Source organism: Sinorhizobium sp. 7-81, from assembly GCF_030124405.1.
Lineage (GTDB): Bacteria > Pseudomonadota > Alphaproteobacteria > Rhizobiales > Rhizobiaceae > Sinorhizobium > Sinorhizobium psoraleae.
The window spans coordinates 1-110,861 of sequence record NZ_JASKLT010000004.1 but is presented as its reverse complement, the minus strand read 5'-3'; the positions used below and the strand labels follow the sequence as shown (position 1 = coordinate 110,861).

General features: G+C 62.9%; 115 protein-coding genes, 1 other RNA gene and 2 pseudogenes. 61 read left to right on the top strand and 57 right to left on the bottom strand.

Translation table 11 applies throughout. The features are described 5' to 3' along the window. The first annotated feature begins 308 nt into the window (after positions 1-308). The 5 genes from panC to QN224_RS16480 all read left to right on the top strand — a co-directional run bounded on the left by panC (position 309) and on the right by QN224_RS16480 (position 3,727). Positions 309-1,184, top strand: a complete 876-nt coding sequence (panC, locus tag QN224_RS16500) for a pantoate--beta-alanine ligase (RefSeq protein WP_283977575.1) — start codon at positions 309-311, stop codon at positions 1,182-1,184. Positions 1,185-1,186: 2 nt separating this feature from the next. Then, positions 1,187-2,008: a 3-methyl-2-oxobutanoate hydroxymethyltransferase gene (gene panB / locus QN224_RS16495; RefSeq protein WP_283977574.1), complete on the top strand. Its 822-nt coding sequence runs from the start codon at positions 1,187-1,189 to the stop codon at positions 2,006-2,008. Between the two features lie 336 nt (positions 2,009-2,344). Beyond that, complete coding sequence (locus QN224_RS16490) at positions 2,345-3,064, top strand: AzlC family ABC transporter permease (RefSeq protein WP_283977573.1); 720 nt, start codon at positions 2,345-2,347, stop codon at positions 3,062-3,064. Positions 3,065-3,067: 3 nt separating this feature from the next. Beyond that, positions 3,068-3,376, top strand: coding sequence for an AzlD family protein (locus QN224_RS16485; RefSeq protein ID WP_173509769.1), 309 nt, complete (start codon positions 3,068-3,070; stop codon positions 3,374-3,376). A 111-nt stretch (positions 3,377-3,487) separates the two neighbouring features. Continuing rightward, positions 3,488-3,727, top strand: coding sequence for a hypothetical protein (locus QN224_RS16480; RefSeq protein ID WP_173509770.1), 240 nt, complete (start codon positions 3,488-3,490; stop codon positions 3,725-3,727). A gap of 512 nt (positions 3,728-4,239) precedes the next feature. On the opposite strand, the gene QN224_RS16475 is transcribed toward QN224_RS16480, so the two are convergent. The 4 genes from QN224_RS16475 to QN224_RS16460 form a co-directional block, all read right to left on the bottom strand. Beyond that, on the bottom strand, positions 4,240-6,075 hold the full coding sequence (locus tag QN224_RS16475) for an aminopeptidase P family protein (protein ID WP_283977572.1): 1,836 nt from the start codon (positions 6,073-6,075) through the stop codon (positions 4,240-4,242). Between the two features lie 599 nt (positions 6,076-6,674). Beyond that, positions 6,675-7,550: a 50S ribosomal protein L11 methyltransferase gene (locus QN224_RS16470; RefSeq protein ID WP_283977571.1), complete on the bottom strand. Its 876-nt coding sequence runs from the start codon at positions 7,548-7,550 to the stop codon at positions 6,675-6,677. Positions 7,551-7,757: 207 nt separating this feature from the next. Further along, a complete protein-coding gene (locus tag QN224_RS16465; protein WP_283977570.1) occupies positions 7,758-8,357 on the bottom strand; it encodes an SCO family protein in 600 nt (199 codons plus the stop codon). A 132-nt stretch (positions 8,358-8,489) separates the two neighbouring features. Continuing rightward, a complete protein-coding gene (locus tag QN224_RS16460; protein WP_173509774.1) occupies positions 8,490-8,648 on the bottom strand; it encodes a hypothetical protein in 159 nt (52 codons plus the stop codon). A gap of 252 nt (positions 8,649-8,900) precedes the next feature. Between QN224_RS16460 and QN224_RS16455 the strand changes: the two genes are divergently transcribed. The 4 genes from QN224_RS16455 to QN224_RS16440 all read left to right on the top strand — a co-directional run bounded on the left by QN224_RS16455 (position 8,901) and on the right by QN224_RS16440 (position 12,679). Next, on the top strand, positions 8,901-10,982 hold the full coding sequence (locus tag QN224_RS16455; protein WP_283977569.1) for a methyl-accepting chemotaxis protein: 2,082 nt from the start codon (positions 8,901-8,903) through the stop codon (positions 10,980-10,982). Between the two features lie 2 nt (positions 10,983-10,984). Next, the gene (locus QN224_RS16450) at positions 10,985-11,449 is read left to right on the top strand and encodes a chemotaxis protein CheW (protein WP_283977568.1); all 465 of its coding nucleotides are present in this window, start codon (positions 10,985-10,987) and stop codon (positions 11,447-11,449) included. 231 nt (positions 11,450-11,680) lie between these two features. Continuing rightward, positions 11,681-12,046 carry a hypothetical protein gene (locus QN224_RS16445; protein WP_283977567.1) on the top strand — a complete coding sequence of 122 codons (366 nt, stop codon included), beginning with the start codon at positions 11,681-11,683 and terminating at the stop codon, positions 12,044-12,046. A gap of 327 nt (positions 12,047-12,373) precedes the next feature. Continuing rightward, the gene (locus QN224_RS16440) at positions 12,374-12,679 is read left to right on the top strand and encodes a hypothetical protein (RefSeq protein ID WP_173509778.1); all 306 of its coding nucleotides are present in this window, start codon (positions 12,374-12,376) and stop codon (positions 12,677-12,679) included. 77 nt (positions 12,680-12,756) lie between these two features. Here the strand turns inward: QN224_RS16440 and QN224_RS16435 are convergent, their stop codons facing one another. Together QN224_RS16435 and QN224_RS16430 are read right to left on the bottom strand one after the other, a co-directional pair. Next, on the bottom strand, positions 12,757-13,254 hold the full coding sequence (locus tag QN224_RS16435) for a CreA family protein (protein WP_283977566.1): 498 nt from the start codon (positions 13,252-13,254) through the stop codon (positions 12,757-12,759). Between the two features lie 207 nt (positions 13,255-13,461). Beyond that, positions 13,462-14,722 (bottom strand): annotated as a pseudogene (locus QN224_RS16430) (diguanylate cyclase). Positions 14,723-14,941: 219 nt separating this feature from the next. Between QN224_RS16430 and QN224_RS16420 the strand changes: the two are divergent. The 3 genes from QN224_RS16420 (at position 14,942) to QN224_RS16410 (ending at position 16,987) form a co-directional block, all read left to right on the top strand. After that, complete coding sequence (locus tag QN224_RS16420) at positions 14,942-15,607, top strand: phosphoribosyltransferase (protein WP_269282280.1); 666 nt, start codon at positions 14,942-14,944, stop codon at positions 15,605-15,607. A 205-nt stretch (positions 15,608-15,812) separates the two neighbouring features. Next, the gene (locus QN224_RS16415) at positions 15,813-16,460 is read left to right on the top strand and encodes a cysteine hydrolase (protein ID WP_283977563.1); all 648 of its coding nucleotides are present in this window, start codon (positions 15,813-15,815) and stop codon (positions 16,458-16,460) included. Positions 16,461-16,525: 65 nt separating this feature from the next. Beyond that, positions 16,526-16,987 carry a GNAT family N-acetyltransferase gene (locus tag QN224_RS16410; RefSeq protein ID WP_283977562.1) on the top strand — a complete coding sequence of 154 codons (462 nt, stop codon included), beginning with the start codon at positions 16,526-16,528 and terminating at the stop codon, positions 16,985-16,987. A 129-nt stretch (positions 16,988-17,116) separates the two neighbouring features. Here QN224_RS16410 and QN224_RS16405 read toward each other — a convergent pair whose 3' ends face one another. From QN224_RS16405 to QN224_RS16395, 3 genes are all read right to left on the bottom strand, one after another. Then, positions 17,117-19,780: a UvrD-helicase domain-containing protein gene (locus QN224_RS16405; RefSeq protein WP_283977561.1), complete on the bottom strand. Its 2,664-nt coding sequence runs from the start codon at positions 19,778-19,780 to the stop codon at positions 17,117-17,119. A gap of 225 nt (positions 19,781-20,005) precedes the next feature. Then, positions 20,006-20,416 carry a carboxymuconolactone decarboxylase family protein gene (locus QN224_RS16400; protein WP_283977560.1) on the bottom strand — a complete coding sequence of 137 codons (411 nt, stop codon included), beginning with the start codon at positions 20,414-20,416 and terminating at the stop codon, positions 20,006-20,008. A 41-nt stretch (positions 20,417-20,457) separates the two neighbouring features. Beyond that, positions 20,458-21,279, bottom strand: a complete 822-nt coding sequence (locus tag QN224_RS16395) for a cyclase family protein (RefSeq protein ID WP_283977559.1) — start codon at positions 21,277-21,279, stop codon at positions 20,458-20,460. A gap of 293 nt (positions 21,280-21,572) precedes the next feature. On the opposite strand from QN224_RS16395, the gene QN224_RS16390 reads away from it, so the two are divergent. Next, positions 21,573-22,769 (top strand): efflux RND transporter periplasmic adaptor subunit, encoded by a 1,197-nt coding sequence (locus QN224_RS16390; RefSeq protein ID WP_283977558.1) that lies wholly within the window; start codon positions 21,573-21,575, stop codon positions 22,767-22,769. Then, complete coding sequence (locus tag QN224_RS16385; RefSeq protein ID WP_283977557.1) at positions 22,766-25,909, top strand: efflux RND transporter permease subunit; 3,144 nt, start codon at positions 22,766-22,768, stop codon at positions 25,907-25,909. Before QN224_RS16390 ends, QN224_RS16385 begins: the two co-directional genes overlap by 4 nt. Before the next feature lie 57 nt (positions 25,910-25,966). Here the strand turns inward: QN224_RS16385 and arsK are convergent, their stop codons facing one another. The 10 genes from arsK to QN224_RS16335 all read right to left on the bottom strand — a co-directional run bounded on the left by arsK (position 25,967) and on the right by QN224_RS16335 (position 33,014). Beyond that, positions 25,967-27,232, bottom strand: a complete 1,266-nt coding sequence (arsK, locus tag QN224_RS16380; RefSeq protein WP_283977556.1) for an arsenite efflux MFS transporter ArsK — start codon at positions 27,230-27,232, stop codon at positions 25,967-25,969. A gap of 99 nt (positions 27,233-27,331) precedes the next feature. After that, positions 27,332-28,759 (bottom strand): FAD-dependent oxidoreductase, encoded by a 1,428-nt coding sequence (locus tag QN224_RS16375; RefSeq protein ID WP_283977555.1) that lies wholly within the window; start codon positions 28,757-28,759, stop codon positions 27,332-27,334. A gap of 53 nt (positions 28,760-28,812) precedes the next feature. Further along, positions 28,813-29,133: a helix-turn-helix transcriptional regulator gene (locus QN224_RS16370; RefSeq protein WP_173509791.1), complete on the bottom strand. Its 321-nt coding sequence runs from the start codon at positions 29,131-29,133 to the stop codon at positions 28,813-28,815. 70 nt (positions 29,134-29,203) lie between these two features. After that, complete coding sequence (gene arsH / locus QN224_RS16365; protein WP_283977554.1) at positions 29,204-29,911, bottom strand: arsenical resistance protein ArsH; 708 nt, start codon at positions 29,909-29,911, stop codon at positions 29,204-29,206. Then, positions 29,904-30,332 carry an arsenate reductase (glutaredoxin) gene (gene arsC / locus QN224_RS16360; protein WP_283977553.1) on the bottom strand — a complete coding sequence of 143 codons (429 nt, stop codon included), beginning with the start codon at positions 30,330-30,332 and terminating at the stop codon, positions 29,904-29,906. The genes arsH and arsC overlap by 8 nt, the downstream gene beginning before the upstream one ends. Beyond that, on the bottom strand, positions 30,329-31,030 hold the full coding sequence (locus QN224_RS16355; protein ID WP_173509793.1) for an MIP/aquaporin family protein: 702 nt from the start codon (positions 31,028-31,030) through the stop codon (positions 30,329-30,331). The genes arsC and QN224_RS16355 overlap by 4 nt, the downstream gene beginning before the upstream one ends. Positions 31,031-31,036: 6 nt before the next feature. After that, the gene (locus tag QN224_RS16350; protein WP_283977552.1) at positions 31,037-31,549 is read right to left on the bottom strand and encodes an arsenate reductase ArsC; all 513 of its coding nucleotides are present in this window, start codon (positions 31,547-31,549) and stop codon (positions 31,037-31,039) included. 12 nt (positions 31,550-31,561) lie between these two features. Further along, the gene (locus QN224_RS16345; protein WP_283977551.1) at positions 31,562-31,894 is read right to left on the bottom strand and encodes a helix-turn-helix transcriptional regulator; all 333 of its coding nucleotides are present in this window, start codon (positions 31,892-31,894) and stop codon (positions 31,562-31,564) included. Between the two features lie 61 nt (positions 31,895-31,955). Beyond that, positions 31,956-32,390 carry a DUF1772 domain-containing protein gene (locus tag QN224_RS16340; RefSeq protein WP_173509796.1) on the bottom strand — a complete coding sequence of 145 codons (435 nt, stop codon included), beginning with the start codon at positions 32,388-32,390 and terminating at the stop codon, positions 31,956-31,958. A 135-nt stretch (positions 32,391-32,525) separates the two neighbouring features. After that, positions 32,526-33,014 carry a GNAT family N-acetyltransferase gene (locus tag QN224_RS16335; RefSeq protein ID WP_283977550.1) on the bottom strand — a complete coding sequence of 163 codons (489 nt, stop codon included), beginning with the start codon at positions 33,012-33,014 and terminating at the stop codon, positions 32,526-32,528. 517 nt (positions 33,015-33,531) lie between these two features. Here QN224_RS16335 and QN224_RS16330 point away from each other — a divergent pair. The 3 genes from QN224_RS16330 to QN224_RS16320 all read left to right on the top strand — a co-directional run bounded on the left by QN224_RS16330 (position 33,532) and on the right by QN224_RS16320 (position 39,981). After that, positions 33,532-34,938 (top strand): FAD-linked oxidase C-terminal domain-containing protein, encoded by a 1,407-nt coding sequence (locus QN224_RS16330; RefSeq protein WP_283977795.1) that lies wholly within the window; start codon positions 33,532-33,534, stop codon positions 34,936-34,938. Positions 34,939-35,003: 65 nt separating this feature from the next. Next, positions 35,004-38,768 (top strand): AsmA-like C-terminal region-containing protein, encoded by a 3,765-nt coding sequence (locus QN224_RS16325; protein ID WP_283977549.1) that lies wholly within the window; start codon positions 35,004-35,006, stop codon positions 38,766-38,768. Between the two features lie 331 nt (positions 38,769-39,099). Next, positions 39,100-39,981 (top strand): GGDEF domain-containing protein, encoded by an 882-nt coding sequence (locus QN224_RS16320; protein ID WP_283977548.1) that lies wholly within the window; start codon positions 39,100-39,102, stop codon positions 39,979-39,981. A 110-nt stretch (positions 39,982-40,091) separates the two neighbouring features. On the opposite strand, the gene QN224_RS16315 is transcribed toward QN224_RS16320, so the two are convergent. The 4 genes from QN224_RS16315 to ssrA all read right to left on the bottom strand — a co-directional run bounded on the left by QN224_RS16315 (position 40,092) and on the right by ssrA (position 41,730). Beyond that, positions 40,092-40,313 carry a ribbon-helix-helix domain-containing protein gene (locus QN224_RS16315; RefSeq protein ID WP_283977547.1) on the bottom strand — a complete coding sequence of 74 codons (222 nt, stop codon included), beginning with the start codon at positions 40,311-40,313 and terminating at the stop codon, positions 40,092-40,094. A 134-nt stretch (positions 40,314-40,447) separates the two neighbouring features. Further along, on the bottom strand, positions 40,448-40,675 hold the full coding sequence (locus tag QN224_RS16310) for a DUF4169 family protein (RefSeq protein WP_283977546.1): 228 nt from the start codon (positions 40,673-40,675) through the stop codon (positions 40,448-40,450). A gap of 18 nt (positions 40,676-40,693) precedes the next feature. Beyond that, positions 40,694-41,206 carry an SspB family protein gene (locus tag QN224_RS16305; RefSeq protein ID WP_283977545.1) on the bottom strand — a complete coding sequence of 171 codons (513 nt, stop codon included), beginning with the start codon at positions 41,204-41,206 and terminating at the stop codon, positions 40,694-40,696. Positions 41,207-41,367: 161 nt separating this feature from the next. Beyond that, positions 41,368-41,730, bottom strand: a transfer-messenger RNA (tmRNA) gene (gene ssrA, locus QN224_RS16300). Positions 41,731-41,879: 149 nt separating this feature from the next. Here ssrA and QN224_RS16295 point away from each other — a divergent pair. Next, complete coding sequence (locus QN224_RS16295; RefSeq protein WP_173509803.1) at positions 41,880-42,188, top strand: DUF2853 family protein; 309 nt, start codon at positions 41,880-41,882, stop codon at positions 42,186-42,188. A gap of 184 nt (positions 42,189-42,372) precedes the next feature. On the opposite strand, the gene QN224_RS16290 is transcribed toward QN224_RS16295, so the two are convergent. After that, positions 42,373-42,825 carry a DUF2267 domain-containing protein gene (locus QN224_RS16290; RefSeq protein WP_283977544.1) on the bottom strand — a complete coding sequence of 151 codons (453 nt, stop codon included), beginning with the start codon at positions 42,823-42,825 and terminating at the stop codon, positions 42,373-42,375. A 252-nt stretch (positions 42,826-43,077) separates the two neighbouring features. On the opposite strand from QN224_RS16290, the gene QN224_RS16285 reads away from it, so the two are divergent. From QN224_RS16285 to QN224_RS16275, 3 genes are read left to right on the top strand one after another with little or no spacing between them, the layout of a single operon-like run. Continuing rightward, on the top strand, positions 43,078-43,284 hold the full coding sequence (locus QN224_RS16285) for a hypothetical protein (protein ID WP_173509805.1): 207 nt from the start codon (positions 43,078-43,080) through the stop codon (positions 43,282-43,284). A gap of 11 nt (positions 43,285-43,295) precedes the next feature. Then, complete coding sequence (locus tag QN224_RS16280) at positions 43,296-43,538, top strand: hypothetical protein (protein WP_269282325.1); 243 nt, start codon at positions 43,296-43,298, stop codon at positions 43,536-43,538. A gap of 49 nt (positions 43,539-43,587) precedes the next feature. Beyond that, entirely contained in the window at positions 43,588-43,806 is a 219-nt protein-coding gene (locus QN224_RS16275) for a hypothetical protein (protein WP_173509807.1), read from the top strand. A gap of 39 nt (positions 43,807-43,845) precedes the next feature. Here the strand turns inward: QN224_RS16275 and QN224_RS16270 are convergent, their stop codons facing one another. Continuing rightward, the gene (locus tag QN224_RS16270) at positions 43,846-44,358 is read right to left on the bottom strand and encodes a gamma-glutamylcyclotransferase family protein (protein WP_283977543.1); all 513 of its coding nucleotides are present in this window, start codon (positions 44,356-44,358) and stop codon (positions 43,846-43,848) included. 116 nt (positions 44,359-44,474) lie between these two features. Between QN224_RS16270 and QN224_RS16265 the strand changes: the two genes are divergently transcribed. The 8 genes from QN224_RS16265 to QN224_RS16230 all read left to right on the top strand — a co-directional run bounded on the left by QN224_RS16265 (position 44,475) and on the right by QN224_RS16230 (position 51,333). Next, the gene (locus QN224_RS16265) at positions 44,475-45,269 is read left to right on the top strand and encodes a thymidylate synthase (RefSeq protein WP_283977542.1); all 795 of its coding nucleotides are present in this window, start codon (positions 44,475-44,477) and stop codon (positions 45,267-45,269) included. 196 nt (positions 45,270-45,465) lie between these two features. Then, positions 45,466-46,071 carry a glutathione S-transferase gene (locus QN224_RS16260; protein ID WP_283977541.1) on the top strand — a complete coding sequence of 202 codons (606 nt, stop codon included), beginning with the start codon at positions 45,466-45,468 and terminating at the stop codon, positions 46,069-46,071. Further along, positions 46,064-46,612: a dihydrofolate reductase gene (locus QN224_RS16255; RefSeq protein ID WP_283977540.1), complete on the top strand. Its 549-nt coding sequence runs from the start codon at positions 46,064-46,066 to the stop codon at positions 46,610-46,612. The genes QN224_RS16260 and QN224_RS16255 overlap by 8 nt, the downstream gene beginning before the upstream one ends. A gap of 384 nt (positions 46,613-46,996) precedes the next feature. Beyond that, positions 46,997-48,085: an FtsH protease activity modulator HflK gene (hflK, locus tag QN224_RS16250; RefSeq protein WP_173509811.1), complete on the top strand. Its 1,089-nt coding sequence runs from the start codon at positions 46,997-46,999 to the stop codon at positions 48,083-48,085. Beyond that, complete coding sequence (locus QN224_RS16245; RefSeq protein ID WP_283977539.1) at positions 48,082-49,005, top strand: protease modulator HflC; 924 nt, start codon at positions 48,082-48,084, stop codon at positions 49,003-49,005. The genes hflK and QN224_RS16245 overlap by 4 nt, the downstream gene beginning before the upstream one ends. 7 nt (positions 49,006-49,012) lie before the next feature. After that, positions 49,013-49,198, top strand: a complete 186-nt coding sequence (locus tag QN224_RS16240; protein WP_173509813.1) for a DUF2065 domain-containing protein — start codon at positions 49,013-49,015, stop codon at positions 49,196-49,198. A gap of 6 nt (positions 49,199-49,204) precedes the next feature. Beyond that, positions 49,205-49,591 (top strand): ACT domain-containing protein, encoded by a 387-nt coding sequence (locus tag QN224_RS16235; protein ID WP_173509814.1) that lies wholly within the window; start codon positions 49,205-49,207, stop codon positions 49,589-49,591. A 239-nt stretch (positions 49,592-49,830) separates the two neighbouring features. Further along, positions 49,831-51,333 carry a Do family serine endopeptidase gene (locus tag QN224_RS16230; RefSeq protein WP_283977538.1) on the top strand — a complete coding sequence of 501 codons (1,503 nt, stop codon included), beginning with the start codon at positions 49,831-49,833 and terminating at the stop codon, positions 51,331-51,333. 125 nt (positions 51,334-51,458) lie between these two features. On the opposite strand, the gene QN224_RS16225 is transcribed toward QN224_RS16230, so the two are convergent. The 3 genes from QN224_RS16225 to serB all read right to left on the bottom strand — a co-directional run bounded on the left by QN224_RS16225 (position 51,459) and on the right by serB (position 53,706). After that, entirely contained in the window at positions 51,459-52,112 is a 654-nt protein-coding gene (locus QN224_RS16225; RefSeq protein WP_283977537.1) for an alpha/beta hydrolase, read from the bottom strand. Positions 52,113-52,246: 134 nt separating this feature from the next. Continuing rightward, the gene (locus QN224_RS16220) at positions 52,247-52,822 is read right to left on the bottom strand and encodes a GNAT family N-acetyltransferase (RefSeq protein ID WP_283977536.1); all 576 of its coding nucleotides are present in this window, start codon (positions 52,820-52,822) and stop codon (positions 52,247-52,249) included. Next, positions 52,819-53,706 carry a phosphoserine phosphatase SerB gene (gene serB, locus QN224_RS16215; protein WP_283977535.1) on the bottom strand — a complete coding sequence of 296 codons (888 nt, stop codon included), beginning with the start codon at positions 53,704-53,706 and terminating at the stop codon, positions 52,819-52,821. The genes QN224_RS16220 and serB overlap by 4 nt, the downstream gene beginning before the upstream one ends. Between serB and miaA the strand changes: the two genes are divergently transcribed. Beyond that, positions 53,705-54,616 (top strand): tRNA (adenosine(37)-N6)-dimethylallyltransferase MiaA, encoded by a 912-nt coding sequence (gene miaA / locus QN224_RS16210; protein ID WP_283977534.1) that lies wholly within the window; start codon positions 53,705-53,707, stop codon positions 54,614-54,616. The genes serB and miaA overlap by 2 nt on opposite strands. Before the next feature lie 12 nt (positions 54,617-54,628). Here the strand turns inward: miaA and QN224_RS16205 are convergent, their stop codons facing one another. From QN224_RS16205 to QN224_RS16185, 5 genes are all read right to left on the bottom strand, one after another. Further along, a complete protein-coding gene (locus QN224_RS16205) occupies positions 54,629-55,060 on the bottom strand; it encodes a nuclear transport factor 2 family protein (protein WP_283977533.1) in 432 nt (143 codons plus the stop codon). 85 nt (positions 55,061-55,145) lie between these two features. Then, positions 55,146-55,541, bottom strand: a complete 396-nt coding sequence (locus QN224_RS16200) for a VOC family protein (protein ID WP_173509821.1) — start codon at positions 55,539-55,541, stop codon at positions 55,146-55,148. A 20-nt stretch (positions 55,542-55,561) separates the two neighbouring features. Further along, complete coding sequence (locus QN224_RS16195; RefSeq protein ID WP_283977532.1) at positions 55,562-57,106, bottom strand: MBL fold metallo-hydrolase; 1,545 nt, start codon at positions 57,104-57,106, stop codon at positions 55,562-55,564. Between the two features lie 54 nt (positions 57,107-57,160). Next, on the bottom strand, positions 57,161-59,296 hold the full coding sequence (locus QN224_RS16190; RefSeq protein WP_283977531.1) for a hypothetical protein: 2,136 nt from the start codon (positions 59,294-59,296) through the stop codon (positions 57,161-57,163). 241 nt (positions 59,297-59,537) lie between these two features. After that, entirely contained in the window at positions 59,538-61,613 is a 2,076-nt protein-coding gene (locus QN224_RS16185; RefSeq protein WP_283977530.1) for an ATP-binding protein, read from the bottom strand. A 319-nt stretch (positions 61,614-61,932) separates the two neighbouring features. Here QN224_RS16185 and QN224_RS16180 point away from each other — a divergent pair, with 319 nt between their 5' ends. Both QN224_RS16180 and ilvN read left to right on the top strand, forming a co-directional pair. After that, positions 61,933-63,711, top strand: a complete 1,779-nt coding sequence (locus QN224_RS16180; protein WP_283977529.1) for an acetolactate synthase 3 large subunit — start codon at positions 61,933-61,935, stop codon at positions 63,709-63,711. A gap of 22 nt (positions 63,712-63,733) precedes the next feature. Continuing rightward, positions 63,734-64,306: an acetolactate synthase small subunit gene (ilvN, locus tag QN224_RS16175; protein WP_173509826.1), complete on the top strand. Its 573-nt coding sequence runs from the start codon at positions 63,734-63,736 to the stop codon at positions 64,304-64,306. A 165-nt stretch (positions 64,307-64,471) separates the two neighbouring features. Here ilvN and QN224_RS16170 read toward each other — a convergent pair whose 3' ends face one another. Continuing rightward, complete coding sequence (locus tag QN224_RS16170; protein WP_283977528.1) at positions 64,472-65,317, bottom strand: aldo/keto reductase; 846 nt, start codon at positions 65,315-65,317, stop codon at positions 64,472-64,474. A gap of 177 nt (positions 65,318-65,494) precedes the next feature. After that, positions 65,495-65,758 carry a BON domain-containing protein gene (locus tag QN224_RS16165; protein WP_269282360.1) on the bottom strand — a complete coding sequence of 88 codons (264 nt, stop codon included), beginning with the start codon at positions 65,756-65,758 and terminating at the stop codon, positions 65,495-65,497. Positions 65,759-66,316: 558 nt separating this feature from the next. Here QN224_RS16165 and QN224_RS16160 point away from each other — a divergent pair. From QN224_RS16160 to QN224_RS16150, 3 genes are all read left to right on the top strand, one after another. Then, on the top strand, positions 66,317-66,589 hold the full coding sequence (locus QN224_RS16160; protein WP_283977527.1) for a hypothetical protein: 273 nt from the start codon (positions 66,317-66,319) through the stop codon (positions 66,587-66,589). 217 nt (positions 66,590-66,806) lie between these two features. Further along, positions 66,807-67,016 carry a cold-shock protein gene (locus QN224_RS16155; protein ID WP_173509830.1) on the top strand — a complete coding sequence of 70 codons (210 nt, stop codon included), beginning with the start codon at positions 66,807-66,809 and terminating at the stop codon, positions 67,014-67,016. A 157-nt stretch (positions 67,017-67,173) separates the two neighbouring features. Further along, positions 67,174-67,404 (top strand): hypothetical protein, encoded by a 231-nt coding sequence (locus tag QN224_RS16150; protein ID WP_269282365.1) that lies wholly within the window; start codon positions 67,174-67,176, stop codon positions 67,402-67,404. Between the two features lie 26 nt (positions 67,405-67,430). Here the strand turns inward: QN224_RS16150 and QN224_RS16145 are convergent, their stop codons facing one another. After that, positions 67,431-68,159 carry a class I SAM-dependent methyltransferase gene (locus tag QN224_RS16145; protein ID WP_283977526.1) on the bottom strand — a complete coding sequence of 243 codons (729 nt, stop codon included), beginning with the start codon at positions 68,157-68,159 and terminating at the stop codon, positions 67,431-67,433. Positions 68,160-68,535: 376 nt separating this feature from the next. On the opposite strand from QN224_RS16145, the gene QN224_RS16140 reads away from it, so the two are divergent. Then, positions 68,536-69,129 (top strand): LysE family translocator, encoded by a 594-nt coding sequence (locus QN224_RS16140; RefSeq protein ID WP_283977525.1) that lies wholly within the window; start codon positions 68,536-68,538, stop codon positions 69,127-69,129. Here QN224_RS16140 and QN224_RS16135 read toward each other — a convergent pair. Next, positions 69,121-69,600: a DUF2269 domain-containing protein gene (locus QN224_RS16135; protein ID WP_283977524.1), complete on the bottom strand. Its 480-nt coding sequence runs from the start codon at positions 69,598-69,600 to the stop codon at positions 69,121-69,123. The two genes, QN224_RS16140 and QN224_RS16135, sit on opposite strands and share 9 nt — an antisense overlap. Further along, entirely contained in the window at positions 69,600-70,883 is a 1,284-nt protein-coding gene (locus tag QN224_RS16130) for an SDR family oxidoreductase (RefSeq protein WP_283977523.1), read from the bottom strand. The genes QN224_RS16135 and QN224_RS16130 overlap by 1 nt, the downstream gene beginning before the upstream one ends. A gap of 206 nt (positions 70,884-71,089) precedes the next feature. Here QN224_RS16130 and QN224_RS16125 point away from each other — a divergent pair, with 206 nt between their 5' ends. The 4 genes from QN224_RS16125 (at position 71,090) to QN224_RS16110 (ending at position 73,451) form a co-directional block, all read left to right on the top strand. Continuing rightward, a complete protein-coding gene (locus QN224_RS16125) occupies positions 71,090-71,641 on the top strand; it encodes a GNAT family protein (protein WP_283977522.1) in 552 nt (183 codons plus the stop codon). Between the two features lie 103 nt (positions 71,642-71,744). Then, positions 71,745-72,389 carry a nitrile hydratase subunit alpha gene (gene nthA, locus QN224_RS16120; protein ID WP_283977521.1) on the top strand — a complete coding sequence of 215 codons (645 nt, stop codon included), beginning with the start codon at positions 71,745-71,747 and terminating at the stop codon, positions 72,387-72,389. After that, positions 72,386-73,045, top strand: a complete 660-nt coding sequence (gene nthB, locus QN224_RS16115) for a nitrile hydratase subunit beta (RefSeq protein ID WP_283977520.1) — start codon at positions 72,386-72,388, stop codon at positions 73,043-73,045. Before nthA ends, nthB begins: the two co-directional genes overlap by 4 nt. Before the next feature lie 61 nt (positions 73,046-73,106). Beyond that, positions 73,107-73,451, top strand: a complete 345-nt coding sequence (locus tag QN224_RS16110) for a nitrile hydratase accessory protein (protein WP_269284548.1) — start codon at positions 73,107-73,109, stop codon at positions 73,449-73,451. A 69-nt stretch (positions 73,452-73,520) separates the two neighbouring features. Here the strand turns inward: QN224_RS16110 and QN224_RS16105 are convergent, their stop codons facing one another. The 4 genes from QN224_RS16105 to QN224_RS16090 all read right to left on the bottom strand — a co-directional run bounded on the left by QN224_RS16105 (position 73,521) and on the right by QN224_RS16090 (position 76,557). Then, on the bottom strand, positions 73,521-74,333 hold the full coding sequence (locus QN224_RS16105; protein WP_283977519.1) for an anti-sigma factor: 813 nt from the start codon (positions 74,331-74,333) through the stop codon (positions 73,521-73,523). Beyond that, a complete protein-coding gene (locus tag QN224_RS16100) occupies positions 74,330-74,884 on the bottom strand; it encodes an RNA polymerase sigma factor (RefSeq protein WP_269282383.1) in 555 nt (184 codons plus the stop codon). Before QN224_RS16100 ends, QN224_RS16105 begins: the two co-directional genes overlap by 4 nt. Then, positions 74,868-75,242: a hypothetical protein gene (locus QN224_RS16095; RefSeq protein WP_173509842.1), complete on the bottom strand. Its 375-nt coding sequence runs from the start codon at positions 75,240-75,242 to the stop codon at positions 74,868-74,870. The genes QN224_RS16100 and QN224_RS16095 overlap by 17 nt, the downstream gene beginning before the upstream one ends. Before the next feature lie 226 nt (positions 75,243-75,468). Then, positions 75,469-76,557 carry an AbrB family transcriptional regulator gene (locus QN224_RS16090; protein WP_283977518.1) on the bottom strand — a complete coding sequence of 363 codons (1,089 nt, stop codon included), beginning with the start codon at positions 76,555-76,557 and terminating at the stop codon, positions 75,469-75,471. A gap of 315 nt (positions 76,558-76,872) precedes the next feature. On the opposite strand from QN224_RS16090, the gene QN224_RS16085 reads away from it, so the two are divergent. The 7 genes and pseudogenes from QN224_RS16085 (at position 76,873) to QN224_RS16055 (ending at position 85,513) form a co-directional block, all read left to right on the top strand. Beyond that, a complete protein-coding gene (locus tag QN224_RS16085; RefSeq protein ID WP_283977794.1) occupies positions 76,873-78,000 on the top strand; it encodes an ATP-dependent RecD-like DNA helicase in 1,128 nt (375 codons plus the stop codon). Positions 78,001-78,106: 106 nt separating this feature from the next. Continuing rightward, positions 78,107-78,250: pseudogene (locus QN224_RS16080) on the top strand (pyridoxamine 5'-phosphate oxidase); the annotation flags it as partial. Positions 78,251-78,466: 216 nt separating this feature from the next. Further along, positions 78,467-81,562 (top strand): AAA family ATPase, encoded by a 3,096-nt coding sequence (locus QN224_RS16075; protein ID WP_283977517.1) that lies wholly within the window; start codon positions 78,467-78,469, stop codon positions 81,560-81,562. Next, positions 81,447-82,784 (top strand): YcaO-like family protein, encoded by a 1,338-nt coding sequence (locus tag QN224_RS16070; RefSeq protein WP_283977516.1) that lies wholly within the window; start codon positions 81,447-81,449, stop codon positions 82,782-82,784. Before QN224_RS16075 ends, QN224_RS16070 begins: the two co-directional genes overlap by 116 nt. An 8-nt stretch (positions 82,785-82,792) precedes the next feature. Then, entirely contained in the window at positions 82,793-83,554 is a 762-nt protein-coding gene (locus QN224_RS16065) for a TfuA-like protein (RefSeq protein ID WP_283977515.1), read from the top strand. A 35-nt stretch (positions 83,555-83,589) separates the two neighbouring features. After that, positions 83,590-84,774: a hypothetical protein gene (locus QN224_RS16060; RefSeq protein WP_283977514.1), complete on the top strand. Its 1,185-nt coding sequence runs from the start codon at positions 83,590-83,592 to the stop codon at positions 84,772-84,774. Positions 84,775-84,793: 19 nt separating this feature from the next. Continuing rightward, positions 84,794-85,513, top strand: a complete 720-nt coding sequence (locus QN224_RS16055; RefSeq protein WP_283977513.1) for a hypothetical protein — start codon at positions 84,794-84,796, stop codon at positions 85,511-85,513. Positions 85,514-85,585: 72 nt separating this feature from the next. Here the strand turns inward: QN224_RS16055 and QN224_RS16050 are convergent, their stop codons facing one another. The 3 genes from QN224_RS16050 to QN224_RS16040 all read right to left on the bottom strand — a co-directional run bounded on the left by QN224_RS16050 (position 85,586) and on the right by QN224_RS16040 (position 88,302). Next, positions 85,586-87,205: a methyl-accepting chemotaxis protein gene (locus QN224_RS16050; protein WP_283977512.1), complete on the bottom strand. Its 1,620-nt coding sequence runs from the start codon at positions 87,203-87,205 to the stop codon at positions 85,586-85,588. Continuing rightward, positions 87,202-87,375, bottom strand: a complete 174-nt coding sequence (locus QN224_RS16045; RefSeq protein ID WP_283977511.1) for a hypothetical protein — start codon at positions 87,373-87,375, stop codon at positions 87,202-87,204. Before QN224_RS16045 ends, QN224_RS16050 begins: the two co-directional genes overlap by 4 nt. A 588-nt stretch (positions 87,376-87,963) precedes the next feature. Further along, positions 87,964-88,302, bottom strand: a complete 339-nt coding sequence (locus QN224_RS16040; protein WP_283977793.1) for a hypothetical protein — start codon at positions 88,300-88,302, stop codon at positions 87,964-87,966. Positions 88,303-88,517: 215 nt separating this feature from the next. Between QN224_RS16040 and QN224_RS16035 the strand changes: the two genes are divergently transcribed. Continuing rightward, the gene (locus tag QN224_RS16035; protein ID WP_283977510.1) at positions 88,518-90,209 is read left to right on the top strand and encodes a winged helix-turn-helix domain-containing protein; all 1,692 of its coding nucleotides are present in this window, start codon (positions 88,518-88,520) and stop codon (positions 90,207-90,209) included. A gap of 175 nt (positions 90,210-90,384) precedes the next feature. Here QN224_RS16035 and QN224_RS16030 read toward each other — a convergent pair whose 3' ends face one another. From QN224_RS16030 to QN224_RS16010, 5 genes are all read right to left on the bottom strand, one after another. After that, a complete protein-coding gene (locus QN224_RS16030; RefSeq protein WP_283977792.1) occupies positions 90,385-90,738 on the bottom strand; it encodes an EF-hand domain-containing protein in 354 nt (117 codons plus the stop codon). Positions 90,739-90,755: 17 nt separating this feature from the next. After that, positions 90,756-90,998, bottom strand: coding sequence for a glycine zipper 2TM domain-containing protein (locus tag QN224_RS16025; RefSeq protein ID WP_283977509.1), 243 nt, complete (start codon positions 90,996-90,998; stop codon positions 90,756-90,758). Positions 90,999-91,293: 295 nt separating this feature from the next. Next, positions 91,294-91,968 (bottom strand): MerR family transcriptional regulator, encoded by a 675-nt coding sequence (locus tag QN224_RS16020; protein ID WP_269282407.1) that lies wholly within the window; start codon positions 91,966-91,968, stop codon positions 91,294-91,296. A 454-nt stretch (positions 91,969-92,422) separates the two neighbouring features. Next, positions 92,423-93,538, bottom strand: a complete 1,116-nt coding sequence (locus QN224_RS16015; protein WP_283977508.1) for a hypothetical protein — start codon at positions 93,536-93,538, stop codon at positions 92,423-92,425. Positions 93,539-93,788: 250 nt separating this feature from the next. Then, positions 93,789-94,493, bottom strand: a complete 705-nt coding sequence (locus QN224_RS16010; RefSeq protein ID WP_283977507.1) for a DUF899 family protein — start codon at positions 94,491-94,493, stop codon at positions 93,789-93,791. Positions 94,494-94,704: 211 nt separating this feature from the next. On the opposite strand from QN224_RS16010, the gene QN224_RS16005 reads away from it, so the two are divergent. The 4 genes from QN224_RS16005 to QN224_RS15990 all read left to right on the top strand — a co-directional run bounded on the left by QN224_RS16005 (position 94,705) and on the right by QN224_RS15990 (position 97,829). Beyond that, entirely contained in the window at positions 94,705-95,457 is a 753-nt protein-coding gene (locus QN224_RS16005) for a pyridoxine 5'-phosphate synthase (protein WP_283977506.1), read from the top strand. Positions 95,458-95,544: 87 nt separating this feature from the next. After that, the gene (locus QN224_RS16000) at positions 95,545-96,942 is read left to right on the top strand and encodes a PLP-dependent aminotransferase family protein (RefSeq protein WP_283977505.1); all 1,398 of its coding nucleotides are present in this window, start codon (positions 95,545-95,547) and stop codon (positions 96,940-96,942) included. A 201-nt stretch (positions 96,943-97,143) separates the two neighbouring features. Beyond that, positions 97,144-97,560 carry a DUF983 domain-containing protein gene (locus tag QN224_RS15995; protein ID WP_173509908.1) on the top strand — a complete coding sequence of 139 codons (417 nt, stop codon included), beginning with the start codon at positions 97,144-97,146 and terminating at the stop codon, positions 97,558-97,560. Between the two features lie 65 nt (positions 97,561-97,625). After that, the gene (locus QN224_RS15990; protein ID WP_283977504.1) at positions 97,626-97,829 is read left to right on the top strand and encodes a GDCCVxC domain-containing (seleno)protein; all 204 of its coding nucleotides are present in this window, start codon (positions 97,626-97,628) and stop codon (positions 97,827-97,829) included. Between the two features lie 30 nt (positions 97,830-97,859). Here the strand turns inward: QN224_RS15990 and QN224_RS15985 are convergent, their stop codons facing one another. Then, positions 97,860-98,498: an NrsF family protein gene (locus tag QN224_RS15985; protein WP_283977503.1), complete on the bottom strand. Its 639-nt coding sequence runs from the start codon at positions 98,496-98,498 to the stop codon at positions 97,860-97,862. A gap of 1 nt (position 98,499) precedes the next feature. Further along, positions 98,500-99,033: a sigma-70 family RNA polymerase sigma factor gene (locus QN224_RS15980; protein WP_173509910.1), complete on the bottom strand. Its 534-nt coding sequence runs from the start codon at positions 99,031-99,033 to the stop codon at positions 98,500-98,502. A 253-nt stretch (positions 99,034-99,286) separates the two neighbouring features. Here QN224_RS15980 and QN224_RS15975 point away from each other — a divergent pair, with 253 nt between their 5' ends. From QN224_RS15975 to QN224_RS15960, 4 genes are all read left to right on the top strand, one after another. Next, positions 99,287-99,610 carry a DUF2282 domain-containing protein gene (locus QN224_RS15975; RefSeq protein ID WP_173509911.1) on the top strand — a complete coding sequence of 108 codons (324 nt, stop codon included), beginning with the start codon at positions 99,287-99,289 and terminating at the stop codon, positions 99,608-99,610. Between the two features lie 51 nt (positions 99,611-99,661). After that, a complete protein-coding gene (locus QN224_RS15970) occupies positions 99,662-100,591 on the top strand; it encodes a DUF692 domain-containing protein (protein WP_283977502.1) in 930 nt (309 codons plus the stop codon). Beyond that, the gene (locus QN224_RS15965; RefSeq protein ID WP_283977501.1) at positions 100,578-101,369 is read left to right on the top strand and encodes a DNA-binding domain-containing protein; all 792 of its coding nucleotides are present in this window, start codon (positions 100,578-100,580) and stop codon (positions 101,367-101,369) included. Before QN224_RS15970 ends, QN224_RS15965 begins: the two co-directional genes overlap by 14 nt. A 135-nt stretch (positions 101,370-101,504) precedes the next feature. Then, positions 101,505-102,002, top strand: a complete 498-nt coding sequence (locus QN224_RS15960) for a DoxX family protein (protein WP_283977791.1) — start codon at positions 101,505-101,507, stop codon at positions 102,000-102,002. A gap of 110 nt (positions 102,003-102,112) precedes the next feature. Here the strand turns inward: QN224_RS15960 and QN224_RS15955 are convergent, their stop codons facing one another. Next, positions 102,113-102,724: a 2-hydroxychromene-2-carboxylate isomerase gene (locus tag QN224_RS15955; protein WP_283977500.1), complete on the bottom strand. Its 612-nt coding sequence runs from the start codon at positions 102,722-102,724 to the stop codon at positions 102,113-102,115. Positions 102,725-102,894: 170 nt separating this feature from the next. Beyond that, positions 102,895-103,782: an NmrA family NAD(P)-binding protein gene (locus tag QN224_RS15950; RefSeq protein WP_283977499.1), complete on the bottom strand. Its 888-nt coding sequence runs from the start codon at positions 103,780-103,782 to the stop codon at positions 102,895-102,897. A gap of 152 nt (positions 103,783-103,934) precedes the next feature. Between QN224_RS15950 and QN224_RS15945 the strand changes: the two genes are divergently transcribed. Beyond that, entirely contained in the window at positions 103,935-104,339 is a 405-nt protein-coding gene (locus QN224_RS15945) for a helix-turn-helix domain-containing protein (RefSeq protein ID WP_173509916.1), read from the top strand. Positions 104,340-104,715: 376 nt separating this feature from the next. Here QN224_RS15945 and QN224_RS15940 read toward each other — a convergent pair whose 3' ends face one another. Next, on the bottom strand, positions 104,716-105,435 hold the full coding sequence (locus tag QN224_RS15940; protein ID WP_283977498.1) for an aspartate/glutamate racemase family protein: 720 nt from the start codon (positions 105,433-105,435) through the stop codon (positions 104,716-104,718). A gap of 225 nt (positions 105,436-105,660) precedes the next feature. Between QN224_RS15940 and QN224_RS15935 the strand changes: the two genes are divergently transcribed. From QN224_RS15935 to QN224_RS15920, 4 genes are all read left to right on the top strand, one after another. Then, complete coding sequence (locus QN224_RS15935; RefSeq protein ID WP_173509918.1) at positions 105,661-106,125, top strand: Lrp/AsnC family transcriptional regulator; 465 nt, start codon at positions 105,661-105,663, stop codon at positions 106,123-106,125. A 118-nt stretch (positions 106,126-106,243) separates the two neighbouring features. After that, positions 106,244-106,909: an SOS response-associated peptidase gene (locus tag QN224_RS15930; RefSeq protein WP_283977497.1), complete on the top strand. Its 666-nt coding sequence runs from the start codon at positions 106,244-106,246 to the stop codon at positions 106,907-106,909. 105 nt (positions 106,910-107,014) lie between these two features. After that, positions 107,015-108,283 carry an NAD(P)/FAD-dependent oxidoreductase gene (locus QN224_RS15925; protein ID WP_283977496.1) on the top strand — a complete coding sequence of 423 codons (1,269 nt, stop codon included), beginning with the start codon at positions 107,015-107,017 and terminating at the stop codon, positions 108,281-108,283. A 122-nt stretch (positions 108,284-108,405) separates the two neighbouring features. Continuing rightward, complete coding sequence (locus QN224_RS15920) at positions 108,406-109,290, top strand: aminoglycoside phosphotransferase family protein (protein WP_283977790.1); 885 nt, start codon at positions 108,406-108,408, stop codon at positions 109,288-109,290. A 7-nt stretch (positions 109,291-109,297) separates the two neighbouring features. On the opposite strand, the gene QN224_RS15915 is transcribed toward QN224_RS15920, so the two are convergent. Further along, positions 109,298-110,053, bottom strand: a complete 756-nt coding sequence (locus QN224_RS15915; RefSeq protein WP_283977495.1) for a thermonuclease family protein — start codon at positions 110,051-110,053, stop codon at positions 109,298-109,300. 299 nt (positions 110,054-110,352) lie between these two features. Next, on the bottom strand, positions 110,353-110,861 hold a 509-nt coding region (locus QN224_RS15910; RefSeq protein ID WP_283977494.1), incomplete at its 5' end, for a hypothetical protein.

Below are 110,861 nucleotides of genomic sequence, written 5' to 3'. Positions count from 1 at the left end.
AAGATCAGGTAGGCCGGACGATCCGGCCTGCTTTTTGGCTTACGCTGATCCTTCCTCACACCATTTCCATTTGTCTTTTTGCGCTGCACAAGATAGAGCTTTTTGCAGCCAAAATTTGTGCAATTGCCTTTTCGCGGGGCTGGCTACGACGGCGCCGTGCGTCCCACCGGACGCGCAAGGTTCGCTGTAGCACTTTGAATTGCCGGGTGATTCCTTAAGTCGGTTCCGATTTAAGGAGTCGTGCAGTAGCCATATCGGCGAAACGGGGCGCGCCACTCAGTGCCCCCGGCGGATTGGAGGATCCGGAGATGAGAACCATAACCACCATCACCGAGCTGCGCGCAGCCCTTGCCGAGCACAGGCGGACGGGGAAGACCATCGGTCTTGTCCCCACGATGGGGTATCTTCACGTCGGTCACATGGAACTCGTGCGCCGCGCGCGCAGCGAGAACGACGTGGTCGTCGCCAGCATCTTCGTCAATCCGCTGCAGTTCGGGCCGAACGAGGATCTCGCCAAATATCCGCGCGACCTTGCTCGCGACGAGGCGATGCTCGCCGATGGCGGCGTTGATTTTCTGTTCGCGCCTGGCGTTTCCGACATGTATCCGCGTCCGATGGAAACGGTTGTCGACTTGCCGAAGCTCGGCTCGGAACTCGAGGGCTCGGTCCGGCCCGGCCATTTCGCCGGTGTCGCGACCGTCGTCACCAAGCTCTTCAACATCGTGCAGCCGGATCGCGCCTATTTCGGCGAGAAGGATTTCCAGCAGCTCCAGATCATCCGGCGCATGGTCGAGGATCTGGCGCAGCCCGTCTCGGTGATCGGAGTGCCGACGGTGCGCGAAGCCGACGGCCTCGCCTGTTCGTCGCGCAACGTCTATCTGACCGCGGACGAGCGCCGCGCTGCCGCAGTCGTTCCGAAGGCGCTGGACGTGGCCGAGCGGCTGATTTCCGGCGGAATGATCGACGCTGCCGCGGTCGAGAAGGGCGTCATCGACTTCCTTTCCACCGAACCGCTGGCCCGGCCCGAGGTCGTCGCGCTGCGCGACCCGGAAACGCTGGAGCCGATCCAGGAAATCGGCGAGAAGCCGGTTCTTCTCCTGCTTTTTGTCCGCTTCGGTACCACGAAGCTGCTCGATAACCGTGTTATCGCTCCGAAATCCGCCCGTTTTGCAAAGGTTGCCTGAGAATGAGCGTACAAACCACGAAGCGGCGGCTGAGCCCCGCCAGTATCGAAGCGCTGAAGGGCGAACGCCCGATCGTCAGCCTCACCGCCTATACGACGCCGATCGCGCGCCTGTTGGACCCGCACGTCGATTTCCTGCTCGTCGGCGATTCGCTCGGCATGGTGCTTTACGGCCTCGACACGACCGTCGGCGTCACGCTCGACATGATGATCGCGCATGGCCAGGCGGTGATGCGCGGCTCCGAACGCTCCTGCGTCGTCATCGATCTTCCCTTCGGCTCCTATCAGGAATCGAAGGAGCAGGCCTTCCGTAGCGCCGCCCGTATCCTGAAGGAAACCGGTTGCAGCGCCGTCAAGCTGGAGGGCGGGGCGGAAATGGCCGAGACGGTCGATTTCCTCGTCAGCCGCGGCATTCCGGTGCTCGGCCATGTCGGCCTCATGCCGCAGCTCGTCAATACCACGGGCGGCTACCGTTCGGTCGGCCGCAACGAGAAGGAAGTGGCCAAGATCCGCCGCGACGCCAAGGCGATCGACGACGCCGGCGCCTTTGCGATCGTCGTCGAGGGTACGGTGGAACCCGTCGCCCGAGAGATCACCGCGACCCTGCGGGCGCCTACGATCGGCATCGGCGCATCGCCCGCCTGCGACGGCCAGATCCTCGTGTCGGACGACATGCTCGGCCTCTTCAACGACTTCAAGCCGCGTTTCGTCAAGCATTTCGCCGAACTCGCGCCGGCGATCTCGAAGGCCGTCGAGGATTATGCCAACGAGGTGAAGGCGCGGACGTTCCCGGGTATCGAACATACGTTCCAGGTCAAGCGCTGATCGCCACAGGCGATCGCAATCTTTGTCCCTCACCCTAACCCTCTCCCCAGGCAGAGGGGACTGAGGCGCCGCGGCTTGTCCCTTCTCCCCGTCAAGACGGGAGAAGGTCGCGGCAGCGGGATGAGGGGCAGAAATGCGGGCAAAACGGTATGTCCGCCGGACGATCCCCCAAGGGTCGCAGCTCCCGCTGCCGGACCGCGCCGGGCAGCCGCCCGGCCAAACATCAGAAAATTCAATCACTGCATCAGCGCAATTGAATTGTCGCGCCGTGCGCCAGCGCCTATCTGTCCCCCATGCCGGGTCGCGGACGTGCCTCCGGTTCGGCGGAGGATGATCATGAACAGAGACGATTTCCGGGCGGGCCTGCGCGGCGGCTTTCCCGTCATGCTTTCCGCGTCACCCTTCGGCGCGCTCTTCGGGGCGCTTGCGGTCGACAACGGCTTTTCGGTCGCCGATGCGGTGTTCATGAGCGCGACCGTCTATGCGGGCGCCAGCCAGATGGTCGGCATCGAACTCTTTGGCAACAATGTCCAGCCGTGGCTGGTCGTGCTTTCGGTTTTTGCGGTCAACTTCCGCCACGTGCTCTATTCGGCCTCGATCGCAAAGCATATCCGCCACTTCACGCTCGTGCAGAAACTGTTGGCCTTCTTCCTGCTGGTCGATCCGCAATATGCCGAGACGGAACAGCGTGGCGAGCGGGGCCTGCCGGTGACCTTCTCCTGGTATCTCGGCTTCGGCCTCGTCATCTATTTTCCCTGGATTCTCAACACGCTTGTCGGCGCGCTTTTCGGGCAGTTGATCGGCGACCCGAAGGCGATCGGCCTCGATGTGTTGTTGCCGATCTATTTCCTGGGCCTTGTGCTCGGCTTTCGCACGCGCGATCGCTTCCTGCCCGTGGTTGCTACCAGCGCCGTCGCCTCCGTTGCCGCCATGCATTTCGTCGGCTCGCCCTGGCATGTCAGCATCGGCGCGCTTGCCGGCATCCTGCTCGCGGCTTTCCTGCCGCAGGAGCCTCGCCTGCGGCAGGGGCCGGCGGCCGTTGAAAAGGAGGCCTGAGCCATGGATGCCCAGCACCTCAACCTGATCTACCTGATCATCGCCGCGGCGCTCGCCACTTTCGCAACCCGGTTCGGCGGCTATGTGCTGATCACCCAATTGAAGCGCATTCCGCCGCGGCTCGAGGCGGCGCTGAATGCCGTCCCGGCGGCGGTTCTGACGACGTTGGTTGCGCCGGCCTTCGTCTATGGCGGCTTCGACGTCGCGGCGTCCATGCTCGTTGCCTTTGCAATCGGGCTGCGCTTCTCGACACTTCGCATGCTGCTTGTCGGCTGGGTTGCGGTAATGGCTATCCGGCACCTGGTTCTGTAGACCTGCAGGAAACGAGAGCTTCCGGCCGGCATTGGCGTTCGAGCGCTACTGGACTATCATCCTTTCATTGCCGGAGAGGGCATCGGCCCTCCGGCCGTGGAGGAGCGACCCATGATGATCAGGATATCGATTGCCCTTTTGCTGGCGCTCGCGCCCGTGACCGCCTTCGCCAATTCGTGCCCCTCGCAGATGGCCGCAATCGACGCGGCCCTGCCGTCAGCCTCCCTTTCCGAGGCTGACATGGCCAAGGTCAAGGAACTGCGCAAGCAGGGCGAAGACCTGCACCAGGCTGGCGATCACGCCGGTTCGGAGGCAGCGCTCGGCGAGGCAAAGAAAATGTTGGGAATCTGAATTTAGGAGCCGGGCTAACACGCCCGGTTTTCAATTTCCGCGAAATCCGCGACCGATCGGTCAAGCCGCAGGTTCGGCGCCGTGGCCGGAGTCTTGACGTCCGCGCCCTGTGTGGACTGCGGGTGGCGAAGCCGTCGGCTCGGCCCAGGGGCGCGCCATGCGGACGGACGGCATCACGTTTCAGGCCCAAGCGATTGATGATTGTCAAATCCAGTAAAATTTTCGGGTTACGCGCGAGCGTCGCGGGAAATATAAAGTTGTTGTTGGTAGAGACCATAAACCTCCCAACGGAGGCCCGGCTGCCCCAGCCCCCAACCTATGCCGGGCCTCCTGCAACCAGCCATAATCGAACGATTCCGGCTTCCGCGGCCCAACCGGCGCGGAAAGGCCTTTCCCCTGTTCGGCATACTGGAGTGCCAGATCACTTCATTGTCTCATTGAAACAATGAAATGAGCCAACTCATTGAACGTACCCGGACGGAGAACCGCTACACACTTCTCCTGAAATTGCTCTAACGCGCGATCGCTTCCGTGGCGGCCTTTAGCCAGTTGCGCGTCTCGTCGCTGGCGAGCAGCGGCATGAGCTTCTCGCGCGTTTCCGCGTGGTAGGCGTTCAGCCAGGCAAGTTCGTCGTCCGTCAGCAGCGCGGGGAGAACGAGGCGCCGATCGATCGGGCAGTAGGTCAGCGTGTCGAATCCGAGCATCGGCAGGTCGCCGCCCTCGATCTCGGAGGCGTCGCGGACGACGACGAGATTTTCGATGCGGATGCCGAAGGCGCCCGGGCGATAATAACCGGGCTCGTTGGAAAGGATCATGCCCGACAGCAGTTCCTGGGTCGAAAGCCGCGCAATGCGCTGCGGGCCCTCATGCACCGAAAGATAGGAGCCGACGCCATGGCCGGTGCCGTGGGCGTAGTCGGCACCCGCCTTCCAGAGCGCGATGCGGGCGAGCGGATCGAGGTCGACGCCGCGCGAGCCTTTGGGAAAACGGGCCGTGCTGATTGCGATCATGCCTTTCAGCACCAGCGTGAAGAAGCGCTTCTGCTCCTCCGGAACGGCGCCGATCGCAACAGTCCGGGTAATGTCGGTCGTGCCATTGACGTATTGCGCGCCGGAATCGATCAGGAACATGGTTCCTGCCTCGATCGCCCGATCCGTATCGGTCGTCACGCGGTAGTGCATGATCGCGGCGTGCGAGCCGGCGCCGGCGATCGTATCGAACGAAATGTCCTTCAATGGGTTCTGCATGCGTTCGCCGACGGTCGCGCGTGTGGCCTCCAGCCGTTCCGTCGCGGCGATCTCGGTTACGCTGCCCGGTTCCGTCCGGTCGAGCCAGGCGAGGAATTCGACCATCGCGGCGCCGTCCTGCAGATGGGCCCGGACTGAGCCTTGGATCTCGGCGCCATTCTTGCGGGCGCGGGGGAGGCGGGCCGGATCGACCGCGCCTATGACCGACCCGCCCTTCTGGCGGATCAGTTCGCCGATAGCGAAAGGAGCAAGGTCCGGGTCGATCATGATGGCCGCGCCGGTCGCCGCCAGTGCCGCCAGCCGGTCTTCGAAACCCGCGGGTGCGATGATATCGGCAAGCTGGGTGAGATAGGCTTCCTGCTCGATGCCGGTCTTGCGCTTGTCGAGAAAGATTTCGGCGTGGCCGCCCGCATGGATAATGGCGCGGGCAAGCGGATGCGGCGTGTGCGGCACGTCGCTGCCTCGAATGTTGAAGGTCCAGGCGACGGAGGAGGGGTCAGTGAGCACGACGGCGGCGGCCTTCGTCTTTCCGAGGCCGGCGGCGATCGCGGCGATCTTGTCCTTTGCCAGTTGGCCGGCGTGCTCGATCGGCTGGATCGTCACCCGGCCAAGCGGAGCGGCGGGCCTTGCAGTCCAGATCCGGTCAAGCGGGTTATGATCGAGGAAAACGAGCGTGCCGCCGATCTCGGCGAGCGCCTTCTGCAGCTTGAGGACCTCGGCGCCGGTGTGGAGCCAGGGGTCGATGCCGAGGCGGAAGCCTTTCGGGGCATGACCCTCCAGCCAGACATGCGGCGGTTCGCCGATAAGGTCGCCACCCGTGAAGACACTGCCGTCCACCTGTTCCTTGAGCTGGGTCACGTAGCGTCCATCGACGAAGACGATCGCTTCACGCTGCGTGATGAGCGCGACGCCGGCAGAACCGGTGAAGCCCGTGAGCCACGAGAGGCGCTCGGACGAGGCCGGCACGTATTCGCCCTGGAATTCGTCGGCGCGCGGCACGAGGAAGCCGTCAATGTCGAGGGCCGGGAAAGCGGCGCGCAGGGCGGCGGTGCGCTCCTTGCCGAACTGAGGCGTGGAGGTGACTTCGAAGGACTGAAACATGGATATTTCCGGTAAATGTGGCGGAGATCCGCGGCTAGGATGATCGCCATGTTAGCGGAAAGGCCGCTACGGAGGAAAGAGGCGATATCCGGCCGTGAACAGACGGAAGCGGCCGAACCGCCGCCGGAGCCTGAGGCATGAAGGCAGGGCATTTGCCCATCCTGCGGACATATGCACCGCATGCATGGCACCCATGCTGCAAAGCATCTATCTCTATCGGAATAATGGTTTATAAGCCCGCTCAACGAACACGGACGAACATCCGGTGGTTCAAACAGCTGCGGTTCTGAGAATAGTTGGTCGTTCTGTTCTCCTCCTCCCTCAAGGGTGGCCAATTTCAGAACGGTAGACGCCCGCTTGAGCGCTCCTCCTCCTCAGGCTCGCGGGCATGGTCGGTGTCAAAGCCGGCCAACAGGCGATGCCTCTGGCATCGCCTTTGTTTCGAAAAGGGCCGCCCGTCATGATGGACCGGGCGGCCTTTTTCGTTTCTGGACGTCTCAAATCAATGCTACCCGCTTTCGCCGATTACGGTATTGCAAGCGGCGAAGGACGCGCTGCTTCGCCACGTGGAGGGGTTGTCTTGCGCGGCCGGCGAGCCGCTATTTCGTCAGGTGGATCGTGACCCAGCCGTTGCGCCAGATGGTGCGCACGTGCTTGAGATGCTGGCCGTTGTAGGCGGCGAGCACTCTCCAGCGCTGTTCGGCGAGGATGCCCGAAAGAATGACCGAGCCGCCGGCGGCGAGATTGGCGACGAGCTGCGGCGCCATCTTCATCAGCGGCCGGGCCAGGATGTTGGCGATGATCAGGTCGAAGGGGCCGTTGGCGCTGAAGGCCGTAGAGTGGAAACCGGGGGCGGTCGCAAAGGTCATGCCGTTGACGACACCGTTGCGCCGGGCGTTTTCGCGCGCGACGCGGGTCGCGATCGGATCGATGTCGGTAGCAAGCACCGGTACGTGCAGGAGCTTCCACGCGGCGATGGCGAGCACGCCGCTTCCCGTGCCGAGGTCGAGGACGTTGCGCACGGCCCGCGTATGCGCGACGGAGGCAAGCACTTCGAGGCACCCGGCCGTCGTGCCGTGGTGACCCGTGCCGAAAGCCTGGCCGGCGTCGATCTCGATGGCGATTTCGCCGGTGTTGACCTTGTCGCGGTCGTGCGAGCCGTGGACGACGAAGCGGCCGGCGCGCACGGGGGCAAGCCCCTCCAGCGACTTGGCGATCCAGTCGATATCGGGCAGCACCTCGCGTTCGATCGAAAGGTGGGAGAAATCGGCGGCAAGCGCTTCGGCAAGCCGCGCCCTCACTCCATCCTCCTCATCAGCCATCATGTAGATTGAGGCTTCCCAGACGTCGCGCTTCTCGTCGATCTCCATCGTCGCGATGGCGTAGTCCTCGTCCTCGAAAACCACGCTCATGACGTCAAGCACGGCCTCGGCCTGCTTCTCGGTGCTGGTGACGAAAAGTCGTATCTCGCTCAACGGTCTGTCCTTCGGCTGTGGTCGGCCCCGCCGCTATCATGAATGGGGCGCAAACGCAAAGCGCCGGCTATTGCATGTTTCCTTAAGTCGTCGCCGACTTAAGGGTAAAAACGTGCAGCAATTCAAAGTGCTACAGCGCTGCGTGTCTCAAAAGACGCGCTGCGCTGTGGGCACGGTGCTTCCGAGAATGTCGGATGAACTGACAGCTCAGCCCTTGGTCAGGTTCTCGAGCTTCTGGACGGCGGTCGCCGGGTTCTCGCCATAGGCGATCGTGCCGCTGAAGTGCCCGTTCGCGTCGAGCAGGAACACCGAGGCGGTATGGTCCATGGTGTAGTCGCCGTCCGGGTTCTTTTCGTCGACCGGCACCTTCTTGTAGTAGACGCGATAGCCCTTGACCATTTCGAGGACCTTTTCCGGCGGGCCGGAAATGCCGGTGACACGCTTGGAGACGTTGGAGACGTACTGGCCGAGAATCTCGGGGGTGTCACGCTCCGGATCAACGGTGATGAAATAGGCCTGCAGCTTGCTGCCGTCGGGATCGACCTTTTCGAGCCAGCCGTTCATCTCGAATAGCGTGGTCGGGCAGACTTCCGGGCAATGGGTGAAACCGAAGAAAAGTGCGGTCGGCTTGCCGGTGAACGCCTTTTCGGTAATCGGCTTGCCGTCCTGGGCGACGAGCGTGAAGGGCACCCCGAAGGGGCCGGAGGATGCCTGCTGCTTCGATTGCGTCATGTCGTAGGTGAGCCAGCCGAGGATCGCCACCATGACAAGGATGGCCGCCCAAAGGGCAATGCGTATGGATTTCATCGTTGGTACCGGTCTGTTGTGGGCCGCGGCGGGCCGTCAATGAACGTGGCGTTGTGATACCGCGTCGCCACCACCGGCGCAAAGGGAGAATTGCCGCAGGTGACCATCACGCGGCACGCGTGCGAACACGTATCAGAAGCACCAGGAAAGGCCGGCTTGGGCAAGCGACAGGAAGATGTCGGCGCCATGTGCAATCCAGCCCTGGAAGGCGAGGACGGCCACGAGCGCGAACGCGCCCGCGACAAAGGCGAGAACGAGGGGCGAGAGCGATTTCTTCGTGTCCGTGCGCATGAAACAGATCATAGCACTGCAGGGCGCCAAGGAAAGGGCCTGGGGACAGATCGTCGGCGGTTCATCCGCAAACTTGGCAGCCGTGTTTTAGCGAATGTTTAAGGTCTGTTTGCGAGTGTCGGCGAACGCGGAGAAGTGCACCACTTCGACATGACATGAGGTCATCCGGTTGATCGAGCCCGGCCTTCCGCATCGATCGTAACGGACGACCTCGCCTGCCGCGGCGGGTCCAATGCAATGGACTGCCAGTTGATGAATACCCTTCCATCCGTCGGACGCACCTTTTCTGTCAGCCAGCGACTTGCGACGCTTGCAGGCGCTGCCTTTCTCGGCTTCGGTTCGGTGCTCGCGGTCGGCTTGTACGAGGAACGGCGGTCGGAGGAGACGCTTGAAAAGGCGATCACCGCGCAGCAAGGCATGCGAACGGTCGAGGAAATGCGGCTCGCCGGTCTTGAACTGACGCTTGCGGCGATGGACACGATTGTCGATCGCGACGAGCGCAAGATTCTGCCTGAGCGCGCGGCCCAGATCCAGGCTTCTCTCGCAGCGCTGGGTACCAAGAAAGCCGATGTCGAGGCGCTGGCGCGTCTCCTCGGCAAACCCGAATTGCTTTCGAGCTTCGATGCCGATCTCGCGGAACTGCGCAAGGCAATCGAAGTGGACTTGAAGGCGTTGGTGGAGGCGGGGGCGCAAGCGGAGGAATTCGCCCGCATCGACGATGCGATCGACGGTGGCGGAGAGCGCGTGGCCGCTGCGCTCGCGCAGTTGAGCGAAGCCGCCGCCGATCTCGCGTCCGCACGCATCGCCGAGACACAAGCCGCATCGACGAACGCACTCATCCTGCAGGCAACTGCCGGCCTGCTGGCGATGGCGACCTTGCTGGGGCTGATCTGGTTTCACGGCAGCACGTTGCGCCGGGGGATCCTGAGCTTACGCGACAGCATGCAGCGGATCCATTCGGGTGATCTGAACTCCAATGTGACAGGGCTCGGGCGCGGTGACGAGATCGGCGAGATGGCGCGCTCGGTCGACCTGTTCCGGGCATCGGCGATCGAGAAACGCACGCTCGAACAGAACGCGACGGTGAGCCGCAAGGAAATCGAAGAGGAGCGCCAGCGCCAGGAAGCCGAGCGCGATCAGGCCGTCGCTCGCATCAAAGCCGCGGTCGATGCGCTCGGGCGGGCACTCAACCAGCTTGCCGAGGGCAATCTGGCGGTCGCGATCCGCGAGCCTTTCGCCGACGGTCTCGATGCGCTGCGCCGCGATTTCAACAACACGGTAGAACAGCTGAGCCACGTTCTTTCGAACGTGAAGGAGAATGCCGTCTCGATCGAATCGAACGGCAGGCAGATGCGCAGCGCCGCCGATGATCTGGCTCGGCGGACGGAACGGCAGGCGGCGTCGCTCGAGCAGACCTCGGCAGCCCTGGAGGAAATCACGGTGACCGTGAAGACCGCGACCGAGCGCGCCGAGGAGGCGAGCCGCATGGTCGACGAGACGCGCACCAATGCGGAAGAATCCGGCCGCATCGTCGGCCAGGCGATCTCCGCGATGGCTCGCATCGAGGGGGCCTCCAACGAAATCGGCAAGATCATCAACGTCATCGATGAGATCGCCTTCCAGACGAACCTTTTGGCGCTCAACGCCGGCGTCGAGGCGGCGCGGGCGGGTGAGGCCGGCAAGGGCTTTGCCGTCGTTGCCCAGGAGGTTCGCGAACTGGCCCAGCGGGCGGCTGGCGCGGCGAAGGACATCAAGGCGCTCGTCACACGATCCGGCAATGAGGTCGGCACGGGCGTGAAGCTGGTGCGAGCGACCGGCGAGGCGCTCGGCCGCATCGGCGCCGACGTCGCGCGCATCAACGAACATATGAGCTCGATCGTAATGGCGGCGCGCGAGCAGTCGACCGGACTTAACGAAATCAGCACCGCGGTCGGCCAGCTCGATCAGATGACGCAGCAGAACGCGGCGATGGTCGAGCAGACCAATGCTTCGAGCCACACGCTTGCGCAGGACGCCGAGAAGCTCAGCGGGCTCGTCAGCCAATTCCGCCACGGGCAGGTGAGTGAGGCAGCATTCCGCGCGGCAGCGCCTGCGCCGGCGCAGCCCTCGATCAAGACAGGCACCCCGCCCAGGGCGAACACCTCCGTCCGCGCCGGCGCCGTCGCTCCCTCAAGGCCGGTGCCGCTGCGTAAACCTGCGGCGGCGCAGGCGTCCACCCGTCCAGCTCCATCCCCCGCCAAGGCCCTGATGGGCAAGCTGGCGGGCGCTTTCGGCAACAAGCCGGGCTCTGCACCGTCCGTGACGGCATCCGGCGACAATTGGGAAGAATTCTGATCATGAGCAACGCTATCAAGCAGTCCGGCGCCTATCTCGAAATCGTCTCCTTCCACCTTGGAGATCAGGAGTTCTGCATCGACATCATGGCGATCCGCGAAATTCGCGGCTGGGCGCCGGTGACGCCGATGCCGCATACGCCGCCCTATGTGCTCGGCCTTATCAACCTGCGCGGGGCGGTGATCCCGGTGATCGATATGGCCTGCCGCCTCGGGATGAAGATGACCGAACCGTCCGAACGCTCGGCAATCATCGTCACCGACATCAACGGCAAGCTCGTCGGCCTGCTGGTCGAGCAGGTTTCCGACATGATGACGATCCGCAGCGAAGACCTGCAGCCGGCGCCGGAGATCATTCCGGAAGCGCAGCGCGCCTTCTGCCGCGGCATCGTGGCGCTCGAAAAGACGATGATCTGCTTCCTCAACCTCGATACCGTCATCGCCGACGAGCTGGCGCAGGCGGCATAGCCCGAACGCAAGCTCCGGTTATCGCAAGGCCCGCTTCGGCGGGCCTTTTCGCGTAAAGGGATGCAGATTGCTCTCGGGCGAACCACATGTTTTCGCCGCGCGCATCAAGGCAGGAGGGGCAAATCGCCAGTTGTTTTCCAGGAACACGTGCCCGCCAAAGGCGTTATACCAATTGTGACAAACGCAGTATCCGTTAGGAGGGGGATGCTGCTAGCGACACAGGAGAATGCCATGAGAGTTTCCATGAAAACATCTTTCGCTGCAATCGTCCTCTCAAGTGCCCTTGCAGGTGTTTCGGGTTCGGCCTTTGCCGACAGCTACTATCAGGGCATCGACCCGCATAATCCTCCAGGGACCCAGAACAGAGGCACAATGCTAGTACCGACGCAGCGGGCCCCCTATTACGTCGATGAAATGCCCACGGGCAGCATCTACGTCGATCCGATGTCGACAGGCAGCATTTACGTCGATCCGAGGTCGACAGGCAGCGTCAGGGGAGCCCCTGGCGAGGTGCGTGAGCACTACAGGAATGAATACCACGGTCCCGGTGAAGGCGACTACTATCAGGGTATCATGCCCCCGGCACCGGTTCCCTGAGCGGATAACCAATCCAGCTTACCGATAAAGATCTCCGGCGCTGGCTAGCAGGCCAGCGCCCCAAGGGCGGCGTTTCGTCTGTGCTGACGGCTGTTTTGTCGGGAAGGGTGCCGCGCTCCCCATATGCGCATGGGAGACCAGGCACACGGGCCAGAGACGGCCCGTCGCGTGCCGCGTCAAGTTACACTTGCGTAATGTTCCATCACGGTTGGATGAGTCATTCGTGACAAAACGTCACCGCTTGCAAGGAACAACCGCTTCAAAATGGTGTTATTCTTCCCGCATCCGTTGGAGGCCGGATGCGTAATGAACATAGGAGCCAATGTCATGAAAGTTTCGCTGAAAACATCACTTGTTGCATTTGCCCTGTCCTCCGTAGTCGGCGCCGCGGCGCCAGCCTTTGCGGACTCCTATTACCAGGGCATCGACCCGCACAACCCTCCGGGCACCCAGAACCAGGTACGGTCCACCGTGATACCGCAGAACCGGGGTGTGCCGGGTACGGTTGATGAGATGCCGACAGGCAGCATCGACAATGGTCGGGTCATATATCCGAATACCGGAACCTATCAGGAACGCTATGACCCGGGTGAAGGCGATTATTACCGCGGTATCGTCCCGCCGAAACCCTGACATGGAATAACGTAAACGATTCTCAAGGCGGGACGGACGTCCCGCCTTTCCTTTTGAGCGCTATTGCCTTTGAGCGGCTATTGCGGGCGCCCATTCTCCCAGGTGACCGTCTGGCCAAAGAGCGGAACGGTGGTGATCGACATCTTGGCCGATCCATCCGTCAATTGTCGCGAATGCGCGAGGTAGATCAGCGTGTCATTGGCCTTGTCGTAGATACGGGTCACCAGAAGATCCTTCCAGATCAGCGACAGGCCGGAGCGGAAGACCTCTTCTCCATCCCTGGACAGGTTGATGTCGCCGATGGTGATCGGCCCTGTCTGCCGGCAGGCGATCGAATTGTTCGAGGGATCTTCGAACCAGTTGCCTTTCTTCAGGCGGTCGATCACGCTGCGGTCGAAATACGTGACGTGGCAGGTGATACCGTTGATTTTGGGGTCGCGGACGGCGTCGATCTTGATATCGTTGCCGAGCCAGTCGACGCCCACTTCGCCGACCGTTTCGGCGCGCGCGGGGAGGGACGCTGTGGCACAGGCGGCCAGGGCGGCAAGGAGCAGGGTGCGGATGGGGCGGAACATGAATATACTCCGACAGATTGCAGCGTTGAGATGCTGCATGTTTCCATAAATCAGAGCCGATTTAAGGACAAAACATGCAGCCATTCAAAGTGCCACAGCGACCTTTGTGCGTCTGAAAAGACGCACGGCGCTGTAGGTGCGGACGCGGCAGTGCAAGGCGAGGCGCAGCCCCTGCTGCCTGCCGAAGCACGCAGCAGGGCTTGAATGTCAGGATCGATGCCGGCGCGTCATGCGGCGCGGAGCAACACTTTCGCGCTCCGGGATATCGGACTGGCGCAACTGCGCCGCCGCTGCCGCGAGTGCGCGAGCGCTGGCGTCGATCTGGCGCTGCTTGGCGATCGTACAGCGGTCGCGGCCATCCGCCTTTGAATCGTAAAGCGCCAGATCGGCGCGGATCATCACGTCGGTAATCGTATCGCCCGGCGCTGCGGCCGCGATGCCGATGCTGACGGTCAGCCGGATGCGCTGGTGGACGCGGCCGACCGGCGTTTCACGCACGGTCCGGCAGATTGCCTCGGCGAGCGCCGTCGCCTGCTCTTCCGTGTGGTCGGGCAGGATCAGGCCGAACTCCTCGCCGCCGATCCGGCCAAAGGCACCGCGGCCATCGAGGAAGGCAGATACTGTCTCGGCGAAATGGGTGAGCGCGATGTCGCCGCAGGCGTGGCCGTAGTGATCATTGATCTGCTTGAAATAATCGAGGTCGAGCAGCAGGAAGGCAAGCGGCCGGCGTCGGATTAGGCAATCCGCGAAAATCCGCTCTCCCGCCTCGATCAGCGCCCCGCGCGAGAGGGCACCGGTCAGTCCGTCGCGGGCGATGGTAATCCTGAGATTGGCGATCACGCGGCTCTGGACCGTGAGGATCACGGCGAGAAACAGGAGCGGCAGAAAAGCCACCCGCATCGCGGCAAGCCCGAATTCGAAGGCGATCGCTGCATGTGAAGCGGGAGCACCTGCGGCCGTTTGATGCCAGGGGCCAAGCGCATAGACGAGAGCCGCGCAGCCGATCGCGGTGGAGGCGACGATGAGCGCGTGGCTCGCAGGGCGCGCCTTCGGCCAGCGATCGAGCATGGCGAGACCGGCAACGAGGAGAAGGGCAGAACTAGCACCGGCGGCAAATCAGCACGCGGGCGCCGAGGCTGCCGTAGCCATTCAACGAGACAACCAGGCCGACCCCGCCAGCTGCGAGTGCCAGCGCCGGGAGAAGGGAGGCGGGGGCCGACAGCGCGAGGAGGCAGCGAAATCCCAGAAGGATGAAGAGGCTCGCGGATATCAGCGCGGCGTAGCCGAGCATGGCGGGAAGGAAGGCCCTGGCTATTTCGGCCGCCGTCATGGAGGCTATTGCGAGCGCCGAGAGTGCACAGGCCAGGCAAAAGAACTGCACCCCGGCGACTGTCGACCGCCGTAGCGACAAAAGAACCGGCAGCACCATCAAAAGCGCAAAGAACGATATGGCAGGGAGAAAGCTCATTTCGAAACGGCCTGTCGTGCTAAAATAGAGAGGCGGCTTGCGTTCCAGCCAATATGGGCGTCATTGGTACCTGTGGCGCATTAACGAAAGCCGGCAAATTTTGATGCAATTTTAGCGATTGGTTGACCGCGAGGCGGTTGTGCCTTGCCGACATGTAGGGCCGAGGTGGAACGGCCGAAGCGGAAGGCCAGTGCGGGAGGGCGGAAAGGAGCTGGTGCCATGTCCGGTGAAAGCATACCTTTTGCGGACAGGGTCGATGCGGGCCGAAAGCTCGCTCGCGCAATCGAGCGCGAAGGCTTTGCCGATCCCGTGGTGATGGCGCTGCCGCGCGGCGGGGTTCCGGTGGCCTTCGAGGTCGCTGCCTATCTCGGCGCGCCGCTCGAACTCCTGATCGTGCGCAAGGTCGGTGCACCCGGGCATTCCGAGTTCGGCCTCGGCGCACTCGTCGACGGCGAAGAGCCGCAACTCGTGTTGAACGAGGAGGCGATGCGCCTCGTGCGTCCACCTGAAGCCTACGTGAAGGCGGAAACCGAGCGCCAGCGGCTTGAACTTACACGCCGCCGGGCGCTCTACGTCGGCGACCGGCCGCGCGTTTCGCCGAAGGGACGCAACGTCATCCTTGTCGATGACGGCATCGCCACCGGCGGGACCGCCAAGGCGGCGATCCAGGCCCTGCGGCAGGAGGGCGCTGCGGCCCTGATGCTCGCCGTTCCGGTTGCCCCGCCAAGCGCCGTTGCCAGCCTGCGCCGGCAGGTCGACCGGATCGTCTGTCTTGCGAGCCCCAGCCCGTTCCATGCGGTCAGCATCTATTACGACGATTTCGAGCAGACGACGGACGCGGAAGTGGTTGCGCTCCTGAAGGAGGCGAGGGGCGATGGCCCGTGAGCTTCCAGCAGGGCAAGATCGTCCGGCCGCGACGACATTCCCTCCCGCTGCATGTTTCCTTAAATCGTAGCCGTAAGGACAAAAACATGCACAGTCCAAAGTGTTACAGCGGTCTTTGCGCGTCCGACAAGACGCGCGGCGCTGTAGTCCAGCTTGAATTTTCGAACGCCCGCCTCATGTCTTTGACAAAAGTGAGGAGAGGGTGATGATTGCTGGACTTGGAATTGGAAGAACATTGCGGGATTTTTGTCGTCCGCACCGCATGGCGCTCGTCGTCTATGACATGCAGGCTGGCATAGTCCAGCAGGTCAAGGACGGCGCGGAGATCACGGCCAAGGTCCTGAAGGTCATCGAGGCCGCTCGCGACGGCGGCTATCCGGTCATTTTCATGCGGCACATGTCGATGCCGCGCGAACTGATGGGCGCGTTCCAGCTTCGTCAGGCGATGGCCTGGCAGCGCACGGACGATCCGGACGCGGTCACGCCCTGGTTCCTGCGTGGCACGCCCGGCTTCGAAATCGTTCCCGAACTCGCGCCCCGTGAAAACGAGGCCATCCTCGACAAGATCACCTTTTCGGCCTTCGAGGGCACGCCGCTCTCGATCATCCTGCGCGATCTCGGCATAACATCCTTCGCGATCTGCGGCATCGCTACCGAGATCGGCATCGATCCGACCGTGCGCCACGGCGCGGACCTCGGCTTCGTTCCGATCGTCATCCGCGACGCCTGTGGAGCGGGGCATCAGGAGGCGGCCGAGCGATCCTTCGACAACATCGCTTATATGGGCGACGCCATCCTCAGCGATGTGGAGGAGATTGTCGGGGCGATGAGAGGGCATCCCACCGCCGCATAGACCGGATCGATGCCAGGGTTTATCCTCTCGCCCTCCGCAGGGGCTTTTCCGTAGGTTCGCAAAAAATGACCGAAGACCTCTCCATCCGGCCCGTCGTGCGCAGTGACTACGACCGATGGCTGCCGCTCTGGGAAGGCTATAACGCCTTCTATGGCCGCTTGGGCGAAACCGCGCTCACGTCGGACATCACGCTGATGACCTGGTCGCGCTTCTTCGATGCCTATGAACCGATGCATGCGCTGGTTGCCGAAAGCAAAGGCCGGCTGATCGGGCTGACGCATTATATCTTTCACCGCAGCACCACCTCGATCCAGCCGAATTGCTATCTCCAGGATCTCTTCATCAACGATGCCGCGCGCGGCAACGGCGTCGGCCAGGCGCTTATCAACGGTGTCTTCGAGGCGGCCCGACGGGCAGGGTCACCGCGGGTCTACTGGTTGACCCACGAGAGCAACATCAAGGCGATGCGGCTCTACGACAAGGTGGCGCAGAAGTCGGGCTTCGTGATGTACAAGATGATGATTTGAGTGCCCTCTGTGCAGATCGTAACAGTGGAATCGGCGGCACCCAGCCACGGCGCATCGGCGCCGTGAATGGCTTAGCGTTGCGTTTGATGCCGCCGTGATCCGTCCAATGGGAAGGACTGATCGGCTTGATCACACCCGCTCGACAAACCCATCCAGCACGCGCTTCTGCCCGGCCCGATCGAAATCGATCGTCAGCTTGTTGCCTTCGATGGCGGCGATGTTGCCGTTTCCGAATTTGAGGTGGAAGACGCGGTCGCCGATGTTGAAGCGGGACGGTTCCGAGGTGGTCGACTTGGCGACCAGTTCGCCTTCGATCATGCGGGTGCGGGGGCCGGATTCGCCGTAGCCGAGGCGCTCGACGGCGTGGCCGGAGCGGGTGCCCCAATTGTCGCGGGTGGCCTCCGAGCGGTGCTGCTGGGCCCGCTTCCAGCCCGGGGTCTGATAGGAGTTTTCGAAGGGATCGGCCTTGTCGAAACGCGATTGGCCATAGCCGCCGCGTCCGTAGCCGCCGTAGGAAACGTCCTGCTCGGCCACTTCCACATGGTCGATCGGCAGTTCGTCCAAAAAACGCGAAGGCATGGTGGACTGCCAGAGCCCGTGGATGCGGCGGTTGGAGACGAACCAGATGTGGCAGCGGCGCTTGGCGCGGGTGATGCCGACATAGGCGAGGCGGCGTTCTTCCTCGAGACCGGCGCGGCCGCCCTCGTCGAGCGCGCGCTGGTGGGGGAAGAGGCCTTCCTCCCAGCCCGGCAGGAACACGGTATCGAACTCGAGGCCCTTGGCCGAATGCAGCGTCATGATCGAGACGGCATCCATGTCCTCGTTCTGCTCGGCGTCCATGACGAGCGCGACATGTTCCAGGAAGCCGCGCATCGACTCGAAGGCCTCCATCGAGCGAATGAGTTCCTTCAGGTTTTCGAGCCGCCCTGGCGCTTCCGCCGACTTGTCGGCCTGCCACATGGCGGTGTAGCCGCTCTCGTCGAGGATTTTTTCGGCAAGTTCGGTATGCGGCGTCGTTTCGAGCAGCGTCTGCCAGCGGCGGAAATCGGTAACGACGTCGAAGAGCGCCTTGCGCGCCTTCGGCTTCAACTCGTCCGTCTCGATGATCTCGGTCGCGGCGGCGAGCATCGGAATGTCGCGGGCGCGGGCGTAGTCGTGCAGCGTGCGCACCGTGGTGTCGCCCAGACCGCGCTTCGGCGTGTTGACGATGCGCTCGAAGGCGAGGTCGTCCGCCGGCTGGCAGACGAGGCGGAAATAGGCCATGGCGTCACGGATTTCGAGCCGCTCGTAGAAGCGCGGGCCGCCGATGACGCGATAGTTGAGGCCGAGGGTGACGAAGCGGTCTTCGAATTCGCGCATCTGGAACGAGGCGCGCACCAGGATCGCGATGTCGTTCAGGTTATGCTTCTGTCGCTGGAGCTGTTCGATCTCTTCGCCGACGGCGCGGGCTTCCTCTTCGGAATCCCAGGCGGCATGCACATGCACCTTCTCGTCGTCCGGATTGGTGCGCTCGGTGAAGAGCGTCTTGCCAAGGCGGCCTTCGTTGTGGGCGATCAGATGCGCGGCGGCGCCGAGGATATGTTCGGTCGAGCGGTAGTTGCGCTCAAGCTTGATGACCTTGGCGCCGGGAAAGTCTTTCTCGAAGCGAAGGATGTTGTCGACTTCCGCCCCGCGCCAGCCATAAATCGACTGGTCGTCGTCGCCGACGCAGCAGATGTTTATCTGCTGCTGTTTGTTTGCGCTCACGCTGTCGCCGCTGCGCGGCTCGCTCCGCGGGGGCGCGCCATCAGGCGCGACGGCCGCTTGGCCTTGCCGGGCTTCGCCCCGGTGATTAGCCCTCACGCTGTCGCCGCTTACGCGGCTGCGCTCCGCAGGGGCGGACGAAACGTCGTCCGGCCAGCTTTGGCTGGCTGCTTCGCCCGGACCTCCTGTCACAGATCGCTCAGACGCCCGCGGCCGCTGCGCCAACAGCCGCAGCCACATGTATTGCGCGGTGTTGGTGTCCTGGTATTCGTCGACGAGGATGTAGCGGAATTTGCCGTGGTATTCCCTAAGCACGTCCGGATTGGCGCGGAACATCCGGATCGGATGCAGCAGCAGGTCGCCGAAATCGCAGGCGTTGAGCGTCAGGAGCCGGTTCTGGTAGGCGGCGTAGAGTTCACGGCCCTTGCCATTGGCGAAGGCGCGGGCATCACCCTCCGGAATTTGCGAAGGGTCGAGGCCCTTGTTCTTCCAGGTATCGATCATGCCGGCGAATTGTTTTGCCGGCCAGCGCTTGTCGTCGAGCCCTTCGGCCTGGATGAGCTGCTTGATCAGCCGCACGACGTCGTCGGTGTCGAGAATGGTGAAATCCGACCTTAAGCCGACCAACTCCGCATGGCGGCGAAGGAGCTTGACGCCGATCGAGTGGAAGGTGCCGAGCCAGGGCATGCCTTCGACGGCATGGCCGACGAGCACGCCGATGCGCTCTTTCATCTCGCGCGCGGCCTTGTTGGTGAAGGTGACGGCGAGGATCTGCGACGGGAAGGCGCGGCCGGTCGAAAGGATATGGGCGATGCGGGTCGTCAGAACGCGGGTCTTGCCGGTGCCGGCGCCGGCGAGCACGAGCACCGGTCCTTCGAGCGTCTCGACAGCCTCGGTCTGCTCGGGATTGAGGCCGGAGAGATAATCCGGACGCTTGGCCTTGTCGCGGGCGGCCATGGCGCGCGCGGCGATACCGCCGGCGGCGGGCGCGGGTTTGCGCGGCGCCGGCTCCTCATCGAAGAAGGGAATGTCGTCAAAACCTTTGGTCATGCGGCCCAATGTAGTGATTCGGGACCGAAAGGCCAGAAAGGATGTTCCTCTTTTATTCCGGATTCTTCAAGCGCGAGAGCAAGCCTGTGGAAAGATCACAGCGTCGTGCGTCTTTTCAGGCGCACAAAAAGGTCGGTGTAGCTCTTTGAATTGCTGCCTGTTTCTGTCCCTAATCGATTCCGGTTAGGAACACATGCAGTGGCCTTTCGCTGCATTCCGCAGTCATCAATTTTCGCCTGCCGCATCGAACGCTGGATCAACCGGGACCTGCAGTGCTGTTGCCAGTTGGTTGGTCTTGGCGGCAAGCGAGATGACGCGCAGGAGGTCGGCGTGCTGCGCCTCTGTCATGCCCTTGGCCTTGGCCGCTGCTGTGTGAGAGTGGATGCAGTAGCCGCAGCCGTTGGTGACGGAAACGGCGATGTAGAGCATTTCCTTCACCAGCGGATCGAGGGCGGAGGGCGTCGCCATGACCGCCTTCACCTCGGCCCAGGTTCGTTCCAGGAGGTCCACGTCGAAGGCGAGCCAGAGCCACATATTGTTGATGAAATCCGATTTCCGCGTGGCGCGGATGTCGTCGAAGACCGCCTTTACGCGCGGGTCGGCTTCTGGATCGGGCGGCGGGACGACGGTGCTCATGCTTTCTCCCCGAGCTTACATTGCGTTTGCGTGACCGGTTGTCAGATGAGGGCGAAGACGCGGGCCGGGCCGCCGGTGCCGCCGCGGTGCTTCGGTGCACCGAGCACCAGGGTCGCGCCTTTGGCCGGCACCTTGTCGAGATTGGCCGCGGCTTCGAGCCCCCAGCGGCCTTGCGGCAGCCAGGCATAATGGGTGGCGAAATCCGGTGAGGCGCCGAAATCGAGCGAAAGCGTATCGACGGCGATGCCAGCGGCCTGCGTCTCTTCGAGCAGGAACTTGGCGGCCTCTACGTGGAAGCCCGGAAAATGGAGCTTGCCCTCGGCGTCGGCGTTGCGGAACTTGTCGGTTTCGAGATGGCCGGCCCAGCCGGAAAGCATGGCGACGCAGGCGTTTTCCGGGATATCGCCATTGGCGCCGATCCATGCCTTGATGTCGTCGGGCGTCACTTGCGCATCGGCATTGCCTGCCGCTTTCTCTCGGATATCGACGACGCAGAGCGGCACCACGAGCTTCTCGACCGGCAGTTCGGCGACTGACATGCCGTCGGCGGAGAAATGCAGCGGCGCATCGACGTGGGTACCAGTATGTTCGTTCACTCGGAGTTCGAACAGGTTGAACTTTTCCTTGGCGTAGCTGAACTTCTGTTCGCGGAAGAACTGCTGCTGTCCGAAGTAGGTCGGGAACTCCTCGTGGAGTTCATGGGTGAGATCGGTCACGCTCGTGTGGCCGGCCGCAAGTGCGGGCGGTGCTATTCCCATGCCGGCGGCGGCGATACCCGCCGTGCCGGTCGCGGCGGCGCGGAAAAAGCCGCGCCGCGACAGCATTCGCTGTTTTACCGATTCCATGACGCATGCATCGCACATTGTTCTTCTCCCCAGAATGAGTTGAATGCGGAAGCCGATCGGAAATGGTGAGGCCAAACGCAGCATAGCCCAGCCGCGAAGCCTGTAAACATCGGTTGTCCAGTAAAACTCCTGCAATCGCCGCTTGACGGGGCGCGCCATCATGCCGCCAACAAATTCGCTTTTATTACAATTGCGTAATGATGGCATTCCGAGATTGCCCGAAGGCACGCGAATAACCATACTCGGGCGCAAATCGGAACGCTCCGCCGGCACGGGCCGCGCTGGAGCGTGCTTTTCATTTGGAGATGTGAATGCGGCTTTGGAAGCAGCTGGCTGTCAGCTTCGTTGTGCTCACCGTGGGCGCGGTTGCCTGGGTGCGTTTCGCGCCCGGCGCAGGCGAAACGCTGGCGGCCATCGGCGTTTCGCACCCGCTGATCGATGCACTGTCGAAACCGCAGGATGGCGAAGGCGGAAGCGGTGGACGGCGCAACGGCGGGCGCGGGCAAGGTGGCCAAGGCGGCTTCGGAGATGCGGCGCTGGTCGTCGTCAGGCCGTCGGCAAGCGCGATCGTCAACGACAGGCTCAATGCCATCGGCAATGGCGAAGCGATTCACTCCGTCACCGTGACGCCGACGGCGACCGGCAATCTCACCGAAATTCTCGTAAGGTCCGGCGACAGGATCGCCAAGGGCCAGGTGATCGCCAGGCTCGATAGCGATGACCAGCGGATCGCCGCCGAGCAGGCGAGGCTCACGCGCGACAGCGCGCAGGAAAAGGTGCAGCGCTATCGCAATCTCAGCACGGCAAGGGCGGTGACGGCAGTCGAGGTCCGCGACGCGGAAATCGCGCTGCAGGCGGCAGAACTGGCGCTGAAAACGGCGGAGCTCGATCTCAGACGCCGCGACATCGTCGCGCCCTCGAAGGGCGTCGTCGGCATCATCACCGTCAATGTCGGTGATTATGTCACGACGTCGACGCCGATCGCGGTGGTGGACGACCGCTCGCAAATCCTTGTCGATTTCTGGGTGCCGGAACGCTTCGCCAGCAAGATTTTCGTCGGCCAGCCTGTGACCGCGAACGCAATCGCTCAAGCCGGGCGGCAGCTCGAAGGCGTGATCCACGCGATCGACAACCGTCTCGACCAGGCGAGCCGGACGCTTAGAGTCCGCGCGCGGCTCGAAAATCCCGATGACATGCTGCGGGCGGGCATGTCCTTCTCGGTCACCATGGCTTTCGACGGCGACCGTTATCCAACGGTCGATCCGCTGGCGATCCAGTGGAGTTCGGATGGATCCTATATCTGGCGGGTCAACGGTGACCGCAGCGAGCGGGTGCCGGTCAAGATCATTCAGCGCAATCCCGACAAGGTGCTTGTCGAGGCGACTCTTGCCGAGGGCGACCGCATCGTCACCGAGGGCGTGCAGCGCCTGCGCGACGGCGGCGCGGTGCGCATTGCCGGCGAAAACCGGCCCGAGCCTCAGCAGAAGGTCGCGGGAGAGGCGCAATGAACATCGGAATCGGCGGCCATCACGGCAAGGGGGGAGGCGAAGGGGGCAAGACCGGCTTTACCGCGCTCTTCATCCGCCGGCCGATCTTCGCGCTGGTGGTCAACACGCTGATCGTCGTTGCAGGCCTTGCCGCCTGGAACGGCATCGAAATTCGCGAACTGCCGCAGGTCGACCAGCCTGTCGTGTCGGTGACGACCGAATTCGAAGGCGCGTCGCCCGAAACCATCGATCGCGAGGTGACCTCGGTGATCGAGGGTGCCGTCTCGCGCGTCCAGGGCATCAAGGGCATTTCGTCCAGCTCCTCCTTCGGGCGCAGTCGCGTGACGCTCGAATTCTCCGACACCACCGATATCGGCCAGGCGGCGAACGATATCCGCGACGCACTCGGCCGGATCGCGGGCCAGTTGCCGGACGACGCCGAGGAGCCGCGGATCGTGAAGGCGGATTCCGACAGCCAGCCCATCATACGCCTGGCGCTGACCTCCGATACCATGACGATGGAGGACATGACGCTGCTGGTCGAGAACGAGATCAGTGATCGGCTGGCGGCTGTCGAGGGCGTCGCCGATGTCACCGCATACGGCGAGCAGGACAAGATCTTCCGCATCGACGTCAATCAGGCGAAGCTCGCCGGACGCGGCGTCACGGTCGCCAATCTTCGCGAGGCGCTCGCCGACGCCTCCTATGACGTGCCGGCCGGTTCGCTGACGAGCGCCAGCCAGGACATCTCGGTCCGCGCGACGGCGGACTTGCAGACACCCGAGCAGTTCGAAAATCTCATCCTCGGCGACAATGTCCGGCTGCGCGACGTCGCGACCGTGACGCTCGGCCCGGACACGGGCACGACGGCGCTGCGCTCCAACGGACGGCAGGGCATCGGCCTCGGCATCATCCGCCAGGCCCAGTCGAACACGGTCGATATCTCCGAAGGCGTGCGCAACGTGGTCGCCACGATCTCGTCGGACATCCTTCCCGAGGGGACGGAACTAAAGATCACCAGCGATGATGCGGTGTTCATCAACGGCGCAATCCACGAGGTCGAGATCGCGCTTGCCGTCGCCGTCTTCATTGTCACCTTCGTCATCTATCTCTTCCTGCTCGACTGGCGGGCGACGCTGATACCGGCGATTTCAATGCCGATCGCGTTGATAGGCACGCTCGCGGCAATTTACCTCGCCGGTTTTTCGATCAATATCCTGACGCTGCTGGCGATCGTGCTGGCGACCGGCCTCGTCGTGGACGATGCGATCGTGGTCCTGGAAAACATCGTGCGGCGCCGGGCGGAAGGGCTTGGCCCCCGCGCCGCCGCGGTGCACGGCACACTCGAGGTGTTCTTCGCGGTGCTGGCGACGACCGCGACGCTTGCCGCGGTCTTCGTCCCGCTCTCGTTCCTGCCGGGGCAGACGGGCGGGCTTTTCCGTGAATTCGGCTTCGTGCTCGCCTTCTCGATCCTGCTCTCATCCTTCGTATCGCTGACGCTCTGCCCCATGCTCGCCTCGCGCATGCTGACGAAGGAGGCTCACGCACATGAGGGCGTGATGCAGCGTTTTGGCGCGCGGGCCGCCTCCTTTTATCGCACGACGCTTCGCGCGTGCCTCAACGCCCCGCTCATCGTTTTCGTGGTCGCCGCCTTCTTTACCATGGCAGGGGCGGCAGGGTTCTTGACGCTGAAATCAGAACTGACGCCGAACGAAGACCGTTCGCAGGTCATGCTCAGGATCAACGCGCCGCAGGGCGTCTCGCTCGAATATGCGCAGGCCCAGATGCGTCGCATCGAGGAGGGGCTTCAGCCACTCGTCCGGTCCGGCGAGATCAGCAACGTCTTTTCGATCTCGGGGCAGGGCGGCTCGGCCAATAGCGGCTTCATGGTCCTGACGCTCGCCCCGTGGGAGGAGCGGGAGCGCACGCAGCAGCAGATCGTCGCCGACATAAACAAGGTGACCGCGGCCATTCCTTCCGTCCGCGCCTTCACCATCCAGGCGAACAGCCTCGGTATTCGCGGTGCCGGCAGCGGCCTCCAGGTGGCGCTGGTCGGAAACGATTATACGAAGCTCGGCGACGCGGCGGCAAAGCTCCTTCGCGCGATCGAGGACACCGGCCGCTTCGAGAACGTGCGGCTCAACTACGAGGCCAACCAGGCGCAATTGTCGGTGACGATCGACCGCGAGCGCGCCTCCGATCTCGGCGTCGACATCAGCGGCCTGTCCTGGGCGCTTCAGGCGATGCTCGACGGCAGCAGCGTCGTCGATATCTTCGTCGAGGGCGATGCCTATCCGGTCAAGCTGCTTTCGTCGACCACGCCGCTCAACGACCCGACGGACCTGCAGAACATCTTCGTCAAGGCCGGTGACGGCCGGATCGTGCCGATGTCGACCATCGCGACGATCGAGGAAAAGGCCGTGGCGCCGCAGCTCTCGCGCGAGTCGCAGCTTCGCGCCGTGTCGCTTTCGGCCGGCCTGAAATCGGACCTCGCGCTCGGCGAGGCGCTGTCGATGGTCGAGGAGATGGCGGAACCGCTGCTGCCGCCGGGATCGCGGGTGATGCCGCTGGCGGAAGCCGCGACACTCGACGAGAATGCCAATGGACTGTTCATCACCTTCGGCTTTGCGATCGTCATCATCTTCCTGGTGCTCGCAGCGCAGTTCGAAAGCTTCATCAGCGGTGTCATCATCATGTCGACCGTGCCGCTCGGGCTCGCTTGCGCCGTCTTCGCGATGATCGTGACCGGCAACACGCTGAACATCTACAGCCAGATCGGGCTCGTCATGCTGGTCGGCATCATGGCGAAGAACGGCATCCTGATCGTGGAGTTTGCCAATCAGCTGCGCGACCGCGGTCAGGATGTGCGCAGCGCCATCGAGAACGCCGCCAATATCCGCCTGAGGCCCGTGATGATGACGATGATCGCGACTGTCGTCGGTGCTGTACCGCTGGTTCTGGCGAGCGGGGCAGGGGCCGAGGCGCGCATCGCGCTCGGTTGGGTGCTCGTCGGCGGGCTCGGCCTTGCGGTGATCGTGACACTCTATCTCACGCCGGTCGCCTATCTCGTCATCGCGCGCTTCACCAAGCCGCACGCGGACGAGGAGCGCAAGCTGCACGAGGAAATGGACGCTGCCGCGGCAGCGGCTGAAGCCCTGTAATCTCGCGTCTAGCTCTGAAACGACCGGACGGAAAACCCGTTATGCACCTAGAATTGCTTAGAGCCGCAAATTGGCGCGGGCGTCGCTGCCCGCCGGCGCCCGGTCTCCAGCCGCGCTTTCGTACCTCCGCCTGATCAAGACGATCCCTGAAAAAGTCGCCACGCCGATCGCGCCGAGCGCAACCATTGCCCAGAGTGACGGGGTAACGCCCGTTCCGGCCATCGCCAGCGCCAGCGCGAAGGGAGCGAGGGCCGACGAAACCTGCCGCGCAGCGGTAACCCAGCCGAGCCGCGCACCGTATCCTTCGAGGCCGAACAGCTCGAGCGGCAGCGTGCCGCCGACGATGCTGGTGAGGCCGGAGCCAAGTCCGAACAGGATTGCGAAGACGATTGCCCCGGGCATCGACGGGTTCGTCGTCAAGAGAACGATGAGCGCGAGCGGCAGCAAAGTTGCGGCGATGAGCGCCAGCCAGACCTGCCGCAGACCGCGGCCGAACAGCATGTTGATGAGCCGGCTTGCCACCTGCGCCGGCCCGAAGAGGCTGGCGACGAGAAGACCGGCCGTTCCCATGCCGAGCGCCGCCATCAAAGGCACCATGTGGATGAGGATCGACGACAGGATGAAGCCTTCGACCGCAAAACCGGTGAGCATCAGCAGGAAAACGATGGAGCGGTCTTGCGATGCGACGGCGATCGGTCGTTCATGCGTTGCCGTCGTAATTGCTGCCAAGGATGGAGCGGCGACTGCCGCGCGGCGCGTCAACCGCGCGATCCAGGCATGGATCGGCAGGCAGAGGACAAGGTGCATCGCGGCAAAGGCGACGTAAACCTCTCGCCAGGAGAAGCTTTGATGCATCGCGCTCGTCAGCGGCCAAAAGAGCGTCGAGGCAAAGCCGGCGATCAAGGTCAGGTGCGTGATGCTTCGCTGCGCATTGCTGCCGCCGAACTGCACGATTGCGACGAAGGCGGCGCTATAGAGCACAAAGGAAGACGCGAGTTCCATCGCCACGAGCGCGAGCACGAAGGCCGAGCGGTCGGGCGCGGCCGCGCAGGCAACCAGCGCCACGGCCGCGCCGGCCGATCCAAGTGTCATGATGCGGCCGGCGCCGAAGCCGTCCGCCCATTTCCCCGCGATCGGCGCAAAGAGACCGCCGATGAGCAACGCGACGGAGAGCGCGCCGAAGACCCATTGCTCCGGCCATTCGAGTTCGCGCGCCATGTCGGGCGCGAGAATGCTGAAGCTGTAGTACAGCGTGCCGTAGCCGACGATCTGCGTCAGGCCCAAGGCCCAAAGCGCCGCGGCGGGTATCCTGCGTTCGCTCATCCGGCGATTTCCACGATCCGGTCGGTTCCGCGGTTCCTACAGCGCCGCGCGACGCGCAAGGGACGCTGTAGCACTTTGAATTGCTGCATGTTTTTGTCCTTAAATCGGCTCCGAATTGAGGAAACGTGCAGTTGGCATCGCCGCGGGCCCGCCGCAACCGCATCCTGACCTGTTGACCGCCTTCGCTTCGGCATCCGCGGCGCAGCAGGCATCGACGGCTGCGGGCGCCGGCCCGCCGCAGCACCCGGCGGAAGGATCGGCGCCCACAATATGGTCGGCGCTGCAAACACCGGTCTCCGGGAGCACGAGGCGCACCTCGCGTGCCGCTTTGTGGTCGCCGGCGATCTCGGCGACGACGGAGCGTACTTGCTCGTATCCGGTCGCCATCAGGAAGGTCGGCGCACGTCCATAGGATTTTGAACCGACGATCGTAAAACCCGGCTCCGGATGCGCGAGTTCGACAGCCCCGTGCGGCGGAACGGTGCCGCAGGAATGGAAATTCGGATCGATCAGCGGAGCGAGCGACGGCGGCGCTTCGACCGCTGGGTCCAGCGCAAGCCGCAGTTCCCGCAGGAACGAGAAGTCGGGCCGGAATCCGGTTGCGACGACGATTCGATCCACGGTGAGCGAGAACGGCTTGCCATCGAGCAGGGCCATCACGGCGAGGCGGCCTTCCCGCAGCGAAATGCGTTCGACGGCGAAGGGGGCCAGCATGGTGAGCCGGTTCTCGTTCATAGCCCGTCTGGCCGCAAGGCCGAGCGCACCACGGGCCGGCAACTGGTCGTTCAGCCCGCCGCCGAGCAACCGCTCGACGCCTTTGCGGCGGAGCGCCCAGAAAACCTCCGTTCCGGGCGCCGTCTCCTGAAGCTCCATCAGCGCCAGGGCGGTGTTGATGGCCGAGTGGCCACCGCCGATGACCAGCACGCGCTTGCCCGCATAGTCCGTGCGCCGCGCGCCGCCGACGTCGGGGATGCCGTAGGCGATCTGATCCCGCGCCGCAATCTCTCCGGTGACGGTCAGGCCGTCGATGCCGATCGGATTGGGCTGCGTCCAGGTGCCGGAGGCGTCGATGACTGCGCGGGCGCGGACCTGTTCTTCATTGCCGTTACTGTCTGTGAAGCGGACGATGAAGGGGGCTGTGGCACGGTTGACCGAGGAGACCTTGTCCAGCCCTTCGCGCGTGACGGCGACGACGCTCGAGCCGAGCCGGATGTTCGGCGCGATCGCGGGCAGGGCGGCAAGCGGTGCCAGATAGTCCCGCACGATTTCGCTTCCCGTCGGCAGTCCGTCGCCGGCGGGTGCCTGCCAACCTGCGGCCTCGAGGAGCGAGCGGGCGGCGGGGTCGATGTTGTAGGTCCAGGGCGAAAAGACCTGGACCTGGCCCCATTCCAGCAGGGAGGTCCCGACAGCATCGCCGCGTTCGAAGACGATCGGCTCGATGCCACGGGCGACGAGATGTGCGGCCGCGGCCAAACCGACCGGGCCTGCGCCGATAACGGCAACGGGAAGTGCGGCACTACTGCTCATGTCTTCTCCTTCCATATTTCTGGTATATTCGAATTATGCGAGCAAAAAAGGGGTCAAGCCGCGACCTCCTTCTCGGCCGTCCCGCATCGGGAATCGGCACAGCATTCATCGACGAGATAGCCGACCAGCGCCTGCATGCCGGGATAGTTCGCGCGGCAGATCAGCGTCGTCGCCTGCCGCTCCTGTGTCACAAGGCCGGTGTCGACCAGGCGCTTGAGGTGATGCGAGAGTGTAGACGCGGCGATTTCGAGCTTCTCCTGGATACGCCCGACGGCAAGCCCGTCCTCGCCCGCCCGGACGAGCGTCCGGTAGAGCTGCAAGCGCGTGGGATTGCCCAGTGCTTCGAGCTGGGCGGCTGCTTTTTCGAGTTTCATGGAAATAAACGTAACAGCGCTGAAGATGGAGTCAAGGCTATTTCGGTGGAATTCGAAATAGCCTCTGGCGTCAGATCGACTTTAGCGAAACCCGCTGCTCAAGCTTGGCGGCCTCTTCCTTCCGCTCGCTGTAGCGGTCGGTCAGATAGTCCGAGACGTCGCGGGTGAGGAGCGTGAACTTGACCAGTTCCTCGCAGACATCGACGACCCTGTCATAGTAGGAGGAGGGCTTCATGCGGCCGTCGGCGTCGAATTCCTGAAACGCCTTGGCGACGGAACTCTGGTTGGGAATGGTGATCATCCGCATCCAGCGGCCGAGCACGCGCATCTGGTTGACGGCATTGAAGGACTGCGAGCCGCCGGACACCTGCATGACGGCCAGTGTCTTTCCTTGCGTCGGGCGGATCGAGCCGACCGAAAGTGGTATCCAGTCGATCTGCGCCTTCATGATGCCGCTCATCGCGCCGTGACGCTCCGGGCTCACCCAGACCTGGCCCTCGGACCATTGGGAAAGCTCCCGAAGCTCGTGGACCTTGGGATGGCTTACGGGCGCAGCGTCCGGCAGCGGCAGTCCGGCCGGATCGAAGATACGCACCTCGCAGCCGAAATGCGTAAGCAGACGCGCCGCTTCCTGCGCCAGCAGCCGGCTGTAGGAAACCGCACGCAACGAGCCGTAGAGGATGAGGATGCGCGGCGGATGCGTCGCGAATGGCGGGCGCAGCGCCTCCCTGTCGGGAAGACGCAGGTGCTCCGCGGATACTGCTGGCAGATCAGACAATGCGCTTGCCTTCGTCGTTCAGTACCTTTTCGCCGTCCTCCTTGGTGAAGGGTCCCTTGTGGGTGTCCGGGAGGATTTCGAGCACAAGCTCGGAGGGCCGCGAGAGCCGGGTGCCGAGCGGCGTCACGACGAACGGGCGGTTGATCAGGATCGGGTGCTCGAGCATCGCGTCCAGCAACTGGTCGTCCGTCAATGCCGGATCGTCGAGGCCGAGTTCCTCATAGGGCGTGCCCTTCTCGCGGATCGCTTCGCGCACCGTCAGGCCTGCATCGGCGATCATCCGGACGAGTTCGTCGCGCGACGGCGGCGTCTTCAGATATTCGATGACGTTCGGCTCGATCCCGGCGTTGCGGATCATCGCCAGCGTGTTGCGGGAGGTGCCGCAGGCGGGATTGTGATAGATCTTGACGTCCATGGTCATTCAGCACCTTTCAGCTCGTTGAGCGCGTGAATTCTCGGTTTCTCCTCCGTCAGCATCCAGCCGGCAAGCGCCATCGCCAGCAATGCACCGAAAATCTCGGCGAGGATGAAGCCGGGCAGGTCGACGGGACGGATGCCCGCAAAGGTGTCCGACAGTGCGCGCGCTATCGCGACCGCCGGATTGGCGAAGGAGGTCGATGCGGTGAACCAGTAGGCGGCCGTGATATAGAGCCCGACCAGCCATGGAATGGCATCCGACCGGAACCGAAGCCCGGCGAGGATGGTAAGGACGAGGCCGAAGGCGGCGACTGCTTCGGCGAGCCACTGGCCGGTACCGGTGCGCGCGGTCGCGGAAATCTGAATCAACGGAAGCTCGAACATGGCGTGCGCGACGACCGATCCGGCGATGCCGCCGACGATCTGCGCGACGACATAGAAGAGTGCCGCGTTCGCCTCGATCTCGCGCCGGAGTGCAAAGACCATCGTCACGGCCGGGTTGAAATGCGCGCCGGAGAGTGGTCCGAGGACGGTGATCAGCACGACGAGGATCGCCCCCGTCGGGATGGTGTTGCCGAGCAGCGAAAGCGCCACATCGCCCGTGAGCTTGTCCGCCATGATGCCGGAGCCGACGACGGTGGCAACGAGCACGGCGGTGCCTAGCGCTTCGGCCGCGAGGCGGCGGGGGAGATCGAATGCCATCGTCGGTCAGCCCGCGTTCGGGCTATCGCGGCCGATCTCGTCGAGGCGCTGCTTGAGGGCGAGCTTGTCGAGAGAGCTCATCGGCAGGCTGGTGAAGGTCGAGATCCGGTTGTTCAGCATCCGATAGGCTTCGGCAAAGGCAAAGTGTTTTTCCGGCTCGCTGCCTTGCGCCGCGGCCGGATCCGGCACGCCCCAATGCGCAGATACCGGCTGCCCCGGCCAGACGGGGCAGGCTTCATTGGCGGCATCGTCGCAGACGGTGAAGACAAAATCCATTTTCGGTGCATCCGGAGTTGCGAACTCGTCCCAGCTTTTGGAGCGCGCGAAGGAAGTGTCGTAGTTGAGGCTCTGCAGGAGTTCCAGGGCGAGGGGATGAACCTTGCCCTTGGGTTGGGATCCGGCCGAAAATGCCTTGAACTTGCCTTGGCCGAGTCGATTGAGGAGCGCCTCGGCCATGATCGAACGCGAGGAATTGGCGGTGCAAAGAAAGAGAACGTTGAATGGCTTATGGTCGGTCACGGTTGTTCCTCCTCAACAATTGCAGGTTACGGCCTGGATGACCGGACGGCATAGTTCGGGATTGCCGTTGCAGCAGTCTTCCATGAGATAGGCGAGCAGATCGCGGAAGCCGGACATGTCGGCGACGTAACGCACCGTCCGCCCGTCGCGTTCGGCGTGCACGAGACCGGCTTGGTCAAGCACCTTCAGATGCGCCGAGGTGGTGTTCTGGACGGTGCCGATCCGCGCGGCGATCTCGCCGGCCGGAACGCCATCCGGTCCGGCGCGCACCAGAAGGCGGAAGACTTCGAGCCGGGTGTCCTGGCCAAGGGCGGCGAGCGCGGCGAGTGCCGTTTTCTTTTCCATATATCCACAAATCCAGATTTATCGATAAAATAGTCGCCATTCATGACGGTTTGATGACGGCTCAGAACCCACGCGATGCGGCAACCAGATAGATTGCCGCCGCTACCGCGCCGAGCGCGCTCCGGCCGGCATGGAGCGTGCCCCAGCGCACGAGAAGCGCACGGGTCTCATCGCCTGCCTCTTCCGGGCGCGTCGCTTCCAGGCGGCGATTGACAGGCATGATGGCGAGCAGGGTATAGGGCCAGTTCAAAATGATGATCGCCGCCCCGAGACCCCAGAGCGGATTGCCGGTCTGCCACCATGCCGAGGCGCCGAGGAGGCCGGAAACGATCGCGAGCGAAGCCTGCATCTCGAAGCCGCGCCGATAGGCGGGACCCCACTCGGCAAGCGCCGCGCGGTCATCGAGCCCGAGCCTCGCCGGCTGTTCGGCGACGTTGATGTAAATGGCGGCGCCGAAGAAGACGGACGCCGTGAGCAGGGCGAGCAATCCAAGCATGCGACCTTCTCCCTCAACGCGGACAACGGACGGCGCTGCAATAGATATATCATAGATGGGCTAATCGGCTCCGTGCGGCATTGCCCACATGATGCGGGTCGAAAGCGGACCTTGCTGCCGTTGCATCCATTCTGCTTACCGCCTCGCCAGCATTGGCAAGATCAAGCCCCATCCGGTCTCTTGAGGTGGTCCAGACGGTTCGAACCCCAACTTCTTGTAGACGGCTATCGCCCGTTCATTGTCTGGATGCGGATCGGTCGCGATCACAGGTGCGCCCTCATCGAAAAGAGCCTGCATTCTCATTCCGATAAACGCTGAACCATGTCCAACGCCGACCATTTCGGGGTCTCCGATATATTGATCAATTCCCCGCGACCCTTTGGGAAGACCGGCAAAATGGTGATCTTCCCATCCGTGCACCGTGTAGTCCTGCAAGAACGCAAAGGGCCGTTCGTTAATTGAAATGATCCAGCGAGCCACCCGAGGATCAACCAGTTCTGCTTCACCATGCGGCTCACCAGAACCCCACCATTCCAGGACATGCGGGTTCGACCGCCACGCCTTCAGTAAAGCGAGATCATCCAGGGTCGCTCTGCGAAACGCGTAAGGATTGGTCGCGAACATTAGATCACTCTAGCAGATTGTGCGACGGTGAGTATGGGCCGAATCCAGACGTCCTCGACTCAGCTATGAAAAATCGCTTGACGCCGACACGCCGACTAGAGAAGCACCGCCTGCTGCCAAACGAGGAAGGAGCACGGAGGGCCCGACGGCGCACTTGTGACAAGCCGGTATCACCGCCTGTGTTTTCGTGCTCCGCAAAGCCTCGGCACCGCGTGAACTTCTGGACAAATTGATTCCAATTTGCACAGTAGCGCCTTGAAATGTCAGCGCTTCCGATCCGGCCCGGCGCCTCTCGTCATGACATGGAACCACGGAAAGGCGAGGGTGCGCGTTTAGGCCCGGAGGTCATGACCATCTTTGTCTACTCGCTTGAGCGCTGTGCTCGGGCGGGGTCGGCTGCCGCATAATTCCTTAATTCGGCGTTGAATTGGGAATAAAATCGGTGGCAATTCAGAATGTTACAGTGACCTGGCGCGATTGGCCGAGACGCGGGGCGCTGGAGGGAAGGGGCGTTTTCGTGGCGTTGAAGGCAATCAAAGCGGGAACGAGAAACGAAAGCGGCATCGTTGCGGTGAAGGAGCTCCTTGCCGTCCGATTCGGCGACCGCTTCCATGCGAGCGAGGCGATCCGCGCCCAGCACACCCACACGACCACCTATATTCCGGCGCAATTGCCGGATGCCGTGGTCTTTCCCGAGAATGCCGCCGAAGTGCGCGAGATCGTCGAGATCGCCAGCGCGCACCGCGTGCCGCTGATCCCCTTCGGCACGGGCTCGTCGCTGGAAGGGCACGTGAATGCGCCGAACGGCGGTATATCGGTCGACATGATGCGGATGAACCGCGTTCTCGCCGTCAATGCAGAGGATCTTGATTGCACGGTCGAACCCGGCATTACGCGTGAAGAGCTGAACACTTATCTGCGCGATACCGGCCTCTTCTTTCCGATCGATCCGGGAGCGAACGCCTCGATCGGCGGCATGGCGTCGACGCGTGCCTCCGGCACCAACGCAGTGCGTTACGGCACGATGAAGGAAAACGTGCTCGCGGTGACGACCGTCGTCGCCGGCGGTCGCGAGATCTCGACCGGCCACCGGGCGCGCAAGTCCTCGGCCGGCTACGATCTGACGCGGCTCTTCGTCGGCGCGGAAGGCACACTCGGCATCATCACGTCGATCACGCTGCGCCTGCAAGGCATACCGGAAGTGATCTCCGGCGGCGTCTGCCCGTTCCCGACGATTGCGGACGCCTGCAACGCGGTGATCCTGACGATCCAGTCGGGTATTCCGGTGGCACGTATCGAACTGCTCGACGCGCTGCAGATGAAGGCGTGCAACGCCTATTCGAACCTCGGCTATCAGGAGACGCCGACGCTTTTCGTCGAGTTTCACGGCAGCGCCGAGAGCGTCGAGCTACAATCGCGCCAGTTCGCCGAAATAGCGTCGGAATTGGGGTCTACTGGTTTCATCTGGACGACCAATCCGGAAGAGCGGTCGCGACTCTGGAAGGCGCGGCACAACGCCTATTGGGCACAGAAGGGGCTGGTGCCCGGCGCCGCGATCCTTTCGACAGATGTTTGCGTACCGATTTCGCGACTTGCCGATTGCGTTGCGGCGACGCATGAGGATATCGCGGCACATGGGCTGGTCGCACCGATCGTCGGCCATGCGGGCGACGGCAACTTTCACGTCGGGCTGCTTTTCGACGACAAGGATCCAGCCGATGTTGCGCGGGCGGAAGCCTTCGTCGAGCGGCTGAACGCGCGGGCTCTATCGATGGACGGCACCTGCACGGGCGAACACGGAATCGGGCAGGGCAAGATGCCGTTTCTCGAGGCGGAACTTGGCGATGCGCTGGATCTGATGCGGCAGATCAAGCGCGCGCTCGATCCGGACAATATCTTCAACCCGGGCAAGATCTTTGCCTGACAGTGTGGGGCCGCCGCTTAATGATGCGAGTAGGGCGCGAATGAGACAGACGGGAATGTGACACGGTGCTGGCGCGAATTCTGGTTACCATTGGTGGGCTGCTTGTCGTCGCGCTTTTTGCGGCGTTGATCGCGCCATTGTTCATCGATTGGACCGACTTCCGCAAAGATTTCGAGCGCGAGGCAAGCCGCATCATGGGCAAGCCGGTGGTCGTCCACGGCAGTGTCGATGCGCGGCTGATCCCGTTCCCGACGGTGACTCTCAATGATGTTCGCGTCGGCCCCGCAGAGGGCGGCGCGCCGATCATCCAGGTCGCGCAGTTCTCGATGAGCGCCGAGCTGGCGCCGTTCCTGAGCGGCGAGGCGCTGATCTTCGACATGCGGCTCGACCGTCCGAAGGCAAGAATCCGCCTCCAGCCGGACGGTACGCTCGACTGGGCGCGCGGCCGGCGCGCATCGATCCCGGCAAGCACGGTCGTTCTCGAAAAGGTCGAGATCGTCGATGGTGAGATCGAGTTCATCGACGAGCAGACGGGGCGTACCCGCCGCGTCAGCGATCTTTCCGCCGATCTGTCGGCACGCTCTCTTGCCGGTCCGTGGAAGGTCGAGGGTCGCGCGGCGCTCGACGGCGAGGCCGGCAGTTTCGCCTTTTCCACGAACGAGGTGAACGAGGAGGGGGCGCTGAGCCTCCGGGCGCGGCTGACGCCGGACAAGCGGCCGTTCGGCGTCGAGCTCGACGGCGATCTCAAGGTCGTCGACTTCAAGCCGGTCTACGGCGGCCGGTTCACGCTGACGGAAAATCGGCCGGCGGACGAGGCTGAGGACAGTGGCGCCGCCTTGCGCATCAACGGCGATTTCCAGCTCACCAACGAGAGCATCCGCGTTCCGGAATACCGTTTCGAGGTTGGGCCGCCGGAAGATCCCTATGTCGTCACGGGCGAGGCGACGCTCGACACCGGCAAGGACCAGAAATTTCTGCTGATCGCCGACGGTCAGCAGATCGACGTCAGCCGCATCGGCAATTCCGGCCGCAGAGGCAAGACCGGCCGCGACCCCGCCATTTCGCTGCGCCAGCGGGTCGAAGCGATGTTGGCGATCGCCGCCGACATTCCTATTCCGCAGGTGCCGGGCCGGGCCAGCCTCAAGCTGCCGGCAATCGTTATCGGCGATACGACGCTTCGCGACGTGCGTCTCGACGTCAGGCCGGACGGCGCCGGCTGGATCGTGGAGAATGCGGTGGCGCTCCTGCCCGGGCGGACGCAAATGGAAGCCAGCGGGCGGCTGAACCTCAAGGAGCAGCGCGCCTTCCGCGGCGACATCCTGATTGCCTCCAACCAGCCTTCGGGACTGGCGAACTGGCTGGCGGGGTCGGTGGACCCGGCGATCCGCAAGCTGAAGACAGCCGGTTTCGCCGCAACCGTGAACCTGACGGATACGCTGCAGCAATTCGAGAGCCTTGAGGTGGCGGCAGGGCCCGCGACGCTCCGGGGGCGGATCGAACGCCAGTCCTTCGCGGAGCAGCAGCCGAGCCTTTCGCTGCAGCTCAAGGGCAACCGCATCGATCTGGAGGCACTGCAGGCACTGGCCGGTCTCGTCGCCGGTGATGCGTCGACCGGAACCCTGCTGCAGCACGCGATCGCCGCCGATCTCTCTGCCGAGGCTTTTTCCGCCTTTGGTGAGGAGGCGCGGGACGTGCAGGCGGTGCTGACCCTCAAGAACGGACAGTTGCAGGCGGAGCGGGTGGCGATCGGCTCGCTTTCCGGCGCGCAGCTCGCCCTTTCCGGTCGGATGAGCGGTGGCTTCGATCAGCCGGTGCTCTCGGCGAAGATGAAGCTCGCCGCAAAGGACCTGACGCCCTTCCTCGAAATGATCGGCCGGCACACGGTCGCCCATCCGGCGCTGCAACGGCTCATCAGAGCCGGCCCCTATTATTCCGATGCCGCGTTCGACGTGACGCTGACGGCCGGCAGCAACGAGGGCAGCGCGCCCGTCACCTTCGGCGTGATCGGCACCGCCAACGGCGGCAAGATCGCCGCAAGCTACCAGGCACCCGATGTCGCCCAGGCGCTCGCCGGCAAGGGCATGCTGCTGGAGGCGACGCTCGAGAATCCGCACACGCCCGTCCTCATCGGCCAGGCGGGCTTCGATCCGCTGCCGTTCGACGCCGATGCGAACGGTATCCTGGCGATTAAGCTGCAGAGCACCGAGGGTTCCAAGGCGAACGGAACGCTGACCTTCACCACCGAGAAGACGTCGCTCGCTGCCAAGGGTGTCTTCGATCTTGCCCGCGACCACTATCTCGAGGGCCAGGCGAAGCTGACGCTGCAGACGGAGGATCTGGAGCCATTCCTGCTTCTTCAGGGAATCGGATTGCCGCAGATGGGCAGCGGACTGCCGGTGACGCTGTCGACCGACATCACGACCGATGCGGAAAAAATTGCGCTCTCGGCGATCGAAGGCAAGGTCGACCAGAATGCCTTTACCGGCGCGCTGGCGATCGATCGAAAGACGGCCGGCAAGGCCGTCGGCGAACTTGCGCTGGATACGCTCGATCTCGCTTGGCTCGGCGAGGGCATCCTCGGTCAGTTCGAGGATGTGTCGATCGGCGGATTGTCGAAGGCACCGGTCGCGCAGCCGGCCTGGAGCGGCTTCGACGTTGCGTTGAACGTTACCGCGAAGCAGTTCTGGCCGGGCGTCTACGGTCCGGTCACCGGCTTTGCCGGAAGACTCGAATGGAAGGGCGACGAGATCGCCGTGAGCGATGCCACCGGCGAGTGGTTGGGGGGCAAGCTCGAGGGGCGGCTGCAAATCGGCAACGCCAATGGCTCGGGCTTCCTGCGCTCGCGCTTCGATCTCAAGGGTGCCGATCTCGCCGCTGCCGGATGGGCGCGCGAAAGCGGCCCGGTGGCGACCGGCCGGTTCGACCTGGCGGTTGCGATGGAGGCTTCGGGCGCGACCCCCCGCGCGATGGCGCATTCGGCGAGCGGGTCGGGAACCGCGACGTTCAACGGCGTTACGCTGAACGGCATCAACACGGCAGCGCTGCCGCCCCTGATGGCCGCTGCCGATGCCATGAAGACCGAGATCTCGCCTGAGGCGATCCGCAAGGCGGCAGAGAAACTGCTCTTTACCGGTCAGTCGGTTGTCGGTGTCGTCAAGGTGCCCTTCAGCGTTGCCGGCGGCACGGTCAGGGCGCAGAACGTCACGGCGGCCGATGGCAACGCCGCGTTCACCGGCGAGGCATCGTTCGATCTTGCTGATCAACGCATGAACGGCGTGATCGACCTGGAGTTCCGGCCAGGCGAAGAGGCGCTTGCCGGCGCCGAACCGCGTGTGCGCTTCGGCTATGGCGGGCTGCTGGATGCGCCCGGTGTCACGGTCGACGTCACCGATCTTTCGAATTTCCTGTCGCTGAGGGCCTTCGAGCGGGAGCGGCGGCGCGTGGAAATGCTTCAGGCGAATGTGCTCGAGAAGCAGCGGCTTCGCCGCGAGGTGGCGCTTTACAAGGCACGCGCGGCCGAACGCGAGATTGCCCGGCGGAGGGCGATCGCCGAGGAACGCCACCGCCAGGCCGCGGCGGCCGAGGCGGCCCGGATGAAGGCCGAGGCCGAGGCGCGTGCTGCTACCGAACGGCGCGCAGCCGAGGAATTGCGCCTGCGCCTGCGGCAACTTCCGCCGCGCAGTGCCGTCGAGCAGACGCCGCCTGCGCGAAACGTCGAGCGCGTCAACCCGCCGCCGCCAACCGGCGGCAGCGTAACCGACGAGAATGCCGGCCCGCCGGCCGGGCAGGGCCTGAACTTCGACATGCTGCCGGAAATCACGGTGCAATAAGCGGGATGAGGAAAAGTGCGGAGCGGTTTTCCGCCCGCATCCCGCGTCAAGCAAGCAAATCGGGATGAGGAAAAGTGCGGGCGGTTTTCCGCCCCGCCCGCATCCCGCGTCAAGCAAGCGAATCGGGATGAGGAAAAGAGCGGAGCGGTTTTCCGCCCGCATCCGCGTCAAGCAAGCAAATCGGGACGAGGAAAAGTGCGCAGCGGTTTTCCGCCCGCATTCAGCACCCCCGGCGCCAAAAAACGGCAAACATCCCTAGAATTTTAGTGGCCCACTTGAAGCCGCATTAGCATCCCTCGGGGCACAATGTGCCTACAACTGGGGTTGCGAGATGAAATCGCTTGAGCTGGGGCTTGATCGCCGCGCAGTCGTCTGGATCGTGAACTGTACCCTCGGTGGTACCGTCGGCTGCACGGCGATCGCCATGCTCATCACCTATTATTGCACTGCCCGCTTCGGTGCGGAGGTAATGGCCACGACGCTCAGGCTTGCGTTCTACATTCCCTTGCTTCTGGCCATACCGCTCTTTGCCTTCATCGGCGTCAAGATGCAGCAACTGGCACTGGCCAACCGGCTCCTCATGCAGGCAAGCCGCTATGACGGTTTGACGGGTTGCCTCAACCGCAGCGCCTTCACTGCTGATGTCATCGACTTTTTCGCGAAGCAGGATCTCACGTCGTTTCCGCCGACATCGGCGCTCCTGATCCTCGATGCCGACCATTTCAAGAAGATCAATGATTGCCATGGCCACCTTGCCGGCGATGCGGCGCTCGTTGCAATTGCTGCGGTACTGCGCGGTGCCATCGGCGAGCACGGTGTGGTCGGGCGGCTCGGCGGCGAGGAATTCGGGGTTTTCGTGCGCTCGACCGATGCGGGCGCGGTCGGCGGATTGGCGGAGCGCATCCGCCTTGGTGTCGCAGAGGATGGGCTACCGGAAGGCGGCTGCGCAGATGCGGTCACCGTCAGCATCGGCATTGCCCTCTTCACCTATCCGGCCGTCTACGAGGACATTTTCAAGATTGCCGACGATCAGCTTTATATCGCCAAGGGCGCCGGGCGGAACTGTGTCTGCATGATGGAGCACTCGCACATGCCAGGCGGCATACGCGCCATGGCTGAGCAATTGCGCAGCGGTTTTGCGGAGTTCGACGCCCGGCCGCGCGCGGACCGCACAGGAGAGGGCGGTCAGCCGTGGCAGCTGGCAGGGCGCTGATCCATATGCAGCTCGCCACAGCGTCGTGCATCTTCTAAGACGCACAATGGTCGCTGTAACGATTTGAATTGCTGTATGATCTATCCTCAAATCGATTCCGATTTAAAGAATCATGCAGTGGCGTGCGATTTTACCCAGGCGAGGACGTAGACGCGGAGCGCCGAGGAGAGATTGCCGTCAGGGTCGCGCCCGTCGTCGACCTCGGCAATCAGCCGGGCAAGCGGCATGCCACGGTTCTGGGCAATCGATTTCAATTCCTGCCAGAACGGTTCTTCGAGGGTGATGCTCGTTCTATGTCCGTGCAGGGTGGCGGAATGCTTGACGATCGTCATCGCTCATAAACCGATTCAAGGCGTTGGCACTCCGATTCCGAAGCCTGGCTCAAGTCTTTGCGCCCGAATCGTTTTTCAGGGCTGCCGACGACGCGGATGCTGCGGCGACCGTCTCTTTAGACGCACGGTGCCGGTCAAGTCTTTTCCGTGTCGGGGATGCCGTCCGCCGAACGCGCGATGGCCGGCGTTTCCAGCCGGCCCTGGTCGAGCGTCTTCGACGCCTTTTCGTTCAGGGCGCGGGTGAGCGACTTTTCTGTCTTGGTACGGCCGAAGGCGACACGGTTCTGCTCGGCCTGCTTTTCCTTCTCGGAGCGGGCCTGCTTCTTGCGGAACTGGCGCAGGTTGACGATCTCGCCGGCCATGGGCCGCCTCCGTATCGGTCAGTTCTTTTTGCGGAAGGAGTCGAGCGAGACGACCGAGGCACCGCCGTTTTTCGGTTCAGCCGGCTTTTCAGTGCTCTTCTCGGCGGGTTCGTCGTCACCTTCGCTGACCGGGTAGGCGGTGATCTCCGCCGTTTCCTCTTCTTCCTCGGCGGCGGCGACGTCGAACTCCAGTTCGAAATTGACCGACGGGTCGTAGAAGCCGCGGACGGCGTTGAAGGGGATGACAAGTTTCTCCGGCGTGTCGGAGAAGGAGAGGCCGATCTCGAAGCCGGCCTCGCTGACCTTGAGGTCCCAGAACTGATGCTGAACGACGATCGTCATCTGTTCAGGATATTTCGCCTTCAGATGCTGCGAGATGCGCACGCCGGGGGCGCCGGTCAGAAAGGTGATGAAGAAATGGTGGTCGCCGGGCAGATGACCCGTGGCTGCGACTTCGGCCAGCACCTTGCGAATGACACCGCGAAGCGCGTCCTGCGCCAGAATGTCGTAGCGTATGTGGTCCTGGCCCATATGATCCCCGTCTTCTCTTAAACTCAACTGCTGCATGTCACACCACAGCGACTCTTGCGCACCGAAGCGGTATGCAGGGCTGTACGGACACTCCTTTGCCCCGTCTGCTTATGACGAGTCAATTATCAAGCATCTATAGACCATTTCGCGACAGGGGAGAAGGTGAAGGCTTCTGTTGCCAGGTGCCTTCGGACCCCGCCTTACGGTGCTACCCGGAAGGACTTGATTTGAAGTGCCGCACCGCCGTTAGGCAGCGAGACGTGCTTCAGCATAGTTGTCGTTTGCAACTATAAGTTTAGCCCGATAACGGTGGTACAATGCCGAGCAAAAAGTCGATCTTTACGCCCTTGTCGATCCTATTTCGCCCCCATCAAAAGCCGGTCCGCATTTCCAGGCCGGTTTTTGGTGGAGGCGCCGGGTACCGCCCCCGGGTCCAATGGGTTTATTGCATCGCCCGTTTATTGCCATAGCCGCCCGAAGACGGCACACGTCATATAGGTCTTTCCGCAGTCCAAGAAAAGGGCCGCGAGGGAGAATATGACAGATATATTATCCCGGGTGCGGCCCTTACCGAAACGCCTTGACATACCCGATCAGCGTGAAAAACTCCCGCTGCTGCACGCGGTTCGCGAAAAGGGCAGCAGCTTGAGAGCAAGTGCAAACTGGAGGCATCATGACTGATTATCTCGCAGACGTGCAGAAATACGACAGCGGCGCCGACGAAGCTGTTGTCAACAAGATCGTGCGCCATCTCGGCATCGCCCTTCGCAACAAGGATTCGTCTCTCGTCTCGGCCTCGGACCCCAAGGAGCTCGAGCGCGTCAAGGAGAAGTGGTGTGAAAAGAAGCTCGGCGTCGGCGGTGCGGACGCGGACGCGGCAATCGCTGCCACGGCCAAGGCGATGGCGGACGACCGCACCAAGTCACGCGTGACGTTCTACTACCTGGTGGCCAAGAACCTCGGCAAGCTCCAGGTCCTCTGATCCGCAGGGATTCTCCCGGTTTCGGCTACTACATCGCGTGTCCCTCGGACGGGCAAAGGCGGTAGCGTTTGAATTGCGGAGTTTTTTCGTGATCCCGGCCGAACGATCCGGGATCGCCAGCGCAATTGATTTTGCCAATCCGGAGACCAAGTGGAAGGCGGCGGAGCCGCCTTACCGTTTCGTGTTACGCCTGCTCCTTGGCGGGGACATTGTCGGGCCAGAGAGCACGGATCTCCTTCGGCAGCGTGTCGCGCACCTTTACCGATTGACCGAGATCTATGTGCCGCGCGAGAACCTGGAACACCGACTTCGTGGCTTCGACGGGATTAACGGGACGGCCAGGTTTCATCCCATCCGTGACACATTGCAGAAATTCGTCGAGCGATCGCGTCGCCTTGTCGGGCCGATGGTTGGGTCGGTATTGATCGTAGTAGGCGCCCCGCACGAGCAGCGGCAGCTCCGCGCCCAGATGGGCGGCCATCTCCGGAGGAAGCCTGTCGCGCAGTGCCCTCAACACGACGTTCAATATATGCCAGGCGACTTTCCGGTCCGGACCATGATGCTCCATGATCTCGCCGAGCCAGATATTGGTGGTTTGCAGGGTCTTGTCGAAGACATCGAGGCCTGTCGCACTCATGGGTCACACCTCTCTCGCGGTCATCGTTGATATCTCAAAAGTTCTAACCCCAGGCGGCCGAGTTTGTTTCGTCGCTTGGCCGAGAAAATCCCGCCAGCGCGCTCGAAAACGGCCCCGGGCTTGCCGCTAATCTCGGAACCTTCGCGGGGCCGCCGGGTTAAGCCAATAGATGTGGCCCGGCCGAAACGCCTACGCGGGTCGGGTTGAACATGACCAGCAGAACACGAAAGGGCAGATACGGAAGGAAGTCCGATGACATCTTCCAAGCATCCGAAGACACGCCGCCCCAGCGACAAGGATCTGAAGCAGGATCCCGGGATCGGCCGGAGCAAGGGCATCCAGGGACCATCCGACTATGAGATGCTGAAGCGCGGCAACACCATCGAAGGCGATGTCGAGAACGATACGACCACGCAGGGCGGTGCGAACCCGCGCCAGCGCGGCCGGACGAATAAATAGGAGGAAAGGCAATGGTCGGCAAGAAGACGCACGAACAGCAACAGCGCGTGCTTCAGGGCCGCGAGGATACGTCGAACGCCGGCAAGGATTTCGACGCCGCGGAGAAGCTCCAGCGCTCCGCCGCCTTGCGAAAGGCTCATCGCAAGGGCGGGAAACTGGATACCGAGCACGCCGATGCGCGCGAGCCGGACGAACGCAGCATGACGCGCGGAAAGAACCAGGAAAGCAGGCACCACAAGGGTGCAGAGAATTGAGGCTAAGACTTCTCTTAGCGCCATCCGAGATAATGAAAGGAGACGGATCATGGCTCACGCCAGTCGCAAGCATGTGGGAAAGCCGGACAAAGGCAAAGGTTCAGGCAGCGGCGCACAGACCGAAGTGAAAAGGGGCGTTCTTGGTGAGAACGACGTTCTTTCCAACCGAGACAAGGCGCAGCATTCCGATGCGCGTGGCCTCGATGAAAAGGCAGTGAGAAACGAACAATACCAGGATCACGCCGGCAACCGGCGCCCTGCGAAATGATCGGACGGGCGGCGGGCGCTGCTCCGAAACACATAAACCTCAGCGCCGCCACGGCGGCACGAAGCGCCTGTCGTCATAGGAACTGAGATATCCCGTGTGTGCGGGTGAAGCCAGAAATCTGGCTTTGAGATAGGCGAATGCGTCGCAAGTTGCGCCGGATCTCGCTGGCACGACACTAATCAGCTTTCGAAAATTCCCCGGCCGCCCTACCGCCTCCAGCCGATCAAGTCGATGGAGGGTGGCCGGATCGACTTGATAAAGCTCACCCCTGACGTGATGACCTTGGCCCGGCTCGTCCAGCATCATCGGAGCGAGCCACGGCCCCGCAATGAGCATCGGATATTTCCTGGTTGTCCGATAAAAACCAATAAAGCGCGCCCGAGCGAGGCCGCGCCGATGCAGCGGAAAGCCTCTCTTCAAGGTGCCAAACACAAAAACGAGTGCGGTTTCGGGCATGATCCGGGTGGACCCGCGCAAGCGTTCTTGTTCAAGAACGCGGGGAACCTCTGCTGCGTTCCCTTGACGGCGGGCGGCAGCATGGGCGGAGGCCATGCATAGCGCTGCTCGAAGTTCGGACATCAAATTGCGGGAAAACGCACCGTAGCCATTGGTTCGCCGGAGGGTTCGTCCTATTTTGAGCGAAGCGAACGAATCGTCGGCGAAGAAGCATGCGGCAATATCTCGATCTCCTCGAACATGTGATGACAGTGGGAACCGACCGCGGAGACCGGACGGGCACGGGCACGCGATCGGTTTTCGGTTACCAGATGCGTTTCGACCTGTCGGAAGGCTTCCCGGTACTGACCACCAAGAAGCTGCACTTGCGTTCGATCATTCACGAGCTCCTGTGGTTCCTGAAGGGCGAAACGAATATCGCTTATCTCAAGGAAAACGGCGTCAGCATCTGGGACGAATGGACGGACGAGAAGGGCGAACTCGGACCGGTTTACGGCTATCAGTGGCGTTCCTGGCCAACGCCGGGCGGCGGGCACATCGACCAGATCGCGACCCTCATCGAGGGCCTGAAGACCAATCCGAATTCCCGGCGCCACATCGTTTCGGCCTGGAATCCGGCGCTGGTCGACGAGATGGCGCTGCCGCCTTGCCACTGCCTGTTTCAATTCTACGTGGCGGACGGCAAGCTCTCCTGCCAGCTCTACCAGCGGTCGGCCGATATCTTCCTTGGCGTTCCCTTCAACATCGCCTCCTACGCGCTGCTGACGCTGATGGTGGCGCAGGTGACGGGGCTGAAGCCCGGCGATTTCGTTCACACGCTCGGCGACGCCCACATCTATCACAACCACTTCGAACAGGCGCGCTTGCAACTGACGCGAACGCCCAAGCGGCTCCCGGAAATGCGCATCAATCCGGCAGTAAAGGATATATTTTCCTTTAAGTTCGAAGACTTTACGCTCGTCGGCTACGAAGCCGATTCACATATCAAGGCGCCGGTCGCCGTCTAGAATGGGACGAGATGAGGCTGCTTCCGGCGGCGTTTGCGCCGATCGGCGCAGGCGCGCGGCGTCAGGTGCAATGCCTGAAGCGGGCCTCGATGTTCTGGAACTGAAAAACCGGGAGCTTCCTTCCGCGTTCGTCTGGGCGCGTGGGCGGCGTTTCCCAATATGGCCGCCGGCGTTCCGGCGGAACAGGGAGGTTTCGATGCTGACGCTTATCCATGCGCCGCTCTCGCGCTCGTCGCGCATCATCTGGCTGCTCGAGGAAATCGGCGCCGAATACGAGATCCGCTATGTCAACATCCGTCGATGGGACGGCTCGGGTGGACCGGACGAGAACAATCCGCATCCGCATAAGCAGGTGCCGGCGCTTCTGCACAACGGCGCGGTGATCTGGGAGTCGGCCGCCGTCGTGCAATATCTGACCGACCTCTATCCGGATTGCAGCCTCGGCCGGCCGCCGGGCCATCCCGAGCGCGGCGCCTACCTTTCCTGGCTCGCCTATTATGCCGGCGTCATCGAGCCGACGGCGCTCGCCCATATCTCCGGCGTGACCGTCAACAACCCGGCGCTCGCCAGACTCTACAGCGAAATGTGCGCCCACGTGATCGGCGTTCTGAGCGGCCGGACCTATCTGCTCGGCGAGACCATGAGCGCGGCCGACCTCCTGCTGGCGAGCGCGCTGCAATGGATGCGCAAGATCCTGCCGGAAAGCGACGTGATCGACCGCTACATTCGCGTCGTGACCGACCGAGCGGCTCTGGAGCGTGCGCGCGAGATCGACAGCAAGCCGAGTGGTTTCCATGACTGACGCAAAGACCGAAAAGAGCGCCGACCCGAGAATCGTGATTGTCGTCGCTGTCGCTACCAACGGGGTGATCGGGCGCGAGGGCGACCTGCCATGGCGGCTCTCGACCGATCTCAAGCGCTTCAAGGCACTGACGATCGGCAAGCCGGTCGTGATGGGGCGGAAGACATGGGCCTCGCTCGGGCGACCGCTGCCGGGCCGACCGAACATCGTCATCAGCCGCAATCGCGACTTCGCGGCGGAAGGGGCCGAGGTCACCTCGTCGCTTGAGGCGGCGCTCGAGCTGGCGCGCCGACACGCGGCGGCGATCGGCGCGGACGAGATCTGCATCATCGGCGGTGGAGAGATCTATCGCCAGTCTATCGGCGTCGCGGACGTGCTGCACGTGACGGAAGTGCATGCCGAGGTCGACGGCGACACGCGCTTTCCGGCGATCGATCCCGTGATCTTCGAGAAGGTGTTCGAGGAGGATCTGCCACGCGGCGAGAAGGATAGCCATGCGATGCATTTCGTGACCTGGCGTCGGCGGGAGACAGCGGAATGAGGAAAAGTGCGAAGCGGTTTTCCGCCCGCGTTCCGCGTAAGACCAAGAATCCGGAATGAGGAAAAGTGCGAAGCGGTTTTCCGCCCGCGTTCCGCGTAAGACCAAGAAGCAGCGGAATGAGGAAAAGTGCGAAGCGGTTTTCCGCCCGCATTCCGCGCATGGCCAAGAAGCCGGAATGAGGAAAAGTGGAAGCGGTTTTCCTCCCCGATCCCGCTCTCACCCGTTCCTGCGGCGGGTCTGCCAACTATTTTAACCCATTTACGGTGAACTCGGCCGTATCGCGTTGAAAGCAATGCATGTGATACCTATAACGGGTTCACATCGCGACCGATTGCATATGCCTGCGGCGGTCGGCGAAAGAGTTTTCTTGTAAGAGAGGTTTTGATGCCCTGGAGCAATCAGAATGGCGGCGGCGGCGGCCCGTGGGGCGGCGGCGGCAATCAAGGGCCATGGGGCCAAGGGCCTAATCGCCCGCGAGGCGGCAGAGGCGGGCCGCCGGATCTCGAGGAGATCATCCGGCGCGGTCAGGACCAGTTGAAGAATGTGGTCCCGGGCGGCTTCAACGGCGGCGTCTTCGTCATCGTCGGCCTCTTGATCGTCGGCTTCATCCTGCTCAACTCGATCTACACCGTCCAGCCGGACGAACGCGGCGTCGAGATGCGCTTCGGCAAGCCGAAGGAAGAAATCTCGATGCCGGGCTTGCACTATCACTTCTGGCCGCTCGAGACCGTCGAGTTCGTCAAGGTGACGGAGCAGCAGCAGAATATCGGCGGGCGCACCGCCGGCCAGTCCAATGCCGGGCTGATGCTCTCCGGTGACCAGAACATCGTCAACGTACAGTTCTCGGTGCTGTTCTCGGTGACCGACCCGAAGTCCTATCTCTTCAATGTCGAGAACCCGGCCGATACGCTGCAGCAGGTGGCCGAAAGCGCGATGCGCGAGGTCGTCGGCCGGCGTCCGGCGCAGGACATCTTCCGCGACAATCGCCAGGCGATCGCCGCCGACGTGAAGAACACGATCCAGGCGACGATGGACGCCTACGGCGCCGGCGTTTCCGTGAACACGGTCGCAATCGAGGATGCCGCGCCTCCACGCGAAGTCGCCGATGCCTTCGACGAGGTGCAGCGCGCCGAACAGGATGAAGACCGCTTCGTCGAGGAAGCCAACCAGTACGCCAACCAGGTGCTCGGCAAGGCGCGTGGTCAGGGCGCTCAGATCCGCGAAGAGGCGGCCGCCTACAAGGACCGCGTCGTCAAGGAAGCAGAGGGCGAAGCACGGCGCTTCGTCTCGGTTTACGACGAATACTCCAAGGCTCCCGAAGTCACGCGCAAGCGGCTCTACCTCGAAACCATGCAGGGCGTCCTTGGAAAGTCGAAGAAGTTCATCCTCGACGAAAGGAACGGGCAGGGCGTGCTGCCCTATCTGCCGCTTAACGAAATCGGCAGGCCGGCGCAGTCGGGAGGCGTACAATGATCAACAATCGCAGCTCAATCATCCTGATCGTCCTCGCCGCGGTGCTGGTCGTCGTCTATTCGTCCATCTTCGTGGTCAACGAGCGCCAGCAGGCGATCGTCGTGCGCTTCGGTGAGATCCGCGACGTCAAGCGGGAACCGGGCCTCTATTTCAAGCTGCCCTTCGCCTTCATGGATGCTGATCGCGTGCAATATGTCGAGGACCAGGCGCTTCGCTTCGACCTCGACAATATCCGCGTGCAGGTTTCCGGCGGCAAGTTCTACGAGGTCGACGCCTTCGTGGTCTACAAGATCGCCGATCCCCGCCGCTTCCGCGAGACGGTGTCCGGCGACCGGGAGTCGGCCGAGGCGCGGCTCAGGACCCGCCTTGATGCCTCGCTGCGCCGCGTCTACGGTTTGAGAGGGTTCGAAGCGGCCCTTTCGGACGAACGCGCATCGATGATGCGCGAAGTGCGGACGGACTTGAGGGCCGACGCGGAATCGCTTGGCCTCAACATCGAGGACGTGCGCATCCGGCGGACCGACCTGACGCAGGAGGTTTCGCAGCAGACCTTCGACCGGATGAAAGCCGAGCGTCTGGCGGAAGCGGAACTGATCCGCGCACGCGGTAACGAAGAGGGCCAGCGCCGCCGCGCGATCGCCGACCGCCAGGTCGTCGAGATCGTCGCCGAGGCTCAGCGTGATTCGGAAATCCTGCGCGGTGAGGGCGAAGCCGAGCGCACGAAGATCTTCGCCGATGCCTTTGCAAGGGATCCCGGCTTCTTCGAGTTCTATCGCTCGATGTCGGCCTATGCGGCGTCGATCGGCAGCCCGGACACGACCGTGATCCTGTCGCCGCATTCGGAATTCTTCCGTTATTTCAACGATTCAAACGGTGTCGGCGCGCCAGCGCCGGCGACGCAACCCCCTGTCGCGGACTGAGCGGACAATGTCCGACTTTCTGATCGGGTTTGGTTTCTTCCTGATCATCGAGGGGCTGGTGTACGCACTGGCCCCTTTGGTTTTGGTGGAATTGGCGAAGCGTTTGCCGTATGTCCCGGAGCATCAGCTCCGACTGGCCGGGCTCGTTTCGGTGGCGGCTGGCGTCGGACTTGTATGGTTGGTTCGAGGATAATGCGAAATGCCACATAAACTGCTGATCCGGCTGATCGATGCCGAATATGCCATTACCCGTCTGAATGTCGGGTCCGCGATACCGGAGTGGCTGCCGGGGCCGGGTTTCTGGACGGTGTCCAGCTCGCGCGAGGAAATGACGCTGGTCTGTCGCGCCGCCCGCGTACCGTCGAGCGTGCAGAGCTCGCTCGGATGGCGCTGCTTCCGCATCGAGCAGCATTTCAGCTTCGACGTGCCGGGTGTGCTGTCTTCGGTCCTGCGGCCGCTTTCGGCGGCAGGTGTCGGCGTCTTCGCCAATTCGACCTTCAGCACCGACTATGTCTTCGTCGCCGGGTCCGATCTTGAAAAAGCGGTGCAAGCACTGAAGGATCACGGGCACGAGATCACCGGCTGAATGGTGCGAAGCGGGTGCAGGCCGGAATCGCCGACGCTCGGTTCTCCTGGGGCGGATCAGGAAATCGTGTTTGGACGCTCCGGAATTCCGCCGTATCTTCAAGGGAAGATCGCTTGTGTGCGGGGCCGCGGCAGCGGCGCATCGCGCTCAGTTGAAGGGAATCGATTACGCGGCAGTCCCCGATTGTGACAATCCCCGGGGCCGGCGTGATCCAAGAGGAATAATAGGAGCCTAGCGACTTGTCGACACGACCCGAATTCTTCCGCGGCCTGGTGCTTGCGGCCGCGACGGCACTGCTTCTTTCCAACACGGCACTCGCCGAGACGGCAACCTCGCGACCGGCGGCCGGACCGCCGTCCGTTGCCGACCTCGCCGAAGGTCTGCTCGACGCCGTCGTCAACATTTCCATTTCCCAGAACGTCAAGAGCGATGACGACGATGCGCCGATGCCGCAGGTGCCGGAAGGGTCGCCGCATCAGGAATTCTTCGACGAGTTCTTCAGGGGGCCCGGCGGCGACGGTAACCGGCCGCGAACGGTCAATTCGCTTGGTTCCGGCTTCATTATCGATCCGACGGGGTTCATCGTCACCAACAACCACGTCATCCAGGACGCCGATGATATCGAGGTCAACTTCGCGAACGGCACAAAGCTGAAGGCGAAGCTGGTCGGCACGGACAGCAAGACCGATCTGGCGCTGCTCAAGGTCGAGCCGAAGAAGCCGCTAAAGGCGGTCTCCTTCGGCGACTCGCGCAAGATCAGGATCGGCGACTGGGTGATGGTCGTCGGCAATCCGTTCGGCCTCGGCGTTTCCGTTTCGGTCGGCGTCGTCTCGGCGCGCGGGCGCAACATCAATGCCGGCCCATATGACAGCTTCATCCAGACCGACGCGGCGATCAACCGCGGCAATTCCGGCGGGCCGCTGTTCAACATGCAGGGCGAGGTGATCGGCATCAACACCGCGATCCTCTCGCAAACCGGCATGTCGGTCGGCATCGGCTTCGCCGTGCCGACGGAACTGGCGATGAACGTCGTCACCCAGCTCAAGGAATTCGGCGAGACGCGCCGCGGTTGGCTCGGAGTCCGCATCCAGCCGGTAACCGACGATATCGCCGAAAGCCTGAAGATGGAGACGCCGCATGGCGCGCTTGTCTCCGGCATCATTGAAGGCGGACCGATCACCAAGGGCGAGATCAAGGCAGGCGATATCATCGTCCGCTTCGATGGAACGGATGTGGCGGAGATCCGGGATCTGATGCGTGCGGTCGGCGAGAGCCCTGTCGGCAAGGCCGTCGACGTGGTCATCATTCGCGACGGCAAGGAGCAGACGGTTCACATCACGCTTGGCCGTCTTGAGGATGGCGAGCGTCTTGCAAATGCCCCGGTGAGCCAGGAAGGCGAGGGTGTCAAGCCGAACGAGCCGCCCGCGGCCCAACTGCCGGCGAGCGACGTCGTGCTCGGCATGAAGCTCGCGGTGCTTGACGAGGGTCGCCGCAAGACCTTCGGCATTGCCGATGACGTCAAAGGCGTGGTGGTGACCGAAGTCCAGCCGAATTCCGCCGCGGCCGAGCGCCGCGTCGCGGTCGGCGACGTGATCGTCGAGGTCGGTCAGGAGGCAATGGACACGCCGGACGATGTTTCGGCGCGGGTCGAGAAACTGAAGAACGATGGCCGCCGCAACGCGCTTCTGATGATCGCCAACAAGACCGGCGAGCTGCGCTTCGTCACCGTGCGGGTGGAATAGCGGCGGGCTGCCTTATGGGCGCGATGGCTTTTTCTTGAGTCATTTCAGGACCATCGCGGCTGATCTTCGCAGACTGCAGCGACCTCTTGGCGTCTTTTCGGACGCCAAGAGGTCGCTGTCCGGGTTTAAACAAGCGCGTTTTCCCGCTTGCCTCCTGAAAACAAACTCGCAAACCATTCCTTCGAAAGCGCTCTGTCCAACCCCTTTGGCTCCCAATCATGCCCCGCGTCCAGCAGGTGGTAGGCGACATGTGCCCCGGCAATGCGGAACTGCTCTTCGATGACCGGCGCATCGTAACGCTCACGGCGATCATCATGTGCTCCGGCTAGGATGAGCACTGGATATCGCTCCAATTTCGGAAAAGGCGTTTGCGGGTCCGGCGACTGCGGTCGCAGGAGAATTGCTCCAGACGTAAGGGTGCACTGACGGCACACGACGGCTGCGGCGATGATAGCCCCACTCGAATAGCCTGCGATAAGCGGACGTTGGGCGAGCCTGTATTCTCTCGTGATCGTCTCCATGAAAACGCAGAGCTTTGCCGTTCGGTCGGTCAGTTCCTCCAAATTCAAACTCCGATCCCGATTACGTCGGAAGAAGGTGAAGCCGTGCTCACAAGCGATCGGACCGCGGACTTTGAAACATGTGGAGTTGGGAGCAACCTGCTCGGCGAAATCGGTCCAATCAGTTTCTCTTCCATTGCTGCCATGAAGAAGAACCATTGGCGGATTGTCCGGGCTTCTCGCCTCAACCTCGAAATCAAAACCTGCAGAATGCAGCATTTGAAAAGCACCTGATTCTGATGTTCGCGCATCAGGATAGCATCTTGGGGAACCCGTTGGTTCAGCGACCGCCGCCGTTTATCGCGATTCAGCAGGCGGCGGGCTGATGAGGGATCAGGTGCGGGGCCGAATGGCTAGACGCCAGCTTCCCCGGCGAGTCTCGTCCATTCGTCCGCCGTGATCGCGTAGAGCACGTGTCGTTTCAGATGCGCATGCGTATCGGGCACGCGAGGGTGGTCGAAGTCGCGGCTCGGGTCCGGCCGCATGCCGAGCCGTTTCATCACGGCGGTGGAGCGGGTATTCGCGGGCACGGCGAAGGAGACGATTTCGCCGAGGCTCCGTTCGGCAAAGCCGTAGTCGAGGAGTGCCGCTGCCGCCTCGGTCACGTACCCGTTGCCCCAGAAGGGCAGGGCGAGCCGCCAGCCGATCTCGATCGTGCCGTTCGGCAGATGCGGTTCCAGATCGGTAAGCGCGAGGCCGCAGAAGCCGATCGGGGTGTCGCTGTCGCGCAATGCGAGCGCAAAGAAGCCGAAGCCGGTTTCGCTGATGCCGCGGCCGATGCGATCGAACAGTGCGTCAGATTCCACCCGGCTGCGGCGGAAGGCGAAGAATTCCATGACCTTCGGATCGCTGTTGATCTCGGCGAAGAGATCGCGATCGGTCTCGCTCCAGCCGCGAATGCGCAGCCTGTCGGTCTCGCGGATGATCACGCGACGAAATCCGTCTTGCGATAGCCCTGGAGGTAAAGGAGGGCCGTCAGATCGCCATGGTCGATGCGGATCTTCGCCTGCTCGGCAACGACCGGCTTGGCGTGCAGCGCCACGCCGCTGCCGGCAAGCTGAAGCATGCCGAGGTCGTTGGCGCCGTCGCCCACGGCAATCACCTCCGCGGTCGAGATGCCGAGCCTGCGTGAAATATCGATGAGCGCATCGACCTTGGCCTGCTTGCCGAGGATCGGGTGAGCGACTTCGCCGGTAAGCATGCCGTCCTTTTCGATCAGGACGTTGGCGCGGTTCTCGTCAAAGCCGAGTTTTTCAGCGATAGGGCCGGTGAAGACGGTGAAGCCGCCGGAAACGAGGGCGGTGTAGTGGCCCTTGGCCTTCATGGTCGCGACCAGCTCGCGGCCGCCGGGCGTCAGCGTGATGCGCTTGGCGATCACCTCGCCGATGACACTGTCGGGCAGGCCCTTCAGCAGGCCTACCCGCTCGATCAGCGCCGGCTCGAAAGCGATTTCGCCGTTCATGGCGCGGGCGGTAATCGCGGCAACCTTTTCCTTCAGGCCCACTTCGGCGGCAAGCTCGTCGATGCATTCCTGGCCGATCATGGTGGAGTCCATGTCGGCGATCAGGAACTTCTTGCGACGGCTTTCGGCATCCTGCACAGCGACGTCGACCGCGAAACCGTTCACCTCGGCGCGCAGCCGCTTCTCGGCGGCGTCCGGATCGGTGCCGTCGGTGAGCGGGATGTCGCAGGCGACGCCGTCCGCCAGCCAATAGACCCCGGACGCCTTTACAGCGCTCGCCGCCGCCTCCGCCAGCGCAGGCGTCAGAACAGGATTTGACGGATTGGCGATAAGCGTGGCAACGAGAGCCATGATCAAGAACCTTGAAAGAGATACGGACGCGATCCTGATAACCGGGCCGACCGCCAGCGGCAAGTCCGCGCTTGCGGTTGAGCTTGCGCGCCGGCATGGCGGCGTCGTTGTCAATGCCGACAGCATGCAGGTCTACGACACGCTGAAAGTCCTGACTGCCCGGCCGGACGAGGCGGAGATGGGCGGCATCGAGCATTTTCTCTACGGACACGTGCCGGCGGGCGCGGCCTATTCGACCGGTGTCTGGCTGCGCGAGGCAGAGGCGCTGGTTCAGCGGCTGCGCAAGGAGGGGCGGCTGCCTGTCTTCGTCGGCGGCACCGGGCTCTATTTCAAGGCGCTGACGGGCGGGCTTTCGGATATGCCGGAGGTACCGGCTGCGATCCGCGACACGCTGCGCACGCGGCTGAAGGAGGAGGGCGCCGAGGCGCTCCATGCGGAGCTTGCCGCGCGCGATCCTCAAGCCGCCGCCCAATTGCGGCCCGGCGACGGGCAGCGGATCGTACGGGCGCTCGAAGTGATAGAGGCGACCGGCAAGCCCATCCACTTCTTTCAGCAGAACCGTGGCCCGGTGATCGTCGACCCCGACCGGGCGCGGAAGATCGTCGTGCTGCCGGATCGCGCCGTCCTGCACCGCCGCATCGATCGGCGCTTCGAGATCATGCTTGAACGCGGCGCCGTCGACGAGGTGCGCGCGCTGCTTGCGCTCGACCTCTCGCCTGACATGCCGGTGATGAAGGCGATCGGCGTCCAGCAGATCGCAGCGATGCTGAGAGGCGAGATCAGCGAGGAGGAAGTCATCGCCACCGGGGCAGCAGCGACGCGGCAATATGCCAAGCGCCAGATGACCTGGTTCCGCAATCAGCTCGATGAAAGCTGGGAGCGGATCGAGACGCCCGACGCCGTGCTCTGAGTGAGCGTGCGCTCAGACGATGCCGTGTTCCTTGAGCACGGCCTCCTCGTCGCCGCTGATCCAGCCGAAGATTCTCGGCTCGTCGTTGCGCACCTGGACCAGATAGTGGACCTCGAAATCGATGGTGACGTCCGGTCTGCCCTTCATATCGTAGGTGGAGCGCCAATCGATCCTGACGAGGAAGTGCCGGTTGTCGATCGGCGTGATCGTGGTCTTGCGGATCTTCAATGCCTTGGTGCCGATCGCACGATAGCGGGCATAGCCCTGTGCCATCGACACCTTCAGGCTGTCGTCGTTCTTGCCCGCCAGAACGCCTGCAGGCGAGGCGGCGATGAACTCCGAGGCGAAAGCGAAGGTCGTCTCGCCGACATCCATTTCGTCGGCAAGCACCCGATTGGCCATGGTTTCGTATCGCGCGAAGAAGCGCCGGAGGGTCTCTTCCATTGTCCTGGTCCTGAATTTCTTCGAATAGGCTGGATGAGAACGCTCTGCCGTGCCGCGCGGTTCCTGTAATGCAACGATCGAGCGCCTACGGCAGGTTCAACTGCCAGGAGACGCCATATCGGTCGTTGATCCAGGTGAATTGACGGCTGAAGCCGTAATTGGCGCGCGGCATCAGCACCCCACCACCTTCCGCAAGCGCCGAAGCAAGGTGTTCGAGTTCGTCCTCGCTGTCGCAGTCGACGAACAGCGAGAAGGCTGGCGTAAAACCGAATTCATGTTTCACCGGACTATCGATGCACATGATGGTTTCACCGGCGATCGACAGCTCCGCCTGCATGATCGAACCCTCCGGGCCAACCTCACCCGGTCCGTAGCGATTGATGCTCACGATCTTCGCGCCGGAGAACAGCGACAGATAGAGGTTCATCGCTGCCTCGGCTTCGCCCTGGAACATCAGGAAAGGTTTCACGCTTCTGACCATGACGGTTCTCCGAATATTGCTCACGTCGGACTGTCGGCCACGGTATATTCAAAGAAGAGGTCGGTCTCGACCCGTTCGAATTTCTGCCACTCTGCGGCGCTGACGTCAGACGGTTTTGCGACCCGGTCGAGATCGCTGCGGAAGACGCGGCCGCGGGCCTTCTGCTTCAGCCTGTCCTCTATGAAGCCGAGCGGATGTTCCCACGGCCTGTCCTTGTGCGCCGCCCAGGCCGTATTGGCCGGGATCATCGCCACGAATTCGTCCTGAAAGGCCTCGCTTGCCAGCCAGGACAGGTTGGCATAATCCGCTGCCGCGCTGCCGTCGAGCGTCGCATTGTGGCTGCCGTGATGGCCGACCTTGTAGAGCACCGTGCGGCCGAGAAGGTCGCGCGCGGTCACGGTCCTGCCATCGACCGTCCATTTCAGCGGCGCCCAGGAGATCCAGTTGCCGCGCTGGGCGTCGCCGGTGAAGAGCAGCACCTTGCCGGTTCCGCGGAGTTCGATGGCGATGACCAGGCTGGTGTTGTTCACCTCGTCATTCAATCTGAGGGCCAGCGTTTCCGCGCTCTCGAGCCAGTCATTGTCGATCTGCCGCCAGCCGGTAGGGCCGCTCTTGCCCTTCGCGCCATAGTGGTCGACAAAGAACGCCTTCAGGAACTTGTCGCGGCTCCGTTCAACGTCCCTGCGGGAAATGCCGAAGCGCGGATCGAAAGAGCGCCTGGCGCTTTCCGGGTCGCCCTCGACCGTAGCCGCGAGGAGGCTCAGTGTCGGGCCGTCGGCCGACAGCCTGAACTCTTCCTCGCCCTGCGGCTCCAGCGAAAGCAGCAGTTCGACATCGCGCGGCGGTCCAAGCGCGTAGACGCGCACGCCCTCGACGCCCGGCAACTCGTAGGGGTCATGGTCCGGCCGCAGGAAAACAGGATCACCGGCGATTCGTCCGCGCAGGTATTTGATGGCGCGCTTATTGGTGATCCCCTCGATGGCGAGCGCTCCCTGCCTTCGGGCCGAGAGGGCGGGGTGACGACGCCTGACCTCTTTCAGCCGCTCGCGAAGTTCGTCGGCGGCATCTTCTCCCGTCTCGAAGGAGAGAAGATCGCGCAGCATCGTACGGTTCGGCGAATGGACGTCGAAGCCCGCGCGATCAAGGCGCTCGTCGGCTCCCATCAGAGCGAGCAACGTATCGTGGAAACGTTCCCGCAGGCTGTTGGCAAACGGATCATCGTCGTCCTCGGTCCAGGCAAGCCAGAGTTCGCCGATCTCGATCGCGTCGAAGCACGGTTTTCTTGTCGCAGGGTCTTTCGCCGCGAAGCCGTTGACGTGGTCCATGTGCTCATGGGTTACCAGCACCAGATCCAGGCGATTACCAGTGGCTTCGGCGATATCGGCGATCACTTTATCGATCGTCTGTTCGGGCTTGACCTCGGAATTCGTCCACAGGCCGCAGTCGATCAGCATGTAGAAGGGACTTCCGTCTGCCTTTGGCGTCGCCAGAAGAAAGCAGTCGCCATGGCCCTGCCGATACATGCGTACCGTGACGCCGGACGCGGGGGCCTGCATTCTGGGCATCGGTTCCTCCTCAAATCCGCTGGCGGACGGCAGGCCGCTCAATTCTCTCGTCGGCTAGCTCCGCTGTCGGTGGAGATGAGCGAAAATCTCCGGTCGGACAGGCTTGCTCCCGCCGGCGGTGAAGGCGTTTTCCCGGCTCCGCGCCTGTCTGGTGAGATATGCGCGCATTCGTTCGAGCTCTGCATCGTCGCAAATGTCGCCGGGCGTGCGGATGACCCGCCGGATCTCGAAGGTCTCGGCATCGATGAGCAGCGTGCAGCCACGGCGAAAATAGAAATCGTAAGGGCCTTTCGGCGGCTTGCCCTTGTCCGCTGCCTCCTGCATCTTCGGGTCGAGGTAGCCGTGGCGGGTCTGCGTCAGCTCGACGACATATTCGCGTTCGATCTGGTCGCGATTGCCGCGGCGCGCGGCCATGCGAACGCTGTGCACCTCGATTGCAGGGCCAGCGATGATCTTGCTGCGCCTGACGGTCGCCGGCGCGTCGGCATCCGTCCTGATGCGGATGATGTCGCGAAGCGGCGCGTTCTTGGCTTCGGTGATGAGCCCCCAGAACAGCCGCCCGTAGAGGTCGCGCGCCAGCCATTCGACCTTGCGGTCGGCCTCGAGCCCGAGCTCCAGAAGGTTGCGGCTGAGAATTTCCCGGAGCGACGATTTCGGCCGCTTGGCGCTCTCCGGCAGGCGGTTGCCCATCGCCTTGTTCAGCTCCTCGAAGATTTCCCGTGCGGTGCGGTCCAGACCGTCCAGGAATTTCTGGCCCTCGCTGTCGGTGAAGTCGCCGCGGGTTTTGAGCTGATCGATCATTTCGAGCGGGCGCGAAAGCAGATAGGCGACCTCGCCCTTGAGATCGGTCAGCCGGGGGAAGGCGGCTTTGTAGTCGGCGGCCGCTTCGCCCATCGTCGGCCAGAGCAGCGTCTGGACCGAGACGATCGGCATGTCTCGCGGAACGATGCCCCAGGCGATGAAGGCCTCCATCACCGCGACGCGATAATTGTGCTCGTCCTCGGGAAAGAGATCGTGGTCGGCGGTGATGATCGCGCGCAGGTAGTCGCCGAACGTAACGTCGACCGGTGGGCAGTAATCGAGCGCGCGAATGCACATCTGCAGGATGTGCCGGGCCGATTTCGATGCTTCGCGCGCCAGCCGGTTGACGAGGTCGGGATGCAGCGCGCCTGCCGGCAGGATTCCCGTGCCGCTCGACGCGATGCGCAGCAGGTCGGATATGCGCGCGCGGTAGATCGACAGGAATGCCCGGAACACGGCAGCCACCAGGATGGCGCCGCGGTCATGCACTTCCTCCGTCTCGCGCAGAAGCCTCGGATTGGGCTCGTGCGCCCGCCAGACGCCGTCCTTCCAGCCGCCGAGCGCGTCGCGCAGCGCCGTTCCGCGGCCGAGCACCTGACCGAACTCCTGGGCGAGCTGGCCAAGCAGGTTCTGGCTTTCGAGGTCGCCGTGCGTGCGGGCGATCTGATCCTTCAACACGTCCGCATAAGAGAAATGCTGGAAGATCGCGACGATATCGGCGAAGGCCTCGTGCAGCGCGAGCACGTCCGGATTGGTCGCCTCGCTGAAGCGGGGATGCATGCCGTCGAGCAGCGCGTGTGACGTTTCATGGGCGATGATGTCGTGGGAGAGGCAGGTGAATATGATCGTGCCGGCGGGTGCTCCCGATTGGCCTTCACCGGCTGCGAAATAGCCGAAGAGCAGGGCCTTCTTCTCGGGGCTGTAATAGGCGTTGGCGTCGCGCAGCGCATGCGGATAGATGCGCAGCCGCTGGACATATTGCGGATTGATCCATCGGCCCTTCTCGTCCCGGTCGCGCGCCGCCCAGAGTGCGACCCGGCCGAGTGCGCTTTCGAAATTGGCGATGGTGTTCATCGCCACCGCATAGGTCATCTGCTGGTGGAATTGCGGGTTCCATTCCGCCGGTCGGAGGCCATTGTCGGCAAGCAGGCCGGGATCGTGCAGGTTGACCGGTGCGTAAACCAGATCGAGCGACGGATCGAAGTCGATCACCTCGATATATTCCCCGACGGGCCCGACGAACGGCACGCCGGGGTCGAGCTTGTCCATCTCCCAGGGGATCGAAACGATCACCTCGTTAAGCGGCAGTGTTTCGTGTCGCCGCCCCATGCTCGGGTCGAAGGCGAAGATCCGGAGCTTGCGCGGAGGCATGGTCGACAAAACGGACATTTACTCCTCCCGGGAATTGCCGCCGCTATCTGCTGCCCAGTCGATGCATTCCTTGAAGTTCCGCCGCCTCGATATTGCAACAGAAAGGATTCGTCCGCGTGACAGGAATGTCAACTCACGATTGCAAGACCGGGCCGGCGGGTTTTTCCGGAGTCGTTGACGGACGCGGTGGCTGTGCTCGTCGACGAGCACAGGAATAGGGTTCACCCCTTCCAGCCCTTCGCAGCCGCGTTCGCGCAGCCTATTTGCGGATAAGGCTGCCGAGAGGACGTTTGAGCAGGCTTTCGCGCAGCGAACCCTCGCGGCGAGGCTCGGTTGGTGGGTGCGCGGGGCGCGGATCCGGAGCATGCGACCTGCCGTCTGCTTCCTTCTCGCCGGAAAGGAGCTGCTCGCGGATCTGATTGAAACGCTCGAGTTGTGGATTGACCGGCTCCGGGCGCGGAAGCATGTCCGGCCGGTAGGGCTCGAACGTCGCCTCATTCCAGGGTTCCGCCTCGGATGGTTCGGCGCCGTGGGCGGCCGCCTGACTTGGCTCATCGTCCTCAAGGGTCGGAGCCTTGCTGCTCTGCGCCGCCATATAGCTCTGCTGGAAGCTCGAAATGTCGGGCCCCGATACCGCCCGCATCCGGCTGACGATCGACCGCAGGTCGACGCTCGGGGACGCGTCCTCGTCGACCTTGTCGGTTATCCCGTGGGCGCGCGGCAGGCGCCGGTCGTCGACGCGGGTGAAGCGCATGCGCATCGGCACGGCGACCGCCTCGCCAAACGCGATGGCCTCGCCGTTGCCGATCGACGAAATGAAGCTGGTCGTGGAGATCGAACTATTCGAAATCGCCGAGCGGATGATCTCCTGGTCGCGATCGTTGGCAAGCCGCATGGCGAAGACGGTGGAGCACTGCGACAGGATCGTCGGGTCGAGCTCGCCGGGTCGCTGCGTGATGATGCCGAGCGACACACCGTATTTGCGGCCTTCCTTGGCGATCCGCGCGATCGCCTGGCGGGTCGGCAGGAAGCCGAGGGAAGGATCGGCGGGCACGTAGCGGTGCGCCTCTTCGCAGACGACAAGCATGTGCACGCCGCCATCGCTCCACAGGCCGATTTCGAAGGCCATGCGGCAGAGCACCGAGGCGACCGAATTGACGACCTCCGAGGGAATGCCGGCGAGTTCGAAGGTGGCAATCGGCCGGCCTTCGCCGGGAATGCGGAAAATCTTGGCGATCGTATCCTGGATCGTGTCGGTGATCGTGTTCGACGAGAACATGAAATGGTAGCGCGGGTCGTTGATCGCCGAAACGATCTTGGTCTTGAGCGAGCGCAGGTGCGGCTTGTCAGTGCGGCCTTCCAGCCGGCCGATGCGCTCGTCGATCATCGCCAGAAGATCGGCGATGCGATAGGGCACCGGCGTGTCGGCGGTGATCGAGCTCTTCTCGTTCTGGCGGCGCATCAGCCCGGATTCGCCGCCCTTGAAGGCCTTCTTCGCCTCCGGAATGACGTCGCGCAGGATGTCGAGCTCTTCCGCCACCGGCGGCCGCCCGCGAAAGACGACCTCGGCGAATTCTTCCAGCCGGAAAAACCAGAAGGGGAGGTCCAGTGTGTCCGTGTCGATGACGACCGCATGTTCCGGGAAGGCCGCGGCAAACTCGTTGTGCGGGTCGAGGATCAGCACGCGCAGCTTCGGATCGGCGGCGATCGCCTTGTTCAAGAGCAGCGTGACGGCGGTCGATTTGCCGACGCCGGTCGTTCCGACGATGGCGAAGTGCTTGGCGAGCATCGACGGCACATGGATCGTGGCGTCGAGACTTTCATCCTGGGTCAGCTTGCCGATGACGCAACTGTCCGCCTGGCTGGACTCGTAGATGCGGGCGAGGTCGGTGGCGCGGATGCGGTGGGCGATCGCGCCGAGATAGGGATATTGGCTGATGCCTGTCGAGAACGACTCGCGTCCGTCCGGACCGATGTGGACCTCGCCCATCAGTTCGACCTCGATGCGGAAGGTGTTGTTCGCCTGCTCGCCCCATTCGCTGGCGACGGTCTGCATGGCATAGACGAGCGCGACGACGCGGTTCGCGCCGACGGAAATGGAAATCAGGCGGCCGACCGACCAGAGCTCCGTCAGCGAGGTTTCGCCGCTTTCAGCGACCGCGGCGATCGTTGCGCGCGAGCCGCTGCAGGCAACGACGCGACCGAGGAAACGGTTGCCCGGCTTCAAGCCGTCGCGACGATCCTCTGCTCCCGCAGGATTCGAGGAATGGAGTTCACTGTCGAGCAAAGCTGCACCTCGCGCGAATGGCGCCAAATCTGGCCGAACGGAAACCATCTCCACTTTTCCAGATCACGCTCCAGGGTAACAACCGCGGTTTAACAAGTCGTTTCGCTGAATTGCGCGGGGATGTCCCGTTTGATCCGGTCCGAATGCCGTCCAAAGCCCGTTGACGGGCAGGGCTTTTCTGTTTATCAAATCGCCCCATGAAAAATTTCGCGGTTATTCTTGTGGTGGGACGGCGCATGGGCAGGATGGTGTAACCATCCGGCAGTAGCCACCCATGCGCTGAACGAGGCTCCTGAAGGGGCCTTTTTTTATGCCCTGAGAAAAGCTAATCACACCCCAAACCTTGAAAAGGGACGGAAGCAGGCCAATGAGCGGAACAGAAAACCAGATGACAGGCGCGGAGATTGTTCTCCAGGCTCTGAAGGACAATGGCGTCAAGCATATCTTCGGCTATCCCGGCGGCGCCGTGCTTCCCATCTATGACGAGATCTTCCAGCAGGAAGAGATCGAGCATATCCTCGTCCGTCACGAGCAGGGCGCCGGCCACATGGCCGAGGGCTATGCCCGCTCCACCGGCAAGGTCGGCGTCATGCTGGTCACCTCCGGTCCCGGCGCGACCAATGCGGTCACGCCGCTGCAGGATGCGCTGATGGACTCGATCCCGCTCGTCTGCATCTCCGGCCAGGTTCCGACCCCGCTGATCGGCTCGGACGCCTTCCAGGAATGCGACACGGTAGGCATCACGCGGCCCTGCACCAAGCACAACTGGCTGGTCAAGGACGTCAATGATCTCGCCCGCATCATCCACGAGGCCTTCCGCGTCGCGCAGTCCGGCCGCCCGGGCCCGGTCGTCGTCGATATTCCGAAGGACGTCCAGTTCGCGACCGGCACCTACACGCCGCCTTCCGCCGTTCCGACGCAGAAGAGCTACCAGCCGAAGATGCAGGGCGACCTGAAGAAGATCGAGGAAGCGGTCGAGCTGATGAAGAACGCCCGCCGGCCGATCATCTATTCCGGCGGCGGGGTCATCAATTCCGGTCCGCAGGCGTCGCATTTCCTGCGCGAGCTGGTCGAGCTCACCGGTTTTCCGATCACCTCGACGCTGATGGGCCTCGGCGCCTATCCGGCGTCCGGCAAGAACTGGCTCGGCATGCTCGGCATGCACGGCACCTACGAAGCCAACATGGCCATGCACGACTGTGACGTCATGGTCTGCATCGGCGCGCGCTTCGACGACCGCATCACCGGCCGCCTCAACGCGTTTTCGCCGAACTCGAAGAAGATCCACATCGACATCGACCCGTCCTCGATCAACAAGAACGTGCGCGTCGACGTTCCGATCCTCGGCGATGTCGCAACCGTTCTCGAAGACATGGTCCGCCTGTGGCGCGCCGCGTCGAAGACCGTCGACAAGGCGCGGCTCGAAGACTGGTGGGCCGGAATCGCCAAGTGGCGGGCGCGCAATTCGCTGGCCTATACGCCGAACGACGACGTCATCATGCCGCAATATGCGATCCAGCGGCTCTACGAGCTCAGCAAGGACCGCGATACCTACATCACCACCGAAGTCGGCCAGCACCAGATGTGGGCGGCGCAATTCTTCGGCTTCGAGCAGCCGAACCGCTGGATGACGTCGGGCGGCCTCGGCACCATGGGCTACGGCTTCCCGGCGGCCATCGGCGTCCAGGTCGCGCATCCGGAAAGCCTCGTCATTGACATTGCCGGCGACGCCTCGATCCAGATGTGCATTCAGGAAATGGCCTGCGCGGTGCAGTACGGGTTGCCGGTCAAGATCTTCATCCTCAACAACCAGTACATGGGCATGGTCCGGCAGTGGCAGCAGCTGCTCCACGGCAACCGCCTGTCGCACTCGTACACGGAGGCGATGCCGGACTTCGTCAAACTCGCCGAAGCCTATGGCGGCGTGGGCATCCGTTGCGAGAAGCCCGGCGAGCTGGACGAGGCGATCCGCCGGATGATCGACACGCCGGCGCCGGTCATCTTCGACTGCCGCGTCGCCAACCTCGCCAACTGCTTCCCGATGATCCCGTCGGGCAAGGCGCACAACGAAATGCTGTTGCCCGACGAGGCGACGGACGAGGCGGTCGCCAATGCGATCGACGCCAAGGGCCGCCAGCTCGTCTGATGAAAAGGTAGGAAAGAACAAAATGAGTGCACATCTTCAGCCGACGGGCTCTGCCTATTTCATCGCCAAGGAGACGGAGCTTGCGGAAACGCACACGCTCTCCGTTCTGGTCGACAACGAGCCGGGCGTGCTCGCCCGCGTCATCGGCCTCTTTTCCGGCCGCGGCTACAACATCGAGAGCCTGACGGTATCCGAGACCGAACACGAGGCGCATCTGTCGCGCATCACCATCGTTACCCGCGGCACGCCTCATGTGCTGGAGCAGATCAAGCACCAGCTTGAACGGCTGGTGCCTGTGCACCGGGTCGTGGACCTCACGGTTCGCGCCGCCGACCTCGGCCACGACCGGCCAATCGAGCGGGAACTGGCGCTCGTCAAGGTGCACGGCTCCGGCGAGCACCGCGTGGAGGCGCTTCGGCTGGCGGATGCGTTCCGTGCATCGGTCATCGACGCCAATATCGAGCACTTCGTCTTCGAGATCACCGGCAAGCCGTCGAAGATCGAGCAGTTCATCGCCATCATGAAGCCGCTCGGCCTGATCGAGGTCTGCCGCACCGGCATCGCCGCGATGAACCGCGGCCCGCAGGGGATGTGATGGCTGCCTGAAAGTGGCGTCGCTGAATAGCAACTGCCCCTCACCCTAACCCTCTCCCCCCAACGGGGAGAGGGGGCTTGGGGCGGCGCGGCATATCCCTTCTCCTCGCAAGCGGGAAGAAGGTCGCGGCAGCGGGATGAGGGGGCCCGAGACTGCAGTATCTCCTCAAATAACCTCCAGCCGCATCTTCCTTCTCGGCGGCGGAAAGAGTTCATCGAGCTCGGCCAGCTCTTCCGCCGTGAAGTGAATATCCATCGCGTCGCGGTTTTCGCGGGCGCGCTCGGCCGAACCGGTCTTCGGGATCGAGATGACGCCTGGGCGGCTTTTGAGAAAGGCGAGCGCCACCTGCGCCGGCGTCGCCTGATGCGCCTTGGCGATGTGGATCAGGTCGGCGTTGTGAAGCAGCCGGCCCTCGTCGAGCGGCGAATAGGCCATCAGCGGCACGCCGCGGTCGCTGCACCAGGGCAGGAGGTCGTATTCGATGCCGCGGCGGGCTAGGTTGTAGAGCACCTGGTTGGCCGCGACATTCCTGCCGTTCGGCACGCTTTCCAGTTCCTCCATATCGTCGACGTCGAAATTCGAAACGCCCCAGGCGGCGATCTTGCCGACCGCCTTCAGCGTCTCGAAGGCGGCGACGGTTTCGGCGAGCGGATAGACACCGCGCCAATGCAGGAGATAGAGATCGATCCGGTCGGTGCCGAGATATTTTAGGCTGCGTTCGCAGGCGGCGATCGTGCCCGAACGGCTCGCATTGGAGGGCAGCACCTTGCTGACGAGAAAAACCTCGTCGCGCCGGCCCTTGATCGCCTCGCCGACGATGCGCTCCGCGCCGCCGTCGCCGTACATTTCCGCCGTGTCGATCAGCGTCATGCCGAGGTCGATGCCGGCTTGCAGACTGCGGATTTCCGCCGCCGCCTTTATGTGGTTCTCGCCCATGCGCCAGGTGCCCTGGCCAAGCACAGGAACCTTGCGGCCATCGGGAAAGCTCGTTGTCGGGATCGGATCGTGCATCGGAAATCGCCTTGAAGATTGGTTCGACACTCCAAGATTAAAATTCGGTGCAGGAATGTCCATAAGCCGTCGGCTCTGCCTCGTTCACGGCGGCCGCACCGCCTGACGATCCAGACGGTAAAGCGGGCTTCTGCTGACGGTGCGTCCCGCAGGCGAAAGCCGTGTGCTTCCTTTGCCCTAATCCAGCGAAAGCTCGTTGCGGACGGCTCTCACCCCACTCACCGAGCAAGCGATGTCGATCGCGGTGGCAATCTCCCTGCGGGTGTGAACCCAACCTGCGAGGGTAACTTCGGCGCCGTCGGCCGTGACGAAGACATAGCTCGCGTCGAGCGCGCCCGTCGATGACAGTGCTTGGGTGACGGCGGTCTCAATGTCGGGTTCTTCCGATCTTTTCTTCGTTTTCTTCGGAAATACATGGAAGATGTTGGACGTATCGCTCATGAGGTAACTCCCGTGACGCTTCCGGCATGAAACAGGCCTGTGGGAATGGCAGCGTCGGTGCGCTGTCAGGTGCAGACGAGTATGATGACAAATGTCATCGCAGCCGCGAAACAAATGGCGTCGGATCTCGCCCAGCCGGCCAAAAAGGCGTTCAGAGAAGACATCGACCGCATAGCATCCTCGCGGCCTGCATCGTCTCGCGAACCAGACCGATAGGCGTCGGCCGACCTTCGATGATGTGGCGGCCAACGCGAAGCAAAACATCGCACAATCTGTGATAATCTTGTCTTCGGCTAAAAATCATACGCGCGATCACGAAATGCGCAATGAAAAACGGAATAGTCAGAAAGCACGCGAGGCCTAAATGTCTATAAAATATTGTATTTCATGGCACATTTATTTGGCATATTTCGATAGCCTGAAATAAGATATTATCTTCGACATCAGGTTCGCGCGGCAAACGGAAATGCCAGACGTTGCCGTTGAAATCGCCGCCCCAGGGATCTTATCCGCATGCGGCGCGACCATCGTCGTCACTGGCCCGTCGGGAGATGCCGAATGAAATCCGTGCTGGACTCCTTCATTGCTGATCTGGAAGTGGCCGCTCGGGATATCGGGACATTGACGGTGGAGCGCAAGGAGAACCTGCTGCACCGAGCCGCCGCGGCGCTCCGGTCAGGGGATGTGGTCCCGGCGGGAGGCCGAACGTCCGGAAGGCTCCCATGGAAGCTGATGCAGCTTCGACGAATGGGCGGGAATGCCAGCAACCGGCTGATTGCGTTCAATCTCCGTCGTGCCGCCGCCTGGCTTCGACATCAGGAGGAGGAATGAATATGCGGATCGGCAGCGGTAACTTCTGCTAAGGAAAAAATAAAATCGCGGCCTTGCAAGGGACACAATTGTAATCTACATAAATGAAATCGATATTGATCGACGAGATTTGTTTCTGCGCTGCGGCGCTTCGTCACGAAGATCCTGACAAAATCGGTTTCAATACATCGCGGAAACGCGGTGTTGTTTTTCCATGAGCGATTGAAAGGATATCAACGTGGCTTCTGGAACAGTAAAGTGGTTCAACAGCACCAAGGGCTTTGGGTTTATCCAGCCGGATGATGGCGCTTCCGACGTGTTCGTACACATTTCGGCCGTCGAGCGTGCCGGCCTGTCCACTCTCAAGGATGGTCAGAAGGTGAGCTTCGAGCTCGCCCAGGATCGCCGCACGGGCAAGACGTCCGCGGAAAACCTGCGCGCCCTTTGAGTGTGTGCTTGCGATTGTGCTCTATGATCGCGCTCCATGAAATTGTCATCTCCCGGTCTTTGACCACGGATGTACTGGCACTGGCCGGTTGAGATGATGAAGAGGAAGGTCGGGTTCGCCCGGCCTTTTTTATTGCCTTCGGAAAGGAGGAACATTGATGAAGGAAAGCCAGACCAACAGCGTGTTCAAACCGGCCAAGAAAAACCCGTCCGACCGCGCCGATCAGGCTACGATCGCCTCGCGCGCGATTGTCGAGCAGGAAGCGGCCGCCCGGCACAAGAAGACGGCCCGCCTCAAGCAACTGCGACTGGAAAAGGAAGCCGAAGAGGCGGCGGCAAATCCTGTTGCCCCGACCAAAGAAAAGCGAAAAGCACAAAAACGCAAATAGGTAGCCCGAAAAGAATCTCTGTCGCTTCAACGCTGGGCGGCGACGAGAAGCATCATCGGCCGGTCGACCTCTTCCGCGAGATCGGGATTGGCGGCGATCTGCTCGGGCGTCGGCCTCCACTCCTCGACATGGCGGATAGAGAAGCCGGCTTTGATCAGCGTGTTCAAAGTGGTGCCGATGGTGCGGTGGTATTTGACGACTCCCTTGGCCAGCCAGTCGGTAACGCGCTCCCCTTCGACCGAATAGCGGTCGAGCGGCCAGATCCTGCGGCCGTCCGCGTCACTGGACCAGCCCGGATTGGTCGGCGCCATGTAGATCGGATGCTCGATCGTGAAGACGAATTGCGAGCCGGGCAGGAGGCTTGCATGGATGGTCCGCACGAGCCGGTCGAAATCCTCGATGTAATGGAAGGCGAGCGAGCTGTAGGCGAAATCGAAGCTTGCTTCGGGCAGCACAAGATGATCGAGATCTGCAATCCGGTAGTCGATTGCCGCGTCGTCCGCATCCTTTCGCGCCCGCGCGATCATGTTTTCTGAAAGATCCAATCCCAGCACATGGGCCGCGCCGCTTTCGCGCGCCCAACGCGCAAACCAACCGAAACCGCAGCCGAGATCGACCACGCGCAAGCCACTCAGGTCCGGCAGCGCGGCCCGGATCGCCGGCCATTCGGCGGCGCCGTCGAGACCGTGCACGGACCGTGCGAGCTGGCTATAGCCCGCGAAAAATTCCGGTTTGTCGTAGATATTTTGTGCCATTTACGTCTCCACCGATCGCAGATGGACGGGGCGCGTCGTACCCCGAAATAGAGCCCCCGTCCGTTGCCGGCGAGGCTGCGAGTTACGCGTGGCGCGCAATGAGTCGCGCCACCTCGCGTCGCACCTACGTTTGGGCGCCAACTTCCACGAGGCCGGGGCCTTGTCAAGGCGGCGGTCATCGGCGGAACCTTCCCGCCGACAACGGCCATCAAATCCGGTTTGTCACCATGACAAGAATTGGCTGGTCTCCGACTTTGCGACAGGTAGATTGACGCAAACTACGCTGGGCCTGATTCCGGCTTGGGCGGATTGCCACAACGAATCAGCAATATAGGGCGCGTCGCCACGGCGGCGCCGCGCTTGCAGGAGGAGATGCATGCAATCGGATACGCTGCTGGCGCTGTTCCTGTTTGCCTTCACGACGTCGATCACGCCGGGCCCGAACAACATGATGCTGTTCGCTTCGGGCGTGAATTTCGGCTTCGTGCGCACCATTCCGCATATGCTCGGCATCGGCGGCGGTTTCTTCGTACTTCTCATCGCCGTCGGGCTCGGGCTTGGTGCGCTGTTGCACTCGGTGCCGCTCATCTACATCACACTGAAATTTGCCGGCGGCGCCTATCTAGTCTGGATCGCCTGGAAGATCGGTACCTCGCGTTCGCTTGGCGAGGGCAAGGCGAGTGCCAGGCCGATGACCTTCCTGCAGGCGGCCGCCTTCCAATGGGTCAATCCGAAGGCCTGGGTGATGGCAGTCTCTGCCATGGCCACCTATACCAGCAGCGACAGCTATCTTCTGAGCGTACTCGTCGTCGGCCTCGTTTTTGCGCTCGTCAACGTGCCGAGCGTTTCGACCTGGGCGGGCTTCGGCTCGGCGCTGCGGCAGTGGCTCTCCGAACCGTCGCGGCTCAAATGGTTCAACATCACCATGGCCGTGCTGCTCGTCGTCAGCCTTTGGCCGATGCTAAAATAGGGTGATGTCGGGCTTCGTCAGCATCAGCCAGAAAATCGCAATCACCGAAGCAAAGGCGGGAAAGCCGCAGGCGAACCAGATGCGATAGAGCCTATCGAAGTCCGCCGGCAGGGGCGTATCCTCGGCGACCGCCCGCTTTGCCAGATCCCGCAGCCGGAACTGGATCCAGACGACCGGCAGCCAGAAGAGGCCGGTGAGGACGTAAAGCGCGAACGACAGTACGAGCCAACCCTCCTCATACGGCCAGCCAATCATCCGTGCCAGAATGTATCCGGTAAGCGGCTGCAGGAAGGTGGCGGTCGCGGTGAAGACCGTATCCGCGATGACGACGATGCCGGCGACATGGGCGATGATGCCGGGATCGCGTGTGCGTTCGGCCATGATCATGAAAAAGGCGATGCCGATGCCGGTGCCGAAGAGAACCGTGGCGCCGAGCACATGGAGGAGGCGGAGGAGGTCTTCGAAAGCCATCAGCGTTCGTCCAGAATGGCAAGCGCCGCGAGCGTCAGCAAGATCGACGGCAAAATCTTGACGAGAGGACCGAGCGGATCGAGCCAGAGCGCCGGTTCGGCAAGCGTCGCAGCAAGGAGATAGGCAAGCGTCAGCGAAAGCATGCCGAAAAGCGCGCGCCGTGCCCAAGGTCGAACGAGAACCGCAACCCCGAGCGCGATGTCCGCGAGACTGGTCGCGATGGTCGCCGCGGTTGCGATAGGCCCCGGCAGAAAGGCCGCGAAATGGCTCGCTGCCGCGTCGAAGACGAAGAAAGGCACGAGGCCAGAGAGCAGCCAGAAAAGCGCAAGGGTCGCGACGATCAGCGGCTTCAGCAGATAAAGGCGCGCGAACCAGAGATCCTGGACGCCCGATGGGGCGGCGGCCAGCGTGTCGGCGGCGCATGACAGGCGTCGCCCGAAATCCTGCGACGGTCCGCTCGCGATGCCGCCGGACATAACCGTCATCGCGGTGGAGCGGAGCGGCGAGCGCCAGCCGAGCCTGCCTGCCAGATCCGCGAGCCAGGCTATCGGTCGCGCCATGGCGGGTGAGAGCGCAATCGTCGGAGCGGGAGGGAGGCCGAGCCAGCGGCGATGAACGAGAACGAGTTCCTTCAACGTCAGGCTTTCGTTGCAAGCCAGCGCAAGGTCGGATCCCGCCGGCAGGCGGCCGCCGACAGCCGCGCTGGCAGCGTCGACGACATCGTCGAGCGCAACGGTTGCGACCGAGCTTTCGGCATGGATGAGGGGGATCGCGAAAGGCAGGGCGGCAAGGGCCCGCAGCAGTGCGGACCCGCCGTAGGCGTTTCGGCCGATGACCAACGCGGGGCGCAGGATGACAAAGGGCAGGCCGCTTGCAGCAAGTGCCGTGTCTGCCTTCCGCTTGGTCGCCAGAAAGGCGAGATCGCGACCGGCGCCCGCGGTTTCCGCCGAGATCTGCACGACAAGCCGAAGGCGGGCATTACGCCCGGCCCCGTAAAGCGCCAGCATCGCCTTTTCCTGGGTGGCGACGAGATCGTCCGAAAGGCCATCCTGCAGCGCGCCGGCGCAATTGACGAGCACGTCCTGGCCTTCCAGCGCGCCTTGCCAGTTTCCGCCCGCCGTCATCTCGGCAAGGTCGGCCTTGATCCAGCGAAGCCCGGGCATCTTCGGCGCGGCGCGCGAGGTATCGCGGCCGAGCCCGGTCACCCGGTGGCCGTCATCGACGAGCTTTCTGGCGATAGCGGAGCCGATGAAGCCGGTCCCGCCAAGAATCAGGACGTTCATGGCACGACCTTAGCCGAAACCGGTAGGCGCGAAAGTGCCGCTTGCAACCTTACCGTTAACGTCCATCTGCCAATTGGCGCTTGCGAAACGAAACTGCCCCAGCGATGGTCAGCGGCTGGCGGTTGTCCTTGTCGAGGACATTCTCGTCAGGTGCTCGCGATTCTTTTTGAGCCATGCCAGTCGGAAAGCAACGAATGAGGAGATGAATGGTGCCACCCATTCTCGAAGGACCGAACATCAGGCTCCGGCCGCCTTGTGAAGCGGATATCGAGGCCCGCTTTCTTTTAGGGAGCGATCCGGGGATCGCCGAAATGTTCGGGGTCAGCAGAGAAGACGTGCGGCCGATAACGAGAGAAAGCGCGGCAGCCTGGGTCCGGAATTTGGGTGAGCACCCGTATGCCTGGATCATTGAGATTCAGGGGACGTGCGCTGGTGAGATCAGGTTGGACCGCGTCGACCAGCATGATCGGCGCGCCTCGATGGCAATCGGAATATACGACAGCGCCTTGCTCGGGCGTGGGTTTGGCAGCGAGGCCATCAACCTTCTGCTTAAACACGCCTTCGGTTCGATGGGGCTGCATCGAATTGGAATACGTGTGCTCAGCTACAACGAACGGGCGATCAGGGCGTATGAAAAGTCCGGCTTTGTTGTGGAGGGGAGGGAGCGCGAGGCCGCCCTCGTCAACGGGGCATGGCACGACGACGTGATGATGGGCTTGCTCGACCATGAATTCCTCGGCAAGGCTCCCACGGAGTGATTTTTGCCGTGACGACTTTCGGTGCCGATCCGCTCAGAAATCGATTCCGATTCCTGCCCTAATACTTTAAAAAGAACAGCGTTTCCGGCAGAGGAGAGGCGGAATGTCAGAGCATCATCATGGTCATGGCCACGGTCACGATCATCACCAGCACGACAACCATTTCACCGACATGGAAGCGCGGGTAAAAGCGCTCGAAACGGTGCTGACGGAAAAGGGTTTGATCGATCCCGCCGCGATCGATGCCATCGTCGAGACCTATGAGACGAAGGTTGGGCCGAGAAACGGTGCGCGCGTGGTAGCCAGGGCCTGGAGCGATCCGGAGTTTGCCGATTGGCTGAAGCGCGACGCGACGGCGGCGATCGCGAGCCTCGGCTTTACCGGCCGGCAGGGCGAGCACATGCGCGCCGTGTTCAACACACCCGATACGCACAATCTCGTCGTTTGCACGCTCTGCTCCTGCTATCCCTGGAGCGTGCTCGGCTTGCCGCCGGTATGGTACAAGGCGCCGCCTTATCGTTCGCGTGCGGTCATCGATCCGCGGGGCGTGCTGGCGGAATTCGGGCTTGAACTTTCGGCGGAGAAGAAGATTCGCGTCTGGGACTCGACGGCGGAACTGCGCTACCTCGTCGTGCCCGAACGGCCGGACGGAACCGAAGGCTTCAGCGAGGAGGATCTGGCCGATCTCGTGACGCGGGACTCGATGATCGGCACCGGGATTGCGCTTTCGCCGGAGGCCGCGCGATGAACGGGCCGCACGACCTCGGCGGCCAGCACGGCCTTGGGCCGATCGCGCCCGAAACGGACGAGCCCTGTTTCCATGCGGAATGGGAGAAACGGGCGCTCGGTGTGACGCTCTCCTGCGGCGCTTTCGGCGCCTGGACGATCGACGAGAGCCGGCATGCGCGCGAAAGCCTGCCGCCGGCGACCTATCTTTCGGCAAGCTACTACGAGATCTGGACCCGCGCGCTGGAGACCTTGCTCAAGCGCCACGGCTTCGTGACGCAGGCCGAACTCGATGCCGGCCATATGCTCGAGATGGGGACGGATCCGAAGCGGGTACTGAAAGCCGAGATGGTGGCGGGGGTGCTCGCCAGGGGCGGCCCCTGCGACAGGCCGGTCGCGACGCCGCCGCTTTTCTTCGCCGGCGAGAGGGTGCGCACCAAGAATTTCAATCCCGAAACCCACACGCGCCTGCCGCGCTATGCCCGCGCCAAGGTCGGTGTGGTGGAGGCGGTACAGGGCAGTTTCGTGTTTCCGGACGACAACGCTCACGGCAAGGGCGAGAACCCGCAATGGGTCTATACGGTCGTGTTCGACGGCGGCGAGATCTGGGGCGAGGGGGCGGACCCGACGCTGACGGTCTCGATCGATGCCTGGGAGAGTTATCTTGAGCGGGTATAAGACCACTTCGTCGGAAGAGAATGCGGATGGCAAACCGGCGTCCACTTTCCCTCGTTCGCCGCTGCTCGCCTCGGCCGAACTGCCGAAGTCGGCAGACGGCGATCCGGTCTTTGCCGAACCCTGGCAGGCGACCGTTTTCGCCATGACCGTCCGGCTGCACGAGCAGGGCGTGTTCTCCTGGGGCGAGTGGGCGGAAACGCTCTCCGCCGAGCTCTACAAGCCCGGTCGCAAGGCCGACGCGAGCGACTATTACGATTGCTGGGTCGCCGCGCTTTCCCGCCTGGTAACGGAGCTCTCCATCGCTTCCGGGCGTGAACTCGAAGCGCTCACCCGAAGCTGGCAGCGCGCGGCCGAAGCCACGCCGCACGGCAAGCCAATCGTCATCGAGAACGATCCGCTGAGGTGAAGGTGCCGACGCCGGTGAGGTGTCATTGCCGTCATCCGGCCGCCCGGCAGTGCCGCCACGATGCTCTTCTTACGACGCCGATGAGCCCTCGAACTGCCGATAGCATTCGTCGGCGACCCTCTGCAAAAGGTCGCGCGGCACTTCGCCGGTGACGGCGTAGCCGATCGTGCCGTCGATCCAGTAGAAGGTCTCGACCCCGCCCTGGCTCGCAATGCGGAAGCTCGTTTCGCGGTTGTCGGTGTTGCGCCCGAGAAGGACGGTCAGCCGCTGGCCGGTGCCGTCCTCATACATCAGCATCGCGCCCGCCTTGCCGTTGACCGGAACCAGCCGACCGCCGACGAGCGAGAAGCCGAGCGCGGAGAGATCGGGAATCCTCAGCTCGTAATCGAGCCGCTTGCCGAGCCAGGTGGAGAGATGCGCCTGCTCGTCGGCGCCGACCTCAACCGGATGGCGCACCTCGCTCGCATAGATGAGGAAGGCCGACTGCGCCTGCCCCGGCAGCGTATCCGGGCCTTGAGCGATCTCAAGCGGCCGGTCGGGGGCGATGATCGCGGGCGCATAGAGGCCGGTGAGCGCGCCGGCGGCAAAGATCAGGATACCGGCGGCGAGGCGGCCAAGGATATGACGGCGGGATGTCGCTCCCGTCCTGGCCCTTGCCCGGCCCGTAGCCAAAAGAGAGCGGTCGCGTTCGTCGCTGCGGGCATAGCTGGCGAAATGCGATTTCAGCGCTGCGGCCTGCGCCTGCCATTGACGCACTTCCTCCGCGCGGGCCGGATGCTTTTCGAGCCATGCCTCGATGCGCTTGCGCTCCGGCTGGCTCAGGTGGCCATCGACATAGGCGTGCAGCTCGTCTTCGGAGACAGTGTTGAATTCGTCCGTCATTTCGGTCTCCGCAGGGCAACCACGTTGTCATCCTTCATCGCTTCGGCAAGCTGGCGGCGGGCGCGCGACAGGCGCGACATCACCGTGCCGATCGGGATCGCCATCATGTCCGCCACGTCCTGGTACCGGTAGCCTTCGATCACCACCAGCATCAGCACCGAGCGGTTTTCCGCCGAAAGCCGGTCTAGCGCACGTTCGAGGCGCAGCTTCTCCAGCGGGTCGGCGTTATCTGCCTCGGAGGCGAGACCGAGTTCGTCATCGAGCTCAACTTCCGGATGCTGCACCCAATGCCTATGCCGGTTGCGGTAGAGATTGGTCATGATCGTGAAGGCCCAGGCGCGCAGGTTCACCCCCCGCCATTGCGCGCGCCGCGCCAGAACCTTCTCGACGCAGTCCTGCAGCAGGTCCTCGCCGTCCGGATCGGACCGGGTGAGGCTGCGCGAATAGCGCCGGAGCGCCGGCATCAAGGCAAGGATATTTTCTTCGAATGGGTCGGGGACGGAAGGTTCCGTCCCCATGCTCCCCTCCTGACCGTCACGGCCGTGCGACATCCCATTCGCCCTTCACGCCGTCACCGGTAATGTCACCCATCTTCTTGTCCTTCACCCAGAAATAAAGCGGCATCCCGTCCTTCGCCCATTGCTTGGTGCCGTCCTTGCGCTCGACGATCGAATAGGCGCCTTCGGCCGTCGCATTGCCTTCCACCATGAAAGGCGGCCAATTCTTGGCGCAGGCATCATAGCAGTTGGAGACGCCCTTCTGGTCGTCTCTGTATGTATAGAGCGTCATGCCGTTCGCTGCGGCCAGCACATTGCCCTTTTCCGATTCGACGGACTTGACCGGCGGCGCGGCAAAGGCGGAAGCGCTTGCAGCAACGCAAATGGCGATGGCCAATGGAAACGTTCTCATGGGGGCTCTCCTTCCTCGATAGGTTTCTGCGGCGGGGGCGAGGGTTTCATCGCCCCGCTCCCGCCGCAACGGAACCGCGTTTCCGGCAGGTTCGCAGGTGAGACACGGAGAGTGGCGGATTTATTCCCTCGGCGCTCGTGATGGTTGCGGCGAGGTTACCCAGGGGGCATGACTGACGCCCCGTGGGGAAGTCTTCGTCTGCTTGGCGAGGCAATACGCGTGCGGCTTAAGCCCGGTCGGCGACGAAGCGGGCGAGGGTCGGTCCGAGCAGGGTGATGATCAGCACCCGCACAGTCTGTAGTGCCATGACGAAGGAGACGTCGACATTGCTCGACGTGGCGATGACGGCGATCGAATCGAGGCCGCCGGGACTGGTGGCGAGGTAGGCCGTCAGCGGATCGATGCCAGCGGCAACGATCAAGAGAACCGCCAGCAATCCGGAAAAGGTCATCAGCACCAGGATGGAAATGACCGTCGGAAGCAGCGCCCGGCGGGCATGTGTCAGGATCGGCCGGGTGAAGCCGAGGCCGATGTTCCACCCCAGCATGATGGAGCAAAGCGCCAGCAGCCATTGCGGCAGCTCGGTCGCCAGCGTGCCGGTGATGTTGAGAACGGAGCCGATGGCGAAGGGCACGAGGAAGGTGCCGGCCGGCACGCGCAGGAACTTGCCGAGAAAGCCGCCGGCAATCCCGACGGCCAGCGTTGCCAGGAAGGGGAGGCCGGCAATCGGCGCAAACCAGTCGGTCGCCGTCTGGACCTCGGCTCCGGTGACCCACATATGCGCAACCAGGGTCGCGGCGCTCGCCACGAAGACGACGCGCAGATATTGCATGAAGGCGACAAGCCTTGCATCGGCACCATAGGCATCCGCCATGAGGAGCATTGTCGAGGCGGCCCCGGCCGAAGAGCCCCAGATCGCGGTCGTGCCCGGCAGGATGCGCATCTTCGTCATGGTCCAGCCGCAAAGCGTGCTGACGCCGATGACGGAGAGGACGACGGCGAGGAAGAGGGGCCAGTTGCCGGAAAATGCGACCAGCAGGTCTGGCCGCATCGAGCCGGCGATCATCATCGCTAGGATGAACTGGACGCAGAAGTAAAACTGGCGGGGCAGGCGGATCGTGCCGCCATTCACGCCGACGAGCGCGGCGGCGAGCATAGGGCCTATCAGCAGGCCGGCCGGAAGGCCGATCGTCTCGAGGACCGCCGCGAAGACGAGTGAGACGGGCACGAGCACGCACCACTGCAAGGCCGGCCGCAAGCGTCCGATCCCTGCATTTTCCGGCGGGGAGGGGATTGCGGGGTGTTCCGGTCTCAATGGCCTTCTCCGGTGTTCTCCAGCGTGGTGCGGGCGAACAATATGGCGGCGCGGGATGTGCAACGGTTGGTAGCGCATAGCCGGAAAGTCGGAAACCGATTTTCGGAAAAAGCGTATGCGCGATTTCAAGGAGCCGCCGCTTCCGCACCGCGTTGAATGCAGCGCAGGGTAGAAGCTTTTGCGACCGGGGTTCAAGGTGCGTGGCCAGAAAGTGCTACAGCCCGAGTGGTGCTTTTTCCCGAAACCGCCTTGCAGAGGCCGGTGATCGAGAATTCCGCACTTGCGTACGGCCCCCGAATCCTGACACTGCGGGTCATGCAGTTCGCTCCGCAACAGGATGAGGCCCTGAAGGCCGTTTCGCGCTGGCTGAAGGAAGGGCGTTCGCCGCTCTTCCGCCTGTTCGGCTATGCCGGAACCGGCAAGACCACGCTTGCCCGCCATTTCGCCGAGCATGTGGACGGCGAGGTGCTGTTTGCCGCCTTCACCGGCAAGGCCGCGCAGGTGCTGCGCTCCAAGGGCGCGGCCAATGCCAAGACCATCCATTCGTTGATCTACCGGCCGCGCGGCGAGGAGGAGGTGGAGGACGAGGAAACCGGCAAGACCTCGATCGCGCCGATGTTCTCGATCAACCGGCAGAGCCCGGTGGCCAAGGCGGCGCTGATTATCGTCGACGAATGCTCGATGGTCGACGAGGCGCTCGGCAAGGACCTGATGAGCTTCGGCACGCCGATCCTCGTTCTCGGCGATCCGGGACAGTTGCCGCCAGTTTCGGGCGGCGGCTACTTCACCAATCAGGAACCGGATTACCTGCTGACGGATATCCACCGCCAGGCGCGCGACAATCCGATCATCCAGCTGGCCATGCAGGTGCGCGAGGGCAGCGAGATCATGCATGGCGACTACGGCACCGCGCAGGTGATCGGGCGCGGGCAGGTGACGCAGGAACTGGTGCTCGAGGCCGACCAGGTGCTCGTCGGCACCAACCGGACGCGGCGGCGCTACAACCAGCGGCTCCGCGAGCTGAAAGGCTTCACCAGCGAATATCCGCAATCCGGCGACAAGCTCGTCTGCCTTCGGAACGATCCGGCCAAGGGGCTGCTCAACGGCTCGCTCTGGCAGGTGATGAGTTCCTCGAAGGAAACAGTGAAGCCGGGCATCAACCTGATGATCCGCCCGGAAGACGACGACATGGATCGCGGCGCGGCGAAGATCAAGCTCCTGAAGGCAGCCTTCGAGGACGTCGAGGGAGAAATCCCCTGGTCCACCCGCAAGCGCTACGACGAGTTCGACTACGGCTACGCGCTGACGGTGCACAAGGCGCAGGGCTCGCAGTGGAACAATGTCGTGCTCTTCGACGAGAGCTATGCCTTTCGCGACACGCGCGAACGCTGGCTCTACACGGCGATCACCCGCGCGGCGGAACGGTTGACGATCGTCCGGTAATGCCTCCGCAAGGCTCAACCGCTCTTCAGTCTCGCCCTCAGGCGGGGCGCGGCGAAATCGCGGTATGTGTGCAGCTTTAAAGGCGCGCCGGTTGCACCGTCTTCGCTGGGATTCGAATTGCCGTCAGCACATTCCCCAGCGCTTCGAGGCGGCCGACGTCGCGGCCGCACTTGCCGAGCGCAATCGGCGGATCGAGATGCTGGACGCGGAAATCGAGCGGCTCAGGCCGCAACGCGCGACGGTTGATTGACTTTCCACCGCCGACGATCAGTATTTGCTTATGTTAGAGCTTCCACGAGCGAATCTGGAAGAGAGCAGCCTGTGCGTTTGAGCAGACGCGGCTCTGCTGTCCGGGATTGCCTCGGTCGGAATCGACACATGGACGAGATCATGCAGCAATTCAGGGCATTGCAGCGACCGTAGCGCGACTGGGCAGTTGCGCTACGGCAGGGGGCGGGAGTGGTGCATGCTTCGCGAGAGCCGGACCAACACACCACGACAATTGACTAAGCGCTCACGGCGCGGCTCATCCGTGCAGGACAGCGAGCGGCGCATCGTAACCGCACTTTGCTACGATCTCGTCGGCTCGACCAACCTGATGCAACTCATGGACATCGAAGACTACCAGGAACTGATGACCGCGTTCCAGGTTGCGGCGAGGCGGTCGATCGCTTCCCATTCGGGCATCATCCAGCACGAGGCGGGCGACGGCGGCGTGGCGCTGTTTCCGATCGAGCTCGACGCGAAGGACGCGGCTTCACTCGCCATCCGCGCCGGGCTGGACATCATCGACGGCTGCAGGCGTGTCGGCCGGGAGGCGGGACGCGACGATCTGCACGTTCGGGTCGGTGTCGCGACTTCGATCGCGCTCGTCAACGAGGCAAAGATGGAGAATTGGACGCAGGAGCCCGTGACCGGCGCGGCGCTGGCGATGGCGACCCGCCTGGAAGGCATCGCGCTGCCGGACAGCGTCCTGGTCTCCGAGGACACGCGCAATCTGGCGGGCCGGTCGCACGCCTTCGTGTTCCAGGGCAGCAAGGTGCTCAAGGGATTCTCCGAGCCGGAGAAGGTTTGGCGCGCGTTCGGACACAAGATCGAGGTCAATCGTTTTTACGCCTATGGAAGGCTCGGCGGCCCGTTCATCGGGCGTGAAAGCGAGTTGGCTGCGATCACCAGCGCCTGGAATGGCGTGCTTGCCGGGCAGGGCGAGGTGGTGCTGATTGAGGGGGAGGCGGGCATCGGGAAGTCCCGGCTGTTGCGGGAGGTCCGCCGAAAAACGCGCGATCGGCGGTCCAAACTGTTTTTCTTCCAGTGCCTGCCCGGCGGATTCCGCTCGACGCTGCATCCGCTGCGAAACAGTCTTCCCGGCGGCATCTCGGAAGCCGGCGGGCAATTGACGACCGCTGCCGTGGCGAACCTCTTCGCACGGAACGGAATTTACGACGCGGAAGCCACCGATGTCTTCGCCTATTTGCTCGGAGCGCAGGGAGGAAACGGGCTTCTGTCCGGCAGCGATCCGAAGGCGATCCGCGGAAAGGCGCATCGGGCCGTGTTCCGCGCGCTGCAGGCGGCTTGCCGGAACGGGCCGGTCGTCGTGATAGTCGAGGACGTGCACTGGATCGATCCCACCTCGCAGGACCTGCTGGCGGAAGCCGCGCAGGCCGTTCACGAGCTCCCGATCCTTCTCGTCATCACCTCGCGCCCGCGGCCTCACCCGGCGGGATCTCGGCTGGCCGGCGGCCAGGCCCATTGGCTCGACGCGGCAAATCCGACGCGACTTTCCCTTCAGGCGCTCGATCGCGACGAAACGCGGCTGGCGATCGAGGCGAGATGGCCTGAGCACAGGCTCTCCATGCTTCCCGAGCTCTTCGACGTGACGGAAAGAATATCGGGCGGCGTTCCGCTCTTCATCGAGGAGATCTGCCAATGGGTGTCGGAAAATGTCGGCACCGACACGATGAACCTCTCGGAAAGCGTCAAGCCCAGCCACGTCTCGGCCTTCGAGGGAATCCTCGACGCGCGCCTCCAGCATCTGGGTCCCGCCCGGGACGTCGCGCGAGCGGGGGCAATCGCCGGCACCCAGTTCACGCTGCCGCTGCTGCGCGCGCTGTTGCCGGATTTCAGCAAGAAGTCGCTGGCGAGTGCGGCAGATAGGCTCTGCGAGACGGGATTTCTGATGCGGATGAGAGCGCCGGGGCGCGTCGCCTACGGGTTCCGGCATGTGCTGATCCAGGAGACGATCTACAACGGGCTGTTGCGCAAACAGCGGCAGACATTGCATCGCCGCCTTTTCGGCGCCGTCAGCCAGGAGCGTCATCTCGCCGCCTGGATCGACACCGGCGAACTCGCGGAGCACGCCGAACGGGCGGGGCTGCTCTCAAACGCCGTCGAACTCTTCATCGCAGCGGGAAAGGAAAGCTCGAGCCGGTCGGCGATGATCGAGGCGCGCCAATATCTCGAACATGCGCTGGCGCTTTGCGAGCGACTCGGCGCGGGGCATGCGGTCGAGCCGCTGCAGCTTTCGGCGCTGATCGCGCTTGGTCCGATCCTCACCGGGCTGGTGGGTTTGAATTCGCCGCCCGCCCGCAAGCTCTACGAGGACGGTGTGGAGATTGCCCGCCGGCAACCGATGGAAGACCAATACAAGTGGTTCCCCATCTATTGGGGCTGGTGGCTGACGGGAGCCGACTTTCGCGTCATGCACGATCGCGCCTTGCAGGTGCGGACGATGTTGGCCGAGACAGAGGACCCGGAAATCCGGCTGCAGATCAACCATTGTATCTGGGCGATCGATTTCAATCTTGGTCACCATCGCGAAACGCAGGCTGCAATCGAAGCGGGTCTCGCGCTTTACGACGAACAGTCGGCGAAAACAGGCCGAACGCTCTACGGAGGTCACGACGCCAAGGTTTGCGGTCTCGGGCAACTGGCACTTTCGCTGTGGTTGACTGGCCAGTCGAAGGCATCGGATGCGGGGCTTTCGAAGATGATAACCTTTGTGGATCGTATCGCACATACGCCAAGCAAGGCGCACTCGCTTGATACTGAAGCGGTTTCGGCCTTCTACCGCGACGATTTCGAGCGCCTCATCGATATTTCAGGACGGATGGCGGATTTTGCGAGGAAGCATGAGATGCAATCCCTGACCGGCTTGTCGCTTCTTTTCGAAGGCTGGGCACGTGCGCATCTCGAGAATCTGGCCAGCGGCCACAGGACGTTTCAAAGCGGGCTCTCGCTCCTTAAGCAACTCGGTGCTGTCATAGACCTGCCGATCTACCTCTATATGCATGCGACCATGCTGGGCCTTGCGCAGAAATATGAGGCGGCGATCGACGTCGCGAACGAAGCGATCGAAAAAGCCAAGGAAACCCATCACGCCTATTGGCTCGCCGAACTTTACCGATGCCGCGCCGTCCTTCATGCACGGAACAATGCGACGAAGGATGTTGTCGTTGCGGATTTGCGGTCTGCCCTGGAAATCGCTGAACGCCAAGGGGCGACGGCCCTTCTCAGGCGGGCGCAGCGCTCGATGCGGGAGCTTGGCGTTGCCATTGAGCGTTGAACACGAAGCCATGCAGGTGAGGGACCGAGCGCTCTCCGGCGCGGCGCTTTCAGGATTTCGGAATGCGATCCGTTCCGGTCTGAGAAATCCTTTCTCCGCGCCTACAGGGCCAGAAGAAGTGGAACTGCGCCTTCGGACGATTCTACCGCTCTGTCGCCGAGCGCGGATAACGCGGGTGGCGGATTTGACCGGGCTCGACCGCATCGGCCTGCCGGTTGTACAGGCTGTTCGGCCGGCCGCGCTCTCGGAAGTCACGTCTCTCGGGCGCGGCCTTTCCCTAGCGGAGGCCGCGGTCGGGGCGATCATGGAATCGCTCGAGCGGTTCTACGCCGAATCGATCGCGCCGGACCGCGTTTTCCTCGCCACCGCCGACGATCTCGGACTGGTGGAGGGCCTGTTTGAAAATCTCCTGGCACCCGGAGTTGAGCCGACCTGGCGGCAAAGGGAAATCCCCTGGATCGTCGGGACAGACCTCGCCACGGGAGGCCTGCAGCCAATACCGTTCGAACTTGTCCACGCCTGCTATACCGAACCGCCGCCTGCCGGCGATGGCCTGTTCACACGCACGACGACCGGTCTTGCCTGTCACATGTCGGCCTATGGTGCATTCCTGCACGGACTGTTCGAGTGTATCGAGCGTGACGCAATCGCGCGCGCCTTCGCCACACACGGCTTCTTCGACCGGATGCGGATCGCTCCCTCGGGGATCAGTGAAAAAGTCGATCGCATCCTGTCCGTTGCAGCGGAGTGGGGGGTATCGTTCGGTCTGTGGTTGGCTCCCTCACCGACCGGTGTTCCCGTCGTCTGGTGCCAGTCGATCGAAACCGGCCCTGGCGAACCGATCCTGGCGCTGCCGACCGAGGGCTATGCGGCTGGCCCAAGCGTCGCGGCCGCGGCCTTGAGCGCAATGCTTGAAGCCTTGTCGGCGCGCGCCGGCGCCATATCGGGCACGCGCGACGACCAGACCCGAGGGCATTACCGAAGAAGCACGGACGCACTCGTTTCTGAGGCGCGTCAGTTCATTCTCGATGGCGGGTCCGCAATGAGACATGTTTCGGCCGAGGCACCCCTGCCTGCCGATCTCTCTTCGCTGTTGGAGAGGACGCTGGCGGCAGGGCTCGGACCCGTGCTGGCCGTGCCTGTCGGCTCGGACAATGAAACGGGCGTTGAATGCGTAAGGGCCATTCTTCCGGGCGCAACGCCCTTTTCCATTCTGCGGTGACGGCGCCGATGAACGAGAACCAAGGTCCAATCCTGGTGTTTCTTGGCCCGACGCTCAGGCTCGCGGAAGCGGAGGCGGTGCTCGATGCCATCTATCTGAGACCCGTGGCGCAGGGGGATATTCTGCTTGCCGCCCATGCATTTCGTCCGCGCGCGATGGTTCTGATCGACGGACAGTTCGAGGACAGGCCGGCCGTCCGGCACAAGGAGATCCTGTGGGCGATGGCACAGGGAATAGTGATGATCGGCGCCGCCAGCATGGGAGCGCTCAGGGCGGCGGAACTCAGCGATTTCGGCATGATCGGCATCGGCCTGGTTTACCGGTGGTATCGGCGCTGGCGGCTGGCGCCCGATGATGCTGTTGCCGTTCATTCAGGGCCCGCAGAGCTTGGCTTTCCACCGCTGACGGAATCGCTCGTCGATCTTCAGCGAACGTTGTCGCGCCTCATGCGCCGCAATTTAATCGGCGCCGCCGAGCGCGACCGGCTCACAACAATCGCGCGAAAGATGAACTTTCGGGACCGCTCCCTCGACACGGTCCTGCGGGCCGCCGGGTGGCAGGATGACGAGGTGAAAAAGCTGCGAAGCGAAATCGTGCGACAGAAGAAGCGCGACGCGCTCCTTGCGCTGCAGCGCGCTTCGGGCCTTGCTACGCAGCGCGCGGAGGCGCGCGGACCCGCTGATTGGGTTGCGACGAACACCTTCATCCGCGATCTGGAGGCGGGTGGCATTGACTCAAATTTAGCAAACACTTATAAATTGAATCCGTAATTGCCGGATTTTCCATCGAGGGGGGCAATTGTGCTATGCGTCTGCTTGGGGACGATGCCCTCGAATCGGCAAATGCGCGCCTTGGTACGCGCTTCTGGATATTTCCTCAGCCGCCCTTCATTCCCGGATATGAGCAGCCGGACCGCGTGTGGCTTTCGATACCGCGCGACGAAATCGGCGAGGGTCCGAGCGACCCGACCATGTATGTGGTCGATCCGCTCCTTGACAAGCACCCGTACGTCTCCAATCAACTCCCGCCGTTTGATGGTGCCAGGCGTCCTCCGCCAAGGCCCGGTCCGGATCGCCACTTCGACAATATGCGACCTGACTCGAGGGCATTTCTTGGCGTGCACGCCTATGCCTGCGTGCATTTCGTTCTAGATATCTGGCAGAGCTATCTGGGGCACCCGATCCGGTGGTTCTTCAGCCAGACCTTTCCGAGGCTCGAGATCGTCGCCTTCGTAAACTGGGACAACGCACAGGCGGGCTACGGTTTCCTGGAACTCGGGTGTTCCGATATCGATGGCATAAGGCGGCCTTACGCGTTGAATTTCGACGCGATCGCCCATGAGGTCGGCCACCTCATCCTGCTTTCAGAGACAGGAATCCCGACAGCCCCGACACAGGGGGACGACTTCTTTCCATTCTCGGAAGCTTTTTCGGACGCGGTGTCGCTGATCTCGTTCCTGCATTTCGACTCCGCCATCGACCGGCTGCTGCGGCGAACGAGAGGCAATCTGCTGCTTTACAATGAACTCAACCGCTTTGCGGAAACGAGCCCGGAGACGCAGATCCGCCTCGCCACCAATTTCCGCCGCGTGTCCGAGACGACGCAGAACGTGCATGACCGAGCACTTCCGTTCGTCGGCGCCATCTTCGACACCATCGTCGAACTTTATCATCGGGAGCTCGTTGCGCGCGACTGCGCCGACATACGGCTCGTGGATATCGATATACGAGACCTGGCGCAGGATGACTTCGACCGGTTCCGCCAGATGACCGAGGATGCCTTCCAGATCAAACCGATGATCTTCAGATTGGCGCTGACCGCTGCCCGCGATGCCGTTGGCCAGGCTATCGCGGTCGCGCTGCGGTCACTCGATCCGAACACGCTGCGGCTCGATCAGGCGGCATACGCCGTGATTGCCGCTGCTCAGGGTCCGGCGGCTGGCCTGCTGGAGTCGAATTTTGCATGGCGTGAGATCATCAATCGAAGATAGAGCTCGGAAGGAGAGGAACATGAGTGATTGTTGTGGAAATCCAAGCTTGTTCACTGATACGGGCGTGATAACGGGAGACACGGCGCCCTACTACCCCGGAGAAATAAGGCTCTACGGAAGGCCTGGTAATATCTACAGGAGATCAGAAGATTCAATCGAGACACCTGAGCGTTACAAGGAAATTATTGTAGAAAATTTACAAAAAAATCCGAAAATACCACCCGATAGCTATGCGGATGTTGTTGAGGCAATGGGATCTGTTATCAGAGATATACTTAAGAAATCACTCATTTCTTCCGATAACGTCATAGTTGGGGTAATTGGACGCAAATATGTCCATTATTTAACCGTTAATACTGGCGTGAGCAGTAATTTCGAGAGTGTTGGCGTAATTTACGGCTATGCCTATGAAGGGCATTGCTACAAACTCCCGAAGCCGCAAATCATGATTCTGCCTGTCTCCCCGCACAAGATCGTCGCTGCGAAATGTAAATGCGAACGAGAAGACGAAGACGAGCAAGAACATAAACATGATTGCAACTGCGGATGCGAGTGTGGATATAGCGCGAAGCTTGGCTATGTCGTTTGGTCAGTCGACAAACTTGAACAGGCGGTGGCTCTCGACGTTCGCTCCGATGACCTCAAGACCTTGGTTTTGGACGAGAATATGCCCGGCAACCGCTCACCATTGGCTTACGCGCAGTCAATGGCTCTAGCGCCGCAGCGGCATCGCGATTGATTGACAGTTTTGCACCGCGCTGCGGGTGGTCTCATTGCGATCCCGACAAATCATTGCCGGGATCGCCAAGCGTCAGGCGACCTTCTGGAGCCCGGAGACGCGGTGCGCCGCCGCGGTGTTCCGTGCCGTATCCCCCAGTTGGAAATGCGCGATCAGTTCGCGAAGCTGGGCCGCCGCGTCGGCGAGCGCTGCGCCTGCGGCGGTCGCCTCCTCGACCATGGCGGCGTTCCGCTGGGTAACCTGGTCCATCTGGGTGACGGCGGCGTTGACGCCGACGAGCTCCGAGGACTGTTCGCGCGCCGAGAGCGCGATTGCGTCCATGTGCTCGTTGACGGTCGCGATATAGGTTTCGATCGCGCTCAGCGTCGCACCGGTCTCGCTGACCAGCTTGACCCCGTTCTGGACTTCGGCGCTTGAATTGCGGATGAGTTCTTTGATCTCCTTGGCCGCCTGGGCGGAGCGCTGCGCCAATTCGCGCACTTCCTGCGCGACGACGGCAAATCCCTTGCCCGCTTCGCCGGCCCGCGCGGCCTCCACGCCGGCATTCAAGGCCAGCAGATTGGTCTGGAAGGCGATGTCGTCGATGACGCCGATAATGCTGGAAATCTGTGTCGACGATTGTTCGATGCGGCCCATGGCGTCGACGGCTTCGGAGACGATCCTGCCGGACTGCAAGGCGCTGGTATTGGCCTGCGCCGCGACGACGCGAGCTTCCTCCGCCCGCTTGGACGCGTGGGTGACATTGGCGGTGATCTGGCCGAGGGCGGCTGCGGTCTCCTCCAGCGACGCGGCCTGCCGCTCGGTGCGCGTCGAGAGTTCGCCGGAGCTCCGGCTGATATCGCGCGAGTTGCCATCAATGGCGCCGGCAGCCCGCGCCACGCCTTTCAACGTCGCACTGAGTTGCGAGACCGTCCCGTTCAGGTCGTGGCGAAGCGCCTCGAAATCCGGCGCGAAAGGCTCGGTGAGCTGGAAGGCAAGGTCGCCCGCTGCCAGCCGGCGAAGGCCGGCGGCAAGTCCGGACGTGGCCTCTTGCAGACGCATGCGCGCCGCCTCTTCCGCTTCCGCCGTGAGACGAACCCGCTCGGCTTCGGCCTGGAGGTCGGCCGCTCTCGCTTGTTCAGCCATCTCGGCGTTTTGACGATGGGCTTCTTCGGCTTCGTGCGTCGCCTTTTCCGCCGAAACCAACGCGGAAACCAGTGAGAAGACCATCGCGATGAGAACCGCGCTTTCCAGCGTCAGGATGACCGCGTGGAACAGCACGCGCGAAAAATCCGAGCTTTGCGGGAAAACCGCGAAAGGCGAGACAAAATAGAGCAGCAGATGATGAACGCTGACGAGTGCCGCATAGCCGACGATCGCGCGCCAGTCGATCCAGGCGGCGCAGATCGCGAGGCTGGCGAAGAAATACATGTGCATGTCGATCTGCAGCGGCGAGCCGGAAAAGGCAAAGACAAGAAGGGCAACCGTGGCCGCGTGGGCCATTGCGGTGACGATCCGGGTCGTCGGCCCCGTCCTGTCGCGGATCCAGCCGATGGTTGCCGACGCCACGATGACGATGGCGGCGCCGACGGCGAGGCGGTCAAAGCCGTCCGCGCGCATCGCGGTCGTGAGGGCGATCAGTGCGACATTGATCCAAAGAAGCGCGACGATCCCCGGCGACACCTTCTGGCGAATTTTTTCGAGAGCGCTCATTTCAAACCTTCCTGCGAGCAGGCCGTGGAGAGGCCAGCATTGAGAACAAGCAGTGCGCCGGCGTGCAGCAGCTTCGCCGGAAAATCCTCGGAATCGGCATGCGCCAGTGAAAGCCACGGCAGCCCCCCGCTGGCGACGAAGGAGCCACCGGCAGCGGCGATCACCGACATGGCTTTTTGCGGCGGCTCGTTCGGGCCCGTAACGACAAGCACAAGGGGGCCGCGGGGCATCGCCCAGACGGAAAGGACAAGAAGAACAAAAAGCAGGAAATGAATGCAAAGCGCTGCTTTATTGACCGGACGTTCCCCGCGCCGCCTGGTATCATCGTGACTCAGGCGCGTTGCCATGAGAGTATTTTTCCGTTTTCCTCAAGAGGCTTGCGCCCGTGATGAAGCGTCTTCCTCGTCCCCCGATCTGCACAACCAGAGTTTGCTAAAAATATTGATTTAACGTTAAACGGATAAAGGTGAGCGCAAGTTGTTTCCGGCGTTTTGCCAGTCATCTTGAGAGATGGTTCTTCGCGCTGGGTTCGCTCTACATGGATAAAGCTGTCACGATCGCGCGTATTGAGGGGGGCGATGTGAGGCGGGCTCAATTGGAGCAGTAACGGGCTGCTTTCGGGGCCACATTCCTTGCGCGCAGGCAGACGACCGGGAACGCCTCTGGACCGAGACACCCGACCCTTGGCTGCATGCGTCTCGTCGCTGTGTCAATCCTTTTACGAGGACTTCGAGGGTTTCCTTCGCAGGGCAGTGCCTTCAAACACCATCAGGGGGCGCAAAGAAGCAGTTCATGTGCTCCTCCGTGGGGTGAAGGCAGATGTGAAAGTCGTTGTCGCCCGATGGAATTTCGTCCCCGTAGGGGATCAGGAAGCGCTGCCTTTTCGTCACCAGGTGGTGGTCGCCTGGATGGAGTACCACCGAAAATCCATGTCGGCCTTTGCTGACATCTCTGCCCGGAATGGCCTGGCAGTCACCGGTCGCATGATCGCCCTTGCAGCATGCCGGCGGATAGGTCCAGCCGCTGGCGGTCGGATGGGCTTCGACATGAGTGAGGAGACCAAGAAAGGCTCCGGCTGCGAACAAAGCAGAAGGCATTGTTGGCGTTTGGATCATCTGCGTCCCTCGATCCGGACTGATGTGCTGGATCAACCAATCTGCGTCGATTGCGCGGATGAAGTAACGAAGGGGTGCCGATCAATTGCCGAAATTATCCCGAAGCGCCACATCGGCGGCATTTCAGGCAGCTCAAGTGTTTGCTAATATTTCGGCGCGGCGTTTCCAAGAATTACCCGGCGGAGGGAGGGCGCGGCATGGATGTCCGGTTACCCGATGCATTCACATTCAACGGCGTAACCGCGGATTTTCGCGTGGGGTTGTTGCATGATGATCAGGGTCGCGACGTGATGTTGCGGCCGCAGGCTTTCGCCGTCTTGACATATCTCGCCGACCATGCCGGACGGGTCGTGACCAAAGACGAACTGATCGAAGCAGTGTGGGGTCGTGTCGCGGTGACCGACGATAGCCTCGTGCAATGTATCGCCGACATTCGCAGGGCATTCGGCGACAACGCGCACGCAGTCATCCGTACGGTGCCGAAACGGGGCTATATGCTGTCGGTGTCGCAGGCCGAGGCCGCTGGGGTTCCGCCGAGACGGTGGAGGTGGAAGGCGGCCGTTGCTGCGATTTGCTTGGCGATGATCGCTGCTGTTGCAGGCTGGCCGCTCCTCAGGCCCGATCGTTATGACGCGCAGCGCAGCCGCGTACCGTCGGTCGCCGTCTTGCCATTCAATAGCATCGGCGACGAAGCCGCCCAGCGCCTTGCCGATGGACTCACCGAGGACATCATCACCGATCTGGCGCGCTTTCCCGAATACGCCGTCATCGGCAGCAACTCGACGGCCGTCTACAAAGGGAAAGCCGTCGATCCGCGAGAAGTCGCGGCTGCATTGCATGTTGGCTATGTCATCGAAGGCTCGATCCAGCGGGAGGCAGGTCGAACCCGCATTGCCGCACGCCTGATCGACGCGGCCAGCGGCGAGGACATCTGGTCCAACCGGTGGGATCAGCCGGACAGGGATATCTTCGCCGTCCAGAACGAAATCGCCGAACAAATTGCCAACCGGCTCGGCGGCGGCGCGGGGCTCATACAAGAGACGGGGCGCAACGCCGCCCGCCGCAAGCCACCGGAAAATCTATCCGCATATGAGCTCTACCTGCTAGGTACGGAGAAGCTGGAACTCTTCACCAAATCCGACGTGGAAGAAGCCATCCGGCTCCTCACGCGCGCCGTTGAAATCGATCCCGGGCTGGCGCGCGCCTGGGCGGAGCTCTTCCACTCCTATTGCGTATGGCGGAGCTTTGGCGCTGACTGGGACACGGCAACGCGCAAAGCCGACGAAGCCGCAGAAATGGCGGTCCGACTTGACCCCGGCGACCCCGAAGCGCACGCGGTTCTAGGAATGAGTCTGGGAGGGAGAGGCGACTTTGTGCGCGCGAAAGCTGAATTCGACACTGCACTTCGCCTGGCGCCGGGGGCGGCGGAAATCCTGATTTTCTATATCGGCTTGGCATCGACGCTTGGCGAAGCCGAGCGCGGCGCCGAACTGATCGAACAGGCGATAAGACTCGATCCGAACTATCCGATGTGGGCCTCGGGCCCGTTTGCCTATGCCTATTTCATGGCAGGCCGTTATGAAGACAGCCTCCGCATGCTCGACCGTGTGACGACCGCCAACTACAACCGCGACAAATGGGTCTTCAAGGCGGGATCTCTAGCCGCTCTCGGGCGAACCGCCGAGGCGAAGTCCTGGGTCGAGCAGGCGCTGAAGGTCTTTCCAGACCTCAACGCCGAGCTGATGAACAACGATCCCGGCTACAACGAGGCCGAACATCGGCGCCTTGTGGAGACAATGCGGCTGGCGGGCTTTCCCCTTTGCCTTACAAAGGAGCAACTGGACAAATTCGAAAAGCCGCGGCGCCTGCCTGAATGCCAGAAGTCGTGAGGCGGGTAGCGCTACAGTGCCGCGCGTCTTGTCAGACGCACAGAGAACGCTGTAGCACATTGAATCGCTGCATGTTTTAAAGCGGCTTCGTCAAGGAAGCATGCAGTAGGCGCGCAACCGCCGATAGCGTTGGCTGATCGGGCTCACGTGCTCGCTGGATGCGCCGGCATGTCTTCTACTGAAGATTACCGTCGCCGCTGCGGTCGGCTGTCTTGAAGTCGGCCATGACCCGGTTCAGGAACTCGTTTTGGCTGAGCCTGCCGTCGCGGTTGGCGTCAGTAGCGGCAAACTGCTGCGTGTTCAGAACCTGCGCCACTTCTTCGGAGCGCAGGCTGCCGTCCTTGTTCTTGTCCAGACTCGTGAAGGCCGACGTCATGAAGGCCTGGTATTCGGATTGGTCGACCGCGCCATTCCTGTCACGGTCGAGCCGATCCATCTGGCCCTGATTCATAGCCGCCGGTTGATTTTGCGCCACGGCCGCAATGGCCGTAGAGAATGCGAATGCCGTCAGCAGGACTAGTCTTTTCATCATCCCGACCCTTCGCATCAATAGCAGGTCAAGGCATTGCCGCCCGCAGCACCCAGCGCAGCGCCGCTGCCAACAGCCCAGAGCTGACCGCTTCCCGAACCGATCGCCGCGCCGGCAAAGCCGCCAACGACCGCGCCGCCGACTGTGCCGGCGATACAACCGAACTCGCCAGCGCGTCCGGTCGATCCTGTCGTCGCAGATTGGCAGCTGGACAGGGCGAGGCCGCCTGCGAGAATGAGAATTGTCGTGAGCTTGCTCATTTTTTCCTCCAAGTATATCCGGCCGAATTCAATAAAGATCGGCGGACACGCCATTTACTGGCGCCGGATGGAAATAAGCTTCTGAATATGGCTCTCGAATTTCGAGAGGCTCTTCTGCTCTATCAGAAGCATATCGCTGACAAGACATGCAGTCCGCGGATAAAGACGTACACGGCTGTGGGCAAAATACTACTGCTGCGCAGGGGCGATGACAACTGCGCGGGGCCGCTGTGCTCGTCAAATATTGCGACAGGCCGTATCGGTCTGTGGTCGACGGTATCGTTTCGTTCGATCTCTATTCCGACGCGATCACTCCGGCGAGAACCGCCTTGGCGACGGCCTGGAAGCGATTGTGGGCGCCGAATTTGCGGATGATCCCGGATTCAAGCGTGAGCGCCGCAGTCAGGTCCATGTCCATCAGCCCGGCGATGCGCGAAGCCGAATAACCTTCGGCCATGAAGCCCAGGCAGTCGGACTCGATCGGCGACAGGTGCACATGCTCCGCTGCCGTCGGATCGTCTTCGCCTTCCACCGATCTCCCTTCGAGCAACTCGGCGATCTTCTGCATCTGGCGGCGCAGGATCGATTGCTGGGCGGCGAGCTCGCGGCGACGCGCCTGCAGGGCAGCGTCGAACAGTTCGTCGGCCCGCTCCTGGTTTTCCGCGCGGTCGAGTGCCGCCATCAGTTCCTGGATCGCGGCGATCGGCATGTCGATTTCCCGGCAGGCGTTGATCACCGCCATGCGGCGGATATGGTCCTCGCCATAGACGCGCATCGGCCCCATGCGCGCGGCGGTCAGCAAGCCTTTCTCTTCGTAGAAGTGCAACGTCCGGTGCGTCACCCCGAAAACCTCTGCCATCTCGGCGATGGCGAGCCGGTCGTCCGGGCCACGGTATGGAACGGGCAGTTGCGGCAGGAAGCCGACCGGATCGTCCTTGGCTCCCGCCTGTTTCCAGGAATCTTGCTGCATGTCCAATGTCCCCCACTCGAGCGTCCGGAAGGCGTCGCAACCCGCCGACCAAGACCTTCTCCTCCAGCCAAGCGTCCGGCCGGTCGCCGACCTCGACACCTGCTGCTCGTGGGACACATCCGCGCAAGGCGCGGCTACTGCTGACCAATGTGCATGCCTGCGACCAAACCCAGGGCGCCGCAGGTCCGATTAGCTGGAACCCCGTTACGCGTTCGCCGAACGCGCGGTGCTCCAGTGAGCAACCCGGCATGAAATCCAACGCACGCACACACGGTAAGTGCGAATCACGCAAATGAACAGTCTTAATATTGCAGGGAAAAATGCGCTTTCACGCGTTGCACCAGCAGAGCCAAAAGCGTCGCGTGTGCAGCCGGACGCGCAGAGGGGTGCTCTAGAACTTCGAATGTAGAGCATCTTTTCTGCTTTCAGTGATACCACCTGACAGCAGAATGCCTTAGTGGCCGATGACCTTGAGCGGGCTGTTGGCGGAAATGATGAAGAACGGCTCATCGCCCTTGAGCGGACCGAGCTTCTGCTGGCAGTCCCAGGCTTTCTGGAAGCTGTCGCGCGTGAGCAGCCGGCGGTAGCGCGCCGTCGCGGTCATGCATTCCATGAGCGTGCTCTGGACCTTCTCCGCGGCGGTGTGGGCGTAGATCTCGCCGTCGAGCGCGAAGAGCTTTGCGGCAAGCGAGGTGCTCTCGTAGAGAATGTCCGGCTCGCTTGTCAGCCGCTCCGCGGTGATGAAATCGTGCCGCAGCGGGATGCCTTCGCCGTCATGCGAGAGCGTGATGCGGATGCCCGCTGCAGGCGCGTCGTACCAGGTGAGATTGATCGAGAAGGCCAGAGCCTGATTGCTGGAGGCTGGCGCGCCTTCGCCCTCGACCGCGCTCGCCCTGGCAAGCGTCTTATGGCGAAGTGCGGCCTCGCGCAGCGCCTTTGCGAAATGTCTGGTGCCCTTGTGTTCGGGGCCGGTTACGCCGACGCGGACGGATGGCAGGCCGCGGATAGCGGCCATCGGCCCGTCGACGAGCTTGGCCTCCGCGTCGATGTCCAGCGTCATCTCAGGGGAGGGCAGGGGCGCAAAGAGCAGCAGCGGCAGGACGCTCAGCACCGCCCATGGAGAAGAGAAGGGTGCCGGTTGCCAGGGAGCGCGGCGTCCGGACGACGGCCGGCGGGCGCTCTTTTCCTGCCGGACAGGAACTGCGACCGTCTCGGCAGCGGCGCCATGCACGCGGCGGTACTCCGGCACATAGGTTCCCTTGGGAATGGTGATCTGCCACTTTTCGTCGGCGCCGTCGGTGTCGTAGAAGGTCTTGAGCAGCTTGCGCAACTTGCCGGCATGGACGCGGACAAGCGGGTCGCCGTCTGCATCGAAGGTCTGATCGCGGCCGAAGACGTCGACGCCGATCGAATATCCCTTGAGTTGCGCGCCTTCGCCGATCATTTCCTTCTCGACGACATAGGCAAGGAAAGCGCGCAGCCTTTCGGATCGCCGAAAGCCGCGGCTGTCGAGGATCCGGCGCAGCGCCAGCCGAATCGTCTCGTCGCAGGGCCTTTCGGCTGGCGTCATCGATGTTGCTCCAAGGGATGCGGCGGAATGCCGGGACAGAGATCGCCGGGAAAAAACAACTTAAATCTGATTCGGAGCTTAAGCCCAAAGATGGCGGTTGTCAGGTTCGATGGCGATAAGTCGCACTTTTCTTAAATGCGACTCACTCGCGTGCTGCGGGCGCGGCAGGCCGCACGCCCGCACCCTCCCGTGAGCGCGGCTCACGATCTTGAACGCAATGCCTGGGCGCGCGGAATGCGCGGCTCCGCATTCACCCGCCGTTGCGGTAGTCGAGCTCCGGATACCAGTCTTTGCCGCGGCCTTCCGGCGTGGTATCGAGAAGGGTCCAAAGCGGGTCGAGGTCCGGCGCCCCGCGCGGGTCCTGGCCGGGATCGGTCATCTTTCCATTCATTTCGCCGCTCCAGAAATGCCGGATGGTGCCGTCGCGGCGGGTTAAGACCGTGTAGCCCGGGACATCCGCGTCCTCGGCGCTGACATAGTCGCGGGTGAAGGCGCCGTCTCCATCGGAATAGACCTTCAGTTGAGTCCAGCCGCGCGCCTTCTTGGCCTCCACCAGCCGCTCGATCGGCGAGCGGGCGACCAGGGCGAGCGCCACGCGCTGCTCGATATCAGGCACCTTGCCTTCCCATGCTCCCATCAAAGAGGTGCACATGGGGCAGGGTTTTTCGCGCTTCGGACCGAACATGTAGCTGTAGATGACGAGCGTGTCCTTGTCGCCGAAAAGGTCGGCGAGGGTGACGGGTCCGTTCTCGCCCACGAAACGATATTCCCTGGTGACTTCGCCGCCGGGCGGCAACTGCCGGCGCAAGTCGGCCACGCGCTCGATATGGCGCCTGAGTTCGATTTCCTCCGCAAGAAGCGCGTTGCGCGCCCGCCGATACTCCGCACTTTCGTTGGGAAAACTGGCGTGATTCCGTGCCGCCAGTTCCTGCGCCGGGATGAGTGTGGTCGTCATGATCGCTCTCCTCTCGCTCTCTGCGATTTATCTTCATCCTGCCTCGAGTAGACTGAAAACGTTGATATCAACATAAACCACCCATGTCAAAACGCCTTGCGCTTGTCAAAACGCGCGGACGAAACCTGCAAAACGGCGATTCCGGTTTTTTAAAATCTGCGGTAGAACAGGGCACCGATGATCTTGCCCCCGCCTCTCTGAAAGTTTCGACATGCCCGCAAAACTGTCCGTGAATCTCAATGCCGTCGCCATGTTGCGCAACCGGCGCGATCTTCCGTGGCCGTCCGTTACCGGCCTCGGCCGCATCGCTCTGCAGGCGGGGGCGAGCGGGTTGACCGTGCACCCGCGCCCGGACCAGCGCCACATCCGGTTCTCCGACCTGCAGCCGATCCGCAACCTGATCGACGACGAGTTTCCGCAGGCGGAATTCAACATGGAAGGCTTTCCGAACGAGGACTTTCTTCAGTTGGTCGAGCGGCACGAGCCGGAGCAGGTCACGTTGGTGCCGGATGATCCGGCGCAGGCGACCTCCGATCACGGCTGGGATTTTCGCAACAACCACAACCTGCTTGGCCATGTGGTCGGGCGGCTGAAGAAAAAGGGCTTCCGCGTCTCACTGTTCGCCGATGGCGATCCGGATCCGGAGGCGCTGAAGATCGCCAAGGAGACCGGGGCGGACCGGATCGAGCTTTACACCGGCCCCTATGGCGGCTGCTACGATGATCCCGAGAAGGCCGAACGGATCGCCGGCGAACTCGGCCGCACGGCGGAGATCGCGCTCGGCCTCGGCCTCGCCGTCAATGCCGGCCACGACCTGACCGTCGCCAACCTGCCGCTCTTGGCAAAGCACATCCCGGCGCTCGCGGAGGTCTCGATCGGCCATGCGCTGACGGCGGATGCGCTCGAATACGGCATGGCCGAAACCGTGCGCCGCTTCCGCCGCGCCTGCGGCGAGGCGGTCTAGGCCAAAGAACGAGACTCGTTCGGCCGTGCTTGCACGCATGCTTGATCCATGCAATATCCATACATTATCGAATGTGGGATGTTGTCGATGGGCAAGGATCGTGCCGGTCTTTCGTGGGTGCCGACGCTTAGCAAGGCGGACGGACCGCTCTATCTGGCGATCGCGGATGCATTGGCCGCGGATATTGCGGCCGGCGGGCTCAAGGAGGGCACACGCCTGCCTCCGCAACGGGCGCTTGCGAGCGCGCTCGGCATCGACTTCACCACCGTCGGCCGTGCCTATAACGAGGCGCGGGCGCGGGGGCTGATCGAAGGCCGCGTCGGGCAGGGCACCTATGTCAGGGCGCGGCGGAGGAACGCCGATCGCCCATCCGGCGGCGGGCTCGTTGACATGAGCATGAACCTGCCGCCGCTCTTCGACGATCCGGAACTTGTCGCCCGGATGTGGGGCGGTATCGATGCGCTTGAGCGCGAGCAGGGCCTGGATCTCCTGATGCGCTACCAGGCGATCGGCGGCGCCTTGCCGGACAGGGCGGCAGGCGCGGCCTGGCTGCGGCCGCGGCTTGGCGAAGTGGCAGCGGAGCGGGTGCTCGTCTGCCCGGGGGCCCAAGGGGCACTGCTTGCAACCGTCAGCATGCTTGCCGCGCGCGGCGATGTGATCTGCGCCGAGGCGCTCACCTATCCGGGGCTGCGGTCGCTCGCTGCCCATCTTGGCATTGGCCTTGCCGGCGTGGCGATGGACGAGCACGGGCTTCTGCCCGAGGCATTCGAGGCCGCCTGCGTCAAGCACCGGCCGAAGGCGCTTTATTGCAATCCGACGCTTCACAATCCGACGACGGCGACGTTGCCGCTCGACCGCCGGGAGGCGGTCGTCGCGATTGCCCGCAGGCATGGCGTCGCAATTGTTGAGGACGACGCCTACGGTGCGCTGCCAACCCAACCGGTGCCGCCGCTCGCCGCGCTAGCGCCCGAGCTTGTCTATCACGTGGCGGGGCTTGCCAAGTGCCTGTCGCCGGCGCTCCGCGTCGCCTATCTCATCGTACCGGATGCCGTGAGCTCCGTCCGCCTCGAGGGCGCGATCCGCGCGACCGCCGGCATGGCCTCGCCGCTTTCGGCGGCAATCGCCACGCGCTGGATCGAGGCTGGAACGGCGGATGCGGTGCTTCACGCCATTCGCGCCGAGACCGGACGGCGCCAGCAGATCGCAACCGGGATCCTGTCGGCAGATCGCGTCGTGACCGATCCCGAAGCGTTCCACCTATGGCTCAGGCTGCCCTCCGCCTGGACACGCGGCGCGTTCGGTGACCGGCTGCGCACGGCGGGTATCAGCATCGTCGCAAGCGATGCCTTTGCGCTTGCTGCCCCGCCGGAAGCCGTGAGGCTGGGGCTCGGCGCGGCGGAAACCTCCGTCGAGCTCGAGCGCAGCCTCGCCGTCATCGCCGATCTTCTCGCGCAATCGCCTGCGGTCCTGAACTTCGTCGTCTGAGGGCGCACAGCCGCAACCCGGCGCAATTGTCGCAGGTACCGATGCATACAATTTATTGACGATGTATGCTTTGTATGGCTTCCTTTTCCATGTGCCGGCGAGGACGTGGAGCACCGGGCATCTCGGAACCGTAACATCGCTTGCGCGTTCGAATTATGTGCCCCGCGCCTGCCGCCGAAGAGATTTTGGAGAGGAAAGACAGTGTCTTCACACAAGGATTGGCCGGCACTTTCGCCGTTGCAGACGGGTCTGCGTGGCCGCTGCCCGCGTTGCGGCCAAGGGCATCTGTTCGAGGGTTTCCTGAAGCTCCGTCCGGAATGCGAGGTCTGCGGGCTTGACTATTCTTTCGCCGACCCGGCCGACGGCCCGGCGTTTTTCGTCATCTGTTTCGCCTGCGTGCCGAGCGTGTTGCTTGGCGTCTGGCTAGAGGTGCAGTACGGCGCGCCGCTCTGGGTGCATCTGCTGACGACCGGTCCCTTCATGCTGCTCACCTGTATTCCGCCGCTGAGGCCGCTGAAGGGCTGGCTGGTCGCAAGCCAGTTCTTCTACAAGGCCGAAGAGGGCAAGGTCGTGCGCCGGGCCGTGGCGCAAGCGCCTGATGCGAGCGTCAGACGGTGAATTGAAGTAAAATCATCGGGCAGGCCGGGGCGTCGGAGCGCGAGCGCCATGGAGGCACGGACCGCATGACGAACCTGATCTCGATCGTGACCTGTCCCGCCTGCCGGCATCAGTCTGTCGAAACCATGCCGAGGGATGCCTGCCTGCATCTTTATGAGTGCAAGAGTTGCGGCATGCTCCTCAGGCCGAAGGAGGGGGATTGCTGCGTGTTCTGTTCCTACGGCTCCCAGCCGTGTCCGCCCATTCAGGAGGCGCGAGCCCGCCGATAACTGCGTGAAGCAATTGCTCGGCGCGCTCGTCTACCAACGGGCGACGCGGCGGCCGGCGAGAGTCCCTAGAAGCGCCAGGATCGCGATCGCGATCGTGTACCAGGTAACGACGAACAGGGGCGAATCGTCCGTGCAATGGGAGGCATAAAGCGTCGCGGCGATGCCGCCGGCCACAAGGCCCGTCATTGCGCCGGCCAGTGCCGGATGGGACGGGGCGCCGTGGCGTAGCGCGAGCAAAAGAAGCGCTAGCGGGCCGATCCCGATCAGCGGAATGAAGGTCAGGCAAACCAGGCTGTTCGTCCCGACAAGCCTGCTCGACCAGGTTTCGGCGGGCACGACGGCGAGTTCGATCGCGACGCCTGCGAGGATGAGTGCAGGAGCGATGGCAAGAAAGCGCAGCGGGCCCCGCGGATCCGTCTCCGGACGCGACAGCATCCGCAGAAGAGCGAAGGCGCTTGCGGCAAGGGTGATCGTCACGACGAACTTGAAGAGAAAACGGAGCGTCTGCGCGGCGCTGGCAATATCCGCCCGGGGGCCGAGCAGGACGACGAAGACGGTTGCGGCAATGACGACGGCAGCGAAGACCGCGCCCCACCAAGCCGCGTTCATCGGCACGCCGGTTCGCCGGCTGTCCGCGGCAAGAGCCTTGATGAGTTCGTGTGTCTCCATTTCAGTCTCGTCCAAATCGCCGGGCGATGGCAGCAAGGCCGCGATGAAGCGCGACGCGAACTGCGGTTTCGTTCATGTCCAGGCTCCGGGCCGTCTCCGCGATCGTGCGCCCCTCGACCGATATTGCCGTCACCACCGAACGCTGCCCGGGGGTGAGCGTTTCGAGCGCTCGGCCGATTTCCCAGTCCCTGACCGTTTCCGGTTCCTCGGCAGCGAGCCGGTCTTCCAACTCGCCGATCTCGATCCGGGAATGGCGGCCCTGCCGTCGCAAAGCATCGACCAGCTTGTGCTTCGCGATCGCGTAGACCCATGGCGTCACCGGCCCGTCGCACCGCCAGGTGTGGCGCTTCACATGGATGGCCAGCAGCGTTTCCTGGACGATGTCTTCCGGATCAGGACCGCCGAACGCCCTGCGCCGCGCCCAGGCGCGAACGAGGCGCGCGGTCTCGTGCAGGAAGTCGCCATAGGCCCGCTCGTCACCGTCGAGCGCCGCACGGAAAAGTCTGGCGAGGCTCCCTTCATCCACGCCGTCCACCTGTGCTTCCTCCCAATTCGCTCGTCCTTGTCGCTTGTTACATCTCCGCCGCAATGGTTTCGCTAAAATGGGACGACGAAGCGTGTAAAGCGGTATTCCGCCCGTATCCTCGGCCTCTCTTCATCGTGATCCGGCAGGGGACGCGGGCTCACGAAAGCGTGTAGACGCGAATGTAACATATCTCCCGTTGGTGCGAACGAGCCTCTGTGTGCCTGAAGAGAGCACACCAGGAAACCAACACGGAGACGAAATCATGTCTACGAAATCCACGATAAGTGCGGCCATGCTGGCGAGTGCGGTGGCAGCCGCGGTGTCGTCGTTCGCGATCGCCGCGCCGCTTTCGGAAGCCGAGGTCAAGGCCGCGATGGACGCCGGCAAGGAGAAGTGCTTCGGCGTCGCGCTCAAGGGCCAGAATGATTGCGCGGCCGGCCCGGGCACCACCTGCCAGGCGACCTCGACGGTCGACTATCAGGGCAATGCCTGGAAGTTCGTCGATGGCGGCACCTGCACGACGATGCAACTGCCGGACGGCCGCAAGGGCTCGCCGGAACCGCTGACGCGCGATCTTCCCTCATAAGCAATCTGTCCTGAGCCACCTGTAGACAAGCGCCGGAAAGCGGAGGCGACGATGGCCAAATTGGCAATTCACGCGGATCGTGGCGCGTCGGAAGGCTCCCGGTTTCCGGCGCATCGGATCGACGGACTGGCAGGCACCAGTTTCAAGCACCAGCATCTCACATCCATTCTAGATGATGAGGCAAGCAACCGCGGTTTCTTCGAGGTTCACGCGGAAAACTACATGGGTGAGGGCGGGCCGCCGCACGCGGCACTCACCCGGATACGCCAGGACTACCCGGTTTCGCTTCATGGCGTCTGCATGTCCATCGGCGGACCGCAGCCGCTGAATAAGGCCCATCTCGGCCGTTTCGCCGGGCTGATCGAGCGATACGAGCCGGCGCTCGTCTCGGAGCATCTGGCTTGGTCGACGCATGACACGACCTATTACAACGACCTTCTGCCGCTGCCCTATACCGAAGCCACCCTGCAGCGCGTCGCCGACCACCTCGATGAGGTCCAGGAGACGATCAAGCGACCGATACTGCTCGAGAACCCCTCGACTTATGTGCTGTTCAGGGAATCGACGATGAGCGAGACCGCATTCATCCGGGAATTGGTCCGGCGCACCGGCTGCGGTCTGCTGCTCGACGTCAACAATGTCTTCGTTTCGGCGACCAATCACGGATTTTCCGCGCTTGAATACCTGGCGGATTATCCGCTCGAACATGTCGGCGAGATCCATCTGGCGGGCCATGCAGAGCAAGTGGACGACGAAGGCGATCTCCTCCTGATCGATAGCCACGACGGGCCGGTCACCGATCCGGTCTGGACGCTCTTCGACATCGTGATCAGCCGGTGCGGTCCGCTTCCGACGCTCGTCGAATGGGACAGCGCCATTCCGGATTGGCCGGTGCTGAAGGCCGAAGCGATGGCGGCTCAAGCGATCCTCGACCGGCACGCAGGCGCCTTCCTGCGGGAGAAGAGCCATGCGCGCCGCTGAGAGCATTTCCGACGACCTTGCCGGCAAGCTGGATTACGCGACAGGCTTCGTGCCGGCGCTGCTCGATCCCGGCTGCGCAACGCCTGCCCTCGTCGCCGGACCAAGGGGCAAAGCCGCCGACAAGCGCTTCAACGTCTACCGCAACAACGTGACCGTCAGCCTGATCGACGCGCTTGCAGCGGCATTTCCCGCGACGATGCGCATCACCGGCGAGACCTTCTTCCGCGCCATGGCCCGGTTTCATGTGCGTGAAACGCCGCCTGTATCGCCGCTTCTCTTCGAATACGGCCGGGACTTTCCCGCCTTCATCGAGCGCTACGAATATGCGCGATCGATGCCGTGGCTCGCCGACGTCGCGCGCGTCGAGCGGGCCTGGCTCGACGCCTATCATGCGGCGGATGCGCCCGCTCTGCCGCCGCATGCCTTGACGTCGTTTCCGGCGGAAGCGCTTGGCGACGCCGTCTTCGAGGCGCACCCGTCAACGCGCATGGTCCGGTCGGCCTATCCGGCGGTGACGATCTTTGCCGCAAACCGCGCGAGCGGACCGGTTGGTCGCATCGAGGCCACCGAGCCGGAAAACGCGCTGGTAACGCGACCGGCGCTGGAGGTGGAGGTTCGCCGTCTTCCGCCAGGCGCCGATGTCTTCCTGGGCAGCCTCCTGTCAGGCGAGCCACTCGGAAGCGCTGCCGCGACGGCAAGCGCGCGCTGTCCGGAATTCGATCTCGCAACTGCCATCGTCGTGATGCTTGAGGCCGGTGCCTTTGCCGCGGTTCGCTAGAGCGGGATGAGGAAAAGTGTGTGCGGTTTTCCGCTCGCATCCCGCTCTAACTCATTAGAATCGATCACATTTATGATTTTGGGTCGATTCGACCAAAAATCATCGTGATCCAGGGAGGATGAGAAGGTGACTCTTATGCCAAAGTTCTTCGAAAGACACGAAAACTGGGGCGGGGCAAGCTGGCTCGGCCGGATCGACGGCCTGATTGCCGCCATCGCGCCGACGTCCCTCGCGCAGCTTGCCTTGCGCCTGGGGCTTGCCGTGCCCTTCTGGCGCTCGGGCATAAGCAAATGGGACGGCTTCCTGCAGCTCAACGATGTGGCCGTCCTGCTCTTCACATCGGAATTCCAGTTGCATCTGCCCGGAGGGCCATATCCCTTGCCGGCGCCGGCGGTGACGGCCTTCGTGGTCGCCTGCGCGGAGGTGCTGCTGTCGACGCTCCTTGTCCTGGGACTGGCGACACGCCTTGTGGCGCTCGGACTTCTCGCAATGACAATCGTCATACAGCTCACCGTTCCGGACGGATGGCCGATTCATCTGACCTGGGCGGCGATGGCGCTCGGCATCATTACGTGGGGTGCGGGTAGGTTGTCGGCGGATTGGTGGCTCGGGCCGGGGAGGGGAAAAGGCTAGGTGGTCACCCCCTCATCCCGCTGCCGCGACCTTCTCCCCGCAAGCGGGGAGAAGGTGCCGGCAGCGGATGAGGGGCAACTTGCCACCCGATGCGCCGTGAAGATTACGCTTCACCCCGGGTTTCCCAGATCCAGATTGTGCTGCCATTCGATCGCGTCCTCCAGGCGATCGTGGCCCCAGAACAGTTCGCCGTCGGCGACAAAGGAGGGCGAGCCGAAGATGCCGATCTCCTTCGCCTCTCTGGTCGCGGCGTCAAGCGCATCGGCCACGGCGCCGGAGTCTGCCTGCTTCAGCACGCGGGCGGGGTCCTGTCCCACTTCCCTGATGCTCGACGAGAGGTTGGGCTCGCTGCCGGCGGGGTCGCGGTCGACGAACCAGCGGCGGTAGGTGGCGATCGCATAGGCCGGGCACCAGCCTTCATCGGCGGCGAGTACGGCAACGCGGTTGGCCTGTTCCAACTCGGGCAGCGGGTAGGGGATAGGCAGCCTCAGGGGCAGGCCGAACTTCGCGGCGCGCCGCTCGATATCGCGCCACATATAGGCGGCCTTGAGCGGCTTGTCGGCGAAGGGAACGTCGTTTGCGTCAAGCTGGACCGCGCGAGCGTCGAAGGGTCTCCAACGAACCTCGACGCCCGCGCTCTCGGCGACCTCCGGCAGCCGCATGACAGCGAGAAAGGTGTAAGGGCTTCCTATCGAAAACCAGAAGTCGATCGGTACCGTCATTGCTCTTCCTCTTCCTCCCCCATGCTGCAGATGTTCGCGATTGCCTTCGGAGGGCAACCCCCAACCATCCACGCAGGAGAAGTAGATAGGGCTTGGACGCTGCGCGCCAATGCGGGCCTTCGACAAAAAGCCCCGGCCTGTTGCGACCGGGGCTTTGATGTGCGGATGATCTATTGAACGAGCGCGGCCTTGCTCGCCTCGAGGAATGCGGGAAGGCTAAGGGGGGTCTTGCCGGTCAGCGCGGCAAAATCGCCGGTCACCATGCCGATATGGCCTTCGCGGGTGTTGCTGTCGAAGGAGACGACGATCGGGATCAGGAAGTCGGGCAGGCCCGCGCCCTTGAGACCGCCGGCGCGCGCTTCGTCGGAAATGTGGACGACCTCGAGCTTCTTGCCTGTGGTGCTGGCGACGAGCGCGGCGATCTCGTCGGTCGAGTGCAGTCCGGCGCCGGTCAGGGTGTAGGTGCGGCTTTCCGCGGAGCCGGAGAGGAGTGCCGCTGCCGCGGCTTCCGCCGCGTCGCTGCGGGCGATATGGGCGAGACGGCCGGCGCCGGCGGAGGAGAACCACTGCCCGGTCTCAAGCGCGTGCGGCAGGGCCATGAAGAGGTTTTCCATGTACCAGCCGTTCCTGAGGATGGTGTAGGGAATGCCGGTCGCCTTGATGGCGTTCTCGGTGCCTAGGTGATCGGAGGCGAAGGGAATGACCGAGGTTTCGGGGTTCGGCATCGAGGTGTAGAGGATATGCTTGGCGCCGGCCTTCCTGGCGGCGGCGACGGCGTTCAGATGCTGCTGCAGCCGCTTGCCCGGCTGGTTCAGCGTGTCGGTCGAGATGATGAGAATCCGGTCGGCGCCGGCGAAAGCCTCTCCGAGCGATGCCGGGTCGTCGAAGTCGGCGGCGCGGGTCTGCACGCCCTTCGCGGCGTAATCGGCGAGCTTCGAGGTATCACGGCTGGTCGCGATGATATCGGCGGGCCTCGCCTTGCCGGAGGCGAGCAGCGCATCGAGCACGAGCTTGCCGAGCTGGCCTGCGGCGCCGGTCACGAGCAATGTTTCGGACATGTTCTTCCTTTCCTTTCGCTTTCAGCTCGCCTGAGACGTTTTGGCTCACGCGGGATGCTGGTCTCTTTTTGAGAGTTGCTCTTATGTCGTAATCTGCTAAGAGCTGTAAAGGAGGCAGTTTTTCCTGCTGTGGTTACGGAAAGGGTACCGCCATGAACAGGGCGACGGGCGCGGTGAAGGGCAAGCGGGTGGTGATGGTGTGCGGCGTGCCGATGGATATGGCCAACTGTCCCGTGCGCGACGTGATGGACAATATCGGCGGTAAGTGGAATTCGCTGATGATCCTGTCGCTCGCCGATGGCCCCTTGCGCTTCTCGGAACTCCGGCGGCTGATCCCGGACATTTCGCAGCGGATGCTGACGCAGACGCTGCGCGACCTGCAGCGCGACGGCTATCTGAGCCGCACGGTCTATCCGACGCAGCCGCCGAGCGTGGAATATGCTCTGACGGAGCTCGGCCGGTCGTTTCTCGTGCCGCTCAAACTGTTCGTCGACTGGTCGCTCCAGAATCACGACGCGATCCGCAAGGCGCGGGCGGAGTATGACGCGGTGGCTTGAGCGGTGAGGACGATCTTGTTTTGCTCAGCGTTGCCTCGGCCGCGCCGCATTCGCTGAAAGCCGGCGCGGACGCGCCGTGGCTGGATTCCTGTGACGAGCACAGGAATGAGGGGTGCATGGTTAGCCGCTGGTGGGCTGACAGCAACCCAGAGCTCGCTGCCATCGTTGGGCGTCGCCGGATAACACGCGCGCATCAACTCAATTGACTTTGCCGTGCACAGCTCAAACGACAGCCTCATTCCTGTGCTTGTCACAGGAATCCAGTGCGCCCAAGTCCTTGGGCGCGGGAGACTGCCGCTCTGTTCAGGCGTAGCAATTCTACTCTGCCTTTAGCCGACTGAGGACCGCATGCAGCCAGCAGCCGAGTGCCGCAGCCTTACGCGGCGCAGCTCACCGCCTCACCGCCGAGGGCGAATTCGACCGCCGCGTCGGCATGGATGGCGGTGGAATCGAAGCCGGGAAGCGGCAGGTTGGCGGGGTCGAGGATGAGGCAGATTTCGGTGCAGCCGAGAATGACCGCGTCGGCGCCTTCGGCCTTGGCCTTCTCGATGAGCGCGACCAGCGCCGTGCGCGACGACTCCAGCACCTTGCCGGCGCAAAGCTCGTCGAAGATGACGTTGTGGGTCAAGGTGCGGCCGTCCGCGTCCGGCACCATCAAGTCGATGCCGTGCCCTTTCATGCGCTCGGCATAAAAGCCGTGCTCCATCGTGTAGCGCGTGGCAAGCAGCAGCGGCCTGCGGCTGCCGGCGGCCTTCAGCCGCGCCGCGGTCTCGTCGATTATGTTGATCAGCGGCACGTCGACCGAGGCCTGCACCTGGTCGGCAATCAAATGCATGGTGTTGGTGCAGATCAGCACGCATTGCGCACCGCCGGCCTTGAGCCCGCGTGCGACCTCGGACAGGCGCTCTGCTGCGTCCTCCCAACGGCCTGCCTTCTGCAGGTCGACGATCTTCTGGAAATCCACGGAGTGAAGCAGCACTTCGGCCGAATGCAGGGCGCCCAGGCGCTCGCGCACGGCCTCGTTGACCATGCGGTAGTAGACCGCCGAGCTCTCGAAGCTCATGCCGCCGATAAGGCCGATCTTGCGCATTTCCATGGAGAGGTTCCCTTGTTCTTGAACAGACATCAATTCCGGAACGCCGAAGATGCCGCGTTGCCACCTTCTGATCCCGTTCCATTGTTAAAAGTATGGCGCGGCTTTGACCGGATGTGTTTGCTTTGATGAAGAGATTTGGGGAAACAGGCGCATAAAATTTGTGCCACTGTCGCATTTTCTGCAAATTATTGGCGTCAACTGGATCAGCAGCGAGGAGTCACTGGCGTGTTGGATGAGAGAGACCGGAAGCTGCTGGCGCTTCTGCAAGAGGATGGCAGTGCGGCGATGAGCGACCTCGCGGAGCGCGTAAACCTGTCGCTTTCCGCCTGCTCGCGCCGCATCCAGCGACTGGAGGAGGCGGGTTACATCGCACGACGCATCGTCGTGCTCGACCGGGAAAGGATGGGCGTGCCGACCACGGTCTTCGCGCTCATCAAGACCGCGCATCATTCCGATGAATGGATCGAAATATTCCGGCGCGCAATCAGCGATATTCCCGAGATCGTCGAGGCGCACCGGCTGACCGGCAATTACGACTACATCGTCAAGATCGTGCTGCCGCGCGTCGAGCATTACGACGTCGTCTACAAGCAGATCGTGCGCAAGGTGGAACTCTTCGACGTTTCCGCGTCCATTTCCATGGAAGTCTTGAAAAGCGGCACGGCCGTGCCGGTCGGTTATGCAGAGTAGGCGGCCCCTATTGCCGGACGCGGCGTTCTCGGTAGCACTTTGAAGTGCTGCATGTTTTTATCCTTAAATCGAATACGATTTAAGGAAACGAGCAGTTTGTCGACGCGGAGGAAGGTCGATGTGCGGACGCTTCACCAATATGATGACATGGCCCGAATTGATCGCGCTCTACCGTCTCACGCTTGAGGAATATTACGGCCGCAACACTGAGCCGCGCTACAACATCGCCCCGACCGATACCGTGCCCTTCGTCCACAATGACAGGGAAGGCAAACAGGTCTTGGAGGACGGCCGCTGGTGGCTGGTGATGTTCTGGGCAAAGGAAATACCGAAGGCGGCGATGTTCAACGCTCGCACGGAGGAGGCGGATACGAAACCCGCCTTCCGCGATGCCTTCAAATTGAAGCGCTGCCTGATCCCGGCGGACGGCTTTTACGAATGGACCGCGGGCGACGACGGCGGAAGGGATCCTTGGTTTATTCATCTGCCGGATCGTGCGCCATTTTCCTTCGCCGGCGTATGGGCGCGGAACAAGACGCTCGACATCACCAGCTTTACGATCCTGACAATGCCCGCAACTGATCCGGTCAAGACGCTGCATGACCGGCAACCGGTCATTCTCGATCCGGCGGTCTATGATGAATGGCTCTCGGCCGACACCGCCGTCGCCGACGCCAAGGCGCTTATCAGCCGCAATCTTGGCGACGCCCTGCAATTTCACCGCGTCTCGCGCGAGATCAATTCGTCAAAGTTTGAGGGCGACCCAGGAATCGACGTGCGCTGACCGCTGCGCCAAGTTTGCAACGGAGCCATGCCGAACGTGTGGTTGCGTCGGGCCGGACAAAGGTGGAGGGTTTGTCGAGTGTCTTGAGAGAGCGGTGTGAAAGTCATGCACGACAACCATCATCTCGTCGTCGTCGGTGGAGGTTTCGGAGGGCTGCAGCTCGTCAACGACCTTCGCGGCGCGCCAGTCCGGATAACGCTGATTGACAAGCGCAACCACCATCTCTTCCAGCCGTTGCTCTACCAGGTTGCAACGACGCTGCTGGCGACCTCGGAGATCGCGTGGCCCATCCGCAACCTTTATCGCGACCGGCCGGAGGTGACGACGCTGCTCGGGGAGGTCGTGGGCGTCGATCCGGCTAACAAGAGCGTGATCCTGACGAGCGGCAGCTCGGTCCCTTACGACACGCTGGTGCTCGCGACCGGCGCGACGCATGCCTATTTCGGCCATGACGAATGGGCTTCGGTGGCGCCGGGGCTGAAGACGCTGGAGGACGCGACGACCATCCGCCGCCGCGTGCTTCTCGCTTTCGAGCGAGCGGAGGTCGAAGAGGATCCGGAGAAACGCAATGCGCTGCTGACCTTCACGGTGATCGGCGCAGGACCAACCGGCGTGGAACTCGCCGGCATCATCGCCGAAATGGCGCACCGGACGCTGCCCGGCGAATTCCGCCGCATAGACACGCGCAAGGCACGCGTCGTGCTCGTCGAGGCGGGGCCGCGCATTCTTCCCGCCTTCACCGAAGACCTGTCCGCCTATGCGGGCGGTGAACTCGCAAAGCTCGGCGTCGAGGTGCGCACGGGCGTTCCCGTTACCGACTGCACGGATGAGGGGGTGTTGATCGGCGAGAGCTTCGTGCCGAGTCGCACGCTCGTCTGGGCCGCCGGCGTCCAGGCCTCGCCTGCTGCCCGGTGGCTCGGCATCCAGGCGGACCGCGCCGGCCGCGCCGTCGTGGAAAAGGATCTCACCGCACCGGGGCTGCCCGATGTTTTCGTCATCGGCGACACGGCCTCGGTCGTTTGGGAGGCGGGCAAGCCGGTGCCGGGCATCGCGCCCGCCGCCAAGCAGCAGGGCGCCTTCGTTGCCCGGATCATCCGCGCCCGGCTCGAAGGCAAGCCGGCACCGGGTCCGTTCCGCTACCGCCATCAGGGGAGCCTCGCCACGATCGGCAAGCGCGCCGCCATCATCGACTTCGGCAGGATCAAGCTCAAGGGCGCGCTCGCCTGGTGGATTTGGGGCATTGCCCACATTTACTTCCTGATCGGCACGCGAAGCCGCTTCGTCGTCGCCTGGAGCTGGCTGTGGATCTATCTCAGCGGCCAGCATAGCGCCCGGCTGATCACCCAGAAGGAGACGTTGCGCGAGGAGGGATAGCGGCGGCAAGGCCATAGCGGATCGGCACGCGGCAGCGGTGTGCTGGCGGAACGCCGTTTTGCACTTTTCCCTCGCATGCTCTAGAAGGTTGCTATCTTTCGATTTCGGATGCAACTTTGGGTATGCTAAGCATCGACGCATCTCTCGTCGGCCGACTGATCGCCGCGCAATTTCCCGAGTGGGCGGATCTTCCGATCAGGCCAGTCGAGTTCGACGGATGGGACAATCGGACCTTTCATCTGGGCAGGCACATGACGGTGCGGCTGCCGAGCGCCGCGCCCTATGCACTTCAAGTCGAAAAAGAGCAGCGCTGGCTGCCGATCCTGGCGCCGCGCCTGCCGCTGCCCATTCCCGTGCCCCTGGCAGTGGGACGGGCGGGCGAGGGTTATCCCTGGCCCTGGTCGGTTTACGAGTGGCGCGAAGGCGAGATCGCGACCCATGCACCTGTCGCGGATCTCAGCGCTTTCGCGGCGACACTCGCACGTTTCCTCGTGGCGCTCCGGGAGATCGACGCAACCGACGGGCCGGCGCCGGGGCAGCACAATTTTTTCCGGGGCGGTCCGCTGGCCGTCTATGACGCGGAAACGCGCCGGGCGCTCGTTGCCCTCGAGGGAAGAATCGATACGGACGCGGCACGCGCGGTGTGGGAAGCAGCGCTTGCCGCGACGTGGCACGGCGCGCCGGTCTGGTTTCACGGCGACGTCAGTTCCGGCAATCTTCTGGTCGAGAATGGGCGGTTGAGCGCGGTGATCGACTTCGGCACCTCCGGCGTCGGCGATCCTTCATGCGACCTTTCGGTCGCCTGGACCTTTTTCCACGGAGAAAGCCGGGAGGCGTTCCGCGCCGCGCTGCCGCTCGACAAGGCGACCTGGGCACGCGGCCGCGGCTGGACGCTCTGGAAGGCGCTTATCGTCCTTGCCGAACTTCCGGGTACCGATCGCCTTGAAGTGGAAAAGTCGCGGCGCGTGATCGAGGCGGTGCTCGCGGATCACGAACGCCACGGCTAACAGGTTCTCAGCCGGAGACGCGAGCGACGGAGCGGCCGCACCAGGAGGAAGCTTGTCCGGCCCGTTTGCGCACGAGCCCCTCGGAGACCAGGACATCGCCAAGTGACGTTCCGTTGCGCATCACCAGATGCGGGCTTCCACCTTCGTTGCCGCCGCCCTTCGACGCGACGAGCGTGAATTTGCCGGCATTCAGCAACTCGCGCAGCCGCTGCTTGGCATAGAAGCCACGCGCGCGTTCCGCCTCGCATTTGGCCTCCTTCGTCTCCGGAGCATCGATATCGGCGATCACGATCTTCTCGCCCTCGAAGAGGAAAGTATCGCCATCGACAACGCAGTTGTCGTTGCGAATACCGCAGAAATAGAACGTGTTGGAATCCGCAAACCGGGGCGTCGGCTGTTCCATCGGCCGCCCGATCGGAGCCGGCGGAGCAAGCGCCGGTGTTCTGCCGACCGGGGCCGGGGGGACGAGCTCCTGCTTCCTGGCGATCGGGGCGTGGCGCGCAAGCGCCGGGTTCCTGCCGATCGAGCCGGTATGCTCTTTCGGCCGCGCCTGTGCACTTACCGGCTTCGTCTTCGTCTCCCGCGGCGAAAGCATGGCGACCACTTCGGAGGCGCCGGGCAGGTCCGGGAGTTTCGCCCGGTGGTCATAGGCTGCGATGCCGCCAATCATCAGGACGGCCGCGATGTACCAGGGCGCCATGCCGCCGCGATTACCCTTCCGGCTTGCGCCGCGCTTGCGCCTCTTTGAACTCGTTTTGGCCATCCGATTCGGTCCTCGATTGCCGGGGCATTATCGGCACGAGGGGTTGCTGAAAGGTTGCCATCAGGGCCGCTGGAAACGGGTCAATGGCGGAGGGGCGACGGCTGCGCGGCCTTCCGCCGGTATCGGCGTTATCATCGGAGAGGGAGTCCGGAAAAGGAAGACGGGCCCTTGCCGCCGTGCGTCTTTGCAGTCGCATGATGGCCACGAGAACCCGCCAATGGCGGCAGAAATCCCTGCCGCGCGCGCTTTTTTAATGTGCAGGCTGTATGGCGCGTTCCTTCAAACGCGCCACGCACGCGTCAACGGTTGCGGTCGGTATGCCTGGATCTGCCGGGAATTCCGTCACCGCCACCGTCGCCTTTGCCATTGTTGGCTTTTCGGAGGTCGCCAGCCTTCTTGCCGCCAGCTTTCTTGCCACCGGCCTTCTTGCCGTCAGCCTTCTTGCCGTCAGCCTTCTTGCCGCCAGCTTTCTTGCCACCGGCCTTCTTGCCGTCAGCCTTCTTGCCGTCAGCCTTCTTGCCGCCAGCTTTCTTGCCATCGGCCTTCTTGCCGTCAGCCTTCTTGCCGCCAGCCTTCTTGCCGTCGACCTTGTCACCGGCCTTACCGCTGGCCTTATCGCCACCCTTTTCGCCGGCATTCTTGCCGCCAGCCTTCTTGCCGCCAGGCTTGTCACCGCCCTTTCCGGGGGTCTTGTCGCCGCCTTTACCGCCGCCGTTGTCACCGCCGCCGCCGTTGTCGCCGCCGCCGCCGTTGTCGCCGCCGCCGCCGTTGTCGCCGCCGCCGCCGTTGTCGCCGCCGCCGCCATTGT

Bases quoted from the DNA above. Each gene is read 5' to 3' on its own strand.
- QN224_RS16315 (WP_283977547.1), bottom strand. From the start codon at position 40,313: ATGACGATCGTCAAGCATTCCGCCACCCTGCACGGACATAGAACGAGC.
- QN224_RS16395 (WP_283977559.1), bottom strand. From the start codon at position 21,279: ATGTGCGATGCATGCGTCATGGAATCGGTAAAACAGCGAATGCTGTCG.
- QN224_RS16035 (WP_283977510.1), top strand. From the start codon at position 88,518: ATGGATGTCCGGTTACCCGATGCATTCACATTCAACGGCGTAACCGCG.
- panB (WP_283977574.1), top strand. From the start codon at position 1,187: ATGAGCGTACAAACCACGAAGCGGCGGCTGAGCCCCGCCAGTATCGAA.
- QN224_RS16185 (WP_283977530.1), bottom strand. From the start codon at position 61,613: ATGGTTTCCGTTCGGCCAGATTTGGCGCCATTCGCGCGAGGTGCAGCT.
- QN224_RS15925 (WP_283977496.1), top strand. From the start codon at position 107,015: ATGCACGACAACCATCATCTCGTCGTCGTCGGTGGAGGTTTCGGAGGG.
- QN224_RS16260 (WP_283977541.1), top strand. From the start codon at position 45,466: ATGCTGACGCTTATCCATGCGCCGCTCTCGCGCTCGTCGCGCATCATC.
- QN224_RS16010 (WP_283977507.1), bottom strand. From the start codon at position 94,493: ATGACGACCACACTCATCCCGGCGCAGGAACTGGCGGCACGGAATCAC.
- QN224_RS16150 (WP_269282365.1), top strand. From the start codon at position 67,174: ATGAAGGAAAGCCAGACCAACAGCGTGTTCAAACCGGCCAAGAAAAAC.
- QN224_RS16415 (WP_283977563.1), top strand. From the start codon at position 15,813: ATGATTGCTGGACTTGGAATTGGAAGAACATTGCGGGATTTTTGTCGT.
- QN224_RS16460 (WP_173509774.1), bottom strand. From the start codon at position 8,648: ATGCGCACGGACACGAAGAAATCGCTCTCGCCCCTCGTTCTCGCCTTT.
- QN224_RS16240 (WP_173509813.1), top strand. From the start codon at position 49,013: ATGTCCGACTTTCTGATCGGGTTTGGTTTCTTCCTGATCATCGAGGGG.
- QN224_RS16255 (WP_283977540.1), top strand. From the start codon at position 46,064: ATGACTGACGCAAAGACCGAAAAGAGCGCCGACCCGAGAATCGTGATT.
- QN224_RS15965 (WP_283977501.1), top strand. From the start codon at position 100,578: ATGCGCGCCGCTGAGAGCATTTCCGACGACCTTGCCGGCAAGCTGGAT.
- QN224_RS16105 (WP_283977519.1), bottom strand. From the start codon at position 74,333: ATGACGGACGAATTCAACACTGTCTCCGAAGACGAGCTGCACGCCTAT.
- QN224_RS16490 (WP_283977573.1), top strand. From the start codon at position 2,345: ATGAACAGAGACGATTTCCGGGCGGGCCTGCGCGGCGGCTTTCCCGTC.
- arsC (WP_283977553.1), bottom strand. From the start codon at position 30,332: ATGACCATGGACGTCAAGATCTATCACAATCCCGCCTGCGGCACCTCC.
- QN224_RS16440 (WP_173509778.1), top strand. From the start codon at position 12,374: ATGAAAGTTTCGCTGAAAACATCACTTGTTGCATTTGCCCTGTCCTCC.
- QN224_RS16140 (WP_283977525.1), top strand. From the start codon at position 68,536: ATGCAATCGGATACGCTGCTGGCGCTGTTCCTGTTTGCCTTCACGACG.
- QN224_RS16085 (WP_283977794.1), top strand. From the start codon at position 76,873: ATGCAGTTCGCTCCGCAACAGGATGAGGCCCTGAAGGCCGTTTCGCGC.
- QN224_RS16055 (WP_283977513.1), top strand. From the start codon at position 84,794: ATGAGTGATTGTTGTGGAAATCCAAGCTTGTTCACTGATACGGGCGTG.
- QN224_RS15920 (WP_283977790.1), top strand. From the start codon at position 108,406: ATGCTAAGCATCGACGCATCTCTCGTCGGCCGACTGATCGCCGCGCAA.
- QN224_RS15960 (WP_283977791.1), top strand. From the start codon at position 101,505: ATGCCAAAGTTCTTCGAAAGACACGAAAACTGGGGCGGGGCAAGCTGG.
- QN224_RS16000 (WP_283977505.1), top strand. From the start codon at position 95,545: ATGGGCAAGGATCGTGCCGGTCTTTCGTGGGTGCCGACGCTTAGCAAG.
- QN224_RS15940 (WP_283977498.1), bottom strand. From the start codon at position 105,435: ATGGAAATGCGCAAGATCGGCCTTATCGGCGGCATGAGCTTCGAGAGC.
- nthA (WP_283977521.1), top strand. From the start codon at position 71,745: ATGTCAGAGCATCATCATGGTCATGGCCACGGTCACGATCATCACCAG.
- QN224_RS16025 (WP_283977509.1), bottom strand. From the start codon at position 90,998: ATGAGCAAGCTCACGACAATTCTCATTCTCGCAGGCGGCCTCGCCCTG.
- QN224_RS16290 (WP_283977544.1), bottom strand. From the start codon at position 42,825: ATGAGTGCGACAGGCCTCGATGTCTTCGACAAGACCCTGCAAACCACC.
- QN224_RS16340 (WP_173509796.1), bottom strand. From the start codon at position 32,390: ATGCTTGGATTGCTCGCCCTGCTCACGGCGTCCGTCTTCTTCGGCGCC.
- QN224_RS16410 (WP_283977562.1), top strand. From the start codon at position 16,526: ATGACCGAAGACCTCTCCATCCGGCCCGTCGTGCGCAGTGACTACGAC.
- QN224_RS16065 (WP_283977515.1), top strand. From the start codon at position 82,793: ATGAACGAGAACCAAGGTCCAATCCTGGTGTTTCTTGGCCCGACGCTC.
- QN224_RS16165 (WP_269282360.1), bottom strand. From the start codon at position 65,758: ATGAGCGATACGTCCAACATCTTCCATGTATTTCCGAAGAAAACGAAG.
- QN224_RS16450 (WP_283977568.1), top strand. From the start codon at position 10,985: ATGAGCAACGCTATCAAGCAGTCCGGCGCCTATCTCGAAATCGTCTCC.
- QN224_RS16475 (WP_283977572.1), bottom strand. From the start codon at position 6,075: ATGTTTCAGTCCTTCGAAGTCACCTCCACGCCTCAGTTCGGCAAGGAG.
- QN224_RS16320 (WP_283977548.1), top strand. From the start codon at position 39,100: ATGAAATCGCTTGAGCTGGGGCTTGATCGCCGCGCAGTCGTCTGGATC.
- QN224_RS16310 (WP_283977546.1), bottom strand. From the start codon at position 40,675: ATGGCCGGCGAGATCGTCAACCTGCGCCAGTTCCGCAAGAAGCAGGCC.
- QN224_RS15950 (WP_283977499.1), bottom strand. From the start codon at position 103,782: ATGTCCGAAACATTGCTCGTGACCGGCGCCGCAGGCCAGCTCGGCAAG.
- QN224_RS16005 (WP_283977506.1), top strand. From the start codon at position 94,705: ATGCCCGCAAAACTGTCCGTGAATCTCAATGCCGTCGCCATGTTGCGC.
- QN224_RS16020 (WP_269282407.1), bottom strand. From the start codon at position 91,968: ATGCAGCAAGATTCCTGGAAACAGGCGGGAGCCAAGGACGATCCGGTC.
- QN224_RS16060 (WP_283977514.1), top strand. From the start codon at position 83,590: ATGCGTCTGCTTGGGGACGATGCCCTCGAATCGGCAAATGCGCGCCTT.
- arsK (WP_283977556.1), bottom strand. From the start codon at position 27,232: ATGAGCGAACGCAGGATACCCGCCGCGGCGCTTTGGGCCTTGGGCCTG.
- QN224_RS16200 (WP_173509821.1), bottom strand. From the start codon at position 55,541: ATGGTCAGAAGCGTGAAACCTTTCCTGATGTTCCAGGGCGAAGCCGAG.
- QN224_RS16270 (WP_283977543.1), bottom strand. From the start codon at position 44,358: ATGGCCTCCGCCCATGCTGCCGCCCGCCGTCAAGGGAACGCAGCAGAG.
- panC (WP_283977575.1), top strand. From the start codon at position 309: ATGAGAACCATAACCACCATCACCGAGCTGCGCGCAGCCCTTGCCGAG.
- QN224_RS16265 (WP_283977542.1), top strand. From the start codon at position 44,475: ATGCGGCAATATCTCGATCTCCTCGAACATGTGATGACAGTGGGAACC.
- QN224_RS16455 (WP_283977569.1), top strand. From the start codon at position 8,901: ATGAATACCCTTCCATCCGTCGGACGCACCTTTTCTGTCAGCCAGCGA.
- QN224_RS16280 (WP_269282325.1), top strand. From the start codon at position 43,296: ATGGTCGGCAAGAAGACGCACGAACAGCAACAGCGCGTGCTTCAGGGC.
- QN224_RS15930 (WP_283977497.1), top strand. From the start codon at position 106,244: ATGTGCGGACGCTTCACCAATATGATGACATGGCCCGAATTGATCGCG.
- QN224_RS16205 (WP_283977533.1), bottom strand. From the start codon at position 55,060: ATGGAAGAGACCCTCCGGCGCTTCTTCGCGCGATACGAAACCATGGCC.
- QN224_RS16235 (WP_173509814.1), top strand. From the start codon at position 49,205: ATGCCACATAAACTGCTGATCCGGCTGATCGATGCCGAATATGCCATT.
- QN224_RS15945 (WP_173509916.1), top strand. From the start codon at position 103,935: ATGAACAGGGCGACGGGCGCGGTGAAGGGCAAGCGGGTGGTGATGGTG.
- QN224_RS16050 (WP_283977512.1), bottom strand. From the start codon at position 87,205: ATGAGCGCTCTCGAAAAAATTCGCCAGAAGGTGTCGCCGGGGATCGTC.
- QN224_RS16015 (WP_283977508.1), bottom strand. From the start codon at position 93,538: ATGACGCCAGCCGAAAGGCCCTGCGACGAGACGATTCGGCTGGCGCTG.
- QN224_RS16095 (WP_173509842.1), bottom strand. From the start codon at position 75,242: ATGAGAACGTTTCCATTGGCCATCGCCATTTGCGTTGCTGCAAGCGCT.
- serB (WP_283977535.1), bottom strand. From the start codon at position 53,706: ATGGCTCTCGTTGCCACGCTTATCGCCAATCCGTCAAATCCTGTTCTG.
- hflK (WP_173509811.1), top strand. From the start codon at position 46,997: ATGCCCTGGAGCAATCAGAATGGCGGCGGCGGCGGCCCGTGGGGCGGC.
- miaA (WP_283977534.1), top strand. From the start codon at position 53,705: ATGATCAAGAACCTTGAAAGAGATACGGACGCGATCCTGATAACCGGG.
- QN224_RS16130 (WP_283977523.1), bottom strand. From the start codon at position 70,883: ATGAACGTCCTGATTCTTGGCGGGACCGGCTTCATCGGCTCCGCTATC.
- QN224_RS15985 (WP_283977503.1), bottom strand. From the start codon at position 98,498: ATGGAGACACACGAACTCATCAAGGCTCTTGCCGCGGACAGCCGGCGA.
- QN224_RS16435 (WP_283977566.1), bottom strand. From the start codon at position 13,254: ATGTTCCGCCCCATCCGCACCCTGCTCCTTGCCGCCCTGGCCGCCTGT.
- QN224_RS16445 (WP_283977567.1), top strand. From the start codon at position 11,681: ATGAGAGTTTCCATGAAAACATCTTTCGCTGCAATCGTCCTCTCAAGT.
- QN224_RS16245 (WP_283977539.1), top strand. From the start codon at position 48,082: ATGATCAACAATCGCAGCTCAATCATCCTGATCGTCCTCGCCGCGGTG.
- QN224_RS16480 (WP_173509770.1), top strand. From the start codon at position 3,488: ATGATGATCAGGATATCGATTGCCCTTTTGCTGGCGCTCGCGCCCGTG.
- QN224_RS16375 (WP_283977555.1), bottom strand. From the start codon at position 28,759: ATGAGCAGTAGTGCCGCACTTCCCGTTGCCGTTATCGGCGCAGGCCCG.
- QN224_RS16335 (WP_283977550.1), bottom strand. From the start codon at position 33,014: ATGTTCGCGACCAATCCTTACGCGTTTCGCAGAGCGACCCTGGATGAT.
- QN224_RS15955 (WP_283977500.1), bottom strand. From the start codon at position 102,724: ATGACGGTACCGATCGACTTCTGGTTTTCGATAGGAAGCCCTTACACC.
- QN224_RS16030 (WP_283977792.1), bottom strand. From the start codon at position 90,738: ATGAAAAGACTAGTCCTGCTGACGGCATTCGCATTCTCTACGGCCATT.
- QN224_RS16465 (WP_283977570.1), bottom strand. From the start codon at position 8,357: ATGAAATCCATACGCATTGCCCTTTGGGCGGCCATCCTTGTCATGGTG.
- QN224_RS15975 (WP_173509911.1), top strand. From the start codon at position 99,287: ATGTCTACGAAATCCACGATAAGTGCGGCCATGCTGGCGAGTGCGGTG.
- QN224_RS16390 (WP_283977558.1), top strand. From the start codon at position 21,573: ATGCGGCTTTGGAAGCAGCTGGCTGTCAGCTTCGTTGTGCTCACCGTG.
- QN224_RS16285 (WP_173509805.1), top strand. From the start codon at position 43,078: ATGACATCTTCCAAGCATCCGAAGACACGCCGCCCCAGCGACAAGGAT.
- QN224_RS16345 (WP_283977551.1), bottom strand. From the start codon at position 31,894: ATGGAAAAGAAAACGGCACTCGCCGCGCTCGCCGCCCTTGGCCAGGAC.
- QN224_RS16295 (WP_173509803.1), top strand. From the start codon at position 41,880: ATGACTGATTATCTCGCAGACGTGCAGAAATACGACAGCGGCGCCGAC.
- QN224_RS16275 (WP_173509807.1), top strand. From the start codon at position 43,588: ATGGCTCACGCCAGTCGCAAGCATGTGGGAAAGCCGGACAAAGGCAAA.
- QN224_RS16135 (WP_283977524.1), bottom strand. From the start codon at position 69,600: ATGGCTTTCGAAGACCTCCTCCGCCTCCTCCATGTGCTCGGCGCCACG.
- QN224_RS15970 (WP_283977502.1), top strand. From the start codon at position 99,662: ATGGCCAAATTGGCAATTCACGCGGATCGTGGCGCGTCGGAAGGCTCC.
- QN224_RS16370 (WP_173509791.1), bottom strand. From the start codon at position 29,133: ATGAAACTCGAAAAAGCAGCCGCCCAGCTCGAAGCACTGGGCAATCCC.
- QN224_RS16180 (WP_283977529.1), top strand. From the start codon at position 61,933: ATGAGCGGAACAGAAAACCAGATGACAGGCGCGGAGATTGTTCTCCAG.
- ilvN (WP_173509826.1), top strand. From the start codon at position 63,734: ATGAGTGCACATCTTCAGCCGACGGGCTCTGCCTATTTCATCGCCAAG.
- QN224_RS16075 (WP_283977517.1), top strand. From the start codon at position 78,467: ATGCTTCGCGAGAGCCGGACCAACACACCACGACAATTGACTAAGCGC.
- QN224_RS16225 (WP_283977537.1), bottom strand. From the start codon at position 52,112: ATGCTGCATTCTGCAGGTTTTGATTTCGAGGTTGAGGCGAGAAGCCCG.
- QN224_RS16160 (WP_283977527.1), top strand. From the start codon at position 66,317: ATGAAATCCGTGCTGGACTCCTTCATTGCTGATCTGGAAGTGGCCGCT.
- QN224_RS16195 (WP_283977532.1), bottom strand. From the start codon at position 57,106: ATGCCCAGAATGCAGGCCCCCGCGTCCGGCGTCACGGTACGCATGTAT.
- QN224_RS16045 (WP_283977511.1), bottom strand. From the start codon at position 87,375: ATGTCGGTGATCGCCGCTGCCGGTGGCTCCTTCGTCGCCAGCGGGGGG.
- QN224_RS16100 (WP_269282383.1), bottom strand. From the start codon at position 74,884: ATGTCGCACGGCCGTGACGGTCAGGAGGGGAGCATGGGGACGGAACCT.
- QN224_RS16190 (WP_283977531.1), bottom strand. From the start codon at position 59,296: ATGTCCGTTTTGTCGACCATGCCTCCGCGCAAGCTCCGGATCTTCGCC.
- QN224_RS16420 (WP_269282280.1), top strand. From the start codon at position 14,942: ATGTCCGGTGAAAGCATACCTTTTGCGGACAGGGTCGATGCGGGCCGA.
- QN224_RS16400 (WP_283977560.1), bottom strand. From the start codon at position 20,416: ATGAGCACCGTCGTCCCGCCGCCCGATCCAGAAGCCGACCCGCGCGTA.
- QN224_RS15915 (WP_283977495.1), bottom strand. From the start codon at position 110,053: ATGGCCAAAACGAGTTCAAAGAGGCGCAAGCGCGGCGCAAGCCGGAAG.
- QN224_RS16485 (WP_173509769.1), top strand. From the start codon at position 3,068: ATGGATGCCCAGCACCTCAACCTGATCTACCTGATCATCGCCGCGGCG.
- QN224_RS16040 (WP_283977793.1), bottom strand. From the start codon at position 88,302: ATGCCTTCTGCTTTGTTCGCAGCCGGAGCCTTTCTTGGTCTCCTCACT.
- QN224_RS16355 (WP_173509793.1), bottom strand. From the start codon at position 31,030: ATGGCATTCGATCTCCCCCGCCGCCTCGCGGCCGAAGCGCTAGGCACC.
- QN224_RS16170 (WP_283977528.1), bottom strand. From the start codon at position 65,317: ATGCACGATCCGATCCCGACAACGAGCTTTCCCGATGGCCGCAAGGTT.
- QN224_RS16145 (WP_283977526.1), bottom strand. From the start codon at position 68,159: ATGGCACAAAATATCTACGACAAACCGGAATTTTTCGCGGGCTATAGC.
- QN224_RS16125 (WP_283977522.1), top strand. From the start codon at position 71,090: ATGGTGCCACCCATTCTCGAAGGACCGAACATCAGGCTCCGGCCGCCT.
- QN224_RS16385 (WP_283977557.1), top strand. From the start codon at position 22,766: ATGAACATCGGAATCGGCGGCCATCACGGCAAGGGGGGAGGCGAAGGG.
- QN224_RS15990 (WP_283977504.1), top strand. From the start codon at position 97,626: ATGACGAACCTGATCTCGATCGTGACCTGTCCCGCCTGCCGGCATCAG.
- QN224_RS16405 (WP_283977561.1), bottom strand. From the start codon at position 19,780: ATGACCAAAGGTTTTGACGACATTCCCTTCTTCGATGAGGAGCCGGCG.
- nthB (WP_283977520.1), top strand. From the start codon at position 72,386: ATGAACGGGCCGCACGACCTCGGCGGCCAGCACGGCCTTGGGCCGATC.
- QN224_RS16305 (WP_283977545.1), bottom strand. From the start codon at position 41,206: ATGGGCCAGGACCACATACGCTACGACATTCTGGCGCAGGACGCGCTT.